This is a genomic window from Micromonospora sp. MA102, assembly GCF_025460765.1.
Classification (GTDB): Bacteria; Actinomycetota; Actinomycetes; order Mycobacteriales; family Micromonosporaceae; genus Micromonospora; species Micromonospora halotolerans.
Map to the genome: position 1 here is coordinate 1 of NZ_JAMWEG010000014.1, position 113,462 is coordinate 113,462.

The 113,462-nt window shown below is 72.0% G+C and carries 114 protein-coding genes, 2 tRNA genes and 3 pseudogenes (1 of these 119 running past the window's edge); 43 read left to right on the forward strand and 76 right to left on the reverse strand.

The window, feature by feature from the left end:
- Positions 1 to 43: 43 nt before the first annotated feature.
- The 8 genes from NFX44_RS24195 to NFX44_RS24230 form a co-directional block, all read right to left on the reverse strand.
- Positions 44 to 283, reverse strand: a complete 240-nt coding sequence (locus NFX44_RS24195) for a hypothetical protein (protein WP_262285887.1) — start codon at positions 281 to 283, stop codon at positions 44 to 46.
- Positions 284 to 391: 108 nt separating this feature from the next.
- On the reverse strand, positions 392 to 706 hold the full coding sequence (locus NFX44_RS24200; RefSeq protein ID WP_262285888.1) for a hypothetical protein: 315 nt from the start codon (positions 704 to 706) through the stop codon (positions 392 to 394).
- Positions 707 to 777: 71 nt separating this feature from the next.
- A complete protein-coding gene (locus tag NFX44_RS24205; RefSeq protein WP_262285889.1) occupies positions 778 to 1,311 on the reverse strand; it encodes a hypothetical protein in 534 nt (177 codons plus the stop codon).
- Complete coding sequence (locus NFX44_RS24210) at positions 1,308 to 2,330, reverse strand: ATP-binding protein (protein ID WP_262285890.1); 1,023 nt, start codon at positions 2,328 to 2,330, stop codon at positions 1,308 to 1,310. The genes NFX44_RS24205 and NFX44_RS24210 overlap by 4 nt, the downstream gene beginning before the upstream one ends.
- Before the next feature lie 1,129 nt (positions 2,331 to 3,459).
- On the reverse strand, positions 3,460 to 3,762 hold the full coding sequence (locus tag NFX44_RS24215; RefSeq protein ID WP_262285891.1) for a hypothetical protein: 303 nt from the start codon (positions 3,760 to 3,762) through the stop codon (positions 3,460 to 3,462).
- A 63-nt stretch (positions 3,763 to 3,825) separates the two neighbouring features.
- The gene (locus NFX44_RS24220) at positions 3,826 to 4,755 is read right to left on the reverse strand and encodes a hypothetical protein (protein WP_262285892.1); all 930 of its coding nucleotides are present in this window, start codon (positions 4,753 to 4,755) and stop codon (positions 3,826 to 3,828) included.
- A 191-nt stretch (positions 4,756 to 4,946) separates the two neighbouring features.
- Complete coding sequence (locus NFX44_RS24225; protein ID WP_262285893.1) at positions 4,947 to 9,623, reverse strand: hypothetical protein; 4,677 nt, start codon at positions 9,621 to 9,623, stop codon at positions 4,947 to 4,949.
- On the reverse strand, positions 9,624 to 12,446 hold the full coding sequence (locus tag NFX44_RS24230) for a hypothetical protein (protein ID WP_262285894.1): 2,823 nt from the start codon (positions 12,444 to 12,446) through the stop codon (positions 9,624 to 9,626). It lies immediately after the preceding gene.
- Between the two features lie 156 nt (positions 12,447 to 12,602).
- On the opposite strand from NFX44_RS24230, the gene NFX44_RS24235 reads away from it, so the two are divergent.
- The 11 genes from NFX44_RS24235 (at position 12,603) to NFX44_RS24285 (ending at position 17,968) form a co-directional block, all read left to right on the forward strand.
- Complete coding sequence (locus NFX44_RS24235) at positions 12,603 to 12,977, forward strand: hypothetical protein (protein ID WP_262285895.1); 375 nt, start codon at positions 12,603 to 12,605, stop codon at positions 12,975 to 12,977.
- Positions 12,974 to 13,495: a DUF6879 family protein gene (locus NFX44_RS24240; protein ID WP_262285896.1), complete on the forward strand. Its 522-nt coding sequence runs from the start codon at positions 12,974 to 12,976 to the stop codon at positions 13,493 to 13,495. Before NFX44_RS24235 ends, NFX44_RS24240 begins: the two co-directional genes overlap by 4 nt.
- Entirely contained in the window at positions 13,492 to 14,340 is an 849-nt protein-coding gene (locus NFX44_RS24245; protein WP_262285897.1) for a helix-turn-helix transcriptional regulator, read from the forward strand. Before NFX44_RS24240 ends, NFX44_RS24245 begins: the two co-directional genes overlap by 4 nt.
- A gap of 225 nt (positions 14,341 to 14,565) precedes the next feature.
- A complete protein-coding gene (locus NFX44_RS24250; protein ID WP_262285898.1) occupies positions 14,566 to 14,823 on the forward strand; it encodes a hypothetical protein in 258 nt (85 codons plus the stop codon).
- Entirely contained in the window at positions 14,820 to 15,026 is a 207-nt protein-coding gene (locus tag NFX44_RS24255) for a hypothetical protein (RefSeq protein ID WP_262285899.1), read from the forward strand. Before NFX44_RS24250 ends, NFX44_RS24255 begins: the two co-directional genes overlap by 4 nt.
- Positions 15,023 to 15,397 carry a zinc ribbon domain-containing protein gene (locus tag NFX44_RS24260; protein WP_262285900.1) on the forward strand — a complete coding sequence of 125 codons (375 nt, stop codon included), beginning with the start codon at positions 15,023 to 15,025 and terminating at the stop codon, positions 15,395 to 15,397. Before NFX44_RS24255 ends, NFX44_RS24260 begins: the two co-directional genes overlap by 4 nt.
- A 54-nt stretch (positions 15,398 to 15,451) precedes the next feature.
- Positions 15,452 to 15,670 carry a DUF397 domain-containing protein gene (locus tag NFX44_RS24265; RefSeq protein WP_262286020.1) on the forward strand — a complete coding sequence of 73 codons (219 nt, stop codon included), beginning with the start codon at positions 15,452 to 15,454 and terminating at the stop codon, positions 15,668 to 15,670.
- A 175-nt stretch (positions 15,671 to 15,845) separates the two neighbouring features.
- Positions 15,846 to 16,700, forward strand: a complete 855-nt coding sequence (locus NFX44_RS24270) for an N-acetylmuramoyl-L-alanine amidase (RefSeq protein ID WP_262285901.1) — start codon at positions 15,846 to 15,848, stop codon at positions 16,698 to 16,700.
- Positions 16,701 to 16,798: 98 nt separating this feature from the next.
- Positions 16,799 to 17,068, forward strand: a complete 270-nt coding sequence (locus tag NFX44_RS24275) for a hypothetical protein (RefSeq protein ID WP_262285902.1) — start codon at positions 16,799 to 16,801, stop codon at positions 17,066 to 17,068.
- The gene (locus tag NFX44_RS24280) at positions 17,049 to 17,621 is read left to right on the forward strand and encodes a hypothetical protein (RefSeq protein WP_262285903.1); all 573 of its coding nucleotides are present in this window, start codon (positions 17,049 to 17,051) and stop codon (positions 17,619 to 17,621) included. Before NFX44_RS24275 ends, NFX44_RS24280 begins: the two co-directional genes overlap by 20 nt.
- 20 nt (positions 17,622 to 17,641) lie before the next feature.
- Entirely contained in the window at positions 17,642 to 17,968 is a 327-nt protein-coding gene (locus NFX44_RS24285; protein WP_262285904.1) for a hypothetical protein, read from the forward strand.
- A 44-nt stretch (positions 17,969 to 18,012) separates the two neighbouring features.
- On the opposite strand, the gene NFX44_RS24290 is transcribed toward NFX44_RS24285, so the two are convergent.
- From NFX44_RS24290 to NFX44_RS24390, 21 genes are all read right to left on the reverse strand, one after another.
- Positions 18,013 to 18,336, reverse strand: coding sequence for a hypothetical protein (locus NFX44_RS24290; RefSeq protein ID WP_262285905.1), 324 nt, complete (start codon positions 18,334 to 18,336; stop codon positions 18,013 to 18,015).
- A complete protein-coding gene (locus tag NFX44_RS24295; RefSeq protein WP_262285906.1) occupies positions 18,288 to 18,638 on the reverse strand; it encodes a hypothetical protein in 351 nt (116 codons plus the stop codon). The genes NFX44_RS24290 and NFX44_RS24295 overlap by 49 nt, the downstream gene beginning before the upstream one ends.
- Before the next feature lie 12 nt (positions 18,639 to 18,650).
- On the reverse strand, positions 18,651 to 19,082 hold the full coding sequence (locus tag NFX44_RS24300; protein ID WP_262285907.1) for a hypothetical protein: 432 nt from the start codon (positions 19,080 to 19,082) through the stop codon (positions 18,651 to 18,653).
- Complete coding sequence (locus tag NFX44_RS24305) at positions 19,082 to 19,336, reverse strand: hypothetical protein (RefSeq protein ID WP_262285908.1); 255 nt, start codon at positions 19,334 to 19,336, stop codon at positions 19,082 to 19,084. The genes NFX44_RS24300 and NFX44_RS24305 overlap by 1 nt, the downstream gene beginning before the upstream one ends.
- Positions 19,336 to 19,884, reverse strand: a complete 549-nt coding sequence (locus NFX44_RS24310; RefSeq protein WP_262285909.1) for a hypothetical protein — start codon at positions 19,882 to 19,884, stop codon at positions 19,336 to 19,338. Before NFX44_RS24310 ends, NFX44_RS24305 begins: the two co-directional genes overlap by 1 nt.
- Positions 19,881 to 20,663, reverse strand: a complete 783-nt coding sequence (locus tag NFX44_RS24315) for a hypothetical protein (protein ID WP_262285910.1) — start codon at positions 20,661 to 20,663, stop codon at positions 19,881 to 19,883. The genes NFX44_RS24310 and NFX44_RS24315 overlap by 4 nt, the downstream gene beginning before the upstream one ends.
- A gap of 8 nt (positions 20,664 to 20,671) precedes the next feature.
- Positions 20,672 to 21,616 carry a PKD domain-containing protein gene (locus NFX44_RS24320; protein WP_262285911.1) on the reverse strand — a complete coding sequence of 315 codons (945 nt, stop codon included), beginning with the start codon at positions 21,614 to 21,616 and terminating at the stop codon, positions 20,672 to 20,674.
- A gap of 126 nt (positions 21,617 to 21,742) precedes the next feature.
- Positions 21,743 to 21,922, reverse strand: coding sequence for a hypothetical protein (locus NFX44_RS24325; protein ID WP_262285912.1), 180 nt, complete (start codon positions 21,920 to 21,922; stop codon positions 21,743 to 21,745).
- Positions 21,923 to 22,016: 94 nt separating this feature from the next.
- The gene (locus tag NFX44_RS24330; protein WP_262285913.1) at positions 22,017 to 22,301 is read right to left on the reverse strand and encodes a hypothetical protein; all 285 of its coding nucleotides are present in this window, start codon (positions 22,299 to 22,301) and stop codon (positions 22,017 to 22,019) included.
- On the reverse strand, positions 22,301 to 22,687 hold the full coding sequence (locus tag NFX44_RS24335) for a hypothetical protein (RefSeq protein WP_262285914.1): 387 nt from the start codon (positions 22,685 to 22,687) through the stop codon (positions 22,301 to 22,303). The genes NFX44_RS24330 and NFX44_RS24335 overlap by 1 nt, the downstream gene beginning before the upstream one ends.
- Positions 22,684 to 23,190 carry a hypothetical protein gene (locus tag NFX44_RS24340; RefSeq protein ID WP_262285915.1) on the reverse strand — a complete coding sequence of 169 codons (507 nt, stop codon included), beginning with the start codon at positions 23,188 to 23,190 and terminating at the stop codon, positions 22,684 to 22,686. The genes NFX44_RS24335 and NFX44_RS24340 overlap by 4 nt, the downstream gene beginning before the upstream one ends.
- A complete protein-coding gene (locus tag NFX44_RS24345; RefSeq protein WP_262285916.1) occupies positions 23,187 to 23,735 on the reverse strand; it encodes a hypothetical protein in 549 nt (182 codons plus the stop codon). The genes NFX44_RS24340 and NFX44_RS24345 overlap by 4 nt, the downstream gene beginning before the upstream one ends.
- A 146-nt stretch (positions 23,736 to 23,881) precedes the next feature.
- Positions 23,882 to 24,052, reverse strand: a complete 171-nt coding sequence (locus NFX44_RS24350) for a hypothetical protein (protein WP_262285917.1) — start codon at positions 24,050 to 24,052, stop codon at positions 23,882 to 23,884.
- A 29-nt stretch (positions 24,053 to 24,081) separates the two neighbouring features.
- Positions 24,082 to 24,258 (reverse strand): hypothetical protein, encoded by a 177-nt coding sequence (locus NFX44_RS24355; protein WP_262285918.1) that lies wholly within the window; start codon positions 24,256 to 24,258, stop codon positions 24,082 to 24,084.
- Positions 24,259 to 24,376: 118 nt separating this feature from the next.
- Positions 24,377 to 25,381, reverse strand: a complete 1,005-nt coding sequence (locus tag NFX44_RS24360; RefSeq protein WP_262285919.1) for an SAM-dependent methyltransferase — start codon at positions 25,379 to 25,381, stop codon at positions 24,377 to 24,379.
- Between the two features lie 93 nt (positions 25,382 to 25,474).
- Positions 25,475 to 25,756 (reverse strand): hypothetical protein, encoded by a 282-nt coding sequence (locus NFX44_RS24365; protein ID WP_262285920.1) that lies wholly within the window; start codon positions 25,754 to 25,756, stop codon positions 25,475 to 25,477.
- 30 nt (positions 25,757 to 25,786) lie between these two features.
- Positions 25,787 to 26,098 (reverse strand): hypothetical protein, encoded by a 312-nt coding sequence (locus tag NFX44_RS24370; protein WP_262285921.1) that lies wholly within the window; start codon positions 26,096 to 26,098, stop codon positions 25,787 to 25,789.
- Positions 26,099 to 26,263: 165 nt separating this feature from the next.
- Entirely contained in the window at positions 26,264 to 26,866 is a 603-nt protein-coding gene (locus NFX44_RS24375) for a hypothetical protein (RefSeq protein ID WP_262285922.1), read from the reverse strand.
- Positions 26,867 to 27,029: 163 nt separating this feature from the next.
- Complete coding sequence (locus tag NFX44_RS24380) at positions 27,030 to 27,365, reverse strand: hypothetical protein (RefSeq protein ID WP_262285923.1); 336 nt, start codon at positions 27,363 to 27,365, stop codon at positions 27,030 to 27,032.
- 9 nt (positions 27,366 to 27,374) lie between these two features.
- Positions 27,375 to 28,202, reverse strand: a complete 828-nt coding sequence (locus NFX44_RS24385; RefSeq protein WP_262285924.1) for a hypothetical protein — start codon at positions 28,200 to 28,202, stop codon at positions 27,375 to 27,377.
- Between the two features lie 65 nt (positions 28,203 to 28,267).
- The gene (locus NFX44_RS24390; protein ID WP_262285925.1) at positions 28,268 to 29,977 is read right to left on the reverse strand and encodes a major capsid protein; all 1,710 of its coding nucleotides are present in this window, start codon (positions 29,975 to 29,977) and stop codon (positions 28,268 to 28,270) included.
- Between the two features lie 356 nt (positions 29,978 to 30,333).
- Between NFX44_RS24390 and NFX44_RS24395 the strand changes: the two genes are divergently transcribed.
- Positions 30,334 to 30,852: a hypothetical protein gene (locus NFX44_RS24395; protein ID WP_262285926.1), complete on the forward strand. Its 519-nt coding sequence runs from the start codon at positions 30,334 to 30,336 to the stop codon at positions 30,850 to 30,852.
- 37 nt (positions 30,853 to 30,889) lie between these two features.
- A pseudogene (locus NFX44_RS24400) lies at positions 30,890 to 30,985 on the forward strand (IS5/IS1182 family transposase); the annotation flags it as partial.
- A gap of 49 nt (positions 30,986 to 31,034) precedes the next feature.
- On the opposite strand, the gene NFX44_RS24405 reads toward NFX44_RS24400, so the two are convergent.
- From NFX44_RS24405 to NFX44_RS24440, 8 genes are all read right to left on the reverse strand, one after another.
- Complete coding sequence (locus NFX44_RS24405; RefSeq protein ID WP_262285927.1) at positions 31,035 to 31,310, reverse strand: hypothetical protein; 276 nt, start codon at positions 31,308 to 31,310, stop codon at positions 31,035 to 31,037.
- Between the two features lie 281 nt (positions 31,311 to 31,591).
- A complete protein-coding gene (locus tag NFX44_RS24410; RefSeq protein WP_262285928.1) occupies positions 31,592 to 32,218 on the reverse strand; it encodes a DUF2625 domain-containing protein in 627 nt (208 codons plus the stop codon).
- A gap of 298 nt (positions 32,219 to 32,516) precedes the next feature.
- Positions 32,517 to 33,077 carry a DUF6461 domain-containing protein gene (locus NFX44_RS24415; RefSeq protein WP_262285929.1) on the reverse strand — a complete coding sequence of 187 codons (561 nt, stop codon included), beginning with the start codon at positions 33,075 to 33,077 and terminating at the stop codon, positions 32,517 to 32,519.
- A 281-nt stretch (positions 33,078 to 33,358) separates the two neighbouring features.
- Positions 33,359 to 33,517, reverse strand: coding sequence for a hypothetical protein (locus NFX44_RS24420; protein WP_262285930.1), 159 nt, complete (start codon positions 33,515 to 33,517; stop codon positions 33,359 to 33,361).
- Between the two features lie 11 nt (positions 33,518 to 33,528).
- Complete coding sequence (locus NFX44_RS24425; RefSeq protein WP_262285931.1) at positions 33,529 to 35,730, reverse strand: phage minor head protein; 2,202 nt, start codon at positions 35,728 to 35,730, stop codon at positions 33,529 to 33,531.
- A gap of 3 nt (positions 35,731 to 35,733) precedes the next feature.
- Positions 35,734 to 35,961, reverse strand: a complete 228-nt coding sequence (locus NFX44_RS24430; RefSeq protein ID WP_091105684.1) for a hypothetical protein — start codon at positions 35,959 to 35,961, stop codon at positions 35,734 to 35,736.
- Positions 35,962 to 36,157: 196 nt separating this feature from the next.
- Positions 36,158 to 38,035, reverse strand: a complete 1,878-nt coding sequence (locus NFX44_RS24435; RefSeq protein ID WP_262285932.1) for a hypothetical protein — start codon at positions 38,033 to 38,035, stop codon at positions 36,158 to 36,160.
- Positions 38,036 to 38,039: 4 nt separating this feature from the next.
- Positions 38,040 to 38,354 (reverse strand): DUF1360 domain-containing protein, encoded by a 315-nt coding sequence (locus NFX44_RS24440; RefSeq protein ID WP_262285933.1) that lies wholly within the window; start codon positions 38,352 to 38,354, stop codon positions 38,040 to 38,042.
- 528 nt (positions 38,355 to 38,882) lie between these two features.
- Here NFX44_RS24440 and NFX44_RS24445 point away from each other — a divergent pair.
- Positions 38,883 to 42,377 carry a helicase-related protein gene (locus NFX44_RS24445; protein ID WP_262285934.1) on the forward strand — a complete coding sequence of 1,165 codons (3,495 nt, stop codon included), beginning with the start codon at positions 38,883 to 38,885 and terminating at the stop codon, positions 42,375 to 42,377.
- Complete coding sequence (locus NFX44_RS24450) at positions 42,374 to 45,097, forward strand: DUF1156 domain-containing protein (RefSeq protein ID WP_262285935.1); 2,724 nt, start codon at positions 42,374 to 42,376, stop codon at positions 45,095 to 45,097. The genes NFX44_RS24445 and NFX44_RS24450 overlap by 4 nt, the downstream gene beginning before the upstream one ends.
- 8 nt (positions 45,098 to 45,105) lie before the next feature.
- Here NFX44_RS24450 and NFX44_RS24455 read toward each other — a convergent pair whose 3' ends face one another.
- Complete coding sequence (locus NFX44_RS24455; protein WP_262285936.1) at positions 45,106 to 45,435, reverse strand: hypothetical protein; 330 nt, start codon at positions 45,433 to 45,435, stop codon at positions 45,106 to 45,108.
- A 259-nt stretch (positions 45,436 to 45,694) separates the two neighbouring features.
- On the opposite strand from NFX44_RS24455, the gene NFX44_RS24460 reads away from it, so the two are divergent.
- Positions 45,695 to 48,505 (forward strand): ATP-binding protein, encoded by a 2,811-nt coding sequence (locus NFX44_RS24460; RefSeq protein WP_262285937.1) that lies wholly within the window; start codon positions 45,695 to 45,697, stop codon positions 48,503 to 48,505.
- A gap of 193 nt (positions 48,506 to 48,698) precedes the next feature.
- Here NFX44_RS24460 and NFX44_RS24465 read toward each other — a convergent pair whose 3' ends face one another.
- The 3 genes from NFX44_RS24465 to NFX44_RS24475 form a co-directional block, all read right to left on the reverse strand.
- The gene (locus NFX44_RS24465; RefSeq protein WP_262285938.1) at positions 48,699 to 49,283 is read right to left on the reverse strand and encodes a hypothetical protein; all 585 of its coding nucleotides are present in this window, start codon (positions 49,281 to 49,283) and stop codon (positions 48,699 to 48,701) included.
- Positions 49,284 to 49,516: 233 nt separating this feature from the next.
- Positions 49,517 to 50,659, reverse strand: a complete 1,143-nt coding sequence (locus tag NFX44_RS24470; RefSeq protein ID WP_262285939.1) for a hypothetical protein — start codon at positions 50,657 to 50,659, stop codon at positions 49,517 to 49,519.
- A gap of 81 nt (positions 50,660 to 50,740) precedes the next feature.
- On the reverse strand, positions 50,741 to 51,178 hold the full coding sequence (locus NFX44_RS24475; RefSeq protein ID WP_262285940.1) for a hypothetical protein: 438 nt from the start codon (positions 51,176 to 51,178) through the stop codon (positions 50,741 to 50,743).
- Between the two features lie 257 nt (positions 51,179 to 51,435).
- On the opposite strand from NFX44_RS24475, the gene NFX44_RS24480 reads away from it, so the two are divergent.
- The 6 genes from NFX44_RS24480 (at position 51,436) to NFX44_RS24505 (ending at position 55,035) form a co-directional block, all read left to right on the forward strand.
- Positions 51,436 to 51,879 (forward strand): DUF6416 domain-containing protein, encoded by a 444-nt coding sequence (locus tag NFX44_RS24480; RefSeq protein ID WP_262285941.1) that lies wholly within the window; start codon positions 51,436 to 51,438, stop codon positions 51,877 to 51,879.
- Between the two features lie 300 nt (positions 51,880 to 52,179).
- Positions 52,180 to 52,326, forward strand: coding sequence for a hypothetical protein (locus NFX44_RS24485; protein ID WP_262285942.1), 147 nt, complete (start codon positions 52,180 to 52,182; stop codon positions 52,324 to 52,326).
- A gap of 660 nt (positions 52,327 to 52,986) precedes the next feature.
- The gene (locus NFX44_RS24490) at positions 52,987 to 53,271 is read left to right on the forward strand and encodes a hypothetical protein (RefSeq protein WP_262285943.1); all 285 of its coding nucleotides are present in this window, start codon (positions 52,987 to 52,989) and stop codon (positions 53,269 to 53,271) included.
- On the forward strand, positions 53,268 to 53,564 hold the full coding sequence (locus NFX44_RS24495; protein ID WP_262285944.1) for a hypothetical protein: 297 nt from the start codon (positions 53,268 to 53,270) through the stop codon (positions 53,562 to 53,564). The genes NFX44_RS24490 and NFX44_RS24495 overlap by 4 nt, the downstream gene beginning before the upstream one ends.
- Positions 53,565 to 53,569: 5 nt before the next feature.
- The gene (locus NFX44_RS24500; RefSeq protein ID WP_262285945.1) at positions 53,570 to 53,776 is read left to right on the forward strand and encodes a hypothetical protein; all 207 of its coding nucleotides are present in this window, start codon (positions 53,570 to 53,572) and stop codon (positions 53,774 to 53,776) included.
- 245 nt (positions 53,777 to 54,021) lie between these two features.
- A complete protein-coding gene (locus NFX44_RS24505) occupies positions 54,022 to 55,035 on the forward strand; it encodes an ATP-dependent DNA ligase (protein ID WP_262286021.1) in 1,014 nt (337 codons plus the stop codon).
- 519 nt (positions 55,036 to 55,554) lie between these two features.
- Here the strand turns inward: NFX44_RS24505 and NFX44_RS24510 are convergent.
- The 4 genes from NFX44_RS24510 to NFX44_RS24525 all read right to left on the reverse strand — a co-directional run bounded on the left by NFX44_RS24510 (position 55,555) and on the right by NFX44_RS24525 (position 58,410).
- Positions 55,555 to 56,514, reverse strand: coding sequence for a hypothetical protein (locus tag NFX44_RS24510; protein ID WP_262285946.1), 960 nt, complete (start codon positions 56,512 to 56,514; stop codon positions 55,555 to 55,557).
- A gap of 248 nt (positions 56,515 to 56,762) precedes the next feature.
- Positions 56,763 to 57,359, reverse strand: coding sequence for a hypothetical protein (locus tag NFX44_RS24515; protein WP_262285947.1), 597 nt, complete (start codon positions 57,357 to 57,359; stop codon positions 56,763 to 56,765).
- 266 nt (positions 57,360 to 57,625) lie between these two features.
- The gene (locus NFX44_RS24520; protein ID WP_262285948.1) at positions 57,626 to 57,919 is read right to left on the reverse strand and encodes an STAS domain-containing protein; all 294 of its coding nucleotides are present in this window, start codon (positions 57,917 to 57,919) and stop codon (positions 57,626 to 57,628) included.
- A gap of 38 nt (positions 57,920 to 57,957) precedes the next feature.
- Positions 57,958 to 58,410 (reverse strand): ATP-binding protein, encoded by a 453-nt coding sequence (locus NFX44_RS24525; RefSeq protein WP_262285949.1) that lies wholly within the window; start codon positions 58,408 to 58,410, stop codon positions 57,958 to 57,960.
- Positions 58,411 to 58,562: 152 nt separating this feature from the next.
- Between NFX44_RS24525 and NFX44_RS24530 the strand changes: the two genes are divergently transcribed.
- Positions 58,563 to 58,937: a hypothetical protein gene (locus NFX44_RS24530; protein ID WP_262285950.1), complete on the forward strand. Its 375-nt coding sequence runs from the start codon at positions 58,563 to 58,565 to the stop codon at positions 58,935 to 58,937.
- A gap of 60 nt (positions 58,938 to 58,997) precedes the next feature.
- Here the strand turns inward: NFX44_RS24530 and NFX44_RS24535 are convergent, their stop codons facing one another.
- The 12 genes from NFX44_RS24535 to NFX44_RS24590 all read right to left on the reverse strand — a co-directional run bounded on the left by NFX44_RS24535 (position 58,998) and on the right by NFX44_RS24590 (position 67,647).
- Positions 58,998 to 59,285 (reverse strand): hypothetical protein, encoded by a 288-nt coding sequence (locus tag NFX44_RS24535; RefSeq protein WP_262285951.1) that lies wholly within the window; start codon positions 59,283 to 59,285, stop codon positions 58,998 to 59,000.
- Between the two features lie 11 nt (positions 59,286 to 59,296).
- Positions 59,297 to 60,049, reverse strand: a complete 753-nt coding sequence (locus NFX44_RS24540; protein WP_262285952.1) for a hypothetical protein — start codon at positions 60,047 to 60,049, stop codon at positions 59,297 to 59,299.
- Positions 60,046 to 61,665, reverse strand: coding sequence for a ParB N-terminal domain-containing protein (locus NFX44_RS24545; RefSeq protein WP_262285953.1), 1,620 nt, complete (start codon positions 61,663 to 61,665; stop codon positions 60,046 to 60,048). Before NFX44_RS24545 ends, NFX44_RS24540 begins: the two co-directional genes overlap by 4 nt.
- 112 nt (positions 61,666 to 61,777) lie before the next feature.
- Positions 61,778 to 63,148, reverse strand: a complete 1,371-nt coding sequence (locus tag NFX44_RS24550; protein ID WP_262285954.1) for a terminase family protein — start codon at positions 63,146 to 63,148, stop codon at positions 61,778 to 61,780.
- A gap of 3 nt (positions 63,149 to 63,151) precedes the next feature.
- Entirely contained in the window at positions 63,152 to 63,550 is a 399-nt protein-coding gene (locus NFX44_RS24555) for a hypothetical protein (RefSeq protein WP_262285955.1), read from the reverse strand.
- Complete coding sequence (locus tag NFX44_RS24560) at positions 63,532 to 63,687, reverse strand: hypothetical protein (protein WP_262285956.1); 156 nt, start codon at positions 63,685 to 63,687, stop codon at positions 63,532 to 63,534. The genes NFX44_RS24555 and NFX44_RS24560 overlap by 19 nt, the downstream gene beginning before the upstream one ends.
- A complete protein-coding gene (locus NFX44_RS24565) occupies positions 63,665 to 64,279 on the reverse strand; it encodes a hypothetical protein (RefSeq protein WP_262285957.1) in 615 nt (204 codons plus the stop codon). The genes NFX44_RS24560 and NFX44_RS24565 overlap by 23 nt, the downstream gene beginning before the upstream one ends.
- 62 nt (positions 64,280 to 64,341) lie before the next feature.
- Positions 64,342 to 64,632, reverse strand: coding sequence for a hypothetical protein (locus NFX44_RS24570; RefSeq protein WP_091105629.1), 291 nt, complete (start codon positions 64,630 to 64,632; stop codon positions 64,342 to 64,344).
- Between the two features lie 188 nt (positions 64,633 to 64,820).
- The gene (locus tag NFX44_RS24575) at positions 64,821 to 65,741 is read right to left on the reverse strand and encodes a ParB N-terminal domain-containing protein (protein ID WP_262285958.1); all 921 of its coding nucleotides are present in this window, start codon (positions 65,739 to 65,741) and stop codon (positions 64,821 to 64,823) included.
- A complete protein-coding gene (locus NFX44_RS24580; protein WP_262285959.1) occupies positions 65,738 to 66,196 on the reverse strand; it encodes a hypothetical protein in 459 nt (152 codons plus the stop codon). Before NFX44_RS24580 ends, NFX44_RS24575 begins: the two co-directional genes overlap by 4 nt.
- Positions 66,193 to 67,539, reverse strand: a complete 1,347-nt coding sequence (locus tag NFX44_RS24585; protein ID WP_262285960.1) for a hypothetical protein — start codon at positions 67,537 to 67,539, stop codon at positions 66,193 to 66,195. Before NFX44_RS24585 ends, NFX44_RS24580 begins: the two co-directional genes overlap by 4 nt.
- Positions 67,540 to 67,574: 35 nt before the next feature.
- Positions 67,575 to 67,647: transfer RNA gene (locus NFX44_RS24590), tRNA-Gly, on the reverse strand.
- Positions 67,648 to 67,771: 124 nt separating this feature from the next.
- Here NFX44_RS24590 and NFX44_RS33385 point away from each other — a divergent pair.
- Complete coding sequence (locus tag NFX44_RS33385) at positions 67,772 to 68,032, forward strand: helix-turn-helix domain-containing protein (protein ID WP_369015346.1); 261 nt, start codon at positions 67,772 to 67,774, stop codon at positions 68,030 to 68,032.
- A gap of 208 nt (positions 68,033 to 68,240) precedes the next feature.
- Here the strand turns inward: NFX44_RS33385 and NFX44_RS24595 are convergent, their stop codons facing one another.
- Positions 68,241 to 68,513: a hypothetical protein gene (locus NFX44_RS24595; protein ID WP_262285961.1), complete on the reverse strand. Its 273-nt coding sequence runs from the start codon at positions 68,511 to 68,513 to the stop codon at positions 68,241 to 68,243.
- A 270-nt stretch (positions 68,514 to 68,783) separates the two neighbouring features.
- On the opposite strand from NFX44_RS24595, the gene NFX44_RS24600 reads away from it, so the two are divergent.
- Complete coding sequence (locus NFX44_RS24600) at positions 68,784 to 68,936, forward strand: hypothetical protein (protein WP_262285962.1); 153 nt, start codon at positions 68,784 to 68,786, stop codon at positions 68,934 to 68,936.
- On the opposite strand, the gene NFX44_RS24605 is transcribed toward NFX44_RS24600, so the two are convergent.
- From NFX44_RS24605 to NFX44_RS24625, 5 genes are all read right to left on the reverse strand, one after another.
- Positions 68,905 to 70,080: a hypothetical protein gene (locus NFX44_RS24605; RefSeq protein ID WP_262285963.1), complete on the reverse strand. Its 1,176-nt coding sequence runs from the start codon at positions 70,078 to 70,080 to the stop codon at positions 68,905 to 68,907. The two genes, NFX44_RS24600 and NFX44_RS24605, sit on opposite strands and share 32 nt — an antisense overlap.
- Before the next feature lie 31 nt (positions 70,081 to 70,111).
- On the reverse strand, positions 70,112 to 71,179 hold the full coding sequence (locus NFX44_RS24610) for an XRE family transcriptional regulator (protein ID WP_262285964.1): 1,068 nt from the start codon (positions 71,177 to 71,179) through the stop codon (positions 70,112 to 70,114).
- 606 nt (positions 71,180 to 71,785) lie between these two features.
- Positions 71,786 to 72,454 carry a hypothetical protein gene (locus NFX44_RS24615; RefSeq protein WP_262285965.1) on the reverse strand — a complete coding sequence of 223 codons (669 nt, stop codon included), beginning with the start codon at positions 72,452 to 72,454 and terminating at the stop codon, positions 71,786 to 71,788.
- A 161-nt stretch (positions 72,455 to 72,615) separates the two neighbouring features.
- On the reverse strand, positions 72,616 to 73,839 hold the full coding sequence (locus NFX44_RS24620) for a site-specific integrase (protein ID WP_262285966.1): 1,224 nt from the start codon (positions 73,837 to 73,839) through the stop codon (positions 72,616 to 72,618).
- A gap of 245 nt (positions 73,840 to 74,084) precedes the next feature.
- A tRNA-Leu gene (locus tag NFX44_RS24625) sits at positions 74,085 to 74,171 on the reverse strand.
- A gap of 94 nt (positions 74,172 to 74,265) precedes the next feature.
- Here NFX44_RS24625 and NFX44_RS24630 point away from each other — a divergent pair.
- The 7 genes and pseudogenes from NFX44_RS24630 to NFX44_RS24660 all read left to right on the forward strand — a co-directional run.
- Positions 74,266 to 74,577: pseudogene (locus tag NFX44_RS24630) on the forward strand (hypothetical protein); the annotation flags it as partial.
- Between the two features lie 2,580 nt (positions 74,578 to 77,157).
- Positions 77,158 to 77,628, forward strand: a pseudogene (locus tag NFX44_RS33280) (fibronectin type III domain-containing protein); the annotation flags it as partial.
- 200 nt (positions 77,629 to 77,828) lie between these two features.
- Entirely contained in the window at positions 77,829 to 80,399 is a 2,571-nt protein-coding gene (locus NFX44_RS24640) for a fibronectin type III domain-containing protein (protein WP_262286023.1), read from the forward strand.
- 28 nt (positions 80,400 to 80,427) lie between these two features.
- On the forward strand, positions 80,428 to 81,423 hold the full coding sequence (locus NFX44_RS24645; RefSeq protein ID WP_262285967.1) for a MoxR family ATPase: 996 nt from the start codon (positions 80,428 to 80,430) through the stop codon (positions 81,421 to 81,423).
- A 3-nt stretch (positions 81,424 to 81,426) separates the two neighbouring features.
- Complete coding sequence (locus NFX44_RS24650) at positions 81,427 to 82,635, forward strand: DUF58 domain-containing protein (RefSeq protein ID WP_262285968.1); 1,209 nt, start codon at positions 81,427 to 81,429, stop codon at positions 82,633 to 82,635.
- A gap of 62 nt (positions 82,636 to 82,697) precedes the next feature.
- On the forward strand, positions 82,698 to 85,049 hold the full coding sequence (locus tag NFX44_RS24655) for a DUF3488 and transglutaminase-like domain-containing protein (RefSeq protein WP_262286024.1): 2,352 nt from the start codon (positions 82,698 to 82,700) through the stop codon (positions 85,047 to 85,049).
- A 68-nt stretch (positions 85,050 to 85,117) separates the two neighbouring features.
- On the forward strand, positions 85,118 to 85,399 hold the full coding sequence (locus tag NFX44_RS24660; protein ID WP_262285969.1) for a hypothetical protein: 282 nt from the start codon (positions 85,118 to 85,120) through the stop codon (positions 85,397 to 85,399).
- Here the strand turns inward: NFX44_RS24660 and NFX44_RS24665 are convergent.
- Together NFX44_RS24665 and NFX44_RS24670 are read right to left on the reverse strand one after the other, a co-directional pair.
- A complete protein-coding gene (locus NFX44_RS24665) occupies positions 85,393 to 86,193 on the reverse strand; it encodes an SDR family oxidoreductase (protein WP_262285970.1) in 801 nt (266 codons plus the stop codon). The genes NFX44_RS24660 and NFX44_RS24665 overlap by 7 nt on opposite strands.
- Positions 86,190 to 87,173, reverse strand: coding sequence for an LLM class F420-dependent oxidoreductase (locus NFX44_RS24670; protein ID WP_262286025.1), 984 nt, complete (start codon positions 87,171 to 87,173; stop codon positions 86,190 to 86,192). The genes NFX44_RS24665 and NFX44_RS24670 overlap by 4 nt, the downstream gene beginning before the upstream one ends.
- 187 nt (positions 87,174 to 87,360) lie before the next feature.
- On the opposite strand from NFX44_RS24670, the gene NFX44_RS24675 reads away from it, so the two are divergent.
- Together NFX44_RS24675 and NFX44_RS24680 are read left to right on the forward strand one after the other, a co-directional pair.
- The gene (locus tag NFX44_RS24675) at positions 87,361 to 88,596 is read left to right on the forward strand and encodes a low temperature requirement protein A (RefSeq protein WP_262285971.1); all 1,236 of its coding nucleotides are present in this window, start codon (positions 87,361 to 87,363) and stop codon (positions 88,594 to 88,596) included.
- A gap of 51 nt (positions 88,597 to 88,647) precedes the next feature.
- On the forward strand, positions 88,648 to 89,499 hold the full coding sequence (locus NFX44_RS24680; protein ID WP_262285972.1) for a DUF1028 domain-containing protein: 852 nt from the start codon (positions 88,648 to 88,650) through the stop codon (positions 89,497 to 89,499).
- Positions 89,500 to 89,531: 32 nt separating this feature from the next.
- Here NFX44_RS24680 and NFX44_RS24685 read toward each other — a convergent pair whose 3' ends face one another.
- Positions 89,532 to 90,233, reverse strand: coding sequence for a maleylpyruvate isomerase N-terminal domain-containing protein (locus NFX44_RS24685; RefSeq protein WP_262285973.1), 702 nt, complete (start codon positions 90,231 to 90,233; stop codon positions 89,532 to 89,534).
- Positions 90,234 to 90,390: 157 nt separating this feature from the next.
- Here NFX44_RS24685 and NFX44_RS24690 point away from each other — a divergent pair, with 157 nt between their 5' ends.
- From NFX44_RS24690 to NFX44_RS24705, 4 genes are all read left to right on the forward strand, one after another.
- Positions 90,391 to 91,206, forward strand: coding sequence for a DedA family protein (locus tag NFX44_RS24690; RefSeq protein WP_262285974.1), 816 nt, complete (start codon positions 90,391 to 90,393; stop codon positions 91,204 to 91,206).
- A 77-nt stretch (positions 91,207 to 91,283) separates the two neighbouring features.
- Complete coding sequence (locus NFX44_RS24695) at positions 91,284 to 92,456, forward strand: sensor histidine kinase (protein WP_262285975.1); 1,173 nt, start codon at positions 91,284 to 91,286, stop codon at positions 92,454 to 92,456.
- Entirely contained in the window at positions 92,447 to 93,091 is a 645-nt protein-coding gene (locus NFX44_RS24700) for a response regulator transcription factor (RefSeq protein ID WP_262285976.1), read from the forward strand. Before NFX44_RS24695 ends, NFX44_RS24700 begins: the two co-directional genes overlap by 10 nt.
- An 87-nt stretch (positions 93,092 to 93,178) precedes the next feature.
- Complete coding sequence (locus NFX44_RS24705; RefSeq protein ID WP_262285977.1) at positions 93,179 to 93,631, forward strand: YbhB/YbcL family Raf kinase inhibitor-like protein; 453 nt, start codon at positions 93,179 to 93,181, stop codon at positions 93,629 to 93,631.
- 34 nt (positions 93,632 to 93,665) lie between these two features.
- Here the strand turns inward: NFX44_RS24705 and NFX44_RS24710 are convergent, their stop codons facing one another.
- Positions 93,666 to 94,547: a phosphatase PAP2 family protein gene (locus NFX44_RS24710; RefSeq protein WP_262285978.1), complete on the reverse strand. Its 882-nt coding sequence runs from the start codon at positions 94,545 to 94,547 to the stop codon at positions 93,666 to 93,668.
- Between the two features lie 90 nt (positions 94,548 to 94,637).
- Between NFX44_RS24710 and NFX44_RS24715 the strand changes: the two genes are divergently transcribed.
- Complete coding sequence (locus tag NFX44_RS24715; RefSeq protein WP_262285979.1) at positions 94,638 to 95,321, forward strand: DUF3159 domain-containing protein; 684 nt, start codon at positions 94,638 to 94,640, stop codon at positions 95,319 to 95,321.
- Between the two features lie 286 nt (positions 95,322 to 95,607).
- Here the strand turns inward: NFX44_RS24715 and NFX44_RS24720 are convergent, their stop codons facing one another.
- A complete protein-coding gene (locus NFX44_RS24720) occupies positions 95,608 to 98,505 on the reverse strand; it encodes a glycoside hydrolase family 48 protein (RefSeq protein ID WP_262285980.1) in 2,898 nt (965 codons plus the stop codon).
- A gap of 858 nt (positions 98,506 to 99,363) precedes the next feature.
- Here NFX44_RS24720 and NFX44_RS24725 point away from each other — a divergent pair.
- A complete protein-coding gene (locus NFX44_RS24725) occupies positions 99,364 to 100,857 on the forward strand; it encodes a GH1 family beta-glucosidase (RefSeq protein ID WP_262285981.1) in 1,494 nt (497 codons plus the stop codon).
- A gap of 51 nt (positions 100,858 to 100,908) precedes the next feature.
- Here the strand turns inward: NFX44_RS24725 and NFX44_RS24730 are convergent, their stop codons facing one another.
- From NFX44_RS24730 to NFX44_RS24740, 3 genes are all read right to left on the reverse strand, one after another.
- Positions 100,909 to 101,322, reverse strand: coding sequence for a roadblock/LC7 domain-containing protein (locus tag NFX44_RS24730; RefSeq protein ID WP_204342026.1), 414 nt, complete (start codon positions 101,320 to 101,322; stop codon positions 100,909 to 100,911).
- 5 nt (positions 101,323 to 101,327) lie between these two features.
- Positions 101,328 to 103,949, reverse strand: a complete 2,622-nt coding sequence (locus tag NFX44_RS24735; RefSeq protein ID WP_262285982.1) for a nitrate- and nitrite sensing domain-containing protein — start codon at positions 103,947 to 103,949, stop codon at positions 101,328 to 101,330.
- A 110-nt stretch (positions 103,950 to 104,059) separates the two neighbouring features.
- Positions 104,060 to 105,463, reverse strand: coding sequence for an FGGY family carbohydrate kinase (locus tag NFX44_RS24740; RefSeq protein ID WP_262285983.1), 1,404 nt, complete (start codon positions 105,461 to 105,463; stop codon positions 104,060 to 104,062).
- Between the two features lie 260 nt (positions 105,464 to 105,723).
- Between NFX44_RS24740 and NFX44_RS24745 the strand changes: the two genes are divergently transcribed.
- Positions 105,724 to 107,643 carry a chorismate-binding protein gene (locus NFX44_RS24745; RefSeq protein ID WP_262285984.1) on the forward strand — a complete coding sequence of 640 codons (1,920 nt, stop codon included), beginning with the start codon at positions 105,724 to 105,726 and terminating at the stop codon, positions 107,641 to 107,643.
- 70 nt (positions 107,644 to 107,713) lie between these two features.
- On the opposite strand, the gene wrbA is transcribed toward NFX44_RS24745, so the two are convergent.
- Both wrbA and NFX44_RS24755 read right to left on the reverse strand, forming a co-directional pair.
- A complete protein-coding gene (gene wrbA / locus NFX44_RS24750; protein ID WP_262285985.1) occupies positions 107,714 to 108,331 on the reverse strand; it encodes an NAD(P)H:quinone oxidoreductase in 618 nt (205 codons plus the stop codon).
- Positions 108,332 to 108,660: 329 nt separating this feature from the next.
- On the reverse strand, positions 108,661 to 109,056 hold the full coding sequence (locus NFX44_RS24755; RefSeq protein WP_262285986.1) for a hypothetical protein: 396 nt from the start codon (positions 109,054 to 109,056) through the stop codon (positions 108,661 to 108,663).
- Between the two features lie 188 nt (positions 109,057 to 109,244).
- Between NFX44_RS24755 and NFX44_RS24760 the strand changes: the two genes are divergently transcribed.
- Positions 109,245 to 109,973, forward strand: a complete 729-nt coding sequence (locus tag NFX44_RS24760) for a YsnF/AvaK domain-containing protein (protein ID WP_262285987.1) — start codon at positions 109,245 to 109,247, stop codon at positions 109,971 to 109,973.
- Positions 109,974 to 110,086: 113 nt separating this feature from the next.
- A complete protein-coding gene (locus NFX44_RS24765; protein WP_262285988.1) occupies positions 110,087 to 111,190 on the forward strand; it encodes a winged helix DNA-binding domain-containing protein in 1,104 nt (367 codons plus the stop codon).
- A gap of 47 nt (positions 111,191 to 111,237) precedes the next feature.
- On the opposite strand, the gene NFX44_RS24770 is transcribed toward NFX44_RS24765, so the two are convergent.
- The 3 genes in view from NFX44_RS24770 to NFX44_RS24780 are tightly spaced (at most 11 nt apart) and all read right to left on the reverse strand, a layout consistent with a single transcriptional unit that may run on beyond the window.
- On the reverse strand, positions 111,238 to 112,446 hold the full coding sequence (locus NFX44_RS24770) for an ABC transporter ATP-binding protein (protein ID WP_262285989.1): 1,209 nt from the start codon (positions 112,444 to 112,446) through the stop codon (positions 111,238 to 111,240).
- Positions 112,447 to 112,457: 11 nt separating this feature from the next.
- Complete coding sequence (locus NFX44_RS24775) at positions 112,458 to 113,294, reverse strand: carbohydrate ABC transporter permease (RefSeq protein WP_262285990.1); 837 nt, start codon at positions 113,292 to 113,294, stop codon at positions 112,458 to 112,460.
- 1 nt (position 113,295) lies between these two features.
- Positions 113,296 to 113,462, reverse strand: partial view of a sugar ABC transporter permease gene (locus tag NFX44_RS24780; protein ID WP_315974629.1) — the 3' portion only. Its footprint extends 832 nt past the window's final position; only the last 167 of its 999 coding nucleotides appear in the window; the start codon falls outside the window, past its right edge — the gene reads right to left on this strand; it ends in the stop codon at positions 113,296 to 113,298.

Below are 113,462 nucleotides of genomic sequence, written 5' to 3' on the forward strand. Positions count from 1 at the left end.
TTGGGTCGGGGCGGGCGCGCGGGGGGCGCCCCCCCCGGCTCGGTCAGCGGTACCGCTTGATTTCGACGGTGAACTGGCTGCCGTCGCTCAGCCGCAGCACGATGCCCCGGTCGGTCGTCATGAAGCCGCCGGCCTCCAAGCTCAGCGTCTCGTCGATCTCGACCGGCGCGCCGTCCTTGTCGGTCAGCGGCTCCTCGCCCGCCTCCTCGGCGACCATCTCCAGGTCGATCTCCTCGGCGGCGGCCAGCAGGGCGCGCTCCAGGATCTCCTCGTAGCTCAGCATCTCGGCTTCTCCTCACAGGCAGGATGGGGGGCAGAACATACAACTTCATTGTAGGCCGACGGCAGTCCCGCGTACAGGTTTTATGTATGCATCGGGCCGTGTAGCGGGTCACACAGGCCGCGAGTCGGGCCGCTCCCCCAACCGCCGCGCGTCCAGCTCAGCCGCCGCCTCCAGCAGCCACGCCGGCGGGCCCGGCCGCCGGCCAGCGGGGCGCGGCAGCGCCCGGCCGCCCGGCGCGGTCCGCTCCCGCCCGCAGCCCCGGCACCTGGTCGTCAGCCACACCAGGCCGCCGCCCTCGGTCGCCGAGCCGTCGAGCAGCCCGCCGCACCCGTCGCACACCCCGACCGCGCCGGCCTCGGCGGCGGCGGCGAACGCCTCCACGTCGACCAGGCCCTCACGGACCAGCCGCGCGTCGATCGCCACCGCTCACCTCCTCGGCCTCCATGTGGCGCGGGGCCGGGCGAAGGTCGTCCCTCGCCCGGCCCCGCACCCGCTCACTCCTGCGGACTCGCCGGCAGCGCCAGCAGCTCCGGTAGCGCCAGCCGACCGTCCCGGTAGGCCCGCGCCACCTCCTCCCGGCCGCCCTTCTTGAAGGTCAGCGTCGTCGACGGCGGCGGCGGCTCCGCGACCTCCACGAAGTCGAGGACCCGGCCCGTCTCGCCGTCGACCACCGTGCCGTCCTGCTCGACCTTCATCCGGCCGAGCAGCGCCTTCCTCCAGGCGGGCCGCACCGACTCGACCGGCGCCGGGGTCGTCACCGTCACCTCCGACGGGTGCTCCTGCTTGCACCAGGCCAGGAACCCGGCCTCGTCGACCACGAAGCCCGTCTTCGGCTCGGAGAGCGTCACCTGCGCCACCGCGCCGTCGTAGCCCGGCAGCTTCACCTGCACCGTCGTCACGCCCAGCTCGCCGTTCAGCTCGACCAGCTGGCCGTCGGCCTCGGCCCGCGCCAGGTCGTAGACCTTGCGCACCTCGTCCATCAGCGCCTTCAACACCGCCGCCTTCATGGCCGCCTGCTGCACGCTCACCGGCCCGCTCCCGCCGTCTCCGGCTGCCGGCCGTTGACCGACTGCGCGGCGGCCGCCTCGCTCAGCGCGCTGTCGAGTTGCGTGCCCGGGGCCTCGGCCGCTCGCCGCGCGGCCGCGATCTCCGCGCCCCGCTGGTTGAAGGCTTCCCGCAGCTTCTGCGTCTTGCCGAGGCGCTGCACCCGCTGCCACAGCACCGCCAGGTCCTCCCGCGACGAGCACGCCGCGAGGGCCTTCGGCCAGTCGACGTCCTTCGGCGGCTCGCCGTTGTCCAGCCAGTCGAGCAGCTGGTGGCCCAGCTCCGCGCCCGGCTTGTGGATCACCTCGTCGGCCAGCGCGTCGCACCGGCTCTTCGTCACCCGCAGGTAGTGCCCCTGGTCGAGGTCGCCCACCAGGTCGAACTCGTACTCCAGCCCGTCGCGCTGGTCGGGCTGCATGCCCAGCTTGGACACCTGCTTCCGGCCGTCGCTGCCCTCGGTGATCTCGTACCTCTGCTTCGACCGGAGGCACACCACGACGTGCCCGGGGAAGCTCATCAGCGCCTCGATGTACGCCCGCTCGATCGGGCGCACGTCCTTCCAGCCGTCCATCGACCGGCCGCCGTGGTTGCGGGCGAACAGGTCGACCAGCTCCAGGATGCCGCCCGGCCCGAACCAGTAGTGCGACGCCGAGTCCAGCATGAAGCCGGTGAACCCGGCCACCGCCGCCTCGTCGATCAGCTCGACGAGCTGCCGCGGGTCGTACCGCACCGGGCTGATCTTCGAGAACCCGTAGCCGCCGGCCTCCTCGGGCGTCATGTCGCCGACGCCCGGCAGCTCCGGGTTCACCGCGTACTTGTCCGCCGAGTCCCGCTCGGTGTCGACGAACGCGATCCGCTCGACGCCATCGGCGACGGTCACCGAGCCGGTCAGCGTGTAGAGCAGCTTCAAGCCGGTCAGCGTCTTGCCCGCGCCGCTGGGCCCTGCGAGGGCGATCCGCGCCTTGGCCTTCTTGCGGCTGGCCGGCATGAATCGTGAACTCATCCTTCGTCCCTTTCCACGTGAACGAACGTCCTACATAGACTCTATACGGTCGCTGTCGGGGACTGCGACCCGGCACCCTCGGCCCACGAAGAAGCGCCTGCGCAGTGCCCGCAGGCCTCGCTCCCGATGGCGGCGGGCATCCCGCAGCCGTTGTGGTGACAGATCACCGGCGTGCCCAGCTCGGTGCAGCCGGTGGCCTCCTCGTGCCGCCAGTCGTCGCCAGCGGCGACGAGCACGCCGCCGCACGCCGCGCACTGCGCGACGTCGACCGGCGCGAGGTGCACTCTCACTCCCCGATCACTCTCCTTCCCTTCTCGGGCACGGCCCGCAACGCGGGCCCGTGCAGCGGAGCCGACTTCCTACACCCGGGATGGGCACAGGAGCCATTCGGCCCCTCGACGTAACGGTGGTCGACTCCGCTCGCGGCGCGGACCCCAACCGTTTCTTGTTCCCTGTATGTCTTGCGTCCGTGTGGCGGACCAACTCGGTCCGCCTGGCGGACTAGTTCTAGTCCGCGACCCGGACTAGAAGCGCCCTTCACTGGTCCGCTCACCGGACTACCAGACCCGGGCGATTCGGACGCGGCTGGTCCGGCACGCGGACCAACTACCCCCAGCTCGGTGAGCCGCCGCAACAGCTCCGGCGGCACCCCCAAGCGGTACACCGTGCGGGCCTTCTTGCGTCGCGCGTCGGCCACGCTCGGCCGATCGCGCCACACCCACTGACCCTCCAGCTTGTTCAGCCACGCCGCGACCGTGGACCGGGCGAGCCCGGTCCCCTTCTCCAGGTCGGTCAGGCTTGGCGTGAACTGCTCGGGGATGATCGCCGTGGCCGCGTCGGACCACGTGAGCAGCGTCAGGACGAGCTGCCGGCCGGGAGGGTCGAGCGTGCAAAGCTCGTGCCTCACCGCGCGCTCGACCGTCCAGCGGTCCACCATGCAGGCGGCCTCTCTGTGCAGCGCCGCCAGCGCACCGTCGCCCGAACTGGCGTACGATGCGCGTGCGACCCGTTCTTCTCCGTTCCGGGTTCACCTTCGGCCCCGCCAGATGACCGCCTGGCGGGGTCGACGCGTTTTCCGGCACCCTACACCCGCTGTGTAGGGCCGCAATGGGATCGACGCTGCTCATACCTACGCCGCCTCGTCGTCGGCTTCCAGGACGTCCCACGGGTCCCACACGATCTTCCGGCCCGTCTCCTCCGCCCAGGCGTAGATCGTGGTCAGCTTCCACTGCGGATTGTTGCTGACCTCGCCGTCCTCCTTGGGCAGCTGCCCCTTGGACCGCCACTGGTACGGCGTGTTGTCCTTCACGCCGAACATGCGGACCAGCTCCTTGAGCCCGACCATCACCGGCAGCTCCAGCGGGCCCGGCTTCATCAGGTCGGCCGCGATCTGCCGCGTGACCGCCCTCAGCTTCACCTGGTTCACCTTCACTTTTCCTCTCCTCCCACGGCCGGATGCCATACAAGGTCAATGTACGGCACCCGCCGGGGACGGTCAGGCCGCCACCCGGGCGGCGGCGTACGGCGCGGCGCGCAGCAGGTCGCGCGCCAGGTCGAGGAGCGGGCAGCGGTCCAGCAGGTGCACCCACCCGTCCGAGAACACCGACGGCGGCTCCAGCGGCACCTCGTCCATGAACCGCACCCCGAACTCGCCGGCCAGCTCCTGGCCCGCCTTGTCGTGCATCCACGTCGGCACCAGCGCCCACCGCACGCCCGCCTCGGACAGCTTGGCGGCGACCCACCGGGTCGCCGTCGCGTTGCGCTGCACGTTGGCGACCAGCAGCACCAGGTCGCACTGGCGGGCCACCTCGATCTGCCCGGCCTCCAGCGCCCGGTCCAGGTCGACCACCTTGACGTCGGCGGCGTGCCGGTCGACCGGCCGCAGCGGCTTGAACGGCTCGTCGACCACCCGCAGCCACTCGGCCGGGGTGCCGAGCCGGTCGTCCACGCCGCCGCGCCCGGTCGCGTCGACGAGCAGCGCCCGTCCCCCGCGCTCGGCCGCGACCAGCGCCAGCGCCACCGCCAGGGTCGTCGCTCCGGCGCCGCCGTGGCCGCCGACCACACCGACGCGCACCTCGGCCGCCTGCCCCTTGGCCGCCTCGGCGACCAGCTGCCGGACGGCCAGCGCGCCGGTCGGCAGGTGGTACACCGGCACCTCCGGGTAGTCGGCCTGCCAGCCGCGGTACGCGGCGGCCAGCCGGTCACCGTCCAGCTTCTCCGGTGCGACGACCACCATCCGCGGGTGCGCCGGCATCCCGGCCGCCAGGGTCAGCACCCGGGCGTCGACCAGGACGAGCGGCGCACCGCGCCACTGCGCGACGGTCGGCTTGCCGACCACGACGTTGACCTCCACGTCCGGACCGAGGGCGTCCAGCACCTCGTCCACGTACTCGTGGCCCCAGGCCACGATCAATGCCTTGCCCACTCCAAACCTCCTGATAGGGGCGGCGATACGTACAAAGACATTGTATCCGACTCGGCCTCTTGCGTCAATGTTGTATGTACGGTGGCGCGGCGCTTTGCTCGCCGTCGACCCGGCCCGCTATGCTGGTGTCTCCACGTGAACGCAGCACAGCCCCGGATTTCGCGGTCCGGGGCTGCGCTGTTTCCAAGGGGTCAGACGGTCAGTAGACGATCTCCACGACCACCAGGCCGGGACCGCCTGCACCGCCCGTCCGGCCCGTCGCCTGCGCGATCGCGCCGCCACCGCCACCGCCGGGTCCGCCCGCGTTGTTCCCGTTGCCGTTGACCGTCACCGGGGCCGCCCCGCCCGCGCCGAGCCGCGAGTCGCCGCCGAACGCCGCGAACAGGTGCCGGCCGTCGAGCGTGCGGCCCGGGCCGCCGGCCGCGCCGATCGAGTTCAGCACGTTCCCGCCGGTCGCCGAGCCGCCGCCGCCCCGGCCGCCGCTGGTGTCCGTCGCGTTCGCCACCACCCCACCGCCGCCTGTGCCGCCGCCCGCAACCCACAACCCGCCGAAGCTCGAATTCCCGCCGCTCCCGGCGCCCGCCGCGGCGGCCGCGCCTGCCGCCCCGGCCGCGCCGACCGTCACCGCCACCTGCGCCGGCAGCTCCGCCGCCGCCCACACGCTCTCGCAGTACCCGCCAGCGCCACCGCCGCCGCCCGCGCCGTTGCCGCCCGACGCGCCGGCCACACCGCCGCCGCCACCGCCACCGCCGACCCCGTACGCCCGGATCCACCGCGCGCCGGCCGGCACCGTGAACGTGCCGTCCGCGGTGAACGTCTGCACCGGCCCGGTCGGCGCGCCCGCACCCGGCGAGCCGACCAGGCCGACGATGTGGTTCCCCGCCGGGGGCGTCTTGAGCACCATCACCCGGGAGCGCACCGGCACCGCGCCGATCATCGACGTCACCCGGATCGCCTGGGTGTCGCCGTCGTGCAGCGCCCGGATCGTGCCGTCGCCGGCGACGCTCGTCACCGTCGCCGGCCGCAGCCGCCACGTCAGCCCGAGCCGGACCGCCTTCTCCAGCACCGCCTCGGCGAGCGCCTTCACCGGCGCCGCCAGGCCCGGCACCTTCCCGTTCCCGCTCACGCCTCCCCGCCTGCGGGTCGGCGAACTGCGTCGTGCCGGCCGCCTGCACCTCGAACGCGGGGCCGGCGAGCACAGGCCCGTCGATGCCCTGCCGCACCTCGGCCCGGGCCACCGTCACGTCGCCGGTCAGCACGATCGCCAGCCGGCCCGGGTCCAGGGTCGGCGGCTCCGGCGGCGCCGACGTGGTGCTGCGCGCCTGCCACGCCACCCCGTCGTCCGAGGTCCAGAACTGCGTCACGCCCTGCCCGCCGACGTCGTTGCGGTACGTCACCCGCAGCCACCGCCGCTGCCGGGTCACTACCAGGTCCCGCGTGTCCTCGCAGCCGGTGAACCCGGCCCCGCCCCACAGGTTGAGGCAGGTCTGCGCCGAGCCCGCGGTCAGCTTCCAGCCGAGCGCGCCGTCGTCGTTGGTGCGCGACAGCTCCGCCGTCCACTGGTCGCCGGTCGGCCGCAGCTCCACCCGCAGGTCCAGGTCGTTCGTCGGCGGCTGCGTCACCGACAGGTCGGCGACCTTGACCGTCGGGGCCGCGTTCGTGTTCCCGGCCGTCAGCACTCCCCGCACACCGATCTGCCCGACGCCGGCGATGGCCGTGTCCTTCGCCGACTGCTCCCACCGGGCCATGTCCTGCCCGTCCGGCCACACCGCCACCCGGACCGCCGCGTCGCGGACCTGCAACCGCATCCAGTACCAGGGCCCCGGCTGGTAGGCCAGCGCGTTGCCGAAGGGGTCCTTCACCGTCGCCAGCGCCGTGACGCTCGTCAGCGCGCCGCCCACGATCCGCTCGATCGCCACGCCGAGCTTGCCGTCGGTCTGCGCGGCCAGCCGCGCCCGGTAGTGCGTGTTGTTGGCCGTGGCCCGGCCGATCAGGTACCCGTTGATCGGCTGGCCCGTGGCCACCGCGTTGAACGAGAACCGCGCCAGGACGTCGACGTCCTCCCAGCCCGCGCCGACGAGCGCCGCCCGCGACGCCCCGCCGGCCACGTTGATCGTCGCCGCCTCGGCGGCCACCGAGAAGTCCGCCGCCGCGCCCTCGATGATCGACCAGCCCGGCGGCATCCCGGCCGCCACGGGCTGGAGGAACAGCTCCTGGAACACCGCCGGGGCGAGGCCGGTCGCCGGGACCGGCGTCGTCGCCGTCACCGACGACACCTGACCCTCCGGCCGCAGGCCCTCGCACGCGGCGGGGCCGCCGTCCAGCGGGGCCGGCGTCGCGGTCACCTCCACCACCTGCACCTGCGCCAGCTGGAGCTGCCCCGCCTTGCGGCGCTTCACCGACGCGGACGGCACCAGCAGCGTCGACAGCCACCGGTTGTGCAGCTCGTCCCGCACGCACACGTACGGCACCGTGTCCCATGCCAGGTCCCGCAGGTCGGTGAAGCCGCGGTCCATCGTGTCCGGCGGCACCGCCGCCTGGTTCACCAGGACCGTCCGGGTGAACTCGACGCCGCCGCGCTCCAGCGGCCGGAACGCCGTGCGGAAGTCCCGGTCGAACATCTCCTGCAGCTCGACCTGGCCCGCCTCGGGGAACGTGAACTCCTCCACCGACGACCGGTCGAAGTTCTCGACGTACGCCAGGTTCCCGGCCGGGTTGTGGTTGCTGGTCAGGATCAGCACTCCGGTGTCGACGATGCGGCCCTCCACGCCCGGCGCGGCGATCGTCGCCGCCACCGGAGGCGACCACGGCCCGTCGATGCCGAGGCGGTGCACCATCCTGATCCGGTACCGCGACTCGACGCCCACCCGCGCCTCGTAGTCGTCGACCGCCGTCACGGACGGCTCTGCCACCCGGGCGATCGTCTCCCACTCGTCGGCGGCCATCGTGTCGTCCTGGCGCTGCACCTCGTAGTGCCCCCAGCCGGCCACCACCGCCGTGTTGACCGGCAGCCACGACAGCCGGTGGTAGCGGATCCCGGTCGGGATCTTCACCGCCGGCCGGTTGCACTGGTCGTCGACGACGGTCAGCGGCTGCACGGCCGGCTCCACGTCGAGGCCGAGCACCGCGTCCATCTCCTGCGCGAACATCAGCGTCAGGTCCGAACTTTGGTCCCGCTGCCCGTCGTAGGCGCCGTACACCAGCTCGCCGTCGCCGTAGGTCGTCGCACCGGCGCCGCCGATGCCGGCGGCCCCGTAGTTGTCGGTGGCCGGGTCGGCGTCCGCGCCCAGCACCTGCCACGGCGCCTGCGGGTCCGCGTTGCTCGTCCACGCCCACCAGGTGATGTCACCCACCCCGTCGGACAGGTACGGCGGGTCCAGCCGGACCGTCACCTCCCGCCAGCCGTCGGCGATCTCCGGCAGCGCGTCGAACTCCTCGACCGTGATCCGCCCGACCGGACCCAGCCGCACGTCCAGGTTCGCCGGGTCGACGTGCGCCAGCTCCAGCGGGTCCCGGGTGCCGGGCAGGTGCCGGGCGTAGAAGCGGGCCCACACCCAATCGGCGCTGATCTCCTCGACGACGTGCTGGAAGGTGCTCCACCCCGTCGTCGCCCTGGACACGCTGCCCACGACCTGCTTCAAGTAGGTGTGGCTGCTCAGGTCCGGGCTGCCCGGCGCTGCCGCGCCGGTCAGCAGCAGGAGCGACGGCAGCTCCTCGACCGTCTCCACCGTGGGCGTCTGCCCGGCGCGCAGCGTCTTGCGCAGCAGCACGCCGCGGTGCGCCGGGTACGGCTCGACCGGCCCGAGCCGGTCCACCTTCACCGGCACCGGCGACGCGACCGACTTCTGCCCCACGTACGCCTGCCCGACCGTCACCGCGTACTCCCGCCCGGCGACGAGCGGCACGTCGGCCGCGCTGACGCCGAGCAGCGGCACGTCGAAGTAGAACCCGGTCACGCCGGCGGTCCCCGTCGGGACGATCGTGGACGGCCCCTGCGAAATGTCGAGGCCGCCGCCGCCGAGCCGGTTCTCCACCCCGTAGGTGATCTCCAGCGCCAGGTAGTGCACCCGGAACTGCGCGGCCGCCACGGCGGCCGCGCTGGTCTGGAGCCGCACGTTGATGTTCGTGCCGCCGGTCGCCGCCAGCGCGTTCAGCCCGGACACCCCGTTGGCCGTCGTCAGCTGCCACGGTGCCCGGCCGCGCTGCGTCGTCGGCGCCGCCGTCGTGTCCCACCACGGGTTCAGCTCGCCCAGCCGGGACCGGCCGACCGCCGTACCGGCGCTGTGCTCGGCGGGCCCGTTCAGCGTCTCGTCCATGATCCAGTTGACGCCGGCCGACGGGCGCTCGAGGCCGAGGGTCACCGCCGGGGCCAGGTCGGCGAACGGGCCCGAGATCACGTACAGCACCGACACGTCGAGGATCCGCCGCCCCGCCAGCTTCTGCGTCGTCGGGCTGTAGGTCGTCTCGAACCAGAACCGGGCCGCCGCGTTCGGCCCCGTCAGCGCGACGTACCGCGGGTCCGCCGGGTTGCTCACCGCGTCGTTCGGCGTCGACGACCCGACCAGCGCCGCCCCGCTCACCAGCGACCCCGACCCGCAGGGGATGACCAGCTTGCGGACCGGGCCGGTGCCGGCCACCCGGTCCGCCGGGTACAGGTTGACCAGCAGCTCCTTGCGGTCCGGCAGGCCCGGCGGCGGGCTCGCCAGTTGCAGCCGGACCCGCCGCAGCCCGCCGCCGGCCGCGTGGGTCGCGCGGGCCCGGAACGTGTAGCCGACCTCGCTGCCCGTGTCGAGCTGCACCGCGTCGGCCACCAGCGGCGCCCACTGCATCCCCAGCACGTAGGGCCGGTCAGGGTTGTACTCGCCCACTCAGATCGTCCTCACTGTCGTGGCCACGTCCCTGCGGGCCAGCGTCTCCAACACGCCTTCGCCGACCGCCCGGCCGGTGTCCAGCGCCTCCTGCCTGGTCGGCACGACACCCTCGAAGGTCACGCGGATCGCGTCGCGCCCGAACACCACGGACGCGCCGCCGCCGCCGTCGCCGAGCAGCCGCATCAGCCCGGACTGCTCGGCCAGCTCCCGCGCCCGGCGCGGCCGGGTCAGCGGCACCACCACCTCGTCGCCGGCCTCGCCGCCGACGAACAGCGTCGGCCGTCGCAGGATCGCGCCGTTGGCCAGCATCGGGATGCGAGGCAGCGACCCGGGGAGCTTCGCGTCGATCGACGCGATACCCGAGTTGATCTTGCCGATGACCCGGTTGATGAACCCCGTGATCGCCGACGTGATCGACCCGGCGACGTCGCCGATGAACCCGCCGACGTTCTTCAACCCGTTCATGAACCCGCTGATGAGGCTCTTGCCGGCGGACACGAACTTCCCGGCCAGCCCCGCCAGGCGCGACGGCACGCTGCTGATGAACGACACCAGGGCGCTCACGCCGCTCGACGCCGCGCTGCGCGCCGCGCTCAGCGCCGACGACAGCGCGCTGGCCATGATCCCCGGCAGCCGCGACAGCCCCGACATGATCCGGCCGGGCAGCCCGGTCACGAACGACACCACCGCGTTGACGCCCGCGGTGGTCAGCGACCGGGCGCTGGCCCACAGCCGGGTGAAGAACCCGGCCAGCAGGCCCGGCAGCGCCGCGATGCCGCTCAGGACCATGCCGGGCAGCTGCGTCACCGAGAAGATCAGCAGCCCGATCCCCATGCCGACGGCCTGGAGCGCCATGCCCAGCGCCGACGTGAACAGGTTCCACAGCAGACCCGGCAGGCTCGCCAGGAACGAGCCGATCTTCCCCGGCAGCTCCGCGAACCAGGTGCCGAGCGACGAGAAGAACCCGACCACCGCGTTCCACGCCGACGAGAAGGCCCCGCCGATCGCCGCGCCGACGCCGCCCCAATCGATCCCGTTCAGCCAGGCGGCGACCTTGCCCAGCCACTCGGCGACGCCGGTCAGCGGCGACAGCAGCCACGTCAGCGCGCCCGCAATCGCCGAGATCAGCGGCGCGACCGCGCCCGCCACGAGGAACTGCAACAGCAGCGCCGCGACCTTGAGCAGCGGCGCGACCAGGGCGACCGCCACGACGGCGAGCTGCGCCACCAGCTGGATCAGCGGCGTCAACGCCACCACGATCTCGATCAGCGGCGGCAGCAGCGACAGGATCGTCGGCAGCAGCGGCGCCATCGACTGCACCATCTGCATGACCAGCGGGCCGAGCACCGAGAGGATCGGCGCGAGCGCGCTGCCCAGCGCGGCGACGAGCTGGCCGAGCACCGGGCCCATCTGCGTGAACAGCGCTGCGAGCTGCCCGGCGGCGGGCGCGAGGATCGCGGCGATCGTCTGCCCGACCTGGAGCAGGATCGGCGCCAGCGCGGTGACCAGCGGCCCGATCAGCGGGCCCAGCGCGTTCAGCGCCGTCGCCAGCGGGCCGATCAGCATGGTCACCAGCTGCCCGATGACCGGCAGCAGCGGCGCGAGGGCCAGCGCGATCGGCGCGATGACCTGCGCGATCGGGCCCAGCGACGGGGCCAGGGCCTGGATGCCGACCGACAGGGCACCGATCACCGGGCCGAGGGCGGCGGCGAGCGTGCCGATCGCCGGCCCCAGCGCCGTCGCGACGGCCTGCAACGCCGGCACGACCGCCTGCACGATCGGCAGCAGTGCCGGCACCAGCGACTTGCCGATGATCCCCAGCAGCGTCATCAGCACCGGCGACAGGCCGCCCGCCGCCGCGCCCAGCGCCGTGAACACCCCTTGCAGCGCCTGCGCGCCCTCCGCCGAGGCGAAGAAATCCCGCAGCGTGCCGGTGGCCATCACCAGGCTCCCGAGCAGCCCGCCGCCGCCCGCCGCCTGGCTGACCGCCTCGAAGACGGAGCGGAGGATCCCGCCGACGTTCGCCGCGACCTGGCCGAGCTGCCGCAGGATGCCCAGCGCCGTCTGGATCGCCGCGGTGGCCGCGCCGCTCTGCGCCATCGCCGACAGCCACGCGCCGAACTTCGCGCCCAGCCCGCCGGCCACACCGGACAGCTGGCTCACCGCCGGCAGGCCCACCACGGCTATGTCGCGGAACCCGGCCAGCAGCGGCCCCACCGCCACGGCGAGGTTCGCCACGGCCTCCCGCGCGCCCATCAGCACCCCGCGCAGCACCGACACGGTGGCGCCCTCGCGGGCGAACTCCAACGCCCGCCGCGCCACCAGCCCGTACTCGGCGGCGACGTCGGCCAGGCCGGACCGCAGCGGCCCGGCCAGCACCGCGGCGGTCTGCTGGACCTGCCCGATCATCGGCGCGGAGAACGCGTCCTGCGTCGCCGTCCGCACGGCCTCGATGGCCGGCTGCACCGCTTTGAACTCGCGGGCCAGCTTCTGCGCCTGCGGCGACAGGTTCTCCAGCGCCTTGTCGAACGCCTTCGCGTCGCCCTCCGCGACCGCACTCAGGACGTCGCCGAAGCCCGAGGTGGCGATCCGCAGCGCGGCCATCGCCGCGCCGTAGACGCCGGCCGCGGCGGGCACGGCAAACGCCGCGCCGCTGACCTGCGCCAGCGCGCCGGCCAGGCCGACCAGGCTGCCGGTCGCGCTGGCGGCGATCCCGCTCAGCGCCCCGACCTTCAGCGCCGAGTTCAGTCCGCGTTTCAGGTCCGGCGCGAACTTTCTCACGTCCCCGACGATCTCGATGTACGCACGCCCCAGCGCCACGCCCCCAGCGTAGGCCAGCTTCGCCGGTCGCATTCATCCACTGCGGCCGCATATGCCCACCGCAACCGACCAAGACGATCCCTTGACGTTGCACGCGCAGCGGCCCACGATCAGCGGACGGGCAACAACGTGCAACTATCGCTAGGAGGCAGGGGCATGCGGTTAACGTTCTTGGGCAAGGAGTCGACGGGCGGGCAATCCCCCACGCTGTACGCCACGGACCGAGACAGCTACCTGGTTCAGGGCTGGAAGGTTGCCGATCCCGCGATCCTCGCTTCAGAGACAGACCAGGAGACAGTCGTTGAGGTGCCCGCCCCACTGATGCGCCACTTGGCCAAGAACGGTCTCGACGGGGAAGTGACCCGGATCGAGGCGCCCATCATCGACGTCACCGCGGAAGGCAACTACATCATCCAGGGCGCGCGGGTAACCGACGAGGCCGCTCTCGCTCTCATGGACATCCCGAGTCACGAAACCTGTGTCGAGGTTCCGGCTCGCCAAATGCAGAATCTGGTGGCCAGCAGTCGATGAAGCCCATCACCAGTGCCGAGTTTCGGTCGATGTTCCGCCCCGGCACCCGTGCGTGGCATTTGGAGCTGCGTGACACGTACCACGTCGAAGACGAGGACGTTCCGTTTGACTTGTGGCTGCGCGGCATACCGGACGACTTCGCATGGCGGAAGGACTGGCTGTCCTTCATGAGCCAGGTGACGTCGGCAGGGACTCAGGTTCAGCGGCTGCGCATCGTGACGGAGCCCCTGTCGGACTACATGCGCTGGGCGATGGAGCTGGACCCGGGCAACATCGAGGCCGGCGAGGAAGTCAGGTATCTTCCGCGTGCGCAGGTAGCCGAACACACCCTGCCCGCCGAGGACTGCTGGCTCTTCGATGACCACCTGCTCGTCCTCAGCCTGTTCAAGCCGGATGGGCGTGGTGCCGGCTACGCCGTAGGGGACGATCCAGAGCAGCTGAACCTGTACCGGGCAACCCGTGACGACCTGTGGCCGCGTGCGGTTCCGTACGCCGAGTACCGGCCTGCAACGACGTGAGCACACCTGCCCGTCAGGCCCGGGAAGCGCTGGGGGTCAGGCTCAGGGACATCCGGCAGGACGCCGGCCTGACGGGCAGAGCGCTTGCCGCAGGCGCCGGTTGGCACTTCACAAAGGTCTCCAAACTGGAGCACGGCGTCATCAACGCCTCCGAGGATGACGTACGCACGTGGTGCCGGCTTTGCGGGGCCGACGACCAGGCGGCGGACCTCGTCGCGGTCGTGCGCTCCATCGACACCATGTTCGTCGAGTGGCGGCGGCTGCTCAGGTCCGGCACGCGGGCACGGCAACGGGAAAGCGTCCGCTTCGAGGCTGACACGAAGCTGTTTCGTGCATTCGAGCCGCAGGTCATCCCGGGACTCCTGCAAACAGCCGAGTACGCCGCCGCCATCCTCGGCGCGTTCATCGACTTTCACGATCTGCCGGACGACGTGGAAGAAGGCGTCGCCGCGCGAATGGAGCGTCAGAGCATCCTCTACCGGGGTGACCACCGGTTCCACATGGTGTTCTGCCAGGCCGCTTTGACTCTGGGCGTCGCGCCTCCCGACGTACTCGCCGGTCAACTGGACCGGCTGCTCGCCCTTTCCACCCTCCCCCGCGTTCACCTGGGTGTCATTCCCACCCGCGCAGCACACGGTTTCCTTCCCCTGCACGGGTTCTGGATCCTCGACGCGAAGACCGTCCTCGTCGAAACCATCTCCGCAGAACTCAAGCTGACCCAGCCCCGGGACATCGCCGTCTACAGTCGGGCCTTCGAACGGCTCGCCGGGTCAGCCGCCTACGGCCGGGAGGCGCGGGCCCTCATCACGAGAGCTCTCCGGGATCTGGACGACGACGCGAGTTGATGCAACATCGTGCAACATCCTCGCACGCCATCGGCGACCGCCCATACGGTCGCTGGTGGGCGTGATGCACAGTGACCGCTCGATCACTGATGAGCGCCCGGGTTCAGAGAGGGCTGGGGGCTACTCGTGGTCGTTCTATCTACCGGTCGGGGCCAATCACACAGCGGCAGGTCCGGCGCCGCCTCGGCAGGCCGCTCGGGCTCCCCTCCATTTCGGGAGCAGCTCGTGGTCCCGCCCCCGCCGCCCGGCGAGGTCATCCCCAGCTACGGCTACCTCGTCCTCAGCCCCGGCGAGAGGCTGACCCTTGCCGGGCACATGCTCGCCACGCACCAGCCCGACGGCCCTGTCGTCCGCGTCGGCTTCGCCTGGCCGTTCATCGCCGTCAACGACCGCCGCTGCACCTGGTGCCGTAACGCCTGGCCGTGCAGCGCCGCTAGCTGGGCGGAGCAGGTCCAGGTCGACGCCTACGGCTGGGCGCTGTGACCGCCCCCGCGAGGCACCGCCGCTGGTCCCGCTGGCTGCACCGCCGCTCCACCCCGGACCGCCGGGCGTCGGTACCCGAAGCCGACGCCCGGCCCACCACCCCGGCCGCCCCGCCCTCCTGGAACGGGCCGACCGTCATCCTCTCCACTGCGGTGCTGACCACGCCCGCGCAGCGGTGGCGCGGCAACGGGGGGCGGCCGTGAACGCCACCCGCCCCAGCCTGATCTCCGGCGGCTCCCTGTGCGGCCGGGCCGCCGCCTGGAGCCGGGGAAACATGGCCGCCAGCACCGACCCGTACCTGCTGCGCACCCTGCTGTGGTGCGGCCGATGCGACGTGCCCATGCACCCGCACCCGCACTGCGGCGAGCGCACCTACAAATGCCCGCTCGGCTGCCGGAAGGTCCCGCTCTCCGCCGAGGCCATCGAGGCGGTCACCTGGACCGCCGCTGAGCGCCGGGCCACCCTCTCCGGCATCGCCCCGCCGTTCCGCAAGTCGGTGCTGGAGCAGCTGCTGGTCAAGGTGATCCTCCGCGCCAACGCTCCCGACGACCTGCGCTACATCTGGCGCACGTAGACCCGCCCGGCTGCGACGGGAGCGGCCGGCGACGAAAGGAGCACCACCGTGGACATGCAGGCCCGCCCGATCGGCCAGTGGTTCAAGTCGAGCAAGTCCGGCCCCAACTGCGACAACTGCGTCGAGGTCCAGTTCCTCGGCGGCGGCAACGTCGAGCTGCGCAACAGCCGCGACCCGCAGGGCCCGACCCGAGTCTTCGACGCGGGCGAGTGGGACGCCTTCGTCGCCGGCGCGAAGGCGGGCGAGTTCGACCTGCCCGCGCACGCCCGCTGACCCGGAGGCCGGCCCCAGCGTCGTGGCCGGCCTCCGCACGACCCCCGCCGGTCGCCGCTGTCCGCGCAGCGGCGGCCGGCGGGCTCGTTTCCGTCCCCGCACCCGTCACCCCGGCCCGCTACCGTAGAGGCCGCTGTCCCCCGACAGACGATCCACGCTGCCGGGAGGACACACAGTGGACATCATCAGCCGCGCCGAATGGGGTGCCCGCGCACCGGAGTCCCGCCAAACCGTCGCCTGGTCCAAGCGGACCGGGTTCATGGGCCACTACTCCGCCGCGAGCGCGACGCAGACCCCCCGCCAGATCCAGGACTACCACATGCGGGTCAAGGGCTGGTCGGACATCGGCTACAACTTCCTCATCAACAGCGTCACCGGCCTCATCTACGAGGGCCGCGGGTGGAACGTGCTCGGCGCGCACTGCGCCGGCCACAACACCGAGAACATCGGCGTCTGCATCATCGGCAAGGACCAGGCCGGCCGCCAGGACGTCTCCGACGCCGCCCGCCGCGCCTTCAAGTGGCTCTACGAGGAAGCCAACGACCGCAAGGGCAGGCGGCTCACGCTCCTCGGCCACCGCGACCGCGGGTCCACCGAGTGCCCCGGTGACGAGATCTACGCCTGGCTGCACGCCGGCCTGCCCGTCGTCGGCGGGTCGACGCCCGCGCCGTCCAAGCCGCCGGCCGGCGGCAAGCCCGCGCCCGGCACGCCGATCGCCTTCCCCCTGCCCGCCGGCTGGTACTTCGGCCCGGCCTCCGGCCCCGACTACTCGGTGTCCGGCCTGCACGAGCGCTACTTCCGGGGCCACACCGACCGCTACTGGCTCCAGCAGTGGGGCACCCAGCTCAGCCGCCGGGGCTGGTCGGTCGGCAAGGGCAAGACGTGGCTCCGCGGCGCCGGCAACGACGGCATCTACGGCCCCGAGTACCGCGCGCTCGCCGAAGCGTTCCAGCGCGACCAGCACCTCGACGTCGACGGGCTGATCGGCGCGCACACCTGGAACGCCGCCTTCAAGAACCCCGTCACCTGACGGCAGCGCCGCCGATCCACTGAGGGGGCAGGTAGGTGTGGCTGGCCGGGCAGATAACCAGGGCCGCTGTCGGGGACGTCTCCGGCATCAGCGTGACGATGGGCGTCCTCGCCGTCCTGGCGACGGTCATCACCGCGCTCCTGGCACTGCTCGGCACACGCCGCACCGCCGACGTCCAACGGGAAGCCAACTTCGACAAGCGGGTCGACGAGCGGTTGCAGTACCTGGAGCAGCGGGTGCAGTTCCTCGAACAGGAGCTCACCCGCTACCAGGAGATGTACGCCCGGCTGCGGCTCGGCGTCTTCGCCGCCGGCCTCGACCCGGACAAGCTCGACTGGAGGTCACCCGGTGAGCAGGCACGAGGCTGACACTCAGCGGCTGGCGCGGGTGGTGGTCCGCGACCGCCGCCGGACGGCGCGGCTGCTGGCGCTGTACGCGCTGCTGCCGCTGCTGTGCTCGGCGGCCGCCACCGTCATCGCCTTCAACCTGGCCGACAACGCCATGGACCGCCGGGTCGCCGCGCTGGAGCAGGACCTGGCGCAGCGGCGGGCCCAGGCCGCCGCCGAGACGAAGGCGCGCGACGCCCGGCTGGAGCAGACCCGCCGGGACCTGTGCGTCGCCCTGGACCGGCTGACACCCCGGGACGAGGCCGTGCAGGACCTGCGCCGCCGGTACGGCTGCACCGGCCCGAGCCCGGGCCCGGCGCCAACGACGTCGCCGGGCCCGCCCAGCCGGGGCGGGCCACGGCCGAACGGCCCGGCCGCTTCCTCGAGGACGCCCCGGCTGCAACCCGCACCCGCCCCCGCCCCGGCCGGTCCGCCCGGACCGGCCGGCCACAGCGGGCCACCCGGCCCGCCGGCACCCACGCCGAAGCCCACCCCGGCGCTGGTGTGCGTGCCGCTGCTCGACCTGTGTGTGTGACCACCCCGAGGAGGGACCCCATGACCGACCCCGTGGCTCCGACCACCCAGACCCGCCACCCGTGGCGGGCCACCGCCCGCACGATCTTCGCGGCCGTCGTCGCGCTGCTGTCGCTGCTGCCGACGATCGCCGCGGTGGCCGGCGTCGACGCCGTGCCGCTCATCGCCCAGGCCCTCGCCGTCGCCGCCGCGGTGACCCGGATCCTCGCGATCCCCGGCGTCGACGACTTCCTCCGGCGGTACCTGCCGTTCCTCGCGTCGGCGCCGGCCGCCGAGCTGCCGCCGCCACCGCTGGCCCGCCGCGACCCGGGCAGCACCATGTTCCGCGGGGACGGCTTCCGCAGCTGACCGCGCACGGAAGAGGGCGGCCCCGCACCGGTGGCCGCCCTCTTCTATCTTGACGCCGCGCGCTTCATCCCGCCGATCGCAGCGGCGAACGACTCGTCAGTCTCCTCGTCGGACCACTCCTCGCGGCCCTCCAGCTCGGCGCTCGCCGGCGGTGCCTCCAGCCGCTGCCGGAACTTCGCCACCTCTTTCTCGTCGCCGCCCTCGACCCACCAGGCGTAGATCACGTCCAGCAGCGACGGCAGCGGCAGGTCCAGCGGCTCCCGGCCGGTGCGCAGCAGCATCGTCCCGTGGAACTCGGGCCAGCGTTTGACCGCCAGGGTCAGGAGGCGCTGCCCGACCCAGTAGGGCGGCCGGACCACTCCTCGCACACGTGCGTGAAGATCCCCATGGCGTCGGTGAAGTCGAACTCGTCCTCCGTGTTCAGCAGCCGCTTCCGGAACACCGTCAGGCTCGGCTTGTCCAGCGTCTGCTCGAAGAAGTCGAGCACCGCCGCCACCTGGTCCGCCTCGGACCGGCTCGACGACGCCGCCGCCATCAGGTACGCCAGCTGCGCGTCCTTCGGCGCCCGGCACACCATCTCCACCCCGTCCAGCTTGAAGGGCACGTCCGGCAGCTTCTTCTCGCCGCCGGACTCCTTCGCCAGCTTCGTGCTGGTCGTGAACTCCCGCATCCTGCTTCCTCCCTACGAGCGGACGAGCCGGAACCCCTCCGACCCCGCTACCTCTTCCATCGCCTCGCGCAGCCACGGCTGCGCCCGCGTCCCCGGGTGGCGCACCAGGCTGGTGAACACCACCTGGCCGCCCGTCTCGAACCGCAGCATCCCGCCGGCCCGCCGTGGCCGGATCAGGTGCGCCCCCGTGCCGTCGTGCACGGCGGCCGCGTACTCGACGTCGTTCTCGACGAACCCGTACACCTGGCCGCCCCGCACGCCGACCTCCTCGCGGTGCGCCGCCCGCAGCCGGCCGGTGTCGACCGGGCACTTGAGCACCGCCCGGGTCCGCACCTTCCGGGTCACGCTGCGGATGAACGACACCACCTGCCCGGTCGAGCCGGTCAGCAGCTGACGCATCTCGCCGGCGAACAGGTCGACCCGCGCGTTGACCCTCACCGCCATCAGCGGCGCGTCCTCCGCGTCTTGCCGTCGCCGTCGGCGTCCGCCGTCGGCGCCGGGGTCGGCTGGGTGGCGTCCGGCGGCTCCAGGTCCACCGTCGCCGCCTGCTCGGCCTCCTCACCCTCCAGCACCTCGTACCGGCCGGCGTCCACGAGCGTGGCCAGCCGCGGCCCCCACTCGACGTGCTGCACCGACCCGTCCGGCACGCCCGGCATCGCCGTCAGCGCCCGCACCGTCACCTTCTGGCCCTTGCGCATCAGCTGTCCTCCTCGCACACGCACACGTTGGTCATCACCGCGACCAGGACCTCCTGGCCGACGCAGCCGCCGGACGGGCCGACGCTGGACTGCTCCCCGATCCACACCGACTCGACCTGCGCGAGCTTCTGCAGCTCGCACAGCACCGTCCGCCGGATCCGGCCGGCGTCGTCGGCCAGCTCCGCCGCGCTGCGCTCGAGTTCAGCCGCGGTCGGCGGGTTCCCGGCGTCGTCGGGGCTCGGCGCGCACCGGGCCGTCCCCGCGCCCAGCTCCACCGCCCAGAACGCCCCCGGGTCGGCGCCCTCGTCGAGCGGCGTGCCCCGCCCGCCGGGGAACTCCTCCGGCAGCACCGGGTACGTCCGCACGATCCGCACCCACGCCTGGCCGTCGCAGCACGAGTCGATCGCCACGTCACGGCCCGGCACCACCGCCACCACGGCGGGCGTGCCGCCGAGCGCCCCGTCCAGCGCGCCGCCGATGAGCTCGCGCAGCTTCACCGCCACCGGCCACGCCACGTCGTCCTGCGGCTCGATCACCGGCTCCGTCACGACGTCCTCCTCCGTCCACGATCAAGGTCCGGCGACCACACCACCGTGTCGCGGGGCAGCCGGTTCGGGTTCACCACCCGCAGCCACTGGTCGACCTCGGGCAGCCCGGTCATGCCGTCCCGGGCGAGCTGCGCCGGGTCGACGAACGTCTGCTGCACGCCCTGGCGCACCACCGACGCGACCCGCCTCGGCAGCCGGCACGTCGTGTCCGCGACCAGGGCCTTCGCCACCTCGCAGGCGTACGCGCCGGCCGCCACCTTCCCGCCGCCGGGCACCTGCACGCCCCGCTGGTAGGTGACCGCCCACGCGCCCGGCTGGTCGTCGGGCTTCGTCAGGTCCTGCCGGGCCGGCCAGGTGCCGCCGTCGAGCCGCACCAGCCACCGCCGGTCGTAGACCGCGTACGCCTCGGCGGGCAGCTCCTGGCCGTCGATGACAACCCGGGTTACCGCGTGGATCGGGCCGGGCAGGCTCAGCTCCTGCCCGACCGGCCCGCACGCGCACGCCCCCACCGGGCAGCCGCAGAACGTCACCGCGAAGCTGCCCCCGTACGGCAGGTCCAGCCACGACTCCCACCGCCGCCACGCCTCGCCGTCGCCGCGCCGCACCGGCCGCACCGTCGAGTCGCACACGCCGAACCGGCGGCCGGACAGCGCCCACAGGACCTCCGTCGCGAGATCCGTGGCCGCCGTCCGGACCGCCTCGTCGTACTGGTCCCAGCCCTTGCAGTACGCCGTGTTCAGCGGCCAGTCGCACGGGCCGGTCCGGGCCGGCTGCGTCACCGCTTACCTCAGGCGCCGGCCGGGGCGACGAACGACTTGAAGCGCTGCGCGCCCGACGCCGTGTGCGTGACCGTGATGAGGTACGTCCCGGGGGCCGCGTACTGGTGGCTGACCTTCGCCGCCTCGGCGGGCCCGGCCGACGACGCCCCGTCGCCCCAATCCACCGCGTACGTGTTGTCCGGCGCGACCGGCACGTACGTCGCGGTGAACTCCACGGTCATGTTCGTCGCGTCGGTGGCGTCGGCCGCCACGGTGCCGTCCGGCGGCCGCACCGTCAGCCCGCACGTCGGCGCCGGCGGCGGCAGGTACGTCCAGTCGAGGTGCAGCAGGTCCTGGTCGCCCATCGGGTCCATCAGCGCCTCGACGCCCGTCTTGCGCAGGTAGACGTCGTACGGGCCGACACCCCAGCCCGGGTTCTCGATCGCCTTGCCGGTCAGCGTGAAGCTCGCCGCCCCGTTCTCGATCGTAAAGTCCCCGATCTGCCCGTCGATGATCTGCGGGAGCAGGAAGTAGCCGAACCTCGGCCGCTGGATCGCGCCGGCCACGCACTTCTTGAGCTGCGTGCCCGACCACACCTCCAGCGCCACCGCCGAGTCGAGATTCACCGCGGAGGTGACCCGCATGCCGGTCGCGTTGCCGTCCTCGTCGAGCACCACCGGCATCCCGGTGAACAGCGTGTACAGCTCCGGGTCGACCCGCCCGCAGGTCACCGTCACGTTGTACAGCTTGATCCGCCGCCGCGCCGGCTCGTACACCAGCGGATCGCCGTTGGCGTCCTTCTGGTCGATCTCCTCGCCGTCGTCGACCTCGGCCGCGTACTCGACGCTGACGAAGCCCTTCGACGTGACGTGGGTCGGCCATCCTCCGGCGCCCAGGATCGGGTCGCCGCACACCCCGAGCTTCGTGGCCCGGAGCATCTTCCCCTTCACCGGGGTATCGCACACTGCGGTCATCAGGCATCCCTCAACAGCGAAGGTCCATGCCCGGCCCGCAGCCAGCGGCGAATACCCCGCCAGCGTAGCCGAGAGGGCGCTGGCCCCGGGTGGGACACAGCGCCCTCGTCGACGAGCTGCCGGCGGCTACTTCCGCGCCGCCGGGTGGTTGCCCAGCACCAGGTCGCGGATCAGCGCCTCGATCTGCTCGGCGCGGCCGTTCGGCACCCGGAACGCGATCGTCGTCGCGCCGGCCACCACCGCCACCGCGGTGTGCAGGCCGTCCCGCTGCGCCGCCACCGACTGCACCGCCCGCATGGCGAGCATCTGCCGGCAGTGCTTCCTCCACAGTGAACGGGGCCGTACCCGAAGGCACGGCCCCGATCCTGCCAACCAGCGGCAACAGCCGCCACCCGGCCGGTTACAGCTCCCGGCCGTCGATCACCTCCAGTTCCGCGCCCAGCTCAGCGACCTTGGCCCGCACGCTCTCGCCCACCTCGTCCCAGGCCTCGCCCGTCACCACCACGGCGCTGCGGCTGTCGCCCTTGATCCAGGTCACCATCACCGCCGTGCGGACGTCGAGGACCTGGCCGGTCCGCTCGCAGGTGATCTGCCGCATCACCGCGTGCCGCAGCACCTCCCGGTTGAGGAACTTCTCCCGGTCGGCGTCGTTGTCGGCCATCAGGGCCGCCAGCACGTCGTTCATCAGTACCGCCCCGCCGGGACCGGCTGCGACCACCGTGCCGTCCCTTCGACGATCCGGCCACGGCACCGCCCGCACACCACGGCGGGCGGCGGACCCTGCGCCAGGTCGACCGGCACCTGCACGACGCCCTTGCAGCCCTGGCAGGGCATCGGCAGCAGCCGGGGCAGCCGCATCCCGAGCAGCAGCATGTCCCGGGGCACCAGCGTCTCCCTCGGCTGCCCGCCGCCGCGCGGCAGGATCACCAGGTTGACGCACGTCGGGAAGTCCCGCACCTGCTGCACGTCGGCGATCTCCACCAGCTGCCCGAACAGCAGCACCTGGTCGCGGCGCTGCAACTCCTCGGTCCGGACCGTCGGGTCCGCCGACTTCCTCGTCTCGACGGTCACGCCGCCGCCTCCTCTCGCTCCAGCCAGCAGTACCTGGCCTCGATATCGGTCACCAGTTGCGTCGTCAGGTCCGCCCACACGTCGGCGGGCAGGGTCGCCAGGTGGTGCCACCGGCCGCCGTGCGCCGCGTAGACGTGCAGCGCGCCGAGCCCGTGCTCCCACAGGTACGCCCAGCCCTCGTCATGGAACGGCTGGTCGGCGCCCATCAGCCCGACGGCCGCCGGGCTGCACACCCGGTCGCTGTAGCCCCGACCGACGCCGCACACGTACGTCCACTCCGGCCGGCGTTCGGCCACCAGGTCCACCGGCCAGTGCGTGACCGCCAGCAGCGACCAGTGCCGGTGCAGCAGCTGCCGCACCATCGCGGCGGTGTCGCCCTGGAAGGTGCGGGCCCACATGACCCGCATCTGCGTGAGGGTCCAGTCCGGCTGGCCCTCCAGCTCGACCAGGCGGGCCCGATACCAGCGGCTGTCCGGGGCGAACTGCCCCACCAGCGCCCTCACCGGCCCGCCTCCATCAGCTGGATGCGGGTCGAGTCGCGGGCCGCCTCGCGGACGGCCTCCATGTAGCCGCGGTAGTCGGACGCCCGCCACTGCGCCGCGTAGCCCGCCCGCTGGACCTCCAGCAGGTCCAGCTGCGACAGGCGGGGCAGCTCGTGCAGCGACCAGCACGCCCACGCTTCCCACCGTTTCGGGCCGCGCTCGGGGAACACCCCCAGGTAGACGTGCAGCCGGTGGCCGCCGAACAGGTACGCCCACTCGCGGTCGCCCGCGCGGGCCTCGGCGATCCGGCCGCTCTGCGGCGGGTAGCCCTCGGAGGGCACGCCGACCAGGTGGCCGGTCGGCCCGGTGCCGGGCACCGCGAACAGCCGCGACCAGTCGGACTGCAACAGCACCGCCGCCGCCCGCTCGGGGCTGTGGCCGCACAGCTCGTGCAGCAGCACCGACAAGGCCGGGACGACCATCGCCGGGCAGCCGTCGTGCTGCACGTGCCGTGCCAGGTACGTGCCGTCGGCACCCTCGGTGCCGACCAGCGCGCGTAGACCCATGGTTTACCTCCACGTGAACCGGGTCTTACTCGGACAGTTACCTTGCTCTGTCCGGCCGCAATCGTCAATAGCGGCCGTACAGCAGAACCCCGGCTAGGGGCTCCGCACCGGAGCCGGACACCCGCCCGGCCCCGCCTACGCAGCCACTAGGCGACGTCCGCCGGCCGCGCGTCGCACTCGTCGGCCGGCTCGTCGGTGTGCTTGCAGCCCGGCGCGCACGGGCCCGAGAAGTGCTCCCCGCAGTGCTTGCAGCAGTCGTTCTCGTCCAGGCAGTTGAACTGCCCGCACTCCTCGGCTGCCGCCACCAGCTCGTCCATCTCGCTCTCTCCTCGCCCTCGGTCCCTGCTCACGCGCGCCGCATCCGCAGCGTCCGGCCCTCGTAGCTCGTCGACTTGTTGGCGTAGACGAAGCCCCCGGGCGCGCGGGCGTCGACGTCCACCCACTCGTCGCGCACGTACCGGGTGCGGTAGACCGCCCCGCCACGCCACTCCGTCACCTCGAAGAGCTCCACCAGCTTCTCCATCTCCGCCTCCGCTACCCAGGGTGCGCGTGCTGTACATATTCATTGTATGCGACCGGCTCCCCTGCGTACACGTTTTATGTACGCAGGGGGCCGTGTAGCGCGTCACACAACCGGCCGGTCAGAACAGCCGGCCCTGCCGGAACACCGCCTCCGCGTCGAACGTCGACGAGGCCGGCGCCGGCGCCGGCGGGGGCGGCGGCGGCTTCGGCGCGGCCCGCCTCATGTGCCGCTCCAGGTCGCTCTCCGGCGTCGGCAGCTCCAGCAGCTGCCGCACCGCCACGATCTGCATGGCCTGCCGCCACGTCGCCTGCATCTCGTCGATCGCCACCTGGCGATCCCGCAGCGCCTCGTGCATCCACTCGTTCTGCAACCCGTCGCCGCAGCCGACGACCACCCGCCAGCCCAGCCCCCACAGGTGGAAGTTCACCGCGCACAGCGCCGCCGCCAGCGGGTCCAGGTCGTTCGCCCACCACTCGCACGTCGTCGGGTCGAGCCCGTTCTCCCGCATCGCCTGCGCCGCGCCGAGCAGCATCGTGCCCGTGCCCGCGCACGGCTCCAGGATCTTCGCGCCCTCCTCCGGGGCGACCATCCGGCCCAGCAGCAGCGTCACGCTCTCCGGCGTCAGGAACTGCCCGATGCCCTTCTTGCCGCCGTGGCTCTTCATCGTCTGGAGCAGCATCCCCAGCAGGTCCGTGTCGCCCCAGCCGTCCGGCCCGAACCGGCCGAACACGCCGCGCCGCAGCGCCGCCTGGCCGACCGCGTGCACCGCCCGCTTCGTCGTCTCGTCCGGCTCCTCGTCGATCCAGTACCACAGGTGCTTCGTCCGCGGGTTCAGGTCCGGCCGCAGCGCCGCGAACTCGCACCACAGCCGCTGCACCAGCAGCCAGAAGCCGTCGTGGTCCAGGCGCTCCGCCGTCTCGGCGAGCCGGTCCAGCTGCTCAGGGCCCGGCGCCTCCCGGGCCACCAGCGCCAGCGCGGCCACCACGCTCATCGGCACCTCGATCCGCGAGCCGCCGTACCGGCTGTGCCACGCCTCGTCGACCGCCTCCGCGATCGCCCGCGCGTGCTCGCGCGGGTCGGCCGGCGCAGCGTTCGCGCGCCGCGCCACCGTCATTGTCGTCATGCTCTTCCTCCACGTGAACCTCCGGCGGCCCTCCCGCCGGCGAGAACGGCAGCGCCCCCGCAGCCAGCACGGCTGCGGGGGCGCTCGCGCGGCTCAGACCAGCCGCAGCACCTGCATGTCGGGCACGCCCACCACCGTCGGGTAGGCCAGGTCGTAGAGGTCCAGCCGCACCATCTCCCCCAGGTCGTCCTTGACCGCCACGGCGGCGGCCTCCTCCATCACCCGCGACCAGTCGACGCGCGGCACGCTCTCGTGCCGCCGCTCGGTCAGCGCACCCAGGTCGAACGACACGACGTCGCCGGCCTCCACCTCGGACAGCGCGACGACCTCCCACTGGTCGGAGGTCGGCTCGGTCTCCATCAGCTCGATGCTCACGGTCAGCTCCCTCTCTCTCGTCTCGCTCGCTCAGCACATCCCGCAGACGCCCGACGCCGGCAGCTCGCAGAAGCAGCTGTCGCACAGCCGCTTCCGCACGGCCGCGATCTCCCGCGCGTTCACCCGCGCCTGCCGCTCCCGCTCGATCCGCTCGCGCTCGGCCAGCACCCGCGCGTTGTGCTCGCGCACCCGCCGGTTGTGGGCCAGGCGGGCACGCTCCTGCTCCTCCGTCTCGCGCGGGAACAGCCCCTCGCCCGAGGCCACGCGCCACCGGATGTTCTCGGTGAACGCCTCCAGGGCGGCGATCGTCGCCTGCATCTCGTAGCTCAGCTCCTTGGCCATCGGGCACTCCTCACGCAGTCGGGGCGGCTTGCTGTACAACTTCATTGTATGCGAACGCCAGGCCTGCGTACAAGTTTTATGTACGCCTCGGGCTGTGGAGCGGGCCACACAACGACGACGCCCCCCGCGCCCACGTGGGGCGCGAGGGGCGTCGGACCGCTCGGCTCAGAACGACTGGTTGTACACCTCGTGCGTGTAGCAGTGCCAGTAGAACTCCTCGTTGGAGAACCCCCGGCACTCGTAGTGCTCGTCCGCCTTCGCCGGCGGCACCTTCGTCACCTCGGCCGCCAGCAGCACCCAGGTCACCTCGTTCTCGGCGTCCTTCACCCACACCCGGCCGTCGATCACCTGGTCGACCTTGCCGCGGTGCGCCGTGCGGCCCAGCGTCCAGGTCACCTCGTCGCGCTCGGCCAGCTCGGGCGCCGGCTCCGGCCGGGCCGCCTTCACGCTCTCGGCGACGAGCGCCAGGGCCTGCCGCCGCTCGGCCACCTTCATCAGCGCCGCGTCGACCGCCGCCGCCTTGTCGCTCACGGCGGCCAGCAGGTCGCCACGCACCGACGTCCGCAGGTCGCCCGCCTTCGCGGTCACCACCGCGTCCTCGGTCGCCCCGGTGAGCTCGGCGGCGTGCCGCGCCAGCTCCCGCTCGGCCTCCACCACCGCCCGCGCCAGCTGGGCGATCAGGCCCCACTGGTCGGCGGCCTCGGCCTCGACGCCGAACTGTGCGGCCAGCTCGTTGACCCGCTCCTGCATCTCTTTGTCCTCCTGCATAGGTGGCGCGTTGCGTACATATTCATTGTATGCGAGTTTCAGCCTCGCGTACAAATTTTATGTACGCTCCGGGCCGTGGGGCGGGTCACACAAAAGGCGCCGCCCCACCTGGCACGGGGAAGAAACCAGGTGGGGCGGCGCGGCCCAGGACGAGGGGTACCGGTCAGCTCCGCGAGCTGCGCGACGACCGGGACGCCTTCGCCGGCGGCTGGGAGGAACCGTCCGCCGACTTGGCGTCCGCCCCGGACCCGTCGGCCCCGGCGTCAGCCGACGTGCCCTGCGCGGTGACCTCAGCCTCCGCGGGAGCCTCCACACGCTGCCGGCCGTCGCCGGAGTTCAGCACCTTGTCCGCCAGGTCGTCCGGCACGTCGAACGCCAGCCCCACCGGGCCGTCCGTCGTCGTCCGCACCTCGAAGCGGCGCTCCTCGCCGGCCGCCTCCAGCAGCTCCTTCGCGAGGACCTGAGCGTCCGCGCGGTCCTTCGGGTAGATCAGCGCCATGTCACCCTCCTACGCCGGCACGCCCGGCAGCTTGACCTTCACCGCCGCCGTCGTGCAGCTCCACCCCACCGTGTAGAACCGCTCCGCGACGGCGAACACCTCGTTGTGCTTGCGGTCCAGGGCCTCCGGCAGCTTCGGCAGGAACACCATCGACCGCCGCACCATCACCGGCCCCGTCGCGTACAGCCACGCCTCGTCGTCACCCGGCGCGGCGCCACCCGGGCCCACACCGGTCGTCTGCGCGAACACGACCGGGTCGCCCAGCGGGGCCACCATGCGCGGACCCTCGACCCGCGTCAGGCCCTTGCCCACGAACCACCCGGCCGTCCACCTCGGAGCCCACACCGCGCCGAGCACCCCGGCCCGGTCGGCGATGTGCGCCTCCAGCCGGCCGACGCCCTCCTCCAGCGGCACCGGCGCCACGTCCGAGCCCGCCAGGACCTCCGTGCCGGCCGCCGCCAGGAACTCCTCGCTCCCGGCCTCGCCGGTCCACACGTAGTGCTCCAGCGACTGCTGCTCGACCTGGCCCATCGCCCGCCGCGCCCGGTCGATCAGGTCCGGCCGGGCCACCGACCGGCCGGTCAGGCCGGCGTACAGCCGGATCACCGCCGACTTCACCGACGGCACCCCGTCCGGCACCGCCATCGGCGCGCGGTCCGGGTCCGAGGCCGCCGCCACGCTCGTCGGCGCGGGCGCGTCGACGCACAGCGGCTCCCACTCCACGCCGGCCTGGAACTCGCGCTGGTCGGCCGGGTCGACCACGACCGCCGCCGCGAACAGCCCGAAGCGGTACGGCGTCGTCGCCGGAGCGTCCACATACACCAGGGGCTGCGTCACCCGTCACCTCCTCCTGCGGCTGGGGGCCGCGCCCGGGCGGACGCGGCCCCGTCCAAACGGGTAGCTCAGACCGCGGAGCAGTCGAAGGCGACGGTCGACCCGGTCACGCCGGTCGGGCACAGCGGCACCGACACCTTGTACGACACGAAGCACCGCTTCACCAGCAGCGTCGCCTGCTCGGTGAACAGCGCGATGTACTCGTTGTCCTTCAGCTTCGTGCTGTCGTAGACCGCCGACAGGTCGATGATCGGCTTGGAGCCCTTCACCCACGTGCCCGGCGCGTAGATCAACAGGTCCGCGGTCCCCGGCCACTGGCCCGGGGCGGCGCTGCCGCCGAACCCGTTGCCGCCCGCGTCCGCGTACCCGTCCTGCCAGTCGTAGACAAACTGCGGCCGCAGGTGCCGCCGGGTGAACCACGCCGTGATCTGCTCATCGGTCACGTCGAGGTAGTTCACCCCGGCCCGGCGCGACATGTCCGCCCGGATCCAGTCGATCAGCCACAGCGGCGCCACGCACTCCAGCAGCTGCCGCCGGCTCAGCCGGTAGCGGTACCGGTAGTCCGTCGTTGCGAGGGAGATCGCGCCGAGCAGCGCGGTCGTCGTCTCGTCGCCGTCGACGTCGCCGCCGAGGGTCAGCGCGAACTGCGTCGACTGTGCCGGGGCGGTGGCCATCCGCTGAATCAGCCGCGCGTTGATCTTGTGCTCGTGGGCGGTCAGCGCCCGCCGCACCACGTCCCGGGTCAGCTCAGGCCACACCGCGTTCTGCACGATGTCCTGCTCGATCTGCACCCCGTCCACCTCGAGGCGCGTCTCGGCCCAGTTCACAGTCGGCACCCGGTACGAGGACTTCTCCACCCCCGCGGTGCTGTCGGCCTCGGTCTGCACGAAGCCGATCCCCGAATACAGGTCGCGGAAGTCGAGATTGGCCGGCACCTTGATACCGCCGCCGCGCGGGACTGTGATGCCCGGAAGGTCCAGCAGGCCCTCGGTCGTCTCCAGGCCCTCGCACAGCTCCCACAGCGTCTCCGACGGGGCGCCCCAGCCGCCGGCCGCGACGAGGTTGCCGCCCGACAGCCGCGACTCCGACGCTGCCAGCTCCACCAGCTCCATGTCGGTGAGGCCCCTGCCCCCGGCGACGAGCGCCTGGTCGACAGGCAGCTCCACCCGGGCCACGTTCTGCTTGATGCGGGTGGCGACCCCCACTCCACGCGGGAAGCCGGCGAACTTGTCGTCGAACGCCGACGCGACCTCCGACACAGAGGAGAACACGTGCCCGTGCGGCACGTTCGGTACGTCGGCCGCGGCCTTGATGACTGCCGACTTGCCGGCGCTGGTCATCTTCGGCTTCGGCTGCCGGCGGGCCGCGCGGCGAGCCAGCGACGCGACGACCGGCGTCGGCTGCTGCTGCGCCGGCTCCTCGGCCGGCGCCTCCTCGGTTGGCGTCTCCTCGGTTGGCGTCTCCTCGGCCGGCTCCTCCTCGGCTTCGCCGCCGTCGCCCTCGTCACCGTCGCCATCGCCGCCCACCGGAGCGCCGTGCACCGTCGCGGTCAGGTCGTCCAGCTCGGAGGCGACCTGCTCGGCCGCCTGCTCGATCCGCGCCTGCTCGGTACGCACCGACTGCACGAACGCGGCCAGCTCCCGCAGCCGGGCGAGGCCATCGGCGTCCAGGGCCGGGTCATCTCGCAGGGCGTCGAACGCGGCAACGGCCTGGCTCTCCAGCTCGGTCAGCGCGTCGAGATCGAGCCCGTCCAGGCTCGGAGGGATCTGAAAGTCCACCGTCAGCTCCTCAGCACGGTAGGGATCTCATCCCCGACCGGCCCGCAGCCAGCATCGGCAGTACCGGCACAGCGTAACGTAGCGGCGAGCTGGTTCCGATCAAGGCAGCTCGGGTTGCACGATGGTGAGAGACCAGTACCTGAGGACGGCCGGCGGCTGCCGGGTCCCCGGGGCAGCGAGGACCGATTGCTTGGTCAACGGAGCCGACCAGTCTCAACAGCCAACAAAGGCACGGACAGTGAGCCATTTTCATCCTGCACGGCACTCGGCTCCGACGCGGCGCAGAACGAGGATGGCCCGCACGATCGCGGTGGTGCGGTGGGCAACAGCGTGCCTCGTCCGAATAGGCTTCGGCGGTGGATCAGGTACGCCGTGCTGTCGTTTTCGCCGATCATGCCCAGTTTTACGTCCAGGATGTCGATGGACAGGTCGCGGCCGAGGAAGACGAGGACTACGACTGGCCGGAGGCGTGGTCGGACGAGGCGGTCGAGGTATGGCGCATCGGCCTGGACGGCCCATGTTCGATTGCGATCGGCACGGCCCGTAGCGACCACGTCGAGACGGCCCTGCAGGTGCACCACGCCTGCCCGCCGTTGCTGGCTGATGCCGAGCACGTCGTGGAGGCGGATCTCACCGTGCCGAGCGGCGTCGTACACGTCTTTGGATGCATGGAGCTACCCGGGCCGCAGCACCGTGTCGAGATCCCGGCCGGGCAGTACCGGATCCGAGTCTCGCACCTGCCGTCGGGCCCGCCCGCAGCGCCGACACTGGCGTATTCGATCGAACCGGGTCCGCACTTCGACTACCACCTGGACCTGTGGCCGTGCGCTGAAGCGACCGGCGTCGCAGTCATCCGGCGCGGAAGAGCTGCGTGACTGGCGCGGCAGAGGTGAGGCAGGACTACTGACGACCTTCAAGATCCTGCGCGACTACCGCCGCGCCGCCCACACATTGACCGACACCGCTTCCGGCATCGCCCACCTCCACAACATCATCCTGGCGGGGTGACACCAGCACCGGGGCCGGACAACGCCTTCACCGAGTTACGAGACGTCCCTTAGTCACCCTCCTGGGACGCTTGGTCCCAGCGGCGCGCCCTGTGTCGAAGCCAAGCGGCGAGCGCAACAAATGCCAATCCCCAGCCTGCCCCGCCGTCATCCGCCTGCCAGATCACAACGGCGTAGAACAGTTGGTAGACCGCCCAGGCGTTGAGCACCCAAGCCCTGACTCGCATGTTTCCCGGGTTGGTCTTGCCGAGAATGGTTAGGGCAAACAAGAAGGCCGCCCAGCCGAAACCGGTAACGATTGCAACGTCGTCCTGGAAGTCGTGCACTTCGGTGTAAGTCCCTCTGCCCGCTTGACGATGTGCGCGACCGGGGCGGTCGCTCCTGGCCCTTCTCCCTCCGGGAGGCGTCAGCGTAGCCGGCTCCAAAGTGGTGTTTCACCCCTGAGAGCCCGGTCATCCGCGACGTCCAGGCGCTCAGCGACCCGCGGTTGCTCACGCATCGTCATGGGGCCTCGACGAGCCGCGTGCCGCTCAGCGGCAGATGAGTGCGTTCATCTGAGGATTGGTTGCGGATCAGGCTGGAGGGGCGAAGCTGTCATCCGGCTCGATTACCCGTCGCTGATCTGTGCCAACATCTCGGACATCGGTACCGGCCGGCGGGACGCCGTGCTGAGATCCTTGCCTTCGCGGGTCCACAGTGGTGGCCAAGTGTGGATAGCTTGGTCGAGCCCGCAGGCCGCAACCTCGTCGGTCCATCCGGACCAGCGCAACTCCTCGTAGAAGCCGGTGACGCCTCCGCCCAGCATCGCCGCCAGCCACTGGCCGTAGCTGACCTCACAGTCCTCCCAGCGCAGGGTGTCCGGGGCGAAGTACCGGATTGTCGGTGTCGCTTCGGCCGGGGCCACCCAGGCGAACTGCCCGCCCAAGACGTCCTGTGCCACAACGATTCCGCCGCCGATGCCTTCGTTGATCTCACCGAGACTCGCCAGACGGCGCTGCTCGTTGCCCGATCCCAGGACACGAAGCCAACCGTGATCGATCACTAGGCCACCGCAACGGTGGACCACGGCGCCCAGCCAAGATCGGCTGGTCACCTGCAACCGCAGCAGCTCCGCGTCGGCCTGGCGCGCATCGGCGGCCAGCACCTCCACCGGATATGGCGCAGCGGCTACAGCCGCCTCCACCTCCGGCCACGCCGGATCATCGCTCTCGACTAGCTCGATCAACGAACGCACTCGCGGACCCTATCTCGGCCCAGATCGCCGCACACCATTCGGCACGACCGGACGCCGACCCGACCGAGCATCGTGACGTTGCGTAGCGCGCGACTCGCGGCAGATGAGTGCGCTCAGGCTGCTATCGAGCACCTGGCGAGCCGCCTGCAGCGTTCCGGCACGGTGTTGCGGCGCCTGGCCGCGATCGCCCGCGACTACGGCTGTGCCGGTCACCGTCCGCGCCCTCGCCGACCTGGCCCCGGTCGCCGAGTGGACGGCCGGCCCCCGCGACATCCCATGGTCATCGGCGCGGGCCCAGCTAACGGCGGTTGATCTTCGCAAACAACTGGGGACGGTCAAACCAGCCAGCATCGAGTCCCAGGCCGGTCAACGACTCCACGGTCGCCATGGCGGTCTCCCAGTCGGGGAACGGACCGCGCTCACGATCGCGGAGGTCGCACAACGCGTCGAGGTGGTCGGTCAAGGCGTCCGGGTCGGCACCCCATCGGTCCTGCGGGCACAGCACGTCCAGCTCGGTGACCAACACACCGTCGACGGCGTAGTAAAGCCTGTTGAAGTTGTTGATCAGCCAGAACACCTCATGAACGGTGGCGTCCTGGCTGAGCCGCCGCAGCGCGTCCTCCTCATCGTTGTCGACGCTGTACCTCACGATGATGACCGCGTCGCCGCGCTGTTCGAGGAAGACCGCGTCGTCGTCGTATCCGGCATCAACCGGCCGGCACGTCGTCATGGTGTCCGGGTCACCGCGCAACCGGCGTAGCACCTCCTCCACTGTCAACCGCGCCTGGTGAGGGCGGATCACCGTCCAACACATGGACTCCTCGAAATCCGCCGAAACTTCCCGGAGCTGCTCGAACATTCGCACGTAGTGCTCAATTCGCTCCGGTGTCGGACCCGCCACGACGCCCCCTCTGCAGTCAACGGTCGCTCGACCGTACCGCCGACAGTGGCTGGCGCGGCACAACGCCCACGGCCCAGGCCTCCACCCGCAATCGCACGCTTGAAGGGCGTCCGCTTCTCGGCAGATGCGGATGCTCGGCACGGGCGGCTGAGGTCTCGGCCCGTGACAGAGCGTCACCCTGACGGCGTTGATGAGAGAATTCCGACTACTTGATCTACCGAGCCTGCCAGTCTCGTCCCCTACTTCTGCACCTGGCGGATCGTGCCGCCGCCGCCCTTGCGCACGTCGGCGATCTCCGCGTCCGTCTTCGACCCGTACTTGCCGCCCTGCCGGCCGTCCCCGTAGGACAGCACCCACACCGTCCCGCCCCGGCGCCGCGCGCCGCAGTTGCAGCCCACTGCTTCCTCCCCTACTCCCCATGCACCTCGGCGGACAGCGCCGCCACCAGCGTCCGGCGGTCCCGGCCGATCGACGCTGCAATCCGCTCGGCCGCCGCCGCGTTCACAGCACGCTGTCGCTCGGCGGCGAACCCGGCGGCCACCGCCCGCCGCACCGCCGCCTCGAAGGCGGCCGGCGACAGCGGCGCATCTGCCCGCCGGCCTTCCGAGTCGGACGGCTTCCAGCCCGCCCAGCCCGAAGCGACCATCGCGTACGCCCGCCCGCCCGACGAGCGGCCCCGCACGACGGGGAAGCCGCCGACGTTGACGCACAGCGCCGCGACGAGCTGTCGCGCCCCGCCGATCCATCGCCAGTCCCCGGACAGGGGCGACCGGCGCAGCAGCTGCACCTGCTCCTCGGTGGCCTCCGGCACCAGCGACCCCGCGACCCACGTGCCGTGGGCGTCCCGCCCGGCCCGCACCACGGCGACCTGCGTGCCGGTGTCGTCGTAGTGCGCCACGGCGGCCGCCGCGCTCGCCTGCAGGTCGGCGTGCCCGGTGCCGGCCGTGATGTGCCCGACCGCCACGAGGTCCCCCTCGGCGGTCTGGATCTCCGGCCGGTGGAACCAGTCGAAGCCGCCCTCGTCGGGCGGCAGCACGCACTGCCCGCCGGTCAGGAACGACAGGTGGCAGTCCTTGTCCGCCAGGTGCCCGAACACCCGGCCGTCCGCAGTGACGGTGATCGGCGTCAGCTCGGCCAGGCCCGGGTCGTCGAACCAGGCGCGCGGCGGGTACAGCGGCGCGACCTGCTTCTTCGTCGCCGCCGCGCCGGCCGCAGTGACCGGCTCTTCCTCCTTTTCCTCCTCATCGGAGTGCGCGTCGTCGGCCGGCTCCTCGTCGTCGACCAGCTCCAGCTTCGCGTCGGGGAACGCCTGCGTGCCGACGAGCGTCACCGCCATGACCCGGCCCTTGGTCACCGTGATGTACGGCTCCTCGCCGGCCTCCATGAAGGCTTCCCACTCCTCGTCGGACATCTCCTCGATCGGCTTGCCGTCCGCGTCGGTGAACACGAACTCGAAGTCGTCGAGGTCCACCGACGGGAACAGCACGCCCTGGCGCAGCAGCTCCAGCGCCTCGCCCAGCTCCGGCACCGCGTCGATGAAGTCGCCCGCGCCGACCAGCTTCGTCTTCTGCACCTCACCGGTCGTGATCCGGCCGATCGTCACCGCGCCCTCGTGCCCGGGGGCGTCCTCGCGCGCCCACCGCAGCGCCAGCGGCAGTTCGCGAAACGACCACTCGCCGTCCGCCGCGAAGATCCGCCGGTCACCCGACTTGGCACCCAGCGGCGCCAGCGTCCCCTTCCACGTCGCCATCTGCGTACCACCCTTCGCGGCTGCCGCCGCCGTCACCGTGATGTCCAACCCGGTCGCCCGGTCACGCCGGGGCCACGGGTGCTTCGGGACCGCAGGCAGGGGCTCGCCGGCCTCCACCTCGATCATCGTGCAGCGGCAGTTCACCGTCTGCCCGGGCGGCGCGGCCGGGTCGCCCGGGTACCGCATCGGCACCCCGCCGACCATGAACACGCCGTCCAGGGCGACCCGCTGCCCGTCCGCGTCCCGGTGGTCGTCCCGAGTCCGCTCGTCGTGCGTCGCCACCCACACCTTGTCCAGCTTCTCGTCGAGCACCTGCTCGGCGGTCAGCCACGCGGTCAGCGTCCCCGCGTTGTACGCGCCGATCGTCTCGGTCCGGGCGATCGTCACCGCCCGGTCCTCCCACGACCGCTCGCCGAGGATCCCCTCGATCGCGTCTCGGATGCGCGGCACGCTCGCGCCCTCGGCGGTGAGCTCGGCGACGGCCGCCGTCACCAGCTGCCACGCGCTGTCGGGCACGCCGGCCAGCCGGTTCGGCAGCGCCGCCAGGTACTCGTCCTTCATCTGCGCGACCCGCAGCAGCTCCAGGTCGCCGCCCGCGTCCGCGACGCCCGCGAGGAACGTCTTCTCGGCGGCCGGCACCAGGTGCACCGTCATCGCCTCGAACCACGTCTGGCCGGCGCCGGCGAGCGCCGACGGGTCGGGCGGCAGGGCGGCCGCGGTGACCGGCAGGGTCGTCGCCCGCGCGTCGGCCAGCCAGGCGCGCAGCGCCGCCCGGGCGGCCCGCAGCATCCGCCGCTCGGCGGCCACCACCCGCGCCTCGTGGTCGAGGCGCAGCGGCAGCCACGGGTCCGGCTCGGCCACGGCTCAGCCTCCCGCCGGCGGGTCCGCGACCACGGCGACCTGCACGCCCTGGACCTGCACACCGCCGTCGGGGCGGGACACCGGCAGCCCGGCCGGGCTGCGGATGAGCCGCTCCAGGATCAGCACGTCGTCGTGCAGCTCCAGCTTCACGAAGTCGGCGCCGAGGTCGATACCCACCGAGGCGAAACACTCGCGCAGCTGGGTCAGGGTCACGCTCTCCGGGTCAGCCATCCGTTCCCCTCCTCACAAGGTTCCGCCGCGCCACGTCCGCCGGGTCGCAGACGTGGCCGGCGTCGGTCAGCGGCGGCTGGTCGCCCTCCCACAGGTCGCCCCACCATCCGCAGCCGCTCGCAGCCCTTGCCGCGCCCGGACCGCTGGCAGGCATACCCGTGGGCGGCCACCAGGCCCGGCACGAGGATCGTCGCGCTCATGCCGGCACCAGCTCCCCGGCGACGGTGGCCGCCAGGTGCTCGCGCAGCTCGGCGACGTCGTGCCGCGCCCCGGTCACCAGCAGCCCGCCGACGTACGCGGTCAGGGCCGCGGTCAGCTTCTCCTGGTCGACGCCAAGCCGCGCGGCGATCGCCGGCACCGACGTCCACGCGCCGTCCAGCAACCGGGGCAGCGATGTCGGCGCGGACTGCCGCACCGTGTGGTACTCCCACGCCTTCAACCCGTTGTGCCGGTACCGTTCGCGGCCCAGCACCCGCTTGCCGGCGATCTCCAGCGCCCGCAGCGCCAGCACCTCGCACGCGGCCACGAACGGCTCGCTCAGCGGGTCGGCCCCCGCAGCGGCGATCGCCGCCTTCTGGGGCGGGCCGCGGTCCTCGGTGTCGCCGGGCGGCGGCTCCTCCGCGGTCGGCTCCCCCTCGGCAGGCGGCTCGCCGCCCGGCGGGAGCTCCGGCTGCGGGGCCGGCTTCAACGCCTCCGCGTCGAGGTCGACGGACACTCCGGCGACCTCCAGCAGCCGCTGCACGAGCAGCGGCCCCGCCGCCGGCACCGTGCGGATGATCTCCAGCAGCCGGCGCAGCTCCCGCTCGTCGTCGGTCGGCTTGTCGCCGTCGCCGAAGCCGGTCTCCCGGCGCAGCGCGTCACCCGACAGCTCGCCGAGGCCGTACAGGTCCTTCGCGTCGGCGCCCTTGTCCGGCGTCTGCGTCAGCTCGCTGGTGTCGTACCAGACGATCCACTGCTTGGCGTCGGCGACACCGGGCGCGCCCTGCAACGCCGGCCACAGCATCTGCTGCGTCAGCGCCGCACAGAACAACTCCAGCTTCGACTCGACGTGGTACTTGATCGTCGCCTCGTCGGTCATCCAGGCGCCCCAATGGTTCGCCTGCGTCATGCCGAGCAACATCTCCGGCGGCGCGTCCAGGCCGAGGGCGAGCCGACGGATCGCGCCGTCCAACATCGACGGCACCGTGGCCGACAGCTCGGTGGCGAAGCTGAGCAGCCGGGCCTTCTCCAGGTGCTCGGCGGGGCCCTGCACCACGATCGGGACGAGGGCTGCCACGGAGTCGCGGTCCTTCACCGCGGTGGTCATCGCCTCCGTCAGCGTCGCCAGGAACGACGTCACCCCGTCCTCGGCGTCCTCCTCCTGCTCGGCGGCGGCGAACGACAGCTCGTTCGGCAGCAGCAGGATGCCCGCCCCGGCCAACCGAGAGTCGATCTGCGACTGGACGTACTGCGTCAGCCGCTCGATGAGCCGCAGCACCCGCCGGTTGGCCTGCACCTGCGACTTCGGCAGGGCGTGTTTGCGCGGCGACGGTGCCCAGATCCGGACGATGACCGTCTCGTCGGCCTCCAGCTCGCGCGGGCCGTCACCCTGGTCGAGCACGTACTTCCCGGCGCGCTCTTGCAGCTCCTCGTTGGAGGCGATGAACCACCGCTCCCGGTCGGTCGCGTTGCCGGCGTCGTCCTTCTCCGGCTCGCCGATCAGGTAGCACTCACCGGGTACGCCGAGCTGGATCCCGGCGTCGTGCAGCAGCTCGCCCTGCTGGCCGGGGCCGCCTAGGAACGTCTCGTTGACACCCGCCGGTGCCTGGTCGGGCGTCTCGACCGGCCGGCCCTGCTCGTCGACCTGCGTGATGTACAGACGGGCGCGGCCCATCGCCTTCGCGATCAGGTCGACCAGGTACGCCAGCTCGCCGCACTGCTCGTAGTGCCGCCACGCCTCGTCCTGCCACTCCTGCTTGGTGACCTTCCGCAGGCTGCCACTCGACTCGTAGCGCATCTTCGCCGCGGAGGCCACCACGGCGGTGGCCTTGCCGACCTCGCTGTCGACGTTGGGCTTCGTGCCCCACCACGCCATGCCGCTACTCCTCAGGCTCGGCGCGCACCAGCAGCCCGGTCGCATAGGACAGCGCCAGCGCGACGGTGGGCACGTCGACCCACCAGTGGCCCGACCAGCGGGGCAGGTCGGACAGGTGCCACCAGCCGGCGGCGGCCGGCGCGGCGATCCACACCGACAGGCACCAGCGGCAGAACAGCAGGTACGCCAGCGGGCTGCCGTCGCGCAGCCGGCGCACGATCGCCTCTCGGGGTCGCCGGGTGATCTCGTCGGCGGTGACCAGCCTGGTCACGCGGGCGACGACGAAGAGCGCCACCACGATCTCGATCAGCCTCATCACGTCTATGAGCATAAGCGGAGGCATTGCGACCGGATAGATGACCCGCGAGAGGCTCCGATTGCCGGATAGCGCGATCGGTAGTTTCTACCTGGCCCCGACGGCCCCTCCCGCGGACAACCCGGCACTTCGTCGGCACGTGAGCGAGCCGATGCTGAGCTGACCATCGAGATCACTACAATGCCACCAGGCCTCGTAGGGCACCTACGGCGCACCTTGAATCCACGCCGAGCTGCTCATCAGGGCTGCCGTCGTGGCCCCAAAGGTGTCGCCGGGCTGATGCGTTACGCCGGGCCGTGCGGCCGGGCGCCAAGACGATGAAAGATCACCACAATCACAACCACTCCCACCGACCAGTGGATCATGCGCTCAACTGATTGGACCACTAACCCTTGGAATAGACCCTCTAGGATATCGGTCGACTCGTCGGCGCGGCCATACAGCCGATCGCCAGAGCCGAAGGGGCTAGAGGTGATCCGGCAGCGCCCCGTCATCCCTATCGAGGCCACAGGACGATGAGAGGCGGACTTGGTGACTGACCAGGATGAGCTGACGGCCGTCCTGCGCAGCGGAGCGCGGGTCCGTGGCCTGGCCGGGCAAGACCCGGTGACGATCAAGTCTGTTGAGCGCCTGACCGACGACGCGTTCGAGGTCGTGTACCGGGACGACCACGGTCGCATCGCCGAGACGCTCGTCTACCGCGAGAACTTGCCACAGCTAAGCGTCCTGACTGAAGGCCAGACCTTTTCATTCGACGCTGACGGGCGCAGCTTCCGTCTCGCCGCCGAGGCCCGGCGACTGCGTCTGGCACACCTGTTCGACCCACATGCCGCTCTCGGCACCTCGGACGTCGATCCGCTTCCTCACCAGTTGCGGGCGGTCTACGGCGAGATGCTCCCACGGCAGCCCTTGCGGTACGTGCTGGCTGACGACCCCGGCGCTGGCAAGACGATCATGGCCGGCCTGCTCGTCAAGGAATTGCTCCTTCGCGGGGACGCAAGCAACGTCATGATCGTCGCGCCGGGTGTCCTCGTGGACCAATGGCAGGACGAGCTGTCCGAAAAGTTCGGCCTTGCGTTCAACGTGCTAACCCGCGAACAGATCAACGCCGGTGGAAACCCGTTCGAGCGAGGCGGCTTGTGGCTGTGCCGCCTCGACGTCCTGGCGCGCAACTCCGAACAGATCCTCGACAAGGCGTGTGGCATCGAGTGGGACCTGGTGATCGTCGACGAGGCCCACAAGATGAGCGCGACCGTGTGGGCCGGCGAGGTCAACAAGACCAAGCGGTATCAGATGGGCGAGCGCATCGGCGCCTCCACCCGCAACTTCCTGCTGATGACCGCCACCCCACACTCAGGGAAGGAAGAGCAGTTCCAGCTCTTCATGGGGCTGCTGGACAGCGACCGGTTTGAGGGCGCCCCGCGGGAAGGCACCCGCCGAGTCGACGTGTCCGACCTCATGCGGCGCATGGTCAAGGAAGACCTGCTTACCTTCGAGGGAACGCGCCTGTTCCCGGAGCGGCGCTCCTACACCGTCCGCTACCCACTCAGCGACCCTGAAGCAGATCTGTACGCGGACGTGACCGAGTACGTGCGTAACCAGATGAACCTCGCCGACCGGCTCAACACGGGCGACGGGCGCCGCCGCGTCGCCGTCGGCTTCGCCCTCACCACCCTTCAGCGACGTCTGGCCTCCAGCCCTGAAGCGATTTACCGCTCGCTGGGCCGGCGCCTCAACCGACTGCGCAAGGAACTCAACGAGGCACGCCTCGGGGCACGCGCTGTCGGTACCGACGTAGCCGCAGTCCCGAAGGACCTCGACGACGTCGAAGACCTCACCGATGAGGAGCGCACCCAACTCGAGGACGACAACCTGTCCAGCGCCACGGCAGCGCGCAGTGTCGCGGAGCTCGCCACCGAGGTCGGCATCCTTGAGGACCTCGTCGCGCAGGCCCAGCGGGTGCGCAGCAGCCCCACCTACGCCAAGTGGGACGCGCTGCGGGACACCCTCGACGACGACCAGCAGATGCGCGACGCGTCCGGAGCCCGACGCAAGCTCATCATCTTCACCGAGCACAAGGACACCCTCGACGACCTCACGACCCGCCTCCGGCAACACCTGGGGCGCGACGACGCGGTTGTCACCATCTACGGCGGCACCCGACGAGAAGACCGCAAGAAGGCACAGGAGACGTTCCGCCAGGACGAGCAATGCATCTTCCTCGTTGCCACCGACGCGGCTGGCGAAGGCGTCAACCTGCAGAACGCTCACCTGCTGATCAACTACGACCTCCCGTGGAACCCGAACCGCATCGAGCAGCGGTTCGGCCGGGTCCACCGCATCAAGCAGCAAAACGTCTGCCACATGTGGAGCCTGCTTGCGGAAGGCACCCGAGAAGGCGATGTGTTCACCCGCCTCCTTCAAAAGCTCGACGAGCAGCGCGCAGCGCTCGGCGGCCGCGTCTTCGACGTCCTCGGCGCCGTCTTCGACGGCAAGCCTCTGCGCGACCTTATGATCGACGCCATCCGATACGGCGACGACCCCGCCCAACAGCAGAAGCTGTTCGAAGTCGTCGACGCGACCGTCGGAGACGGCATCTCCGACCTCCTCGCCGACGAGCAGCTCGTCCCCACATCCCTCGACGGCGGCATCGTCGAGGAGGTTCGCCGGCAGATGGAACGCGCAGAAGCCGCACGCCTGCAACCCCACCACGTCGAAGCGTTCTTTCTCGACGCGTTCACCGCCCTCGGCGGTAGCCCGCGCGCCCGCGAACAGCACCGCTACGAACTGCGCAACATTCCCGCACGCATCCGCGAACGCGACCGCGTCATTGGCCGCGGCGCTCCCGTCGTCACCTCCTACCACCGCATCACGTTCGACCCGTCCACCCGCCGGATCGCAGGGCACGCCACCCAGGCCGACCTCATCCACCCCGGCCACCCGCTCATGACCGCGATGATCAGCCTCATCGGCGACGACCACTCCGACAGCCTCCGCCGCGGCGCGATCCTCGGAGACCCCACCGACCCGAGCATCACCCCATACCTGGTGTGCCTCCTTGAGCACGACATCGTCGACGGGCGCACCGGTAAGGACGGTCAGCCCCTCGTCATCAGCCGCCGCGCGCAGTACCTACGCCTTGACGCCGACGGGACCATCACCGCCCTCACACAGACGCCCATCCCCAACCTCGAGCCCCTCGCAGGCGAACAGCTCGACCAGGCATCCACGGTCACCCGAGAGCAAGGGTTTAACAGCTCCGATGTCGAGCAGCGGCTCACCCGCTACGCCTCGACCACCGTCGCCCGAGACCACGCCGCCGAGGTCACGGCGCGCAGCGAGGAGCGCGTCAACAAGACCCGCCGACTCGTTCGGGAACGCCTCACCAACGCCATCAACTACTGGGACCGGCGGGCCGCCGAACTCCGCGAAGACGAGCGAGCAGGCAAACAGAAGAAGTTCAGTGCCTCCCAGCTACAGGCCCGTGCCGATGACCTCACCCGTCGGCTGAACGACCGCATGGCCGAGCTCGACCGCGAGGCCAGCATCAACCCGCGCAGCCCCCGCATCACTGGCGCATGCGTTGTCATCCCCAACGGTTGGTTCGCTGCCCAGGAAGACCGTGAAGCTGCCACCGCCTATGCCCGAGAGACCGAACGAGTCGAACGCGCCGCGGTCGACGCCACCCTCGCCGTCGAGCGCGCACTCGGGCACAGCCCCCGAGAAATGGCGCACAACAATCCAGGCTATGACATCGAGTCCGACACTCCGCACGGGATGGACTTCATCGAAGTCAAGGGTCGGATAGCCGGCGCTGATGATTTCATCCTTACCCGGCAGGAGATCGTCACCTTGCTCAACAAGGGGGCTAACGCCGTCCTCAGCCTCGTCGAGGTCCGCGACGATGGATCTGCGACGGTTCGCTATATCCGACAGCCGATTAGTACCCCACCCGACCCCCGCAGCAACCACATCAATTTCAAGTGGCGCCAGTTCTGGAATGACGGACAGGAGATGCAGGCGTGACCACCGGACCCCGGAAGCTCATCGAGGTGGCCCTGCCTCTCGACGAGATCAACGCCGCTTGTAGGGCCGACAAGGAGCGGAAGACCGGTACGCTCCGCAACTTGCACAAATGGTTTGCGCCCATGCCGCTGCCCGCATGGCGCGCCCTCCTGTTCGCCGCGCTCGTTGACGATCCAGGCGATGAGGATAAGCGCATCTACCTGCTCGACCTCATCAAGCGACTCGTTGCGAATGGTGCCGACCTGCCCGACCAGGACACCCTCGACGAGGCGAAGTCCGCCCTAGCTAAGCAGTTTCCAGACGGCTTCCCCACCGTCATGGACCCGTTCTGCGGCGGCGGTTCGACCCTGGTTGAGGCACAGCGTCTAGGGCTTCCCAGCTACGGCAGCGACCTGAACCCGGTCCCAGCCCTTATCAGTCGAGCATTGACTGAGACGCTACCCAAGGTGCGGGGGCGATCCCAAATAATACCTGTTCGCACTATCGAAAAGCGGTCGACCTCGACAAGCGACCAACAGGCTGATCTGCTGCCGGGACTCGAAACCGCCAAACCTGAATCCGCCAGCGGGTACGACGGGCTTGTGTCCGACTTGCGCTATTACGGCAATGTCGTACTTGAGGAACTCACGGCAGCAGTAGGCACAAACTTCCCTCGCCAGGACCAGGAGCAGCCCATCGCCTGGATCTGGAGCAGGACCGCGATTTGCCCGAATCCTGCTTGCGGCATCGAGACGGTCCTGGCCACTACCTGGTGGCTATCCAAGAAGAAGAACGACTTGGCCTGGATCGAGCCAGGTATCGAAGGAGGCCGGGTAAGCCTCAAGGTCATCAGCGGGCAACATCAGGGCGAGGCGCCACTGTCCGCCAAAATCGGCGATGGCGTGTTCGCCTGTATCGCTTGCAGCGCAACGCTCAGTGGCGACTACCTACGCGGCCAAGGACGCAACGGCCTCATGGGCCTACGCATGATCGCTGTGGTCGTCGACGTCCCTCGTTCAGGCAGGCCGCAGCGGGTATATCGGGCGCCGACAGATGGCGAGATAGCCGCCGCAGACATACCCGATGCGCCCGATGAAGCCGCAATCCCAATTAATCCTAAGGGACAGAGTATCCGTGTACCCCTGTACGGACTTACGACCTGGGCCTCCCTGTACACGCCGCGCCAGATGCTGGTGCTCACGTCATTAGCCGCTGCGATCCGAAACGTTCATAAGCGCGTGATCGTCGACGGAGGCGACGCGGACTATGCTGATGCCATAACCACACTCCTTGGTCTGGCTCTGGGTAAAATGGCTCAAAGCAACTCGACTCAGACGCGTTGGTACCTTCGGCCGACTTCCAACTCGAAGGCCGTTCAGGCTTTTGACCGCAACGACTTGCCGATGATGTGGGACTTCGCCGAGACATACTACGCGTCTGAAAGTGTTGGTTCCTGGAAGACCGTGATTGACAGTGTCATTAGGTCGCTGGCGTACGCGCCGAACGGCGAAGGATTGGTGCGCCAGCAGGACGCTCGGACCGCCCACAGGCCGGGAGCTCTCATCGCGACGGATCCGCCGTACTTCGACGCCATCGGCTACGCTGATCTCTCAGACTACTTTTATGTCTGGCACAGGCTCGCTCTTCGGGATGTGCATCCTGATCTTTATGTTAGCCTCGCAGCCCCCAAGACCGGAGAACTGACCGCGATCGCGGGGCACCACGGAGGCAACAAGGATGCCGCGAAGCGTTACTTCATCCAGGGCTTCACGGAGGTCTTTACCAACCTGCAACGGTCTATGGCCCCTGACCTTCCCCTAATCGTCGTGTACGCCTCCAAGGAGCAGAAGGGGGCAGGCGATGAGCAGACTCGGTGGGCTTCGATTCTGACAGCAATGATCCAGGCGAAGCTTGAGATCACGGGCACTTGGCCCATCCACGCCGCGCGTTCGGCCCGAATGATTGGTATCGGCACGAACGCTGTTGCCGCATACATTGCGATGACGGCCCGCCCCCGCCCCGCGACTGCCGAGACTTGCTCCCTCGGCGAGTTCACCCGAGCCCTTCGTCGGGAACTGGGGTCGGCAGTGCGAGAATTCCAGGCAGCGTCAATCTTGCCTGTTGACATGGCGCAGGCTGTAATGGGCCCCGGAATGGCCATTTACTCGCGGTACAGCTCCGTGCTTGACCAGAGAGGAGAGCCTCTCTCGGTCGACGTGGCTCTTAGGATCATCAACTCCGTGTTTGGCGAGGTCCAAGACGAGCAGGAGGGTGAGCTCGACGCCGACTCGCAGTTCGCGGTCACCTGGTGGCACAAGCACGGTTGGGGTGAAGCGACCTTCGGGGAAGCCGACGCCTTGGCGAGGCCAAAGGGCCTCGGTGTTGATGACGTAGTGCGAGCTCAAGTCGTCACCAGCAAAGCGGGCAAGGTAGCGGCTCTCGGCCGAGAAGGCCTCGATCGTTCTTGGGACCCACTGACGGATGTGCGGCCAACTGCTTGGGAGGCGGCACACCACCTCGTAGACCGCCTCATCGATGGCGGCGGCGAAGCCGAAGCGGCTGTTCTGCTCGACAAGCTGACCCAGCGCGGGTTGGCAGACTCAGCGCGAGCTCTGACCTACCGCCTGGCTGCTCTGGCGGCTGACACGAAGAGAACCAAGGACGAGGAGCGGTACAACGCTCTAATCGACGCATGGACGCGACTGGTCGCGCTCTCGCACGGCAACGGGGGTCTGTTCTGATGGCGGTCTCAAACAGGGATCGAGTCGGTGGCGTGCTCGAGGCCGTCGCGCCGGTACTGCGCGACTGGGCAGCCCCACGGCTCCGCTTGACTCTTGGCGACGGATGGTTGTCCGCTTTGATCGACATGGGGAACCTCCCTGTGTCCGGCGGCACCGACCGGGACACATGGCTGCTGCTTTGGTGCCTTCAGCAGCAATGGACGGCCGTGGCGGAGGGCGTGCTCGGGCCGGAGGAGCGGCGCTGCGTCGATGCACTGCTCGACGTTGCCGTCGAGTTCGAGCGGGGCGAGAAGTTCAGCGCCGACCGATGCGAGCGCGCCCTCGTCGACGGTGAGCACCTCATCCGAACGTTAGGCGCACCCGTGGTAGCGGACCGAGTGGAGGAGGCCCGTCGGGAGTTCCGGCGGGTGCGATTCGAGGAGGACCAGCGACGCCTGCAACGGACGGCAGAGCGGCAGCTCGACGTGCGCATCGACTCATCCGGGCTGCCGTCGTGGCGGTCGGTAGTCGCGCCACACGACGATGTTGCAAGGGGCACGTTTCAGCTAGCGCAGTTCGCCGCGGACCTGCGTCTGGTGCACCAGGGGCAAGGCGGGCTTGGAGTACGGGGATCCGGTCGAGTTCTTCGAGCGCACCTTCCTCACCCGCGGGCTGCGGGATCTGCTCAAGCAGACCGTGCTGCGCATGTCCGGTCAGGGCGGCGACCCGGTCGTGGACCTGATGACGACATTCGGCGGCGGGAAGACGCACTCACTGCTCGCGGTGTACCACGCGTGTTCGGGGCTATCCCCAGACCGCCTCGACGGGCTGCGCGAGCTGTGCACCGAGGCCGGTATCGACGCACTGCCAGAACGGGTCAATCGGGTTGTCATCGTCGGGAACGACGTCTCGGTTCTGGGATCAACCAAGCCCGACGGCACCCGCGTGAACACCATGTGGGGAGAGATCGCCTGGCAGTTGGGCGGCCGTACCGCCTATGACATGGTCGCCGAGTACGACCGAGCGAGCTCCCCGCCGACCACGACAACACTCGAGAATCTGCTGAACGCGTTCTCACCCTGCGTGATCCTCATCGACGAGTGGGTGGCCTACCTTCGACAGTTGTGGTCGTCCGGTGGTGACAGCCAAGCGCTGCCAGCCGGCACATTCGATGGGCACTTGACGTTCGTGCAATCGCTGACGGAAGCGACGAAGAACGCGCCTCGCGCCCTACTGGTCGTGTCGTTGCCCGCATCAGACTCTGTGCGCGACATGGGCCAGGGAATCATCGACAATGCCCATGAGGTAGGTGGAACTCCCGGTCTGGAGGCGCTTCGGGGGCTGCGGTCGGTGATCCACCGGGTGGAGACACCTTGGCAGCCGGCGACGATGGAAGAGTCGTACGAGATTGTCCGGCGACGGCTCTTCAAGCCGTTCGGGGTGGAGCAGGTCGCTGCCCGGAACATGGTCGTGACCAAGTTCCGCGAGTTCTACGGGCGGTACCCATCGGATTTGCCGACCGAGGTCCGTGAGTACGGGTACGAGACGACGATGCGCAACGCGTACCCGATCCACCCGGAGCTGTTTACCCGGCTGTACGAGGACTGGTCAACGCTGGAGCGGTTCCAGCGGACCCGAGGTGTCCTGCGGCTCATGGCGACGGTCGTGCATGCCCTGTGGACCCGGGGGGACACGTCAGCGGTGATCCTGCCCGCGTCGGTCCCATTGGACGACCAGAAGGTGGTCGAGGAGCTCTCGAGCCACCTGGACGACAAGTGGGGTCCCGTCATCGCCAGCGACCTGGCCGGGGACGGGTCTACCGCCGCCGGCGTCGATCGGGACATCCCGCTCCTCGGACGCACGATGGCAGCCCAACGCGCCGCTCGATGCGTCTTCCTCGGATCGGTGCCGTCCGCGAACCGCCGCGACAAGGACGGCCGGATCACGGTCGCCCGGGGCATCGAACAGAAGCGAGTCGTGCTCGGGGCGACCTACCCGGGGGACAACCCTGCGCACGTCGCCGATGCGCTCCGCCAAATCGCCGACCGTGGCTCGTACATCGACCGTGACGGTGACCGCTACTCGCTGAGCCTCTCGCAGAACTTGGCCCAGTTAGCACGGTCCCGCGCCGACGGTTATCACGACGATGAAATCGCTGACACCCTTACGGCTGTCCTCCGAGAGGAGAGGGACAAGGGCGTATTCCAGCGTGTCCATCGGATGCCTGCGACCAGCGCCGACGTCGAGGATGATGCAACCGCTGCACTCGTCATCTTCGGGCCGGATCGGGGGTTCCGTAAAGCCGGCGCCGGCAAGCCGGTGTCCGACGGCGAAAAGGCCGCACTCGAGTTCATCCAGCGACGTGGCACGAACGCCCGCATCCACAAGAACACCCTCGTGTTCGCCGCGCCGGACGCTGACCGCTGCGACACCATGCTGCGCGCCGTCCGCGCTTGGAAGGCATGGAAGTCCGTCGTCGACACCGCCGACGACCTGAACCTGACCCCGGCGGCGGCGCGTGGAGCGCGGCAGCGACTCGACCAGGCGTCGCAGACGATGAAGGCGACGATCAAGGAGGCATATCGCTGGATCCTGAATCCGAGCCAGGAACCCGGGGACTCCGCGATCAGCATCGACGCCATCTTGATGAACGGTGATGGCACGCTGGCGGAACGAGTCACCCGGAAAGCCGAGCAGTCCGAACTCGTCTACACCTCTTACACGGTGTCGTTCCTGCGCCGCTGGATCGACCGGCTCGGCCTGTGGTCGAACGAACCACACATCGAACTCGGGAAGCTTGCGGGCTACTTCACCCAATACGTATACATGCCCCGAATAGTGGCCCACGACGTCATCTACACGACAGTCCGGACGCGGCCCGACACGGTACTCATGGCCGGCAACGAAGGCATCGCGTACGCCGACTACATCGACGATAATGGCCGCTACGTCGGGCTGGCCCTCACCTCGAACACTCACGTGCAAGCGTCCGGACTGATCGTCGATCCGACTGTTGCCAGCCAACAGATCGACGATGACCACGCGAAGGCCGAGCAGGCGAAAGCGGCGCGAGTAGTGCAGCAGCGGCCACCGACGATCACCCCAGGTGGCGGTGACAGCAACAGCGACGGCGGCACCCCTCAGTTGGCGACCACGAGCAATGATGGTGCCGCTACCGAGCCGTCGGCAACGCTTCTGACGAGCATGAGTCGCATGTTCGCGACGACCGCCGTTGACCCGTCCCGAGTCATCCGCGATGTTGCCAGGATCAACGAAGAGATTATCAGCCACTTCACGAACGCCGGGCTGAGAATCTCAGTCCACATTGAGATTAGCAGCGACGACCTCGACAAACTGGACCCCGCAATCGTTGCCGCCCTCAAAGAGAATCTCACAACGATGAACTTCGCGGACTGGAATATGGAGTAGCAGCGGCAGTGGGTGAACCCGCTACCTTCTTTGGGGCCGGTAGCCCGCTGCTCCTTGCGGCTCCCGTGGTCGCCTGCGTCGGCGATCGGTCATAACGGCTTGGCCGTTTCCGCGATGGCCGCGACCACAGGCGTGGGTCTGCTGCTGCACGGGGCAGGGCGCGGCCGTCGTGGTCACGCCCTGCGTCGCGGTGTCAGGATTCAACCCGGGTCATGAGCCGGCCAGGCGGGAAGGTGGGCGGCCAGCCGGGAATCGAGGCGGTGTCGGCACCAGCGCGGGCGATCAGCCAACCGCGCTCGGTGAGGTGCATCAACATCGGGTACGCCACCATCGGCCGCGAATGATCAATCACCTCGACCTCAGTGCCCTGCCCCAGCACCACCACCTCATAGCCGGGGCTGACCGGGCGGGGCCGGCTCAGGAAGCCGAGCCGTTCCGCGTCCCACCCGGCCAGATCCCGCCGCAGCTCGGCAAGCACCGCATCATGCACGCGCGGCCACAGCGGATGCTGCACACAGGTCGGGTTCGACAGATCGTGCGCCAGGTCGTCGCGGTCGAACCGGGCAACGTCGGCGTCCTCCCGGTTGGCATCGATCCACTGCTGCGCCAACGCCAAGCGGAACGGGTCGTCCAGCAACGCCCACGCGCTGAGCAGGTCACCGGCCAGCACGCACTCGACCCACATCATGCCGTAGCCGGCCGGGCCTTCCTCGTGCGCGTCCAGCTCCGCGCGCGTCTGGTCAACCCCGGGAACCGGGTACTCGTCATCGGTTGCCATCAGGGCACCTTACGGGCGGTCACCCGCGAAATCAGCCCTGCCGCCCGATGCCGCGGGATCATCTGCGTTTCCCTCGCCGTTTCGTCGTCGTGCAGCGTGACGTACTGGTCCTCGACCACAAACGCCCACCTCTCTGCCAGGCTCCGCTTCCGCCGGCCCCGGTCCTCGGGGCTGCCCGGCGACTTGCGCTCCGCTGGCCGCCTCGCGCCTCCTCTTCAATAGCGATCCGGACGTCACGTGAGTTGAGCCGCGCAACCCGCAAGGAGGCGGTTGACCGCAGCACGGGGCGGCATGTCCTCCATGGACAGCAGACATGGCGTTCTCGTGATCTGGCGGTGCATGACGTCATCGGCCTGGTCACGGAAGGCCGCGAGGCGCTTGACGTACCTACCGTCGGTTCGGCCCCACGGGTAGTTGTTGACGACCTGCGTGAACGACGATTGACCAAACAGCGGTGGAACGTGGTCCAGCAGGGCGCGTAACAACGCATGTGCCGCGTAAGCATTGCCGGCACGGTAGTTGTCATCGAGCTCACGCAGGAGAACGAGGAGCTTTGTGCAATCCCATCGCCCTCCGTGTGCCTGCTTGATGAGGTCGAAGATTCGCTCATCGATGTAGCTGCCCGCTTCCTCCAGCGAAGCCGTCGACGGCTCAGAACGTGGTTCAACAACGGTGGACGCATCAGGCCCGAGCCAGCCCGCTGCCGCCTCGAGGAAGTCCTCGACGCTCCTCACACGCAAGAAGTGCCTGACATCTCGGCCGACCCGCACGTGCCAGTTGTCGCTATCGAGTGCACGCCAGCTGCCTTCTCCGCCCCATCGCTCCCAGTAGAGCAGCTCGAAGAGCCGGCGAAGCCGGCCAGCCTCACGCAGGGGCACGCGGAGGCCCTTGGCAAGCATGGCTCGGGTGACCGCCACTGTCGTCTCACCCGGCTCCGGGTCGTGCTTTTCTTCGTATCGCGCTAGCCAACGCAGGGCGCGGAGGAACAGTTCAACGTCGTCCTGGCCTCCGTCGCAGCGCTCGATGCCGGCCAGCGTAAGCCGCATCATGTCGTGGCCTCTGGGTGCGACGCCGCGCGGTGCGTGCGTCACCAGAAGCACTTCGGGAATGCCGACGGCCACCCGGGCGACGTCAATCTTCGCCGCTCGCCGGAGCTGGCGGTCTACGTGGTCGAACTCCGGCCACACAGCATCGCTGCGGAAGTGGTCGTACAGGGCCTGGAGGACCGCCCGCTGCGGATCCTTGGCCAACGTGGGCACGGAAGCCACTGTTGCTTCCTTCCTATGATTGATCCGAACACCTGCTGAAGCAGCGGGCGCGACAGTGCTCCAGTTGCCGACGGGCCGCCGCAGCGGCAGCTGATCGCTCAGGGCCATCGACAGGAGCCCAACGACCAGCTCCGCCTATGCCCACACCGGACGACCAAAAGCCGATGCCCTGGCGGGATTGGTACTGCTTCAGCGGCCTCCCCGGCCAGTAGCGCCGCTCTCCGCGCGCAGTTGTCGGAGGGACTTCCCCGTCGGGTCATGAATCCAGTACGCCCACCCGTCGATCGACGTGCCCACCAGCTTGCCCAGCGCCGGCGAGGGCTCCCTGTATCGGCCTATGTCAGTCCTGATCCAGCCGTCGCGTTCGACGGTGGCGGCGAAGCGTCGCCCCTTCCGCACTTGGACGTGACGCAGCGTGTCGCCAGCCTTCACGAACCCTTGGGCGATGAGGTCACTGAGAGCTCCTGGGATGGAGGGCGCGGCCGCGCTGGGAACCCCTGGACTCCCAGGTGTGGGGCGGCTCTTCCCTAGGAGCATTCGCCTGAGGACATCGTTCGGCTGCTCGAAGCCCTTGACGTTCCGCTCCAGCTCGGCGTACACGTCGTCGTCGATCTCGATCCGCCGCATGCCTCCCCCTAATCTGCGCAATTCGTAGGCGCAGAGATTCTGCCAGATCGGCGGACGAGAGTGCAAGGGCGATCTGCCCAGCCGCACCTCAACGCCCACCCGGCTGTACGTGACGACCGGTCCAGCCGAGGCCACTGGTCTTCTACTTAGGGCACCACCGCTCTCCACTGGCCCATGGCCGTCCGGCACCCAAGCTTTACCTATGCCTGACTTAGGTATAGCCTGGCTCCACCCGATGGGGCAAGCTGGAGGATGAGATGCAGGAGATCAAGGTGCTCGTGCCAGAGGAGCGCATCCCCGAGTTCTACGAGATGTTCGGTCGCTGGCTAGCCGGGCCGCCCCGTGAAGATGCGGGTGGCCCCTCGGACGCGGTTCCGTGGCAGGACACGGAGAGCGACCTGGAACTCGCCAAGGTTGTCTGGGCCAAGTTCAGCCAGCGCGCCAAGGATCTGTTCGGTGTCCTCATCGACTCGCCTGAAAAGACGTTCTCGGGCGAGCAGCTCGCGAGCGACCTGGACATCCCGAACGGCAAGTACGGGGTCGCAGGTGTCTTGGCCTGGCCGGGTCGCTACTGCGCCGAGGTCGGCCGTTCACTGCCGTTCCGCTTCGAAGACGGCCCGGTGGGCGGCAGCGGCAACTACTCGATGACTCCGGAGCTCGCGTCACTGTTCCGGAAAGCACGCGGAAGCCTGCGCCCGTAGCGGCTCAGGTGCGCCTTGAGCCGCTGATGAGGGCTCGCTCGAACACGACCCGGTTGACAGCGACGGCGCCTCGACGCTGATCCATTGCGGCTGCGCCGGTATCCGGGGGTCGCGGCTACTCCCCGCATCGCCATGACCGAGGCGGAGGCTCGGCCATGGCGGTTGATGCCGCTGTCGATGCCCACAACCCACAGCGGCAGGATCGCCGGATGGCGGCAGTAGAGGCATGGTTTCTGGGTGGACCGGTCGACGGGCGACTGATGCCGGTGGAGGTCGCCGCCCGACGGCAGCCCGCCGGCGGTGGTCAAGCTGCCTCAGACTGGCTTCTACCTCGGGGCGAGCGATGTCCCGGCCCCTCCGGTGGAGCACGTCTACGTCCTCGCCGACAGGGTTGATGACACCGAGGTCTACCAGTACCGGCAGCCCGCCCCGGAGGCGACGGACTGACAGCTACCGCCGGTGGAACGGCTGTTTTGCCGTTGTACGCATGTAGACCGTTGCGACCGCTTGTGCGGTCATCGACCGCTCCGCTCGGGCCGATGCCCCGGCGCCTGTTGACTGCACTGTGCCATGATGCGGACCAGCATCTCCCCGGAATTCGTGCAGGAGGGTGCTCTCACTGCTGCTGTCCAGACGACAAGAGTCCAGACGGCAAGAGACACCGCGATTGCGACGGCGGTGATGATCAGCTTTAGCGTCGTGTTGTCTCTACGTCGAATCGACGCGGCCGGTGCTGCCGCCGTGTTCCTGGCTGTGGCGACGGCAGCGGCAGGCTCCGCTTTCAGTGCCCGATGCTTAGATCGCCACTTGCTGTCATCGATTGAACGACGTCCGCTGAGCTGCCGAGGCATAGGTCGGCGCCCGATCTTGTGCCTAGTGTCCACTTCCCGCCTCCCTTGGAGGCGGCGCGCGTTCCCGTTGCCGGGCAGCTCTAAACATCGAGGTGGCGCAATGGCAGCGCTAGCGCGCGACAACAAGCGACGGCGACCCCCGCAGCTCGATGCCGAGCTGATCGCCAGCCGGCGCAGGTACGCGTCGATGTACGCCACCCGGATCGCGTCGACGCCGTGAATGCGTGACCTGCGTTTACGTGTGTAAACTGGAGGCGTGGTGGAGGAGCAGATCCGCTGGGACGAGGAGAGCTACCGGGCGATCGCCGCGAACGGCGTGGCCTGGCAGGACGCCTCGTACGTCCTACGTCACGGACGCCCGCGGGTGCGCCGCCACATCGGGGCGCTGCTGCACATCGCCGCGCACGCGCCCAACGGCTCCATCATCGGGGTCACCCTGATCGAGGAGAGCGACGACCAGTACCTCGTCGTCAGCGCCCGCCGCGTGGAGGGCGACGAGCGCGACGCCGTGGCGAAGATGCTGTCAGGAGGCAGGGGATGAACCGCGAAGACGCTCTCAACGCCGCCAACGCACCGGTCGACTGGACCGCCGGCGAGGTCGAGCACCAGCCGCGGCCGGTCAAGTCCGTGTACTCGATCCGACCGGGCGAGGAGCTGGCGCGCTGGCTCGAGGACGAGGCCGACCGACTGGGGACCGACCCGGGCCGGTACCTAAAGCAACTACTCGTCGACGCCCGGGCCCGCGCCGCCGCGGCCGAGGACCCGACCGTCACCGTGCGACTATCCGAGCTACACCGGGCCATCGACCAAGCCGCCGGCCTAGCGGCGGCCTGACGCCCGTGGCTGAGCCCACCAGGCTCGTCGAGCCGGCAGCCAGCTTCGCCTCCACCGACTTCTGGCGCCGGCTCACCTGGGGCGTTCGTGGACACGACGACCACCCGCTCATGCTCGTCGGGTTGGCCGAGAACACCGCCCGCTACGACCTGCGGTGCAACCGGTGCGACAGCGTCCTCGTCGAGGTCCTCGTCGACCGGGCTGCCGCCTGATCCGGCGAGCATCTCGTACGCCACCCGCACCTCGGCCCGGCGCACGCCGCGGGGGCCGTCGCCGTGTTCAGGGTAGAAGAGCCCTGAGCCATTCACCCTGCCCGATCTGCGCCCGCGGCACCCCCACAGTCCGGCACGATCGCGGCAGGGGGCCGGATGGGCACGGTGCGCAGCCAGGGTGGCTCGGCCCGGCCGGGGTGAGCCTCGGCCGGGCCGAGCCGGTGCTGCGTCGGCCGGTCGCCCCGATGCTGTCGGCCCCGGTGGACGCGGTACCGCAGGGGCCGCGCCTAGCGTACGAACCCAAGTGGGACGGGTTCCGCGCGATCGGCTTCGTCGAGGCGGCCGGCGTCTACCTGCAGTCGCGCGCCGGCAAGAACCTCACCCCGTACTTCCCGGACATCACCCGGGCAATCCGCCGGACCCTTCCGCCGGGGGTGATCCTCGACGGGGAGCTGATCGTGTGGGAGCGGGGACGGACCAGCTTCGCCCGGCTGCAGCGCCGGATCACCGCCGGCCGGGGCCTGCTGATGATGGCGCGGGAACACCCGGCGCACTACGTCCTGTGGGATCTGCTCGCCGACGCCGGCGGCCAGGTCGTGATCAACGCGCCGCTGTTCGAGCGACGGGCCCGGCTGGCGGAGCTGCTCGAGGCCGCGCCCGCGCAGCTGACCCTCACGCCGCAGACCACCGACATGGACGAGGTGGGCGATTGGCTGACCACCTACACTGCGGCCGGGATCGAGGGTGTGGTCGTCAAGCGGCTGGACGGCCGGTACGAGCCCGGCCGGCGCGGCTGGCAGAAGTTCCGGGTGCGCGCGGCGACCGAGGCGATCGTCGGCGGGGTGACAGGCAGCCTCGCCAATCCGAGCACGCTGCTCCTCGGCCGGTTCGATCGGCGGGGACATCTGCGCTACACGGGAAGGACGCACCCGCTGGCGATGGTCCAGCGCCGGGAGCTCGCGCCGCTGCTGTCCCCGCTCCGGCCACAGCAGCGCCGGGGCATCGTGGCCCCGCACCCCTGGCCGCAGCCGCTGCCCGCGAGCTGGAGCGGGCAGCTGGACCGACCCGAGCCGCTGCGCTACCTGCAGGTTGAACCGACCGTGGTGACCGAGATCGAAGTGGACACCGCTTTCGAGCACCGGCGCTGGCGCCACCGGGTGTGGTACGTGCGCCCGCGGCTGGACCTGTCGGTGTACGACGTGCCGCTGCTGCTCGGCGACGAGGCCGACCCGTTCTGGGACGCCGCCGCCGGTGCGTGAACGGTCGCGCGGCGGGAGGGGCGTGCCCATCCCGGGCTCCACCAGTTCAGTAGGCTCCCGGCCTGATCGAACATTCGTACGAGTAACCTGCCCTCGTGGAGTGGCGCACGAACTGGCACATCACGATCCGCTGGGACCGGGCCGACAACTCGCCCGCGGTTTGATCGTCGTCGAACGCGTCGTCGACTCCCCCGCCGACCTGCGCCGCCTGATCGACCGGGCCCTCGCCGCCCCCGCACGTGGTCGCCTTCCCATACCGCCAGGTCCGCGAGCTGGTCGGCGACGAGCCGGACGAGTGCCGCAACGGGCACGGCCACGCCGCGGCTTGGTGACCACGCCGACGCGGGACTGGTGGCCGTGCGGGTGCGGCGGGCACTTGGTTATCCGGTGCCGGATGTGCCCGGACGTGCGGGGTCGAGCCGGCGGTCAATGCCGACTGCGACGCCGCCGCCAGAGCCTGATCCCAGCCGGTGCCAACGACCGGCTGCCGACTGCACACCTTCTCGGCACCGAAGGGGATTAGCGAGACTTGTACCAATCCAGACTAGCGATTGCCTGCCGTGCCGCCCCTGTCACTTGGGTGCGAGAAGGACGTTGTCTCCATGACGGATCTACGGCCAAGGCGGCGTCTTCGACCGCCTGCCGCCGTAGGCGCTTAAGGTCACCTCGGACGCGGTAGAAAACGGCGGGGCGCCGCCTAGGGGCAGCCCGCTCCCGGTCGACCACCACCGCCGGTGGATCGACATACAGGTCATCGTCGTTGCAGAAGATGATCAGGTCACCGTCGCGCCATCCCCGCAGCTGTCCGTCGGAGTACAGGCGCATATCGACGATGCGGTCAGCCCTGCCGACCACCCCCTCGCGTCGCTTGGATACATCCTCGAGTTGCCTAGCTTCTTGAGGGCTGCGGCGCGCGTCTGGTTCCCACTGCACAAGCCAGAGTCGTCCGGTCTCTGGCACCGCAGGCGCGGGCGTGGCTCCGCGTGGCCACCTTGGCGGCTTCGGCGTGATCTTGCTCAGTTGTCCAAGTGATAGATCATCGAGCTCTAGCGATGGTGAGTCCCTGAGCGAGCGTACGTAGCTGCGGATGCCTGCCACGATGTCCGAGCTGCTGGTCATCAACACCGCTTCATTGCGCTCTTCGGCAGAGGTCCGGCTTGCATTAGCGGATCCCACGAAACCCTTGCCGCCGATCGCTCCCGTCTTCGCGTGCAGCCCTTCACGGCTGTACAACTTGACACCCTCTTGTCGCCACCGACGCAGCTGGTCCACGTTGGTCAGGCCAAGGCTGACCGCCTCTTTGCTGGCGTCGCAAACAAGCACATCATTCTCGCGTAGATACAACCAGTTGTCGGCATTCGCCCCGATGTAGGCGATGGCGAGGTAGGCGGCTCCAGTCCGTGGCCGGCCCTCACCGGTCAGCTGCCATGCAAGGCGTGGCCACACGTCGCCTGCGCCTACGAGCAATTGATCTGCCACGCCGGTACGTTAACCGCCGGCTCTTTCAACCGGAACCACCCGAAGGCGAACCTTTGGGGGCCCGGAAGGTCGTTGAAGACGGCGAAACGCTGCGAGGAGCACCAACGCGTACAGCTCCACACCGGCTATGTCGGCGCAGCCTTCGCATGGCACAACAACCCGGGGCCGGAGCTGCCGTTCTCGGCCCCGGGTTGAACTTGGCAGGTCACCCAGGCATGCCGCTGGCGACGCCACCTGCAACTGTCACATCAGCTGGCAGCGGCGCGGTAACGGGTGAGCAGGATCAGCGCCGTGGCGGCAGCGCCCACCAGTCCAGCGAGCGTGAGCAGCCAAAGCCCGGCACCGACGCTCACCTGGGTGACGGCGCTGATTGCCTTACCGATTCCCAGCGGGTCATCCTCACCGGACATGCTCTCCCGCATCTGCGCCTCGGTCGCCTGCAGATCCACAATCTTCCACACGCCGATTCCGAACAGTGCGAGGGCGGCGAGGCCAGCGAAGATCGGCGCGACGATGGGCACGCTCTGGCGCCGCAGACTCAACCCGCCGTAGGCAGCCACCACGAGGCCGAGCACAACAACGATCCAGCCATCCGTTCCGTCCGTACCGGACAACGACATACTGCCCAAGATCGGCGCGGTGATCTTCGCCCAAGGCATGAATGAGCCAATGACGGCCGCGATGCCCGCAGCCAGCACGATCCATTCGCGGACCGGTCGCGTTGCGGCCGGCGCCAGGGACGGCCCACCTTCGACGGGCTGGTCAGCAGACGGCGACTGGTCCGGCGGCGGGGGCGGGGTGAGATCCTGCACCATTCTTCGATTCCTCTGGACGTCGATGCCCATCTCACCACTTGAGGCGGGCGCAGAGGTAGCAATCTAGGGCACCGCCGCAGCAGGACATCGTCCCCAGCAGAAACCAACGCCCGTACGGATGATCAAAGTGTGGACATGGAGGGCGCTATGCCCGCCCGTACTGCCTCGCTAAACCGCCGTCCGGGTCCAAGACACCGCCCAGCTTGCGCAACAAGCCCGCCGTGCGGGGATCCGGTGCGAGTTGCTGCAGGGCTGTGCGGAGGCGATTCGCCGGCCGCGGCGGTCAGCGTCACTAGCTAGTCGCCGGAGTCGGGCGTGCTGAGCGCTGGCAGGATCCCGGTCATCGACAGCACCCGCCGGACATGGCCGGTGGGATTGACCAGGGCGAGGCTGACGCCCGTATCGGCGGCACGGCCGTGGGCGTTGACGAACGCGTTCAGCACGGTGGAGTCGATGAAGCTGACCCGCGCCAGGTCGACCTGGACGCGGGGCGCGCGGTCGATCGCGGCCTGCAGGACGTCCTCCAGCGGGCTGCTTGCGGCGATGTCGAGTTCGCCGAACAGCGTCACGACGGCGGTCCCGTCGCTCACCTTCGTCTCCGACTGCCACATTTGCTCCACGCCGCACCTCACCCGCTCGACTGTACGTCGGGGAGACGGGCTGTGGCGGTGGCTGTCGTGCCGTGCGGCCCGCTGTCGATGACCAGGCTGTCGGTGAGCTGCTGGGCCAGCCACAGGCCCCGGTGTCCCGGGGTTCCGGGGCGCGGCAGCGCGATCGGAACGCCCTGTGTTCCGGGACCGTGGTCGATGACCTGGCAGGACAGGGATGCGGCGTCGCGTAGCAGGCGGAGCCGTCCGCTGCCGCCGCCGTGGCGCACGACATTGGTGACCAGCTCGTGCACGGCCAAGACGAAGTCCTCCAGCGCGTCACCAGCGAGACCGGCCGCGCCGGCGGCCGCGGCGACGGCGTGCCGCAGCCGCGTCACCGCGACCTCAGTGATCGATTCCGACAGTAGAGTCACCGCGTCCGGGACATGGTCCGGATCGCGCCCACCGGCCCCGACGTGGCCACGCCAGCTCACCTGGGCACCGTACACGCCGCCGCCGGTGATCACCTCTCGGCTGGGCGGCTCCCTGGCGGCAGTGGCGCAGACCACGAACGGTGCGATGGTCAGGTCAGCTACCGTAAGCTGATCCGACCCAATCGAACAGGTGTTCGAGTAGTCTGCTCTGCGTGGAGTGGCGAACGCGCTGGCACATCACTATCCGTTGGGACCGGGCCGACAACTCGCCCACCGGTGTGACCGTCGTCGAGCGCGTCGTGGACAGCCCTGGCCAGTTGCGGCGCCTGCTCGCGTGGGCCCGCGCCGACCCGCACGTGGTGGCCTTCCCATACCGCCAAGCCCGCGAACTGGTGGGCGACGAGCCGCAGCTCTGCCGGGCCGGGCACCACTACGCGGGCGGGTCGGCGACCCGGCCGGTGCGTGACTGGTGGCCGTGCTCCTGCGGCGGGCACCTGGTGCTGCGGTGCCGCCGCTGCCCCGACGTGCTGGCGGACCCGCCCGTGGGCGGGGACTGCGACACAAAGGGGCGGGCCACGTCTCCGTGACCCGCCCCCCGGTTGGTCCGTTGAGCGGACTAGCCTCGCGTCGCTGGTCCGCTCAGCGGACTAGCTCAGCCGCGGTCGGCCGTCGCCGCCGCCGAGGTGTCCGACGACGCAGCCGCGCTGCCGCTGCACCTGGATGGCGCAGACCATGCACAGCACCGCCGCGCCGTCGCCGAGCACCACCCGCGCCTGCCGCTGACGCGGCCCGATCCACACGTCCGTCCCGCACTGCTCGCACGTCGCCAGCGCGTGCTCGACGGTCGGCACGTACTGCGGCACTCCGGTGCCCTCCAGCAGCGCGTTCGGGTTCGTCGGCGGGCACGCCAGGATTGCCCGGTCCCCGATCTCCATGAGAAGTTTCCTCACATCTCCTCGTGGCTCCCGGCCACGACGTTGCCGTCGGCGTCGATCCGCACGCCGGGGCCGGCGACGTCGCCGCCCGCCCGGTGCACCGCCGCGATCCGCTCGAACACCTGCTTGCCGAACCCGAGGCGTTCCACCGACGGCACCACCACCAGGTCGGCCCTGCCGTCGTCGACGTGGGCGACGGCCTCCCGCCAGCCGCGAGCGCCGACGTGCTCGCCGACCACCTCGTAGCCCTGCTCCGCGCAGTACCGCCGCGCCAGCTTCGTCAGCTCCTCGATGGTGGCCCGGCCGCCGCGTACCGCCCGGGAGAACAGCACCGCCCGGCGCCGCACCCAGCGCCGCGCCGCCTGGTCCCACCGAGCGTGCTCGTACAGCCGGGACAGGTCCGGCCCGGAGCCCTCCACGTCGGGGGCGCAGCGCACGAACCGCCGCGCCTCGACGTCCCAGCGCACGTGCCAGCCGAACTCGCGGGCCTCCGCGTGCGCTGGCCACCGGCCGGTCCAGTCCGCGCGGCCGCAGTCGTGGCCCGCGGTGTCGGGCTGCGCCCGGCACCACATGCGCTTGCGGCCGGTGGCCAGGCATTCGGCCACATCGCAGTCGTCGGCGTGCTCTTCGCCGATCGCCACCTCGCACGCCGGGCAGGTGCCACGCAGCAGCTCCGGCTCATCAGTGCTGTCGGTCGGGCCTGCGCCGGCGGCGCGCACCAGCTCGGTACGCGCCGCCGACTGACCCGTTGGGGTCAGGCTCACTCGTCGCCCTTCGCGTCGGGCTCGCCCGCGTCGAGGTCGGCCTCCGGGCACGGGTCCGGTTCGGCCTCCGCCTGCGGCTCGGCGTCGCCGCCGGCCTCGTCCGGCTCCGGCTCCACGTCGCCCTCCGGCAGCTGCACGTCGACCACCGGCGGCACGCCCTCGGCGTCCTCCACGTAGCCCTCGGCGTCGTCGTACGCCAGCTCGACCTCTTCCTGCTCCAGCGCCGCCTGCCGCTCGGCCTCCTCCTCGATCAGCTCGGCGTGCCAGGTCTTCTCGGCCTCCGACAGCTCGTAGCCCTCGGCCACCAGGCGGTCCAGCCACGGCAGCACCAGGTGCTCCCGGTTGGAGTACCGCCCGGCCGCCACGGTCGCCGTGTTGGCCTCGTGCGCGGCGACGAACCGGGCGACCAGCAGCCGGTTCAGCCGGTCGATGCCGGCCGTCTGCCCGTCGCGCGGGTCACCGCCGGCCAGGGCCGCGACCATCTCCTCCTCGGCCCGGTCGTAGAAGCCGGGCATCACCACGGCGGCGCGCATCGCGTCGACCAGCAGCGTCTTCGCCGCCTTCGCGCTGCCCCACTTCTCGACCAGAAACCGCCGCCGCACCTCGCCGGCGTCGAGCAGCTTCTGCCGCCGCTCCTCGGCCTCCCGCTTCTTCAGCTCCTCGGCGACCTTCGCCGCGGGGCTCTTGTACTGCGTCCACTTCGTGCGCTTGTACCCGTGGGCGTCGGGGTCCTCGCACACGATGACGGCCCGCATGTTCCCGTACGAGCCCTCGATGATCGCGCCGAAGCCCTCCAGCGTCTTGACCTTCTCGACGTCGATCGGCTGGTCGTCGGCGTCCACCAGGTCCTCGACCTTGCACGCCGCGCAGTTCCACGGCCAGTCCTTCGGCTTCTTCAACACCCGGACGCCGGCCGCCGTCAGCTCCTCGGTCAGCTGCTCGGTCGCGCTCTTGTCGTCGCGCTTGCGCTTCTCCTCCTGGACCCGGTGGCGCACACCCCAGCCGGACTCGACGCCCTTGAGGATCCGCTCCATCGCCTTCGGGTCGTCCTCGAACTGCTCCAGCGCGGCGACGTCCTCCAGCGTCAGCTTGCCCGCGTCGGCCGCCTCGGTGGCCACGTCGCCGAGCGTCTTCAACTTCAACGCCGACTTGACGTGCACCTGCGTCCGGCCGGTGCGCCGCGCGATCTCGGCGACGTCCAGGCCGAACAGCTCCAGCTGCGCGTACCCGTTCGCCCGCTCGCTCTCGGTCAGGTCGGCGCGCTGGTCGTTCTCGATCAGCATGGCCACGACCTGGGAGGGGGCCATCCCCTCCATGTCCGGCCGCACCAGGCACGGCACGGTCTGCGGCTGGCCGTCCGGCCACTCGCCGGCCTCGATCGCCTCGGCGGCGGCCGCCGCCCGGCGGTGCCCGGCGACGATCCGCATGCCGCCGTCCTCGGGGACGACGGTCAGCGCCTGCAGAACGCCGCTCGCGGCGATCGAGGCGCGCAGCTCGGTCAGGTCGCCGAGCTGGGTGCGCAGGTTGGTCGGGTGCGCGACCAGCTCCCGCGGGTCGAGCTGCGCGAGGTACGGCGCGCTCTTCTTCGCGCGCCGGCTCTTCGTCGGTGCTGTCACTTCCGCTCTCTCCTCTTCCACGTGAACACGGAGATACGCCGCGTGGCGTACATAAACATTGTATCAGTCAAGATCATCCACCGTCCAATCAGGAACCGCCCTGACCTGCCGTTTAGCTCCGCAGCGGCGACGCCACCACCGCCCGCCGGGACTCCTTCGACCGCAGGTACGTGACGCCGTGCACCAGGGCGTCCAGCCGGTCCGGGGAGTCGCCGGACTCCGGCGTCCAGGTCGTCAGCTGGTCCTCCAGCACCGGGAACGTGCCGACGTGATGCACGCGCGGCGGGTCGACCTCGTACCGGGCGGCCACCGGCTCGGCGCGCACCCGCTTCGACTGGCGGGCCTGCACCACGTCCAGCGGCGGGTCACCGCCGGGCAGCACGCCCTCCTTCTGCATGGCCACCCAGGCGTCGACCAGGATGTCCCGCAGCCACGCCGACGAGCCCTCGTACACCACCACGTCCGCGTCGACGTCCAGGTAGCACTGCCAGATCCGGCGGGCCGCCGCCATGCCGGCGATCTTCATGCTCCGGTCCGCCAGCACGTAGTGCTCGCCGTCCTCGCCCCGGCCGACCGCGACAATGCCCGTCTCGTCGCTCGTCTCCGACACCGTGTCCGCCGGGTCGACCGACACCACGGTCCGCACCAGCGGCGGCACGTCCTCCTTGTCGACCCGGCCGGCCTCGATCCACGCCGACTTCCACAGCGCGCCGTCGACGTCAGACAGCAGCTCGGCGTCCAGCTCCTGCCGGCCCAGCCGGGTGCCGCCGTACTGCTCCAGCAGCTCCTCCAGCGCCTCCGCGCTGAGGTTGTCCGCGTTGTCCAGCGTCCGCCCTCGGGTGATGACCACCCGGGGCCGGCGGGACCGGGCCCGCTGCTTCTTCGCCCGCGCCAGCAGCTTCTTCACGTGCGGCAGCGGCTTCGGGGTCGTGCTGATGACCATGCGCGGGTCGGGCGCCTCACGCATGCAGAACCACAGCATGTCGAACACGCCCTGCGCCGTCTGCAACGGCCAGGCCGCGTACTCGTCGAGCCAGCAGCCGTCGAAGTCGTAGCCGCGCAGCGTGTCCGGGTCCTGCGCACCGAACCCGCGGATGATCGCCCCGTTGGTCAGCTCCAGGTACGGCTCGCTCTTGTTGAACGTCCGCACCTGCTTCGGCGGGATCACCGCCAGCAGGCCGGCACGCCGCGCCGTGAAGCAGACGTTGAACACCTCGCGGTGCGTCTTCGCGATCACCGCGTAGTGCCCGCCCGGCTTCGTCCCCGCCCAGCCGCGCACCGTCTCCGCCCCGGTGCGGGTCTTGCCGAAGCCACGACCGGCCAGCAGCATCCAAATCCGGTAGTACGCCGGCTCCATCTGCTCCGGCCGGGCGTGCCGGGGCCAGTCGTACCGGACGAGGCCCTGGACCTCCGACACCTCGCGCAGGTACGCGGCCAGCTCGGCGTCGGTCATCAGGGCCGGGTCCGGGTACGCCAGCAGCATCGGTCAGTCCCCGGCCCGCATCTCGGCTTCGCGCTGGCGCAGGTCGACGGCCGCGACCCAGGCCAGCACCAGCAGCGCCGCCAGCATCAGCGCCGGGCAGCCGAGGGCGGCCGGGCCGACCCACCGCAGCCCGGCCCACACCGCCAGCACCATCAGCGCGAACCACGCGCCGAGCAGCAGCCGCCACGTCCAGGCGCGGAACCGCAGTGTCCGCCGCTGCACCCGGGTCAGCCGCCGCGGCGGCGGGGCGAGGCGCACCGGCGGCGGGGGCTTCGCGTCCAGCTCCGCCCAGCCGCGCACCACCCCGCCCGGCTGGTACGCCGGCCGGGCGGCGACCGGCGCCCGGTGGTCGAGCAGCAGCCTGCCCGAGCGGGGGCCGCGCCTCACCGCGCGACCGCCCACGCCACGACGGTCACGCCGCCGAGGGCCGCAGCGCCCATCAGCAGCAGCCCGCCGGCCGCGCACCACGCCGCCCACCGGGGCACCCGCAGCTCCACCACGATCCACGCCTCGCCGTCATCCCTGCTCCGTCGCCCCACCGGGCTCCTCCTCGTCCTCGTCGTCGCCGCCCAGGTCGTCCGGCTCGGCGGTCGGGTTGGCCTGGCCGGCGCGGGCGGCGGCCTCGGCCATCAGCGCCCGGAAGAAGTCGGCGCGCTGCTGCTCGGTCATCGACTCGACCTCGGCGCGGATCGGGCCGCCGTCCGGGCCGGTGTGCGCGGTCGCCGAGTCGGGCAGGCCCAACGCCAGGCGCTCGACCCTCGTGGCCACCTCCAGCCAGCGGGCGATGTCGCCGGGCGTCAGCTTCGACGCGTCGAGGTTCTGCAACCGGGTGACGAGCTTCCCCTGCAACGCCGACGCGATCCGGGCGTGCCGGCGGGCCATGTCGCGCCGCTGCTCGGCCAGGCCCTCGGCGTACAGCCGGTCCTCTTCCCGGTCCCACGCCGCTGCCCGCTGCACCCACTTCCAGCGGGTCGCCAGCTTGTGGAGGTAATCCCGGCTTTTGTTGACCTGCTCGGCGACCTTCGCGACGGTGCGGGTGCGGCCCAGGTCGCGGTACAGGGCGAAGTACCCGTACGCCCGCTCGGGCTCGCTGCGCTGCCGGTCCCAGGCCAGCACCTCGGGTTCGCTCATGGTCACCTCCTCGTGCTGCTAGGCGGGCGGCCCGGCGGGTGCAGCGCCGGGCCGCCCACGTCTCAGTGCCCGCCCTTGCGTCCCCCGCTCATGGGCGGCCGGGCGATCGCCGCGTTGCCGTACATCAGGGCGTCGTCCAAAGCGGACAGCACCATCGACGTCTCCCGGCCGGCGGGCAGGCTGCGCATGGCCTGCGCCATCGCGCCCTTGATCGTTCGCCGCCACGCCTGGTGCGCCTCGGCGGTGGCCAGGTCGACGGGCGGGTGGTAGTCGCACCGCCGGTCCAGCTCGTACCGCTGGCGCTCGTCGAGGCCGGCGTACAGGTCCTCGCCGCTCTGGGCGGGTCCGGTCATCTCTTCCTCCAGGGGTCGGGCCGCAGTGGGGAACTGCGGCCGGGGCACCGGCCGGCGGGCTACCGGCCGGGAGTCGAGGGGCGGGGCTCAGAAAGGCCAGTGCCCGATGCAGCCGGCTATCAGCCCGCCGACGATCACCACCAGGTAGACGGCGGCGATCACCTTCGTCGACCGGGGCAGCCGGCCGCTCATCCGGCGAGGTAGTCCGCGGCCAGCAGCTCCAGCGCCCGCCACCGCTGGTCGGCGGGCACCTCGCCCGAGCGGACCAGCTTCTCGACGGCGCGGTGCAGCACCGCCGCCGCGTCGGCCGGCATCGAGCGCGTCTCCAGCACCGTCTCAATCGGCACCAGGCGGTGCGCGTGCCCGATCGGCTCGCCGCTCTCCTCGTCGAGCCACACGCCGTCGCGCAGCTCGCCGAGGTGCCGCTCGAACACGGCGAGGATGAGGCCGAGCGCGGTGGCCACGTTGCCGACGTTGTGGGCGCCGTGAGCCGTCGCGAGCGCGTCCAGGGTGGACTCGTAGTCGCCGTACCCGGCGAGCCAGCGGGCGTCCGCCTGGGTGAGCTTCCGCGCCTCGTCGAAGCTGGCGCGGGCCGCCTCGAGTTCGTGCGGCAGGAACACCAGCTGCACCGTGGCGAAGTCCAGGTTCGCCTCGGACAGGCCCTCCAGGTCGACCTGCGCGAGCAGGTCGAGCTGCTTGTCGTCCAGGCCCGAGTAGGCCCGCCAGTCCACGTCGTCCAGCTCCTCGTACAGCTGCTTCAACGTGGCCGGGTCGTCCTCGCCGGCGATCGCGTTGTGCGACAGCTGCAACGCGACCTGCCGGGCGCGGGACAGCTTCTGCTGCACCACCATCACCGTGATCTCGGTGAGCCCGGCGTCGATCGAGGCGGTGACCCGGTGGTTGCCGGACAGCACCACCTTCCGGTCGTTGTCGACGTCGTGCCACACCAGCGGCACGCTCGTCAGGCAGCCGTCCCGCTTGATGTTCGCCACCAGCCGGTCGTACTGCTCCTTGCGCATATAGCGCGCGTTGACCTCCAACAGCGTCAGGTCCTGCGGCCGGACGGTCATCAGCCGCGGGTCCAGGGGCAGCTCGTCGACGTCACTCACCGCCCGCCTCCCGCCCGGTACTGGATGGCGAACCCGGGGATGCCGAGGCCGAAGTCCGGGTCCGCCGACGCCGGCCGGATCGGCGCGTGCAGCACGAACTCGTCCGCCGAGCAGGCGGGCCGGTTCGGCATCATCCCGGCGGGCACGCCCGTCCACCGGAACCGCTCCTGGCAGACCAGGCAGCGGATCGAGAGCTCCACGATGTACGCCACCACCGTGGGGTCGTCGTCGGAGGCGGTCAGCCGCTGCACGTCGGCGTCCAGGTGCATGTCGACGTGCTGGCACGGCTTGTCCGGGTCCGCCGACGGCGGCGGCATCCGGAACCGGCCGTGGGTCGGGCACACGCCCGTCTCGGCGCCCTCGTCACACTGGTAGGGCGTCATCCCGTCCCACAGCGTCTTCGGGCAGCCGGGCTGCTCGGCGGCCGGCGGGTCGCCGCGGTGCTCGTCGCTCATCGTCGCTCGTCCTTCCCGTGGCGGCGCTTCCACTCCGCCAGCGCCTCTTGCAGGGTCCAGTCACCCAGGGGGCCGCCGTACTGGAGCTGGTAGCGGTGGATGCCGTCGGCGGCCGGCTCGCTGCGCTTCTGCAACTTCACGCCGGGGATGCCCCGGCCGTACTTCGCGCTGTTCGGCCGGTCGGTGAACGCCGTGGTCGACCAGCCGGTCAGCCGCTTCGACAGGGACCGCTGCAACAGCAGCTGCGCCTCCCGGCTGGCGGCCGCCATCACGATCAGCTTCGCCAGCCGCCGGTACCTGGTCCACGACACCGGGAAGTCGCTCATCAGGTAGGCGGTGCTCGGGTCGAACTTCGGCGGCAGGAACGCGAACGCCCCGACGAGCTTCCGGTCGACGCTGACGCCGCAGGCGAGCAGCGGCGACCCGGGCAGGATCGTCTTGCTCATGAACTGCGAGCGCACCGCCGAGAACTGGCCGCCGGTCAGCACGTGGATCGCCATGCGGTCGCCCAGGTCCTCGTCCGGCCCGATCTTCGACAGCAAGATCGGCGCGACCTGCTGCGCGGGCGCGACCACCCGGCGGGCTCCGGAGCTGGCGTACACGTAGATCGGCATGCCGCGGTTGGACGTCTGCACGACGCCGCGCAGCCAGGGGCGCAGCTCGTCGCGGGCGATGTGCAGGCCGAGGATCCAGTGCGGCCGGTCGAGCACCGCCCCGATGATCTCCTCCTTGCCGTCCTCGTCCAGCAGGTCGTAGCTCGGCGCCGGCCAGTCGAAGAACTCGTCGATGCCGGCGAACTGCGCCTCGTAGTCCCCCGCGTAGAACGGCGGGAACATCGCCACCGGCGCGCCGGCCGGCACGACGTCGCGCAGGTAGTCCCGCACGTCCCCGCAGTAGTAGGAGGCGAGGCGCAGGGTCAGCGCCGACAGCTTCGCCACCGTCTTGGCGTGCATCGTCGGGAACTGGCCGACGGTCGCCCGGACCATCCGCTCGTAGTAGACGCCCTGCCGGCCGACGTACTGGAGGAACCGGGTACCGAGCATCAGCGTCGCCAGGGTGTCCGTCGACGTGGCCAGGTACGGCTCCAGCCAGGCCAGCTCCTCGGCGTGCTCCTCCTTGAGCCGGTAGTCCAGCTCGCGGCCGGCGAGCCACCAGCCGAGCGCCGAGCTGTACGCCTGGACGTCGTTGCCGTGGATCGCCCGGCGCTCGCCGGGGCGGCTGTGCAAGGTCCGCTCGATCGTGAAGTTCCCCGAGCAGCCGACGTACAGGTCGGTGTCCGGCCAGGACTCCGCGTGCTCGTAGATGATCGAACGCAGGTCCGCCGGGATGCTGCCGTGGAACACGCGCCGTCACCACCTTCCCCTGTGGCCGGGCGTCGAGCGCCGGCCAGGACTCGAACCTGGGCCTCCACCGTGGAACGGCGGCGTGCCAGCCAACAGCACTTCCAGCGCACGGCGTGCAATGCACGCGCAATACTGGATGGTAGCCGCACACCTTGCTGTCGGCGAGAGGAGGCGGCACGCTTCCGATCTTGCCGTGGCCGGGCGTAGCCCAGCGTAGATCTATCGGGCCGCAATGGACTACAGTAACCCCGCACCCAGGGTCGGAGGGCAGGAGGAGGACGAGGTGGCCAGGGACTACACCTACGCCGAGGCCGCGGCGAAGCTTCGCATCGCGGAAACCACCCTCCGGCGATGGGTGTCCAAGGGCCGCATCCCCTGCCACCGCCTCGGTCGCCTCGTCCGCTTCACTGACGAGGACCTGGCTTCGGCGTACCAGCAATCTCCCGCACTTCCAGGCCGCGCGGGCCGGCGAGGCCTGACCCGCACGCCCTAGACCGTCCTAGGACATCGACATCAGCCGGCCGCCACCCGCTGCCTCGCCTCGTCACCTAAAGCGAGATTGCCGCTGGGTTCGAGGTTCAGCGCCCAGTTCGGCCTGTTCAGACCACGGGCCAGCTATCGTGCATGCCGGACGTAAAGGTGCGTCCACCTCGTCTGACAGGCTGGCTCCAGCGCCACAACGGTGGTAGAAATACTCGTGATCATGACATCTGCCCAGTGCGGGACAAGGTGCGTGGCACGATTCGGTCGGGCGAACGCAGACGGGTGATCATGTGAGTGGCGCACTGCAGGACATGTGCACGGACACGGTCCAGCTCGCGTCGCGCCGCGTCGCTGACTTTGTCCCAGCCGATCGAGACTGGTCTCTCCTTCAGATGTTCGGCAGTGACGTTCTCATCGCTCATCAGGTCGATGAGGGAGAGCATGAGCGTCGCCGGCGTGACGGTCTTGGCGTTCTGCTGTCCTCCGATCACCTTGAGTTGCTGATGTCACTCCCGGTCGGATGGCCTGTACCGGTCTCCTCGCTGTCTCACCGTGATCAAGGCACACTGCGCCGCCTGCCCGTCGGCGCGGTTCGGCTTGCCGCAGGAGCCGCTGAGCGGCTGGCTGTCCGTCCGGCGCGAATCGACTTGGCAGTCGTACCGGCGACGCGGTGGCGGGCTGGGTTGGAACGTGCTGGCAGGTTCGCCCCGTTCACTGCCCGGATGATGTGGCTCCGGCGCCCGCCATCGGACGTCGACGCGATGACCCGTGAGTCGTGCCGGTTCGGCGTCGGGGTGATGATCGGCCCCTCGGAGCGGGCGGAGGTACTGGTGCCGCCGGCTCCCTTCGTCCAGCGGCGGTTCACCGCCGCCGGCTGGCTCTTCACGGAGCAGGTGTACGCGCACCTTCGATGACCCTCGGAGGGGCCCCTTCTGTCAGCTTCGCGAGGCGCTGCAGGGTCTTGGACGGCTTGAAGGCGTTCGCCTGCTGGATGCGCTCGTTCTCCGTCTCGTAGGCCAGGTGCGCGAGCCGGATCCGCTCGGCCAGCCACCATTGCCGCGCGACGCCGGTCGGCAGAGCGCGCATCTGCGCCCAGAGTGCAGACCATGACGCGGCGTTGTGGGCCCGCGCCTCGGTGTCAACCGACGTGTCGTAGCTGTCGAACCGGTCGAGCCCTCGCCCTTCACACACGGTGCACCAACAGGAGAGCGGGTCGACGTTGGCCCATCGTTCGGTCAGCGTGTCGGCCCGGAAGAAGTGCAGCAGCTCCGGGATGAAGACCGACGGCTTGAACCGTGCGGTGATCTTCGTAGCCTGACCTGGGGGTACGAGGTGCCGCAGGCTCCCGGAGGACCCGATGCCGGCAAACATGCCGCCCTGGGCCATCGCATCCAGGGCGGTCACCGGGTCGGTCCGCCACGGTCCGACCCGGCCGATCTCCTGGTAGACGCGCCGCAGGTTCCTCATGATGTCGGCGTAAGAGTCGGTCGGGTTGTACTGGCCGCCGAGGACGAGCGCGACCGGGTGAGGGATCGCCTTGAGAATCGCGATCAGCTGGTCGATCTTGTTGTCGCGCAACCAGGTCACGTCCAGCGGCACCACGACCACGACGTCGGTGCGGGTCACCTCCTGAGCTGCGGCACGGACGGCCTTGAGAGCCGCCGGCTCACCGGCCTCGACGTACGCCGTGGGCGTGAAGACCGCCGAGTTCGACCGGGCCCGCATGTCATCGAAGAAGCCGTCGCGTCCGAACAGGGTCTCCGGGAACAGCATCGGCGTCTCAGGACTTGCCATGCGGCTTTCGTAGTGGGCGAGGTCTGCCACGACCGGCAGCCGGTGACGTCCGGAGAGCTCGCCGATGCGCTGTTCCCCCTCTGGTCCACACAGGGAAAACCCGGTGATGGTCGGGTCGAGGTACTGGGGTACGGACCAGGTGCCCCGCGGCCGGGTCAACAGGAAGATGCGGTCCTTCGTAGCCTGCTCCGCAGCCGTGGTCAGTTCGGCGGCGAGGTCCCAAGCCGGCCGCCTTGGCGACGGCGGCACAGGGTCTTGCGTCATCTCTCACCTCTTACGGTGGCGCCCGAAGGCGTCAGTGTGACGGCGTTGCCAGGTACAGCTGTTGGAACTCGTCCGGGAAAAGCCCGGCGGTAGCCGCAAGCTCCTCCACCGTGGCGCCTCGGTCCCGCATAAGGGCCTGCAAGACACCATAGATCTTCGATGCGCGCTCCGGCGCTATGGAAACCGGCTCATTGGTCTTGTAGCCGAGCATCGACATCTCGACCACCAGGTTGCGGTACTGCCAGTCGCTCAAGGCGTTCACGTCGAGGGCCCGTCGAGCCAGCGCCGCCATGGAGGTTCCCCACACGGACTTCAGCTGCATCAGGCGGTTGACATCGACGCCTTGGCGCAATTGTTCGCGGATACTTCTCGCCGGCATCAGGAACTCGCTGGCGAACATGTCGGCCTGCTTTTCCTGAACCGTCGTGCCACCTGGGACGCGGTGCATGATCACATGTCCCAGCTCGTGGGCAAGACTGAAGCGAGCACGGTCGGTGGGCGCCGTGACGTTCACGAGGAACAGCGGGGTCCCCTCGTCTGGCCATGCGCTGACCGCATCAAGTTCCCGGGTGTCGAGGTCCCGGAGGAGTACGACGGCGCCAGCCGTCTCCAGGACGGCGACCATGTCAGGTATCGGACCCGCGCCCAGGCTCCACTCGCGGCGTACGAGCTGCGCGATCTCCTCGGGAGACTCGTCCTCAGCTAGTTCGTGCCGCAGGAAGCGGTGCGGATGAGCTCCGGCTGCGGCAAGTAGTGGCGTGGTCTGGCGCCGCCCGAACTTCAGCTGGTTGTGGATGCGCCGCAGAGCTGGGGCACCCAGAGATGCCCGCTTCCGGTGGTGAATCAGGCCGATGCCAACGCCTTCCGCGTCGGGAGCGTCGCAGAGTACGGCGACCGGATACCCCAGGGCAGCGGAGAACGCCTCCAGGCGTTCGTCGGAGACGCTCACCCGCCCAGCTTCGGCCTTGCTGACGTACGCCTGTGAGACCGTCGTCCCGAGGTGCTTCGACATGGCCAGTGCCACCTCGTTCTGGCGCAGGCCGCGAGACTCGCGCGCCTGGATGAGCATCCCCGGCTCGGCGACCAGCGGCTCGATCATCCGGCTCACCTCCGTCTCGCCGTCTCGTGCCACCGGCCACAGTAGCCGACCTTAGATCGTTACCGCAAGCGCCACCCTCAAAAATCATGCCAAGAATATTCCGCGCCCGGTCACCCGCCTGGCCGGGCGCGAGGGGGTCCTGGGCGGACAGCCAATGGGCGAGGGCCTGGTGGCGAAGACGGCGGCGACGATGGTGGCCACGGCGAGCCGACGGCGGGCGGCGGTCAGGAGAAGGCTTCCGGTGACGGACAGGACGCCGAGCAGGCCGGCGACGGAGGCCGCGAAGGTGGCGGGGTGGCCGCGGCTGGCGAGATAACCGACGATGTGGACGGTCGTGGTGCTGGTGGCCGCGCCGTGGGCCGTGAACGTGCCCGCGAGGATTCAGAATCTGGCATCACGCATAGCGGCGCGCGGGACAGATGCCCGATGCGTGTTGTCCTGCCGCTCGGGCGGGGCCGAGAATCCGGCCGGCGGGGCTTGAGGCTTGCGGGTGCCGCAGCCGGGTGGAGAAGCTGCTCGTCGAGCTGCGGCCCGCCTGAGCGCCCCGCGCCGCCCGCCGGTCACCAGCGGCGGGCGGCTCCCCCGAACAGAACCTGTCCGACAGCGTCAGTCCTTGCCCATGACCCGGTCCCACTCGGCGTCGCGGGCATATCGCCATGCTGTCTCCGCATCCCGCTCGTAACCGCAGGCAAAGCACCGCCCCTGCGAGTTTGTACCACCGAACTCATCGAACCCCGCTGGCAGGAACGTCATGCGCCAGCACTCGTCGCACTCCTCAAGATCCGGCTGGTGGAGCTGATCATCTGGCGACATGAGGCCAAGCCCCGCCGCATGGGAAGCCGCCTCCGCATACAAGATCGCCAACAGGTCATCGACTTTGGCCGCCGCTCGCGCATGCTCAAGAACACGCAGTGCTGGGTGACCGTCGATGGCCACGAGGGCTTCGAGGTGCCGGCGAACTGGCAGGAGAAACTCGTCGTCTGCTCGGCCGTGACGCATCGGCTGAGTGATCTTGAGGGCTTCGCGTAGAGCCTCATAGTCGAGACTCGTGCCCGCACCCTCGAGAACCTTGAGCAGCCCGCTAGCGGGCAACATCCTGCCGTCCGGACCGCGCTCCAAGCCCGGATGATCGCACGCCACTATGGCAGCAAGTCCATTGGTCAGGGCGACGTCGAAGGGACCTTCAGGTGGTACCAGATCCTTTTCAAGGGCCACGACGTTGAGCCCGTAACGCAGCCGACGTAGCACCTGGCGGCGCAGCTCGTGATAATCCATCGTCCCATGATGCCGCCAGCACCGCAGATCGGATATGGGGCGCTGCGCGCGACGGCGGCAGCGGGAACTGGCAGCGGCTGAGGCGCTGTAGGAAGATCAGCCCGAAGCGGGCGGCGAGCCAACCCCACTAGCTCGCCGCCCGCTCTGCCGTGCGGGGCCCCCTACCGCCTGGCGGCCGCGAGCTCGTCAACGCCGAGGAAGTCCGCCACGATCTGCCGCACCGGCTCGTGGTGCCGGCGGGTCGCGTGCACGTACACGTTCATCGTCGTGGTCACGCTCGCGTGCCCGGCCATCGTCCGCAGCGCCGCCAGGTCGACGCCCTCCGTCGCGAGCAGCGTCAGCAGCGAGTGCCGCAGCCCGTGCATCGTCATCCGGCGCGGCAAGCCCTTCTCCCGGGCCAGATCGCGGATCTTCACCCACCGATCCGTATAGAAGTCCTCGTACCGCCAATGGTTGCCGCGCGGCGCGACGAACACGAACTCCCGGCCCGGCTTCGCCACCCGCTCGGCGACCATCCGCATCACCGACGCGGGCAGCGGCACCTCCCGATAGCCCTGCTTCGTCTTCGGCTTGGGCTCGACCACCCACCGCCGGTTCACCTTCCGCAGGACCTGCACGATCGACACCGTGCCCCGCGCGACGCTGACCGCCCGGGGCGGCAGCGCCGACACCTCACCCCAGCGCAGACCCGTCGACAGCTTGCACAGCAGCAAGTCCGCCGCCTCCGGGTCCACCTGGTACGCCGCCTCGAGGAACAGCCGGGCCTCGTCCGGGCTCTCCAGGATGTCCCGCTCGGCGCGCGGGCCCTCCGGCAGCGGCAGCCCGTCCATCGGGTTGGCCGTCCGTACGGCGGGCTCGCCGTCCTCGCCGGGCCGGCACGCCGCCTTGAAGATCGGCACCACCGTCTCGCCCCGGATGTTGGCGATCGTCTTCGCCGAGAGGCCGGCGTCGCGCAGGGCCTGCTGCCACTCGCGCATCTCCCGCCGGGTGATCTCGACGATCGGCCGGTCGCCGATCCGCGGGTAGACGTGCTTCTCCAGGCGCTCCCGGTACTTGCGCACCGTCTCCGGGTGCGGCTTCACCAGCTGGCCCAGCCACTCCTCGGCGTACGCCCGGAACGTCAGCACCGCCTCGGCGGGCTCCGGCGCCGGGGCGGCGGGCACGCCGGCGGGAAGGAGCTCGGCGAAGCCGTGCTCGGCCAGCTGCTCCGGCGTCGGCATCCGCTCGCCGGCGGACTCGACCAGCGTCCTGAACCGCTTCGCGTCCGCCAGGTAGTCGAACGTGCGGCTGCTCCACAAGTTCTCGCGGCGGCCGCCCTCGCGCCACTTCACCCGCCACCGGCTGTTCTTACCGTCCTTCGTGGTCCTCTTCTCGACTGATGCCACCGTTCCTCCACGTGAACGCGGCGGCCTCGACCCGGTGTCCTGCGGGCGCTGCCGCCGACGCACCTGTATGCGCAACAGTGGGACCGTAACCGTCTCGCCCGACCGGCACAAGATCGCCCCGGCTGCGGGGCTCGTCCAGGCCCGTGTTCCCACGGTGTTCCCACGGCGGCATCAGCCCAGGAAACGATGAAGGCCGCCGACCTGAGTAATGCCAGGTCAGCGGCCCAAAGCCTGCTTCGTTCGATTGGTGTCCGAGGGGGGACTTGAACCCCCACGCCCTATACGGGCACTAGCACCTCAAGCTAGCGCGTCTGCCATTCCGCCACCCGGACCTGCACGTCCAGCCTACCCTGTCGGCCGAGGTAATCTTCTCACCGGTTCGGCCGCCCCGGTGGGCCGCACGGGGCATTACTGTACACGGCCCGGATGGATCATGCACATCGCCGCCGCGCCCCGGGGTTTCCGCAGGTCAAGACGCCACCACGGGCCGTCGGCACCGCCGCCCCGTACCGATCCGAGGGGCCGGGTAGCGAGGAACCGCCGATTCCGGGCAGCATTGCTCACGTGTCCCACCCCTCCCCCCTGACCGCCGCTCAACACCAGGCCCTCGCGTTGCGCTCCGCGGGTGACCTGGCGACCGCCCGCCGCCTGCTCACCGACGCGATCGCGGCGGCCCGACCGGCGTACGGGGAGGACCACCCCGACGTACTGGCCACCGGCCACCTGCTGGCCCGCCTGCACCGGGAGGCCGACGACCCGGCCGCCGCCCGACGGGTGCTCGAAGAGGCGTACGCGGCCGGTGAGCGCCGCCGCGGCGACGCCGACCCGCTGATGCTCGCGCTCAGCTTCGACCTCGCCGGGGTGGCGGAGGAACTCGGCAACCGGCACGAGGCCCGCCGCAACTACACCCGCGTGGCCACCGCCGGGCCCGCCGTGCTCGGTCCGGACCACCCCGCGGTACGCGTAGCCCACCAGTACCTCGCCGGCTCCGCCGCCGCTCCCGTGCCGCCCGGCCCGCCTCCCGGCGGCTCCGCCGCCGCTGCCGGCCCGCAACCCGACCCGGGGGCGCTGTCCGGGCCGACCATGTCGCTGCCGGCCATGCCCCAGCCGTACCCGCCGCAGTCCGCCCCGCCCCGGCCCGGCGCTCCTGTCGCGCCCGGTCCCGTCCCGCCGGTTCCCGGCGCTGAATGGGCGCCGCAGCCGGGGCCGGCCGGGCCGGCGCCATGGTCACCCCCCGCCCCCGGTCCGGCGACGCACCTGCCGCCACCGCCGCCGATCCCGCCCGCGCCGCCCGGCACCGCGGCCGCCTCGACCCCGCTGCCGCCGCCCCCGATCATTCCCGCGCCGATGTCCGCTCCCCCGATCCCGACCTCCGGGCCAGGGGCACCTGCCGGCGGCGCGTCGAGTGGCTGGGCGGCCACGGAGGCGACGGCGCGGTTCCCCGCACCGCCCGTCACCGGCCCGGCCCGGGCCGTCCCGCCACCGCCGGTCGCTGCCGTGTCGCCGGCGCCCGGGGTCACCCCGGTGCCGCCTCGGCCCCCGGTTGTCCCACCGTCGGTCTCCGTCCCGCCGGCGCCGGATCCGCTTCCGGCCGGCCCGTACGTCACGCCGCACGCGCCCGGCTCGGCACCGCCGGTACCGCCGGTGGCGGGGCCACCCGCCGCGCACCTGGCGCCGCGCGCGCCCAGTTCCGCACCGCCCGCCCCGCCGGCGCCCGGGCCGGTTCCGCCCGCCCCACACACGCCCAGCTCGGCACCGCCCGCCCCGCCGGCGCCGGGGCCGGTTCCGCCCTTCGCACACACGCCCAGCTCGGCACCGCCCGCCCCACCGGTGTCGGGGCCGCCCGCGCAGATCCCGCCGGTCGCACCGCGGTCGGCAGCGCCCGGGATGCCGTCGGCGCCCACGTACGGCCCCGTGCCCCCGGCCGCGCTGGCGTCGGCACCGCCCACGCCGCCGGTGGCGGCCCCACCACCGGCCGTCCCGGCGTCGGTTCCGTTGCCACCGGCGCCGGTCATTCCGCTACCGGCCAGGCCGGTCGCGACGCCGCCGGCGCCCGGCCCGGCACCGGTCGCTCCGGTCTCCGGCGTGCCCGGACCGCCGGTCCCGCCCGCCGGGGCAGTTCCGCCGGCTCCGAGGATCCCGGCTCCGACCTCCGCCCCGCCCGCGTCGGGTCTGCTTCCTCCGCCTCCGCCCGTCCCGGTTTCCGCCCCACCGGGCGCGGCGCCCACCTCGACCCCGCCCACGGCCACACCGGCGGCCCCGCCGGAGAGGGCCGCCCCGCCACATCAGACGCCCGGCCAGCCGGCCGCCAAGGGCGGTGAGCCCGGCGGGGACGACCGGACCGACATGCCCGCAGCACCGGCACCGGGTTGGGACAAGCCGACGATCCAGGTGCAGCAGATCGGCCCTCTGCTCCGGGAGGAGGCCGATCGGACCGCCGCCTCGCCTCCTGGTGCGAACGCTCCGGTGAGCAGCCCGCCCGTCAGCGCACCCCCGGCGGGCAACTTGCCTGTCAGCGCGCCCCCGGCGGGCAACTCGCCTGTGAGCGCGCCCCCCGTGGCTGCGCCAGCCCCGCTACCCGCCGCTCCCGTGACCGCGCCCCCGGTGAGCGGTCCGCCGGCCCCGCCACCCACCGCAGGAGCGGCGCTCGCCGGGCCGTCCGTCGGCGAGCGACCGGTCACCCCGCCGGCCAGCGGGGCGCCCTTCCCGCCGCAGCCCGTCAGCGGACCGCCGACCAGCGGGGCACCCCTGCCGCCGCCCGGCGATGGTCCCGCGTCGCCGCCGCAGGGAGGCGCCGTGCCGCCTCCACCCCCGCCGGTCAGCGCTCCCCCGGCCGGTGGCGGACCGGGCACGGCCTTCGCCACCCCGCCGGGCGGCAACCCGCCGTTCAGCGCACCGCCGGCCAGCGGCCCGCCGTTCAGCGCACCACCCGCCAGCAGCCCACCCTTCAGCGCACCACCCGCCAGCAGCCCACCGGGAAGCACACCGCACGGCTATCCGCCGCCGGTGAGCGGGCCGCCCGCCGCGGCGCCGGTCAGTGCCTCGCCCGTGCCGCCGTGGAGCATGACCGCGCCGCCGTGGAGCAGCGCCGCCCCGCCGCAGGCCCTCGACCGGCCCGGCGACCCTCGTCCCGAGCCGGTCGTGGAGGAGCCCGGCACGGTGGACCCGGATCCCGCGCCGGAGAGCGGGGACGCGGCACCCGCGCCGCTGCCGGTCTATGACGGGCTGCTGGACTTTCCCGAGTCGCAGCAGCCGGCCCCGGAGCCGAACCCGAGCCAGGGCGCCTGGCCGGCGGTGCCGCCGGCGTTCCACCAGCCGGCCGCGTACCCGGTGGCGGAGGAGCCGGAGGCGCGCGGCCGGAACCGGACGGTGGTGGCCCTGGTGGCGGGCATCGTGGTGGTCGCGGTGGCGGCCGCTGTGGCCATGGGCGCCGTGCTGCTCAACCGTGACCCGGCGCCGCCGCCCGCGCCGGCGCCGACGGCGGCGAAGCCGAAGGTGAGCGGTCCGCCGCCGGGTGAGCTGCGGTTGCAGGACGACACCACCACGATCACAGTCACCTGGACGGATCCGACGGGCGGCGGTGTGCCGTTCGTCGTGGCTGGCGGGCGGGCCGGGCAGAAGTTGGGGGTGATGGCCACGGTGGACGCCGGGCAGACGCGCTACACGGTGAACGGGTTGAGTCCGAAGCTGGACTACTGCTTCACGGTGCTGGCCGTCTACTCGACGGACACCTACGCCACCTCGGGTCAGGTGTGCACCGATCGGGAGGGCGGCACGACGCCCAACTGAGCGGCCGGCACGACACGCTCGGTGTCCACAGGGGGACGGTGCGGGTTTCACCGGCCTCGGCCCCTATGATGGCTCCCGGCTCTGGGGAGGGTCGACCACGCGTGCCGCCCTCCCCCACCGACGCGGGGAGGCTTCCGCCAGTGACCACCATCGAGAGCGTCACGAGCACCGGGCCGGAGACGGCCCGCCCCCGGTCCCGGATGCGGGGCGGGCTGGTGACCATCGGCACCGTGGCGGCGCTGCTGGCCGCCATGGGGTTGACCGTGCTCGGGCTGGGGGCCGCCGACAACGCGGTGGCCAACTACGACGCGTCGTCCTGGTTGTGGAGCACCAGCCGCAGCGAGCTGGCCCGGGTCAACGGGGTCACCGCCCGGGTGGACACCCGGATGGAGGTGCCCGGCGGGCGCCGGCACCAGATGCAGGTCGCCCAGACCGACCGGCTGCTGATCCTGCGCGACCTGAACACCGGCCAGGTCAGCTCGCTGGACCTGGCCACCCTCCAGATCACCGCGACCACGCCGACCGCGCCGGGCCTCGGGGTGAGCGTCGCGCTGCACGAGGACGCGGCGTTCGTCGTCGACGCGGTACAGGGCATCGTCCGGCAACTCGACCCGCGGGCGCTGACGCCGGTGGGCGAGCCGGTGCGTTACCCGCCGGGCATCACCGGCGGGGCGTTCGACGGCGCGGGGCGGCTGTGGATCGCGGTGCCGAGCGAGGGGACCGTCTCGGCGGTCACCGCCGCCGAGCTGCCCGCCACCCCGGGCGCCGCGCCGCCGGCCGGGCTCAGCCCGAAGCGGGTCGAGACGTACGAGGTGGCGGAGCCCGCCCACGAGCTGGTCGTGTCCACGCTGGACGACGGTGTCGCGGTGCTCGACCGCACCTCCGCCTCGCTGGTCACGGTCCGGGCCGGGCAGACGCAGCGGGCCAACCTGACGATGACCGCCCCGGGCAGCCTGCCGACGCGCACCACGGGCCCGCAGGTGCCGGTCACGGTGAGCGGCGAGCGGAAGGTGCACGTGGTCCGCGACGCCGCCGAGGTGCAGCGGTTCACGGTGCCCGGCGCGGGCGGGGAGCTCAGCCCGGCGGTGGCCTGGGCCGGCCGGTTCTACTGCGCCGACGAGACCACCGGCACGGTCTACTCGTTCGACGCGAACGGGCAGCTGGTCGACACGATCAAGGGCTCGGGCCGGCCCGGGCCGATGGAGCTGGAGGTCCGCGAGAACCACCTCTTCATCAACCCGCCGAACTCGTCGACCGCCCAGGTGGTGGACGACCGGAACCAGGTGCGTGAGGTCAACAAGTACGCCAACGACGTGCTCGGTGGCGACCCGCCGCCGGCGCCCCCGCCGCCGCCCCCGCCGAAGAAGCCCAAGGTGGGCAAGCCGGGCGCGCCGCGCGCGGTGACCGCCGCCGCGGGGAACGCGTCGGCGCGGGTGAGCTGGCAGCCGGCCGCCTCGAACGGCGCCGAGATCAGCCGGTACGTGGTGGAGGGCGCCGGCCAGCGCCACGAGGTCGGTGCGAACCAGCGTGCCCTGGAGATCACCGGGCTGACCAACGGCGAGACGTACACGTTCTCGGTGCACGCCGTGAACGCGAAGGGCGACGGGCCGGCCCGGAAGAGCAACCCGGTCACGCCGACGGCCGCCGTGCCGGACCCGCCGGCCAGCGTCACGGCCGAGGCCCGGCCGGACGGCACGGTGCTGGTGAAGTGGCCGGCGGCCAACGGCCAGGGCAACACCGTCACGAAGTACGCGGTGACCGCCAGCTCTGCCGGCGCGACCGCCCCGGCCGGTGAGTCGCCGAAGACCGAGCTGGTCATCCCGGCCGGCCAGCTGGAGTACGGCACGCAGTACGCCTTCACCGTCATCGCGGTGAGCGACAAGGGCGCCGGGTCCAAGGCGTCGCCGGTGAGCAACACGGTGGTGCCGTTCACCGTGCCGAAGGCGCCGACCGAGTTGCAGGCGTCCACGGTGGCCGACCAGCCGGGCACCATCGCGGTGCAGTGGGCGCCGGCGGTGGAGAACGGCCGCCCGGTGACGAAGTACGTGGTGGAGGCCGCCGGGAAGACCACCGAGGTGACCGACGTGCGGACCACCATCGGCGGGCTCGGCGACGGGCAGAACGTCACGGTCAAGGTGAAGGCGGTCAACGAGGCGGGCCCGGGCCCGGAGGCCAGCACGACGGCCCGCACGGTGGCCGCGCCCCGGGTCACGGTGACCGGCTCGTCGGCCGACGCCACCTCGGTGACGGTGAACTTCACCGTCGACGCGGGCGGTGGGCGGGCGACCTGCTCGGCCGCCACCGGCGGCAAGACGGCCAGTGGCAGCTGCTCCAGCCTGCGGGTGACCGGCCTGACGCCGGGCACGGCCTACACGGTGACGGTGACCGCGAGCAACGCGGCCGGCAAGGGCACCGGCAGCCGGGCGCAGAGCACCGACGCGCTGTACGGCATCGCGACCTGCCACAACGGCTCGTCCGGCGCCGAGGCGTCCTACTGCACGCGGGACGTTCCCGGGGATCGCAACGGCAACGAGATCTTCTCGGTGACCCGGCAGGACAACACCAAGCAGGCGGGTTGGGAGCCGAATGGCACCCGGCTCAAGGCGTACTGCAAGAAGCAGGGCGAAGAGGTCTACGCCTACATCTACAACAACGACAAGCGCAGCACCTGGTGGGTCCGGGTGGACCACAGCCGGGGCCGCGACTACATCCCGTGGGCCTGGCTGAACCTGGAGGGTGGCGACAACATCAACCTCCTGCCCACCTGCTGACCGCGCCGCACCGAGGAGCACCACGCACGTGAACACCCACGAACCGCTCACCCAGCCGGAGGTGCAGGGCTTCGCCGCCCTGGCCGCCCGGCTGGCCGAGAACGTCAACGCGGTCGTGCTGGGCAAGCCGCAGGTGGTCCGGCTGGCGCTGACCGCTCTCTTCGCCCAGGGGCACGTGCTGCTGGAGGACGTGCCCGGGGTGGGCAAGACCACCCTGGCCCGGGCGGTCGCGGCGACCGTCAAGGGCCAGTGGCGGCGCATCCAGTTCACTCCGGACCTGCTCCCCTCGGACGTGTCCGGGGTGACGATCTTCAACCAGGCCAGCCGGGGCTTCGAGTTCCACCCGGGGCCGGTCTTCGCCAACATCGTGATCGCCGACGAGATCAACCGGGCGTCGCCGAAGACCCAGTCGGCGCTGCTGGAGGTGATGGAGGAGCGGACGGTCACCGTGGACGGCGTACGCCATCCGGTGCCGCAGCCGTTCCTCGTGGTGGCCACGCAGAACCCGGTGGAGATGGACGGCACCTACCGGCTGCCCGAGGCCCAGCTCGACCGGTTCCTGGTGAAGCTCTCCGTGGGCTACCCGGACGAGGCGGTCGAGGTGGAGGTGCTGCGCGGCGCCACCCTGCGCTCCCCCGACTCGCTGACCGCGGTCACCGACACGGCCACCGTCGGGGAGATGGTGAAGATGGCCCGGCGGGTGCACATCGCCGAGCCGCTCTACACGTACGCGGTGCGGCTGGCCGCGGCGACCCGCACCCACCCGCAGGTGCGGGTCGGGGTCAGCCCGCGAGGCGTGATCGCGCTGACCCGGGCGGCGTGCGCGTACGCGCTGATCGACGGGCGGGGCTGGATCATGCCGGAGGACCTGAAGACCCTGGTCGAGCCGGTGTTCGCGCACCGGCTGCTGCTCACCCCGGACGCGCAGGTGCGCGGGGTGACCCCCGCCGACGTGCTGCGCCAGGCGGTCGCCTCGGTGCCGGTGCCGCTGCCGTCGGGCCAGCCCGCCCCGGTCCACGGCTGATCGGTGGGGATCACCGCCCGGGGTGTCGGGCTGCTCGTCGCCGCCGTCGTGCTGCTGGGGGTCGGCTTCCGGTACGCGTACCCGGAGCTGACCGTGCTCGGCGCGGCGGCCGGTGTCGCGGTCGGGTACGCCCTGGTCACGGCCGCCTGGCGCCCGCGGCTGACCGTCGAGCGGGTGGCCGACCCGGACCGGGTGGCCCGGGGTGAGCCGGCGGCCATGGTGCTGACCGTGCGCAACACGGGCCGGCTGCGGGCGGCGAACCTGGTGGCCGAGGACCGGTGCGGCGGCCGGCTGGTGCCGGTGCCGCTGCTGCGGCTGCGTCCGGGGCGGGACACCGAGGTGCGCTATCCGGTGCCGACCCGCCGGCGGGGGGTGGTGCCGGTCGGGCCGCTGCGGGTGACCCGCCGGGACCCGCTCGGGCTGGTGGCGCTGGCCCGCGCGTACGGGCATCCGGTGCCCGTGTGGGTGCATCCGCGCATCCATCCGCTGTCGGCGGTGCCGACCGGGGCCGGCCGCAGCCTGGACGGGCGCACCGACAGCGTGCCGCACGGCTCGATCACGTTCGACTCGCTGCGCGAGTACGTGGTCGGCGACGAGTTGCGCCGGGTGCACTGGCGGACCAGCGCCAAGGTGGGCGAGCTGATGGTGCGGGAGAACGTGGACACCAGCCTGCCCCGACTCGTGGTGGTGCTGGACAACCGGGCGGTCGCCCACCCGGACCGGGACGCCGGGGTGGCCGAGTCGTTCGAGTCGGGGTGCGAGGCGGCGGCGTCCGTGGTGGCCGCCGCGACGCGGGAGGACCTGCCGGTGAGCCTCCTGCTGGTCGCACCCGCCGCCGAGAAGCCGGCCGGAAGCACCGACGGCTCCGGGTCGCCGCGCGGCGGCGGACACGCCGGGGTGGAGGCGCCACGCGGCCCGCTGGACCGGCTCGCCGCGGCGGAGCTGGCCGACGGCGGGGAGGACGTGCTGCGCACCGCGCTGAGCCGGCTGCGGCAGGACCGGCTCGGTGACACGCTGGTCTTCCTCACCGGGCCGGGCGCCCGCGGCGACCTGGGGCACGTCGGCGCGCTGCGCCGCGCGTACCCGTCGGTGGTGGTCGGGATGTTCGGGGCGGCGGAGCCGACGGCGGCCGGAGCGGCGGGCCTGGTCGTGGTGGACGCGGCGGACGGCGCCGAGTTCGCCGCCGAGTGGGACGGGATCCGCCGGTGGTGACCGCGACCCCGCCGCGGCCGGCGGTCGACGCGCCGGCCGGGCCGGCCGGCGGTCCGGGTCCGGTGGCGCGGGTGCTGCGGGCCGTGCCGGTGCCGCTGGCGCTGATCGTCATGATCGCCCTGGCCGGTGTGGTGCTCGGCCGGGTCTACGCGGACCCGCTGCTGACCCGCCTGACGGCCGGCGCGGCGGTCGGGTCGGTGCTGGTGAGCGTGGCCGCCCGGCGGCTGCCGTCCTGGCTGGTGGCGCCGCTGTCGGTGGCCGCCCTGGCCGGCTGGGCGCTGCTGTCGCTGCGGCTGGCGGCCGCCCACGCGGCGCTGCCCGGCGGTCTCGGCGAGGTGGCGGCGGACGCCGCCCGCAACGCCATCCCCCGGCTGCTCACCGCGATGATCCCGGTGGAGCCGGCCCCGGACACCGTGCTGGTCCCGGTGGTGGCCGCCTGGCTGGCCGGGCTGGCCGCCGCCGAGGTGGCGCTGCGGGCCGGCCGGGTGCTGCTCGGCTACCTGCCGCCGGTGCTGCTGTACGCCGGCGCGCTGTACGTGGTCGGGCCGAACGCGGGCCCGGCGGTCGGCCCGACCGTGCTGTTCGCGGCGGTCGCCGCCGTCGGCCTGGCGGTGCCCGGCGGGCGGCCCGACCCGACCGGCGCGGACCCGGTGGCCGGCCTGGCGCCCGCCGTGCGCGCGGCCGTGCGGCTGCGGCTGCTCGCGGCGAGCGCGGCCGGCGTGGCCGTGGTGGTGGCCCTCGCCGCGCTGGTCGCCCCGGTGGTGGCCGGCCGGGTGGACGACCGGCCGGTCGACCCGCGCCGCTACGTCGAGCCGCCGCAGGTGGAGTCGCTGGACGAGAACCCGCTGATCCGGATCTCCGGGTGGGCGCTGAACCCCGACCAGAAGCTGCTCGACGTGCGCACCGAGGCGGGCGCGACGGACGCCGGTCCGCCGCGGATCCGGCTGGCGGTGCTCAGCGACTACGACGGGGTGACCTGGCGGGTGGGCGCGACGTACCGCAACGCGGGGCGGATCCTGCCGGCCACCGAGCCGGCGGCCGGCACCGACACCGAGCCGGTACGCCAGGAGGTCACCGTGGCCGACCTGACCGGGAAGCTGCTGCCCGCCGTGCCGACCCCGCGGGAGGTGACCGGGGCACGGGTGGCGTACGACCCGGCGACCGGGACGCTGATCCGCCCGGAAGGGCTGGCTCAGGGGCTGCGGTACACGGTCGACTCGGTGCGGGAGCGCCCGGACTTGAACCTGGTCGGCACGGCGAACGTGCCGGCCGGCGACGCGGTGGCCCGGGTGCTGCGGGTCGCCGACGGGGCCCCGGAGCAGATGCGCCGGCTGGCCACCCAGCTCGCCGAGGAGAACGGCGCCCCGTACGCCCGGGCCAGCGCGATCGCCGACTTCCTGGCCGAGCACTACCGGGTTACCGCGGACGCGCCGAGCGGGCACGCGTACCCGAACCTGGCGTTCTTCCTCTTCGGCCCGCGCAACGGCGGCGGGCAGCGCGGCACGTCCGAGCAGTTCGCGGCGTCGTTCGCGGTGCTGGGCCGGCTGGCCGGCCTGCCCACGCGGGTGGTGGTCGGCTTCGAGCCGAAGGCCGACGGCCCGGTCCGGGCGGCGGACGCGTACGCCTGGCCGGAGGTGCTGTTCGAGGGCGTCGGCTGGGTGCCGTTCGACCCGATGCCGCGCCCGGACGAGGAGCCGCGCCCGGTGGAGGAGGACTTCCGGCCGAAGCCGGAGGATCCGCCACCGTCGGAGGTGCCCGCGCCGACCGGGGAACCCACGCCGACGCCGACCGCGGCGGCGGCCCCCGACCGGCGCGGCGGGAAGGCCGGACCGGGCACGCCGGTGCTGGTCGGCGGCGGCGTCGGCGGGCTGGTGCTGCTGCTCGGGGCGCTGCTGCTGACCCTGGCCGCGCTGCGCCGCAACCTGACCCGGGGCCGGCTGGCGCAGGGCGACCCGGGCCGCCGGATCGCGGGCGCCTGGCGGGAGGTGACCGACGCGCTGCGGCTGGCCGGCCACCCGGTCGGCGCCGACCTGTCCGCCGCGGAGGTCGCCGAGCGCGCCCACCGCACCCTCACCGAGGCCCGCGCCGCCGCGAGACGGCCGGCCCCCGCTCCTCCGCACGGCTCGCCGGCGCAGACCCGGTCACCGCGCGCGCCGTGGCCGGCGTCGGCCGGCGAGGCGGGCGCCGACCTGGCGGGCGGCGAGGTGGGCGTCGACCTGCCGGGCGGCGGGGTGGGCGAACTGGCCGGCCTGCTCAACCAGGTGGCCTTCGCCCCCGGCACCGCCACCCCCGCCCAGGCCGATCGTGCGGCGGCGGTCGCCACGGCGTACGTGGCGGCCCTCCGCGCCGCGCGGCGCCGCTGGCGCCGCCTCCTGTGGACCGTCCATCCCGGCCCCCTGCGCTGGCGTCGCTGACCGCCGAGTTGCCGTGGGCGGCGAACGCGAAGGCCGGCGGGCTGGCGCCGGGCACCTAGCGTGAGGGCATGGTCGTCGCGATGTGGGTGGCGCTGTCCCTGGTGGGGGCCGGGCTGGCGGTCACCGCCGGCTGGCGGTGGCGTGCGCGGGCCCGGCGTGAGCCGACCCGGGCGGAGCGGTTGGCGGCGGCCCGGAAGGCCGCGCACGGCCTGCGCCGCGCGGGTTCCCGGCCGCACCGGGACACCTTCGAGCGGGGCGCCGCCCCCGGCGACCGCTACTCCGCCGCGATCCTGGAGAACAGCGTGTACGGCGACGCCGCCGACCACAGCGGCGGCAGCGGGTCCTACTGACCGGCGGCGCGCAGCTTGCGGACGAGTTTGCGCACTCCGGCCTGCCAGCCGTCGGGGTCCTCGGCGCGGCGGCGGGCGTAGCCGGCGACCTCCGGGTGCGGCAGGATGAGGAACCGCTCCTCGGCGAGCCCGGCGATGGTGGCGTCGGCGACCTGGTCGGGGGTGAGGATCGCGCCGGAGGCGGCGATCACGCGGGCGCCCAGGTGCCCCTCGGCCAGGCCGCCGGCGAGCATCGGGGTGTCCACGCCCTGCGGGCAGAGCGCGCTGACCCGGACGCCGGCGTCCCGGTAGGTGATGGCGAGCCACTCGGCGAGGCCGACCGCCGCGTGCTTCGTCGCCGTGTAGGGGGCGTCGCCCACCGCGGTCAGCACACCCGCGGCCGAGCAGGTGAAGAGCAGGTAGCCCTGGCCGCGGCGGAGCATCGCCGGCAGGGCCGCCCGGGCGCTGTGCACGTGCCCCAGCACGTTGACCCGCCAGGCGCGCTCCCAGTCGGCGTCGGGCGCCTCCACTCCCCCGCCGGTGGCCACCCCGGCATTGGCGCAGAACAGGTCGATCCTGCCGTAGCGGTGCTCGGTCTCGTCGACCAGCGCCCGTACCTGCGCCTCGTCGGTGACGTCGAGCCCGACGCCGTGCGCCACCGGGCCGATGCCCTCGGCCACCGCGCGCGCCGCCTCGGCGTCGAGGTCGGCCAGGACGACGGCGGCGGCGCCCTCGGCGACGAACCGGCGGCCGAGCGCCGCCCCGATGCCGCCCGCCCCGCCGGTGATCACGGCCACCCGGTCGGTGAGGTTCATGAGCCCGCCTCCCCGCCGGTCGGGCCGAGTCGCGGCAGCAGGTCGGCCCAGGCGGTCGCGCCGCCGGCGGCCAGTTCCGGGGTGGGCAGCAGCGCCAGGACGGGCACGTCCACGCCGTGGTCGGCGTACCGGCGGGCCCGGGCGACGCACTCCTCGGGCGAGCCGTGCAGGACCAGCGCGTCGACCACCTCGTCCGGCACCGCCGCCGAGGCGCCCCGCCGGTCCCCGGCGGCCCACGCCGCCCACATCGGGCCGAGGCTGTCCTGCCGCCCCAACCAGCGGTGGAAGGCCGCGTACGCCGGCACGGTCAGGTAGCCGGTGATCAGCCGGCGGCCCAGCGCCCGGGCGTACGTGGCGTCCTCGGTGGGGCAGACGAAGATCCGGGCGGCGACCTCGAAGCCGGGGCGGCGCTCGCCCAGCTCGGCCAGGGCGGTCGGCACGTCGCCGGCGGCCAGCCAGTTGAGGATCACCCCGTCGGCCTCGGCGGCGGCGAGCCGCAGCATGCCCGGTCGCAGCGCGGCCAGCAGCACCGGCGGCGGCACGGTCGGCGGGCGTTCCAGGGTGAACCGCCGGACGGCGAAGGTGTCGTACGCCTCGTCGACGGTCTCCCCGCGCAGCGCGGCGCGCAGGAAGCGCAGCACGTCCCGGGTCCGCTGGAACGGCTCGTCGAAGCGCACCGCGTTCCAGTCCTCCACGAGCACCGGCGAGGAGGCGCCGATGCCCAGCGCGAAGCGCCCCGGAGCGGCCTCGGCGAGGGCGGCGGCGCTCATCGCGAGCAGCCCGGGCCCCCGGGTGAAGACCGGGGCGATCGCGGTGCCCAACCGCAGCCGCGGTTGCCAGGCGGCGGCGAGCGCCAGCGGGGTGAACGCGTCGGTGCCGGCGACCTCCGACGACCAGACGTCGGTGAAGCCGGCCCGGTCGAGCGCCGCGTAGACCCCGGCGTGGTCGGCGAGCGTGACGCCGGCCAGCGGCACCGTCATGCCCCATCGATTCGTCACCGGTCGATCGTGCCCGGTCGCCGTCGCCCGGGGCAAGATCCCGACCGGCGCTTCCCGGTCCGGACGCGACGCGCGCAGCCGCAGGGTGACGCGGCGGGTACGCGGGCGCTGCCGCCCGCAAAGAGTGCTACGACTGCCAGGTGGGGTGGACCGGGGTCGGGGGGCGGCGGTGAGGATTCCAGAGCCGGCCGCCCTGCTTCCGTCGCGGGGCGGCCCGAACCAGGCGACGTTCCTGGAGCTCTTCTTCGACCTGGTGTTCGTCTTCGCGCTGACCCGGATCTCCGCCCGCGCCTTCGAGGACCTGGCTCTGGAGGGGGGCAAGACCGGCTGGACGGCGGTGACCGGGGGCGGCAAGACCCTGCTGCTGCTCCTCGCGCTGTGGGCGGTCTGGCAGGGCACCGCCTGGACGACGAGCCGCTACGACCCGTACCACATCTGGCTCCAGGTCATCGTGGTCATCGCGCTGGTGGGCAGCATGGTGATGGGGGTGGCCATTCCCCGCGCCTTCACCTCCACGGGGATGGCGTTCGCGCTCGCGTACGTGGTGGTGCAGGTCAGCCGGCCGGGAATCCTGCTGCTGACCCTGGGCCGGGTCCAGCACCGCCGGCTGAAGCTGCGCATGCTGATCACGTTCAGCGTCACCGGGGTGCTCTGGGTGACCGGCGCGCTGCTGCCGACCAACCCGCGGGTGACGCTCTGGACGCTCGCGCTCCTGCTGGAATACCTGGCGTCCCGGTTCGGCTGGCCGGTCCCCGGGCTGGGCCGGTCGACGGTCTCCCGCTGGGACATCCACGGCGAGCACCTGGCCGAGCGCTACCAGCAGTTCTTCCTGGTCGCGCTCGGCGAGTCGATCCTGATCGCCGGGCTCGCGTACAGCCGAGACCCGCACAGCGGCAGCCGCACCGCCGCCTTCGCCGCCGCGCTGCTCACCTCGGTGCTGCTCTGGCGGATCTACGTGCAGCGGGCCGGGCAGATCCTGGGCGAGGCGGTCACCCGGGCCGCGCATCCGGCCACCATCGGCCGCTCCGCCGCCGACACCCACCTCGTCATGGTGATCGGCGTGGTGTCCACCGCGATCGGCTACGAGCTGGTCAACGAGCACCCCACCGGCCACAACCAGGTCGGGTGGCTCGCCATGATCCTCGGTGGCCCGGCGTTCTTCCTGCTCGGGCGGGCGCGCTTCGAGTACGAGGTGTTCGGGCGGGTCTCCCCGTCGCGCTGGGTGGCCGTCCTCGTCCTGGTGGCGCTCATGCCCGTGCTCAAGCCGGCCGTGTCGCTGACCGCGGCCGTCGCCACGCCACTCGTCGCGGCGTTCGCCGCCCCGCTCGTGCTGCTCGGGGTGGCGATCGCCGACGCCCGCCGCGCCTGGGGCCACCCGCCGGAGGAGGCCGCCCCGCCGTTCTGACGTGACCGATCGGGCCCGCCCGTGCGCCCGCCCCGGCGCTACCATCCGCGGGTGACGTTCTCCATCGTGGCCCGTTCCGCCGACGGGCTCCTGCACGGCATCGCCGTGGCCAGCAAGTTCCTCGCCGCCGGGGCGCTGGTGCCGGCCGCCGAGGCCCAGGTCGGCGCGATCGCCAGCCAGGCCCACGCCAACCTGGCGTACCGCGCGCAGGGGCTCACCATGCTCCGTACCGGAGTGCCCGCGGCGGACGTGGTGGCCGGCCTGATCGCCGCCGACCCGGGCCGGGACGACCGGCAGCTCGGCGTGGTGGGAGCGAAGGGCGACGGCGCCACGTGGACCGGGCCGCGCTGCCACCCCTGGGCGGGCGGCCAGTCCGGCGACGGCTGGGCGGCACAGGGCAACATCCTGGCCGGCCCGGAGGTCATCGACGCGCTCCGGGACACCTGGCTCGACCGGGCCGACCTGCCGTTCCCGCAGCGCCTGCTGGCCGCCCTCGCCGCCGGCGACCGGGCCGGCGGCGACCGGCGCGGCCGGCAGAGCGCCGCCCTGTTCGTCGTGCAGCGCCACGGCGGCTACGCCGGCACCGGCGACGAGCTGGTCGACCTGCGGGTCGACGACCACCACGACCCCGTCGGCGAGCTCGCGCGCCTGCTCGACATCCACACGCTGCTCTTCGGCAAGCCCGACCCGGCCACCCTGCTCGACCTCACCGGGCCGGTCGCCGACGAGGTCGCGGCGCTGCTGGCCGCCGCCGGCCACCCGGTCGGGCCCGCCGGGGTGGAGGACGCGCTCGACGCCTGGGCCGGCGTCGAGAACCTGGAGGAGCGCATCGTCCCCGGCCGGATCGACCCCGTCGTCCTGGACCACCTGCGCCGCACCGCGGCGCCGGCCGCCGGCGCCTGACCGCCGCCGGTAAGCCGCCGGTAAGCCGCCGGTCAGCCGCCGAAGGAGAGCCAGCGCCAGCCGGTCCGGTCCAGCACGGCCCGCTCCGCAGAGGTGAGCGGCACCCGGCCGGTGGCCTTCCGGACCAGGGTGAGCGCGTCCCAGCCGAGCTCGTCGGGGACGGGCCGGCCGGCTGCCGGCTCCCCCGGCCCGGGGCCGCCGCCGGCCAGCAGGTCGGCCACCACGGCCGCCGCGGTCGGCGTCAGCCACGGCCGCCGGTCCAGCGCGTCGGCCAGGTCCAGGCCGTGCACCGCGACCTCCACCACCCGGGTACGGAGGAACTCCGTCAACGCCATGGCGTCGCCGTGCCGGGTGCGGACCAGCCGGCCCGACGGCGCGGCGGCCACCGCCGCGTCGGCGGCCCGCCAGGCCCGCGCGAAGCCCTCCGCCACCTCGGGGACGCCGGGCAGCTCCCGGGCCTCCCGCCGGGCGCCGTCGATCCGGTCCCGGTCGACCTCCGGCGCGAACTTGGCCGCCCCGAAGTAGCCGGCGGCGTCCACCTCGGCCCGCTCCGGGGCGGGCGCGGCGAGCATGCCGACCAGCCGACCGGCGCCGGTGCGCACGTGCGCCAGCAAATCCCGGACCGCCCAGGGCGGGCAGGGTGTGGGCCGGTCCAGGTCCACCGCGTCGAGGTCGCGCAGCACCCCTTCCAACCGCGCGCACTCGTCGCGGAACGCCGCCCGTACCGTGTCCATCCCCGTCCCGCTTCCTCGGTGAACCCATCCGTGCCGACCGGATTATTCGCCCGCCGTCCGGTGCGGTTTTCCGCACCCCGACCTGGTGTGGTCGACCTCCCGGAGTCGGTGGGCGACCTCATGGTGCGGGCCGCGGTGCGTTCCTAGCGTCATGGGCATGATCTTTTTGTGGAACGCGACGCGTGCCGGCTGGGCTCAGGAGGCTGAGCCACCGGGCGGCCTGGTGGGGTTGGTGACCGACCTGGTGGAGCGACTCGGTGCGCCCGGGGCCGGCCTGGCGGTCGCGTTGGAGAACCTGTTCCCGCCGATCCCGAGCGAGGTGATCCTGCCGCTGGCGGGCTTCGCCGCCAGTCAGGGCCGGATGAACCTGGTCGCCGCGATCGTCTGGACCACGATCGGCTCGGTGGTGGGCGCGGTGGCGCTGTACGCCGTCGGCGTGGGGCTCGGACGGGACCGGGTCCGCGCGATCGCGGCGCGGCTGCCGCTGATCAAGCTGAGCGACATCGACCGCACGGAGGCGTGGTTCGCCCGGCACGGGGTGAAGACCGTCTTCCTCGGGCGGATGATTCCGATCTTCCGAAGCCTGATCTCGATTCCGGCCGGGGTGGAGCGGATGCCGTTCGGCACGTTCCTGCTCTACACCACGCTGGGCAGCCTGGTCTGGAACACGGTGTTCGTGATGGCCGGTTACGTGCTCGGGGAGAACTGGCGTGCCGTGGAGCCGTACGTGGGGACGTTCCAGAACGTGGTCATCGCGGTCTGCGCCGTCGTCGTGGGGTTCTTCGTGGTGTCGCGGCTGCTCGGGACGCGGCGGAGGCGTCCGACCGTCGATGACGGGCCGACACCGGGCACGCCCGGGCCGTACCGGTCGGGTGCGCGTGTCGCAGCACACCGGCACGATGGGGCGGATCGCCCGGCCGACGCCGCACGGGGCACCCTGTACGGCACGCCGCGCCGGCCGGAGGCAGGTTGACCGGCGGCGGGAGGATCGGTGGCCGGCCGCGGTGGACCGGACGGCCGGAACGTCACGAGCTGGGGAGGGACGGCCTGGTGGCAGAGCGCGTGGGGCACGGTCGATCGTGGGTCGGCGGCGCGCTCCGGTGGTGCCGGCCCCTGGCGGGCGTGGCGCTCGGCGTCCTCACCGCCGCGGCCGAGGTGCTGTTCCTGCTCCTCGCCGGGCTCGCCGTGGCCGCGGTCGCACCGGTCCCGGCGGCCCGGCGCCGCCTCGGCGCCGCCACCCTCCGGTACGCCCGGCGCGTCGCCGAGTGGGAGCGGCGCCGCCTCGCGATCGTCGCCTCGGAACCGCCCCCGCCACCGGTGCGGGCGAGCGGACCGCGCGTGCTCGGCTATCTCGCCGCCCGTCTCCTGCCGGCGGCGCTCGGCCTGCTCACCGGCGGCCTGCTCGTGGTCGGGGTGGTACTCGCCGGCATCGTGGTGCGCTCCTTCCTCGCGGGCACCCTCACCGCAGTCGATCTCCTGCTCCAGGCGTTCATCGGCGCGGCCCTGCTGCTGCTGGAGCTGCAGGCGACGGTGAGCGTGGCGACGCTGGACCGGTGGTTGGCGCACCGGCTGCTGGAATCCACCAGCCGCGAGGCGCTGCGGCTGCGGATCAGTGAGCTGACCGTCAGCCGGGCCGGCGTGCTGGCCGCGGTCGACGTCGAGCGCCAGCGCATCGAACGCGACCTCCACGACGGGCTCCAGCAACACCTCGTCGCACTCGGCATGCTGCTCGGGCGGGCGCGCCGCAGCCGCGACCCGGACCGGGCGCGCGAACTCCTCGTGCAGGCCCACGAGGACACCCAACGCGCCATCGACGAGCTGCGGGAGGTGGCCTGGCGGGTCTACCCCTCGGCGCTCGACCACACCACCCTGGACGAGGTGCTGGGCATGGTGGCGCAACGGTCGGCGATCCCCGTCCGGATCAGCTACGACGTGCCCGTCCGGCCGGCCCGGCCGATCGAGACCGTGCTCTACTTCGTGGCCTGCGAAGCGATCACCAACAGCACCAAACACGCGGGGGCTACCCTGATCACCATCGAGATCACGACGCGGGGCACGGGAATCGAGATGCGGGCGCGCGACGACGGCGTCGGGGGCGCCGACCCGCACGGCAGCGGCCTGCAGGGGCTCGCGCGCCGGGTGACCGCGCTGGACGGGCGGTTCGACCTGCACAGCCCACCCGGCGGTCCCACGACGATCCGGGTCGAGGTGCCATGCGCGTAGTGCTCGCCGAGGACTCCACCCTGCTCCGCGAGGGGCTGGCCCGCCTCCTCGCCGACGAGGGACACCAGGTGGTCGCCGCCACCGCGGACGCCGAGCAGCTCGTCACGGCGGTCGAGCAGCACCGTCCCGACGTCGTCGTCACCGACGTCCGGATGCCGCCCACCAACACCGACGACGGGCTCCGGGCGGCGCTGGAGATCCGCCGCCGCTGGCCGGACACCGCCGTGCTGGTCCTCTCCCAGTACGTCGAGCGGCGCTACGCCGCGAAACTCCTCGCCGACCGGTCCGAAGGCGTCGGTTACGTTCTGAAGGACCGCGTCGCCCAGGTCGAGGACTTCCTCGACGCGCTCGACCGCGTCGCCGCCGGCTCCACCGCGCTCGACCCCGAAGTGGTCCGGCAGCTCATCTCCGCGACCCGCCACACCGACCCGCTCCGCCGCCTCACCCCGCGCGAGCGTGACGTGCTGCATCACATGGCGCAGGGGCACACCAACGCCGCCATCGCCGCACGGCTGCACGTTTCACAGAGCGCGGTCGAGAAGCACGTCAACACCATCTTCGACAAGCTCGACCTCAGCCACACCACCGGCTACAGCCGCCGGATCCTCGCGATCCTGCGGTACCTCGGCTCCTAAGCGGCCGGCGGATCGCGGGCCGGGGGCGCGCCGTTTCGTCGCCCACCCGCCGGGTACGCGCCGGTCGACGAGGAGAGGGGGCGCCGAATGGCCGGCATCATGCTGCGCAGCACCGCGTTCACCGACCACGACCTGCTTCCCGGGCGTTTCTCCCAGGAGGGCGGCAACGTCTCGCCCCCGTTGGAGTGGTCCGGGGCCCCGGACGGCACGGAGGAGCTGGTCCTCATCGTGGAGGACCCGGACGCGGGGAAGACTCCTTTCCTGCACTGGCTGGTGACCAACATCGCGCCGGATTCCGGCGGGGTCGCCGAGGGCGGCGTCCCGGAGGGCGGCCGGGAGTGGCCCAACAGCTTCGGCACGACCGGCTGGGGCGGCCCGCACCCGCCTCGCCACGAGGACCCGCACCGGTACTTCTTCCGGCTGTACGCACTGGAACGCCCGCTGACGCTGCCGGAGGCGCCGCAGGCCCCCGACGTGCACCGCGCGCTCACCGACAAGGAGATCGCCAGCGGGACGATGGTGGGCACCTTCTACCGCTGACCCGCTCCGGGGACCGGCCGGGGATCCCGGCCGGTCAGCCCTTCCAGCGGGGCACGAGGCGGTGCACCACCGCCAGGACCAGCGCGGCCACCACGGCGATCGTGCCGGCGATGCCGGCCGCGCTGCCCGCGTACCCGATGAAGAGCGCGCGGCGGGTGAGCTCCTCGACGGGTGTGGTGGAGCGGTCGACCAGCCAGGACAGGGCGAACGCCGAGACGACCAGGGCGACGGCGCCGGCGAGGCCGAGCACGACGGCGGCGACCCGGTGCGCGTCGGCAGGGGACACCACGGCCTGTTCCCGCTGGAAGAACAGGAGCACCAGGCCGGCGACCGCGGCCCAGGCGCCCACGACGAGGAACGCGGCGACGGCGTCGCTGGGCCGGTGCCAGCCGGCCGAGAGGGTGGCCACCCCGGCGGCGGCCGCGTAGCCGGCGCCGAGGAACGCGCCGGCCACCCGCAGCTTCGGTGGCAGCACCAGGATCAGCGCGACCGCCACGGACGCGGCCACGGCCGTGTGTCCGCTGGGCAGGCTGTTGCCGGCCGCGGCCCGTTCCGGGTCGATGCCGAAGTCGGGGCGGTCCAGGTAGCGCTTGAGCAGCTGGGTGCTGACGTTCGCGCCGGCGATGAGCAGGGTGGCGGTGACGGCGAGCGCCTTGCGGCCGCGGATCAGCGCGATGAAGCCGATCATGGCGGTGGCGGCCAGCAGGGACACCACCGACATGGCGTTGAGGATGCGGTTGACCGGGCCGTCGATGCGGTCCTGGCCGATGCGGTTGCCGGTCAGCGCGACGGTGTCGATCCACTGGCCGAGCTCGGTGTGCACGGCGAAGCGCCATACCACCAGGAACGCGGCGGTCTGGGCCAGGGCCAGTACGACCAACCAGACCGCCGTCCAACCCCTCGCCGTCTCGCGCACCCGGACAACTTAACGGTCGGCCGGGTCCGGCGCTCGTCGGAGCCCCGGTGGGGTCGGCGTAGGTTGAGGCGCGACGGGAGGGGGTGGCGCGTGACCAGCACGCCGGAGCCGGGCCGGCCGTCCGGGGAGCCGCCGGAGTCGCTGGCCGATCTGCTGGGCGGCCGGGGCGGGGCCGTGGACGCGACGGTGCCCCCGGTGGCCTTCGCCATCGGCTGGCTGGCCGCCGGGCTGTGGGGCGGGGTGGTCGCCGCGGTGCTCGCCGGCACCGCCGTGGCGGGTTGGCGCTGGCGGCGCGGGGACCGGCCGCGGTCGGTGCTGATCGGGCTGCTCGCCGTCTGCGTGGCCGCGCTGGTCGCCCTGCGGACCGGGCGGGCCACCGACTTCTTCCTGCTGCAGCTGGTCTCCAACGCGGCGAGCGCGCTGGCCTGGATGGTCAGCATCGCGGTGCGTTGGCCGCTGCTCGGTGTGCTGGTCGGCGTGGCGCTGGGCCAGCGCGGCCGGTGGCGGCGCGACCCGGCGCTGCTGCGGGCGTACGGGCGGGGCAGCTGGGTGTGGGCGGGGACCTACCTGCTGCGGCTGGCGGTGTTCGTGCCGCTGTGGCTCGGCGGGCAGGTGGTCGCGCTGGTGGTGGCACGGGTGGCGCTGACCTGGCCGCTGGTCGCGGCGGCGCTGGCGGTGAGCTGGCTGGTGATCCGGCGGTCGCTCCCGGCGGATCACCCGGGGCTGCGGCATCCGGTCACGCCGTCCGATGCGGACGCCGCCGCGGCGAATTAAAAGAGAGGCCGCCACGGGGGGAGCGGCCTCTCCGGTGAATTACGTTACTCCGTCCGCGCCTGCGGTGTGATCCCGTGGAGCGCCGATTTTCCCGGGCTTTTTCGCGGCAAGTTCGTCTCCGGGCGGTTCGGTGGGCCGGTCCATCCGCTGCGTCGGCCGGACGGCCGGCCCACCCGGCCTGACCGTGGGAATCAGGCCGCCCGCCGACCGGGCCGCTCCGTTCCCCCTTCGGCCCGGTCGGCCCCTGCGCGGGCGGGCGGCGCCCGCCCGCGCAGGGGTGGTCACCTCACCCCGCCGGGAAGTAGGTGCCGTAGTCGGCGTACGCCATGGCGACGTCCGCCTGGGCCCAGAACCGGTGGTAGTTGAAGACCGGCTCCGCGCCGCCGTTGAGGTACGCCTGCACCTTCGGCCAGTCCGGGTCGTTCTTGTAGAACGAGCGGATGTCCAGGAAGCTCTTGCCGGCGGCGATGGCGTCGCCGTTGGGCATCTTCCCGGTCCAGCCGGAGGGGATGTAGAGGCCCTGACCGTCGGCCGCGTTGTAGACGTCGTCGAAGCGCTTGTAGTCGCCGCGCTTCTCCGGCATCGAGACGCCCTTGGTGTCGGCCGCGGCCGACAGCGCGTCCAGCAGTCCCTTGGCCGTGGTCTTGGCCGCGGCGTTGCCGGACTTGGCCGCGTACGCGATGAGGGTCCGGGCGTAGGCGGCGGCGACGCCGACGTCCTGGCCCTTCACCGTCACCTCGACGTGCAGGTTGGTGTTCGCCTGCGGGTTGGCCGGGTCCCAGTTGTTCGGCTGGCCGGTCCACTTCATGTCCGAGGGGATCGACCAGTTGGTGCCCAGCGTGGTGTTGGCGATCGCCCACGGCACCCACTTGTCCAGCAGCGCCTTGGCCTTGGCGTTGCCGGTCTGCAGGTACAGCTCGGCAATGCGCTGCATCGACCAGGCCTGCATGCCGAACCACTGGTTCGACGGCGGGTCGTTGTAGACCGGGTCGACGTCGTAGAACATGCCGTAGAAGGTGGCGGTGCCGGCCGGCGGCTGGGCGTAGCTGCCGTCCCAGCTGTTGGTGGCGCCACCGGCGATGCCGCCCTCGGCGGACTGCAGCCAGGTGTAGAACTCCAGCTGCCGGTCGAAGCTCTTCTGCCAGTCCGCGGTCGCGGTCGACGACTTGGGCTTGAGCTCCGGCACGTTGGTCAGCGCCCAGGCCGCCAGCGGGTTCTGGTAGCCGAAGTGGTTGTGGCTGGAGCCGATCCGCCACGACCAGTTCTGCGAGGTGTCGTACGCGCCGCCCCAGGCGTAGTACCAGGAGAGCAGGTAGTGCGCCGAGTCACGGCCGCTGCCGGCCGGGCAGGTGGACGCGCCGACGCAGTTGCCGATCTTCTTGAAGTACTTGTCGAACAGCGCGTAGCGCAGGTAGTCGCCCATCTTGGCGGCCTTCGCCACGGTGGCCGCGACGTCGGCCTCCTTGCCCTGCGCCTTGGCCCAGGTCAGCGCCCAGTACGCGGCCTGCACGGCGCGCGCGTCGGCGTCGGGGGCGTTGGTGTACTTCCACTGCTTCGCCGGGGCGGCCGACTCCTTGACGAACAGGTCGAGGTAGCCGTACTGGCCCCCGTGCTTGAAGGTGTCGCAGGACGGCTGCGGCACGGTCTCCCAGACGGACTCCTGGGTGCCCCGCTGGAAGGTGTTGATGTAGGCGGGGCGGGTGGTGCCGTCGCCGCAGCGGCCGTAGCCGTAGGTGTTGTCGACGTCGAGCAGCCAGTGCATGCCGTAGATGTCGCCGGTGCCGTAGGTGGACTGGAGCTCGGAGCGGAGCGGGTCCTGGCCGACCGGGACGTTGGGCTCCAGCGCCGACGGGTACTGGCTGGGCAGGTTGTGCTCGGCGGCGTACTGGGGGGTGCCCGGGGCGCCGGCGGTGGGCTGGTCGGCGTGCGACGGGATGATGTACTTCTCCATCACCGTCCACGCGTTGTTGAACGGGGCCCAGTTCTGGGTGACCCGGCCGTACTGCGCCTCCAGCCAGAGCCAGAAGCTGAACGCCTCCGAGGTGGTCTCGTGGCCGTGGTCGGGCGCCTCGACGATGAGCGTCTCGACGGAGTGGTACGGCACTCCCTCGGGGCTGAAGTACCCCGAGTTCTTGATCTTGCCGTACTGGTCGAGGAACTTCTTGATGTAGGCGTTGTCCCCGCCCGGGGTGTCGTTGTCGATCTCGGTGGCGGTGACCGCGACGGGGGCGAAGCCGGTGGCCGAGGCGGTGATCGTGGCGGTGCCGCCGGTGGTGTCGGCGTCCTCGGCGGCCGCGACGGTGGCGCTGACCCCGGTGTTCCAGTTGCTCGGGGTCAGGGTCAGCGTCGTGGGCGACACGGTCACGTCGCTGTCGCCGGTGACGGCGAGGGTCACCGGGACGTTGGCGGTCGGGGCGGCGCTGAGGGTGAACTTCACGGACGAGGTGCCGCCCTCGTTGACGCTGACCGCCGACGGGGTGGCCACCAGCACCGGGCCGGAGGCCGGGTTGACGGTGAACGACTTCTCGGCCACCCCGATGCCGTTGGCGTTGTCGTACGCCTTGGCCTGCACGGTGTAGCTGCCGGCCGGCAGGTCCTCCAGCGTGTAGCCGTAGGGGGCGCTGGTGTCGGTGTTGACGAGCAGGCCGTTGCGGTAGAACTCGACCTTGCTGATCGTGCCGTCCGGGTCGCTGGCGGTGGCCGTCAGCGGCACGTCGGCGGGCGCCTCGAAGGGCCCGGCCGGGACGCCCAGTGAGACCGTCGGCGGCTGGTTGGCCGGGGTGCCGTTGCAGGTGACGCCGTTGAGGGTGAACGCGGTCGGCTTCGGGTTGCTGCCCGAGTAGGCGCCGTTGAAGCCGATGGTGGTGGAGGCGCCCGTGCCGAGGTTGCCGTTCCACGACTCGTTGGTGGCGGTCACCTCGCTGCCGGACTGGCTCCACTTGGCCGACCAGCCCTGGGTCACCTTCTGGGTGCTGTTCGGGAAGGCGAACTTCAGGGTCCAGTTGGTGAGCGCGTCACCCAGGTTCTTGATGGTCACGTTGGCGGTGAAGCCCGTGCCCCAGTCGTTCGTCGCGTAGGTCACGTCGCAGGCCGGGGCGGCCTGCGCGGCGCCCGCCGGCAGGGCCACCCCGCCGATGGCGAGGGTGGTGGCGGCGAGCATCGCCGTCCGGCGACGTCTGGCCATGAGTCTCATGTGCGCGGTGTCTCCTCGGACCGGGCCGGGACGCGGAGCCCCGGCGGGGGCGCCTCCACGCGTCGACGCGGCGTACGCGGGGGGACGGAGGCGCCCGGAAAGGTGGTCGACCCGGCCGTGCCGGGGATTCGGTCGCCGCACCGGTGGTGAACCGGGTGCCCTCGGCGGCCCGCACTCGCGAGTTGGCTCCGCGTGGTGGTGGAAGTGTGCCATGGAAGCGCTCCCACCACAACGGCCAGGGCAGACACCCACGTCGATGTTTCGATCTCGTTTTGGGGCTTTCACAAAGCCGTGACGGGCGTTACAGTCGCAAGCATCGCCGATGGGAGCGCTTCCATCGACGGAGATACAAGAAAGAGATCGCCGGGAACCCTGAGTGCCCGGCGCGCCAGCCCCCACGGCTGACGGCGGGCCAGCCCGGACGCCGCCGTCAGCCTTCACCCACCGACATGGAGGGAGGTGGAACCAGAGCCACTCGCGTGGCCCGGCTCCCGCGCGGCACGCACGACCGGACGCCAATTCCACTCGTGCGTGTGTGCATCACAGGTGGGGACGGGGGTTGCCCTCCCCCGTCCCCACACTAAACCCCCGTTGTCGACGGGAAAAGAGGCCGACGGGACAGGCGCGACGCGCCGCCCGGACGGCCTTCTTCGCTATCCGCTCCCGCTCCATCGCCGCTCGCCCCTCCGCCGCCCGAGCGACACCCCACCCCTGCACACCTCCGGCCGCCCGCCGGCCGGGCCGCGCCTCTGCCGCGGTCCGCCCTCGGGACGCCGCCGGCAGCCCCTGGCCTATGCTGGGAGCGCTCCCGGCCTCTCGGGGCGGCCAGTCACTCCGAGGAGAACGCCCATGTCGCTACTCACCAGACGGCGCATGCTCCGCCGTGCCGCCCTGTCCGCGAGCGCCGTCGGCGCGGCCCGGACCGGGCTGGCCGGCGCCGCCGCCGCGGGCGCCGCCGCGTCCGCGACCGCCGTCGCCGGCTGCGACGGCACGCCCGATCCCGACGGCGACGCGCACCACGTCGGCGAGCTGCGCTTCCCGCCCGGCTTCGGCTGGGGCGCGGCCACCTCGGCGTACCAGATCGAGGGGGCCGCCAAGGAGGACGGGCGCGGCGAATCCGTCTGGGACACCTTCAGCCGCACCCCGGGCCGCACCCGCAACGGCGACACCGGCGACGTCGCGGCCGACCACTACCACCGGTACGCCCAGGACCTCGACCTGATGCGCGACCTCGGGCTGCGCAGCTACCGGTTCTCCATCTCCTGGCCCCGCATCCAGGCCGACGGGTCCGGGCGGCCCAACCAGCGCGGCCTGGACTTCTACCGGCGGCTCGTGGACGGGCTGCACGAGCGGGACATCGCGCCGATGGCCACCCTGTTCCACTGGGACCTCCCCCAAGCCCTCCAGGACGCCGGCGGCTGGGAGAACCGGGACACCGCCGAGCGCTTCGCCGACTACGCCGACGCGGTGTTCCGCGCGCTCGGCGACCGGGTGCCGGTCTGGCTGACCATCAACGAGCCGAAGACCGTGGTGCAGAACGGCTACCTCTGGGGGCACCACGCGCCCGGCCTGCGGGACCCGGCAGCGGCATACCTGGTGGCCCACCACCTCCAGCTGGGCCACGGTCTCGCCGTCCGCGCGCTGCGCGCCACCGGCGGGCAGGGGCGGATCGGCCCGGCGCTCAACCTGCACCCCTGCTACCCCGCCGACGAGACCGCCGAGGCGGTGGCCGCGACCCGGCTGTACGACGGCTACGAGAACCGGCTCTACCTCGACTCGATCTTCAAGGGCGCGTACCCGGAGGACGTGCTGGCCGACCTCGGCGCGGACAGCCGGATGGTCCGCGGCGTGCGCGACGGCGACCTGAAGATCATCTCCAGCCCGGTCGACCTGCTGGCCGTGCAGTACTACACGCCGATCTACGTCACCGGCCAGGGCGACACGGTCCGCCGGTGGCCGACGTCGGAGGCGGACTGGCAGCAGATCTACCCCGAGGGGATGTACGACATCCTGACCCGGGTCACCCGCGACTACGGCCGGGTGCCGATCACCATCACCGAGAACGGCCTGCCCTGCCCGGACACCCTCGCCGCGGACGGCACCGTCGACGACACCGCCCGGGTCGACTTCCTCCGCGACCACTTCGCGGCCGCCCACCGCGCGATCCGCGACGGGGTGCCGCTGGAGAGCTACCACGTCTGGTCGCTGCTGGACAACTTCGAGTGGAACGAGGGGTACGAGCAGCGCTGGGGCCTGGTCTACGTCGACTACCCGACCCAGCGCCGGGTGCTCAAGCGCAGCGCCCACTGGTACCGCGACGTGATCCGCCGCAACGGGCTCTAGGCGGGGCGGCCCGGCCGGGGCGACACCGGCCGGGCCCGCACCCGCCCCGGCTCAGCGGGGCAGCGCCTGCTGGAGTTCCGCCCGCAGCGCCGGGGTGAGCATCTCGCCGGCCTGCTTGGCCAGCCGCGCCATCTCGTAGCCGACCACGCCGATGTCGGCGTCGGCCCCGGCCAGCGTGGCCAGGATCGAGCCGTCCCGGATCTGCATGACCAGGAAGTAGCCCCGGCCCATCTCGACCACGGTCTGCTTCACGACGTCGCCGTCGAACATCTGGGCCGCGCCGGCGGTGATGCTCATCAGGCCCGAGGTCACCGCCGCGAGCTTGTCCGCGTGGTCGCGGGGCAGGTGCGCGGAGATCGCCACGAGCAGCCCGTCGGTGGAGACCACCACCGCGTGCGCCACCCCCGGCACCCGCTCGGCGAACGCGTTCACCAGCCAGCTCAGGTCCCGTGCCTCCTGGCTCAACGTCGTCACTGTCGAACTCCCCCTTCATCGCGCGGCAGGTACATCTCGGTGGTCTCCTCGGCCTCCGCCCGCCGCACCCCGCTGTAGTAGCGCGAGAGCATGCCGCCGACCGCCTCCGGGTCCGGCTCCGCACGCCCGGAACGGTTCGCGGCGGCGGGCTGGGCGACCGCGGAGAGCTGGGCCATCGGTACGCGTACCGGCAGCCCTCGCTCGTTGGTGCCTCCGGTGACCGGCGTCGTGGCGGGCGGCGGTGTCACACCGAGCACCGCGGCCGACGGGCCCTGGCGGCTGAACCAGCCACCGCCGGCCGGCGACCCGGCCGCCGGGGCGAGCACGTCCTCGGCCCGGCCCGGCACGGGCCGCGGCATGGGCACGGACGCGCCGGGCCCGGCGGCGGGACGGCCCCGCTGCGCCGCCTCCGTGGCGGGCGGCGACGCGCCGAGCGGAAGCCCGGTCAGCGGCGACACCGGCAGCTCCGCCGGTGGCCCCGGCGGGCGGCGTCCCGCCACCGGCAGCTCAGCGGTCGGCGTGCCGAGCCGGGCGGCGCCGGGCGTCAGGCGGGACGCGGCGGCCACCTGACTGGTCAGCATCCGTGGCGCGGCGGGCTGGTCCAGCCCCGGCGCGGGCGCCACGGCCAGCAGCTCGGCCGGGATCCGGACCCGGGCGACCAGGCCCTCCTGACCGCCCCGCAGCCGCACCCGCACGCCGTGCCGGGCACCCAGGTGGCTCACCACGAACAGGCCCATCCGCTCGGAGGCGGCCACGTCGGCCGCCGGCGGCTCGGCCAGGACAGCGTTCGCCTCGGCCAGCGCGGCCGGGCTCATCCCGAGCCCCTGGTCGACGATCTCCACGAACGCGCCCGGGCCCTCCGCGCCGGCGACGACCCGCACCACGGTGTCCGGCCGGGAGAAGGCGGTGGCGTTCTCCAGCAGCTCGGCGAAGAGGTGCACGAGGTCGCCCACCGCGTGCCCGACGACGTGCAGGTCGGAGCGGGAGTCGTGGCGCACCCGCTGGTACTGCTCGATCTCCGCGCTGGCCGCGAGCAGCACCGCGCCGAGGCCGACCGGCCGGTTCCACCGCCGGCTGGACTCGGTGCCGGCGAGCACCAGCAGGCTCTCGTCGTTGCGGCGCATCCGGGCGGCGAGGTGGTCGAGCTTGAACAGGTTCTCCAGCTGGTCCGGGTCGCTCTCCTCGCGTTCCAGCTCGTCGAGGAGTTCGAGCTGCCGCTCGACCAGCACCTGGCTGCGCCGCGCCAGGTTCACGAACATGGCGTTGACGTTGCGCCGCATCATCGCCTGCTCGACCGCGACGTCGACGGCGCTGCGGTGCACCGCCACGAACGCCTCGGCCAGCTCGCCGATCTCGTCCTGCGAGTCCACCACGGCCGGCGGCACGTCGATCGCGGCCACCGGGCGGTCCACGGCCCGCAGCCGGTCGAGGGTGTGCGGCAGCTCCACCTGGGCGATCCGCAGCGCCTGGCCGCGCAGCTGCCGCATCGAGCGGGCCACCGACCGGCCGACCAGCAACGAGATCAGCACGGCCACCAGGAGCACGCCGACGATGCCGCCGGCCACCAGCAGGGTGTCGCGCAGCTGCCGGGCGCTGGCGTCGTCGGCCTGGCGTACGGCGTCGTCGAGGACGCCGGCCTCCAGCTGCCGGAGCAGCTCCTGCCGCTGCTCGCTGGCCGCCCACCACTGCGTCGCCGGCAGCACCGCCGGCTCGGCGGTCCCGCTGGGCAGGGTCTGCTCCTCCAACCGTGCGGCCGAGACGAAGGCCGCGTCCACCGACGTCTCGTCGTAGCGGCGGACCTGGTCGGCGGTCGCGGCGACCCGGAACGCGCCCAGCGCGGTGAGCTGCTGGGCGCGCAGGTCGGTCAGCGAGACCTGGTCGTCCGCCTCGTAGCGGCCGGCGCGGGCGGCGGCGTACAGCTCGGCCCGGATCCGCGAGGACAGCTCCTTGACCCGGGAGAGCTGCACGTACCGCAGCACGGCGTTGGTCAGCGCCCGCTGGTCGTCGCCGGGCGACGGCTCGGCCAGCAGATTGAGCAGGGCGGCGATGGCCCGGTGGTAGTTGCTCAGCACGGTGTCGCTGGACAGCACGGCGGGCGGCACGGCGGCGCGGATGTAGACGACCTGGTCGTAGGCCTCCAGCACCTCGGAGTAGGCCACCCGCCAGGCGGCGTCGGCGTCGGCGAGGGGCTCGGCCGCGGCGCGCAGGTCGGCCATCGCCCGGTCGGAGGCGTCCTGGAGCGGCTTGAGCGCGGCGACCGCCGCGTCCCGGTCGGCGCTGCCGCCGGCCCTGCGCAGCGCGGCCAGCTCCCCGGCGGAGCGGTCCCGCTCCTGCTGGAGCCGGTCCACCGCGGTGCTGATCTGCCGGCCGATGCCGACCTGCTGGGCGAAGTCGCTCAGCGCGGTGGTCTGCCCGACCAGCCCTCGCGTCTGCACGCCGGCGAGCACCAGGAACGCCACCGAGGGCAGCACCAGCACGGTGGCGAGCTTCGTGCCCATCCGCCAGTGCCGCAACCGGAAGCGCGAGCGCCGCCGCCGGTGCGGCGCCACCCGGTCCTCGGACGGGCTCCGGCGCGGCTGCGGCGCCACGCCGCGAGCCGGGTCGGGACCTGCGCCCACGCTCTCCTCCTCGGGTCCCCCTCGGCTCCACCGGAACGGGGAGCGGAATCCCATCCAACCAGGCCGGCGGGCGGTGTCAAACGGTGCGGCCGGCGGCACGAACAGGACGGTCAGCGCGGTGGGCGGGCGGCTACGGTGTTCGGCTCGTCCCGGTGGTCCGTCCGGCCGATGCCGCCCACCCCCGCCGCCTCGGCGATCCGGCCGAGCGCCACCAGCGCGGCCCCGGTCGCGCCGATCTCCGGGTTGCGCTGGTGCAGCACCGGACGAGGGGCGAGCGCGTCGACGAACGCCGCCCGCCACCAGGGCGAGGCGGCCATCGCGCCCCCGCCGAGCACCACCTCGGCCGGTTCGCCCGCACCGGCCTCAAGCAGGGCCAGGTCGTCGGCCATCAGCCGACACAGCTCGGTCATCAGGACGGCCAGGATGTCGACCGCCGTGGTGCCGAAGCTCAGGCCGCGCAGCTCCCCGGAGCCGGCCGGGGCCAGGCCGGGCGGCCGGTCCCCGCCCAGCCGCGGGTTGGCCCGCAGGGCCAGGTTCGTGCCGGCCCGGCCCAGCGCGGCCTCCAGCTCGGCGCCGGACGGCAGCCGCAGCTCGCGGGCCGCCCACGCGAACAGGTTTCCCCCGCTGGAGTACGCCGCCCCGGTCACCACGTGCTCGTGGTCGACCCGGTAGCGCCAGAGCTCCTCGGGCAGGGGCGGCAGCGGCGCCCCTGCCGGCAGGGCCTGGACGAGGCGTACGGCGGCCGAGGTGCCGACGGTGACCGCGGCCCGGGAGCCGTCGACGCAGCCGGAGCCCACGTTGGACGCCGCGCCGTCGCCGACCGGTGCGGCCCAGCGGGCGTCGGCGAGCTGCGGCCAGCGCTGGGCGTGCTCGGCGCGGAGCCGGCCGCGCCACCGCTGCGGGGCCAACGCCGGAAGCTCCTCGGGGCGTACGCCGGCCAGCTCGCACGCTTCGGCGTCCCACTCCAGCAGGCGCAGGTCGAGCAGCCCGGTACCGGAGGCCATCGACACGGACATCGGCGCCTCGTCGAGCAGCTCGCCGAGGGCGTACTCGACGAGCCCGCCGAAGCGGGCGACCGCGCTGCCGCAGTGCTCCCGCACCCAGGGCAGCCGCATGGTCCAGTAGCAGCGGTGCCACCAGGCGCCGGTGCGGTGGTGGAAGGCGTCCGGATCGGTCGGGCCGACCGCGCCGGCGACGGGCTCCGGCCGGGTGTCCATCCAGGTGAGCACCGGGCCCAGCGGGGTGCCGTCGGGGCCGAGCGGCAGCACCGAGTGCCACTGTGCCGAGGTGGCGACCAGCTCGACGTCCCGCAGGTGCCCGCCGGCGGCCAGCTCGTCCAGGCACTCCGCGAGGCAGGCCAGGTAGCGGGGCCCGTCCAGTACGCCGCTGCCGTCGTCCCCCGTCACCAGGTGCACCTTCCGGCGGGCCAGCGCGCCGGGGCGCGGGACGGCGTCCCCGTCCAGCACGAGCCCGCGCACCGACGAGGTGCCCAGGTCCAGAGCGAGAATGTCCATCGCGGGTCAACCTACCCGCCGGGAGCGGCGGCGAAGCCAAGATCGGCCGGGCCGGGCGCGGCGATCGGGTTCCCCGGGCACCCGCGCTCGCGTACAGTGATCGTCATGCCCGCGCACCTGACCTGCTGGTGGCCCGCCGACCCGGCGGCCCACCCCCGCGCGTAGCTTCCCCACGCGGCCGCCCGACGAGGCGGCCGCCGGTCTCTCCCCGGCATCCCGGGTCGCCCCGCCGGCGGCCTCCGGCCCACCGAGGAGACCCGATGCCCCGCCCGCACGACCCGCTCGCCGCCATCGCGGCGGGCCGCGACCCCGGCCCGTTCGCGCTCGTCCGCCGCGAGGGCGCCGACCACGTCGACCTGTTCACCGGTCCGGTACGCACGGCCGACCGGCTCGCCGACCTCCCGCTGCCCGACGGCGGCCCCGGGCCGCGCACCCTGGCCCTGGTCCCCTACCGGCAGATCGCCGAGCGCGGCTTCGCCTGCGTGGACGACGGCCTGCCGCTGGAGTACCTGCTGGTCGCCGAGCACCGGCAACTTTCGCTCGACGCGGTGCTGGCGGTCCTGCCCGACGCGCCGGTGGTGACCCGCGACGCCGCCTTCGACATCTCCGACGCCGAGTACGCCGACACCGTGGGCCGGGTGCTGCGCGACGAGATCGGCCGGGGCGAGGGCGCCAACTTCGTCATCCACCGCACCCTGCGGGCCACCGTCGAGGGCGCGCCGCTGGTGGCCGCCCTGGCGGCGCTGCGCCGGCTGCTGCTGCGCGAGCGGGGCGCGTACTGGACGTTCGTGGTGCACACCGGCAGCCGCACCCTGGTCGGGGCGAGCCCGGAGCGGCACGTCAGCGTGGACGACGGCCTGGTCATGATGAACCCGATCAGCGGCACGTTCCGGCACACCGGCGCGGCGGCCGACCGGGACGCCCTGCTGCGCTTCCTCCACGACCCCAAGGAGGTCGAGGAGCTGTACATGGTGCTCGACGAGGAGCTGAAGATGATGGCCACCGTCGCCGAGCACGGCGGTCAGGTGGTCGGGCCGTACCTGAAGGAGATGGCGCACCTCGCGCACACCGAGTACCTGCTGGCCGGGCGGGGTTCGCTGGATGTCCGGGAGGTGCTGCGGGAGACCATGTTCGCCCCCACGGTCACCGGTAGCCCGATGGAGAACGCCTGCCGGGTGATCGCCCGGCACGAGCGGACCGGCCGGCGGTACTACGCCGGCGTGCTCGCCCTGCTCGGCCGCGACGAGCAGGGCCGGCAGACCCTCGACGCGCCGATCCTGATCCGCACCGCCGAGCTCTCCCCCGACGGCGAGCTGCGGGTGCCGGTCGGGGCGACCCTGGTCCGGCACTCCACGGCCGAGGACGAGGTGGCCGAGACGCACGCCAAGGCGGCCGGGGTGCTGGCCGCGCTCGGCCTCGGTCCGGACGCACCGGCCCGCGGCGCCGGGCCCGCGCCGCGGTACGCCGACGACCCGGAGGTGCGTGCCGCGCTGGCCGCCCGGAACATCCCGCTGGCCCGGTTCTGGCTGGACCAGCGCGTGCCGGGGGCGACCGCGCTGCCGGGCCTGGCCGGCCGCCGCGCGTTGATCGTGGACGGTGAGGACACCTTCACCGGGATGCTCGCCCACCAGCTCGGCGCGCTCGGCCTCGCGGTGACCCGGCGGGACTGGCCCGACGCCGGCCCGGTCGACGGGTACGACCTCGTGGTGGTCGGCCCCGGCCCGGGCGACCCCGAGGACCTCGCCGAACCGAAGATGGCGAGCATGCGGGCGCTGCTGGCGGAGCTGCTCGCGGCCGGGCGGCCGACGCTGGCGGTCTGCCTCGGCCACCAGTTGCTCGCCGGGCTGCTCGGGCTGCCGCTGCACCGGCGCGACGCCCCCTACCAGGGGCTGCCGCGGGACGTGCCGGTGTTCGGCGCGACCCGCCGCGTCGGCTTCTACTCCAGCTTCACGGCCCGGGCCGGCGCCGACCGGATCGGCACCGCGTACGGCCCGGTGGAGCTGGCCCGGGACCCGGCCGACGGTGCGGTGCACGCGCTGCGCGGGCCGGGCTTCGCCGGGGTGCAGTTCCACCCGGAGTCGGTGCTCAGCCGGGACGGCATGGCGGTCCTGGCGGACCTGCTCGGGCACCTGCTGGCCCACCCGGCGCTGACCGGGCATGGACCGGCGGATCGGGGGTAGGGCGAGGGTGACCGGTGGTCCGGACGGGTCGAGAGCCCCCGCCCGGCCACCGGTCACCTCGTGCCGAGGGTCAGCCGGCCAGGCCCTTCTTGAGCGCGGCACCCATCTGCACCGCCCGCTTCGCGGTCAACGCGGTGGCGCCGAGGGCCATGTGGTCCGGCGCGATCTCACCGTTGTTGCTGGTGTGCGAGGCGCCGTACGGGTTTCCGGCGACGAACTGGCTGGGATCGGTGTAGCCGGGGGTGACCACGACGCCGCCCCAGTGGTAGAAGATCGTGAACAGCGAGAGCAGGGTGGACTCCTGACCGCCGTGCGAGGTGGCGGTCGAGGTGAAGCCGCTGTAGACCTTGTCGGCCAGCGCGCCCTGCGCCCAGAGCGGGCCGGTGGTGTCGATGAACTGCTTGAGCTGGGCGGCGATCATGCCGTAGCGGGTGGGCGAACCCATGATCACGACGTCGGCCCAGGAGAGGTCGTCCGGCTGCGCCTCCATCACGTCCTGTGTCTCCAGGCGGTGCGCCTGCCAGCCCGAGTTGGAGCGGATCGCCTCGTCCGGCGCCAGCTCACGTACCTTGCGCAGGCGTACCTCGGCTCCGGCCTCCCCGGCGGCCTCGACCGCCGCCTGCGCCATCTGGTAGGTGATGCCGGTCGCGCTGTAATAGATCACCGCGACCTTGACCTGGCCATCCATCAGACGTTTCCTCCTCGGTGTCGGGTCAGCTTCGGCGACTACCCGGTGGTTGCGCCGTCAAACGGCGGATGCGGGCGGGGCGGCGATCAGCGCGTCCGCCGACCGGCCCTGCTCCCGCGGCACCGCCTACTGAGCGGCATCGATACCTTGCCGCGGCTCAAGATTTGCGCAAGTTCCGATGGAAACCGCTTCCCCGGGTCGCGCCGCCCGGGGATCCTGGTCCCACCGGTGCCGGCGTACCGCCGCCGCCCCGCACCGGGAGCCTGAACGGGGGATCGCGCTCCGCCGGCAACGTGGCTGGCGTAGCGCGATCAGGGGTGCTCCCGCGCTCAGTCGTTGAGCTTGTCCCGCAGGTCGGTCACCCGCTTCTCCAGCCGGTCCACCGCCTGCTCGTTGTTCACGAACGTGCTGATGCCGGCGGCGAGAGCCAACCCGAGCAGCACCGCCAGGATGCTGAGCACCAGGCCCCCGATGGCCACCCCGCGCCCGGTGACGCCGGGACGCCGGCTCATCCGCAGCCCGACGATGCCCAGGATGATGCCGATGATCCCGAGCAGCAGCCCCACCGACGCCAGGATCGCGGTGAGCACGCTGAGCAGGCCGGCCACGCCGAAGACCAGCGAAAAGGTGGCCGCCGCGCTGGTCTTCGCCCCGCCGGACGGGCCCGCCGGCCGGGCGGTGGTGGCCCGCCCGGCCCCCCGGGCCGGTTCACTGGACGCTGTCATCACCCACACCTCGCATTCCTCGCATCGATTTCCCGACGCCGCATCCCCGCTCCGGCCGCGCTCATTCCTCGCGACCGGGGTCGTTACGGGCACCACTGCCCCTCCTCCTCCTATTCGTCCCGGTTCCGGGGAATGCCGGGCCCGTCGCCGGGGACCCGGGTGGTGACCCACGAGAGGAAGGACGAACCATGCGACTGACGGAGCAGCAGGTCCGCTCGCTGTACGGGCAGGACGTCCAGGACCGCTCGGGCGCGAAGATCGGCAGCGTGGGCCAGGTCTGGGCCGATCCCAGCGGCGAGGCGACCTGGGTCAGCGTGAAGACCGGGGTGATGGGCCACCACGAGTCGATGGCTCCGCTCCAGGCGGCACGGATGCCGCAGGACGGGCAGCTTCAGGTGCCGTACGACAAGGCGACCGTGCGCAGCGCTCCCAGCGTGGAGACCGGCACCGACCAACCCCTCGGCGCCGACCAGCTCACCCAGCTCTACCGGCACTACCAGCTCGGGGAGCAGGCCGGGCAGCCGCCGCAGCGGATGCCGGGCGCGCCGGAGGTGGTCCGGTCCGAGGAGCGCCTGCGAGTCGGCACCGAGAGCGAGCCGGCGGGCGCCGCGCGGCTGAGCAAGCGCGTGGTCACCGAGAACGTGCAGACGAGCGTGCCGGTCGAGCACGACGAGGTGACAGTCGTCCACGAGCCGGTCGGCGAGGCCGACCGGGACGCCGTCCGGGCCGGCATCGGCGAGGAGCAGCGCGAGATGGAGCTGCGCGCCGAGCACCCGGTGGTCGCCAAGGAGCAGGTCCCGGTCGAGCGGGTCCGGCTGACCAAGGACGAGGTCGTCGAGGAGCAGCCGGTCAACGCGCAGGTCCGCCGGGAGCTGGTGGACGCCGACGTGCCGGAGCGGGCACGCCGCAAGCGCTGACCCGACGGCATCCCGGACGGGTGGGCCACGGCCCGCCCGTCCGGTCGTCCCTCTTCCAGACTCGTCACACCCGCGTCCTACGCTGACCGTCCACCGACGACGGGAGCACCCACGTGACCGTACGCCTCACCCGCGCCGAGGCGCTGGCGCTGCGGATGACCGGCCTCCTGCTGCGCCCGCACCCGGCCGCGCGCCCGGACAGCGTGGCGGAGGTGGTCGAGTGGTTCGGCGCCATGCAGGCCCAGGACGCGGCGAGCGGCCTGTGGTCCCTCGGCGTACGCCTTCCCGGCCGCACCCAGGAGGACGTGTGCGCGGCGCTGGAGCGGCGCGAGGCGCTGCGCACCTGGCCCATGCGGGGCACGGTGCACCTGGTGCCGCCCCGCGACGCGCGCTGGATGCTGGAGGTGACCGGTGTCCGGGCGCTGTCCGGCGTGGCCGGCCGGTGGGCGCAGCTCGGCCTGGCCGAGACCGACGCGGACCGCGCCGCCGAGGTGCTGGGCGCGGCCCTCGCGGGCGGGGGCCGGCTGAGCCGGGCCGAGTGCCTGGCCACGCTGCGCGCCGCCGGCCTCGACACCACCGGCCAGCGCGGCTACCACATGCTCTGGTACGCGAGCCAGCGCGGCGTCACCTGCATCGCCCCGCACGTGGGCACCGAACAGACGTTCGTGCTGCTGGACGAGTGGGCGCCGGATCCCCACCGCCCCGAGCGCGACGAGGCGCTCGGCCTGCTCGCCCACCGCTACGTCCGCGGCCACGGGCCGGTGACCCGGCACGAACTGGCCCGGTGGACCGGCCTCACGGTCACCGACGCCACCCGCGGCATCGCCGCGGCCGGCGCGGCGCTCGCCCCGGTCGAGGTGGACGGCGTGCCGGCCGTGGTCGACGCCGCCCTGCTCGACGCGCCCCGGGCGCCGGTCGACGACGTGCACACCCTGCCCGGCTTCGACGAGTACCTGCTGGGCTACAGGGACCGCTCGCTCATGCTCGATCCGGCGCACGCGAACGCCGTCGTCCCTGGCAACAACGGGATCTTCCAGGCCACGGTGGTGCATGGCGGCCGGACGGTCGGCACCTGGAAGCGGACCGTGGGCAAGCGGGCGGTCACCGTGACCGTGCGGCAGCTGACACCGTTCGACGACGCGCTGCGGGCCCGCGTCGAGTCGGCCCTCGCCGGCTACGCCGCCTTCCTCGGGCTGCCCCTGCGACTGACCTGGTAGCGGCACGCCGGGCCGGTGGACCTTCGCCCACCGGCCCGGGTGGCGCCTCAGTCGGCCAGCGCGCCGGACGCCCGCCCCTCGTGCAGGGTGAGGTTCCGTCCGGTGGACGGGTCGAACAGGTGGATCTTCTCCAGGTTGAACCAGACCCGCCGTGGCTCGCCCTCCCGCACCGGGGACTCGGCCGACAGCCGGGTGACCAGGCTCGACCCCGTCCCGGTGAAGTCCGCGGCGCCCGCGTCGGCCGCCAGTTCCTCCAGCTCGGCGGCGCTGGCCCGCTCCCCCTCGACGGTGAAGTAGACGTACTTGTCCGAGCCCATCGACTCGACGATGTCGACCGGCGCCTCGAACTCCAGGCCCCGGCGGCGGCTCTCGTCGTCGATCAGCGCGGCGTCCTCGAAGTGCTCGGGACGGATGCCGAGGATCAGCTCGCGCGCGGCGTCGGCGCCGTCGAGCTGCCGGCGTACCCGGTCCCCGATCGGCACGTCGCCCAGCGCCGTACGCAGGTGGCCGTCCTCGACGGCGGCGTGCAGGAAGTTCATCGACGGAGAGCCGATGAACCCGGCCACGAAGAGGTTGCGGGGGTGGTCGTACAGCTCCTGCGGCGGGCCGACCTGCTGCACCGCGCCGCCCCGCATGATCACCACGCGGTCGCCGAGGGTCATGGCCTCGGTCTGGTCGTGGGTCACGTAGACGGTGGTCGTGCCGAGCTGCTTCTGCAGCCGGGACACCACGGTGCGCATCTGCACCCGCAGCTTCGCGTCCAGGTTGGACAGCGGTTCGTCCATGAGGAACGCCTTGGGCTGCCGGACGATCGCCCGTCCCATGGCCACCCGCTGCCGCTGTCCGCCGGAGAGGTTGGCGGGCTTGCGGTCGAGCAGCGGGGTCAGCTCCAGGACCTTCGCGGCCTCCTCCACCTTCTGGTGGATGGTCTCCTTGTCCAGCTTCGCCAGCCGGAGCGGGAAGGCCATGTTCTCCCGCACGGTCATGTTGGGGTAGAGGGCGTAGGACTGGAAGACCATGGCGATGTCCCGGTCCCGGGGCGCCTTGTCGTTGACCCGCTCCCCCGCGATGCGCAGTTCCCCGGAGCTGATGTCCTCCAGCCCGGCGATCATGTTCAGCGTGGTGGACTTCCCGCAGCCGGACGGGCCGACCAGGATGACGAATTCGCCGTCGGCGATCTCCAGGTCGACGTCCCGCACGGCGGTCGTCCCGTCCGGGAATCGCTTGCTCACCTTGTCCAGCACGATGTCGGACATGACAACACCACCTATCCCTTGACTGCGCCGGAGGTAAGACCGGAGACGATGCGGCGCTGGAAGAAGAGCACGAACAGGATGATCGGAATGGTGATCACCACGGCGGCGGCGCAGATCGCCCCGGTGGGGTCCTCGAACTGCGATTCGCCGGTGAAGAACTGCAGGGCCACCGGGACCGTGCGGGACCGCTCGGTCGAGGTGAGCGTGATGGCGAACAGGAAGTCGTTCCAGCAGAAGATGAAGACCAGGATGGCCGTGGTGAACAGCCCCGGCGCGGCCAGCGGGGCGATCACCCGCCGGAACGCCTGGCCCTGGGTGGCGCCGTCCATCTTCGCCGCCTTCTCCAGGTCCCACGGGATCTGCTTGAAGAACGCCGAGAGCGTGTAGATCGCCAGCGGCAGAGCGAAGGTGATGTACGGCAGGATGAGCCCCGGCCAGGTGTCGAAGAGGCCGAGCTGGCGCTCGATCTCGAACAGCGGCGACACCAGCGACACCTGCGGGAACATGGCGATCAGCAGGGACACCCCGACCAGCAGCTTCTTGCCGGGGAAGTCCAGCCGCGAGATCGCGTACGCGGCCATCGCGCCCAGCACCACCGCGATCAGGGTGGCGATCAGCGCGATGCCGATCGAGTTGACCAGGGCCCGGACGAACTGGTCGGTGTCGAAGATCGTCCGGTAGTTGTCCAGCGTCCACTCCCGGGGCCAGAACTTCCCGTCGGTGAGGGTGGCCGGGGTCTTGAACGACAGCGAGGCGATCCAGAGCACCGGGACCAGCGCGAAGACGACCACGACGAGGTCCAGCAGGCCCCAGCGCACCTTCGCCCGTGGGGTGGTTTCGACTGCCATCTCAGCGCCTCTCCCCGTCGTCGCTGCCGGGGGCAGCGGTGCCGAACAGCTTCACGAACACGAACGCGATGATCGCCACGGTGAGGAAGATCAGCACCGACATGGTGGAGCCGATGCCGAGGTTCAACCCCCGGATCAGGTTGTTGTAGGCGAGCATCGACACCGACG

Excerpts from the sequence above, each read along its gene's own strand:
- NFX44_RS24195 (WP_262285887.1), bottom strand. The coding sequence starts at position 283 with ATGCTGAGCTACGAGGAGATCCTGGAGCGCGCCCTGCTGGCCGCCGCC.
- NFX44_RS24210 (WP_262285890.1), bottom strand. The coding sequence starts at position 2,330 with ATGAGTTCACGATTCATGCCGGCCAGCCGCAAGAAGGCCAAGGCGCGG.
- NFX44_RS24235 (WP_262285895.1), top strand. The coding sequence starts at position 12,603 with ATGCGGTTAACGTTCTTGGGCAAGGAGTCGACGGGCGGGCAATCCCCC.
- NFX44_RS24240 (WP_262285896.1), top strand. The coding sequence starts at position 12,974 with ATGAAGCCCATCACCAGTGCCGAGTTTCGGTCGATGTTCCGCCCCGGC.
- NFX44_RS24265 (WP_262286020.1), top strand. The coding sequence starts at position 15,452 with ATGCAGGCCCGCCCGATCGGCCAGTGGTTCAAGTCGAGCAAGTCCGGC.
- NFX44_RS24275 (WP_262285902.1), top strand. The coding sequence starts at position 16,799 with ATGGGCGTCCTCGCCGTCCTGGCGACGGTCATCACCGCGCTCCTGGCA.
- NFX44_RS24285 (WP_262285904.1), top strand. The coding sequence starts at position 17,642 with ATGACCGACCCCGTGGCTCCGACCACCCAGACCCGCCACCCGTGGCGG.
- NFX44_RS24295 (WP_262285906.1), bottom strand. The coding sequence starts at position 18,638 with ATGCGGGAGTTCACGACCAGCACGAAGCTGGCGAAGGAGTCCGGCGGC.
- NFX44_RS24300 (WP_262285907.1), bottom strand. The coding sequence starts at position 19,082 with ATGGCGGTGAGGGTCAACGCGCGGGTCGACCTGTTCGCCGGCGAGATG.
- NFX44_RS24305 (WP_262285908.1), bottom strand. The coding sequence starts at position 19,336 with ATGCGCAAGGGCCAGAAGGTGACGGTGCGGGCGCTGACGGCGATGCCG.
- NFX44_RS24320 (WP_262285911.1), bottom strand. The coding sequence starts at position 21,616 with ATGACCGCAGTGTGCGATACCCCGGTGAAGGGGAAGATGCTCCGGGCC.
- NFX44_RS24325 (WP_262285912.1), bottom strand. The coding sequence starts at position 21,922 with ATGCTCGCCATGCGGGCGGTGCAGTCGGTGGCGGCGCAGCGGGACGGC.
- NFX44_RS24330 (WP_262285913.1), bottom strand. The coding sequence starts at position 22,301 with ATGAACGACGTGCTGGCGGCCCTGATGGCCGACAACGACGCCGACCGG.
- NFX44_RS24345 (WP_262285916.1), bottom strand. The coding sequence starts at position 23,735 with ATGGGTCTACGCGCGCTGGTCGGCACCGAGGGTGCCGACGGCACGTAC.
- NFX44_RS24350 (WP_262285917.1), bottom strand. The coding sequence starts at position 24,052 with ATGGACGAGCTGGTGGCGGCAGCCGAGGAGTGCGGGCAGTTCAACTGC.
- NFX44_RS24355 (WP_262285918.1), bottom strand. The coding sequence starts at position 24,258 with ATGGAGAAGCTGGTGGAGCTCTTCGAGGTGACGGAGTGGCGTGGCGGG.
- NFX44_RS24360 (WP_262285919.1), bottom strand. The coding sequence starts at position 25,381 with ATGACGACAATGACGGTGGCGCGGCGCGCGAACGCTGCGCCGGCCGAC.
- NFX44_RS24370 (WP_262285921.1), bottom strand. The coding sequence starts at position 26,098 with ATGGCCAAGGAGCTGAGCTACGAGATGCAGGCGACGATCGCCGCCCTG.
- NFX44_RS24375 (WP_262285922.1), bottom strand. The coding sequence starts at position 26,866 with ATGCAGGAGGACAAAGAGATGCAGGAGCGGGTCAACGAGCTGGCCGCA.
- NFX44_RS24380 (WP_262285923.1), bottom strand. The coding sequence starts at position 27,365 with ATGGCGCTGATCTACCCGAAGGACCGCGCGGACGCTCAGGTCCTCGCG.
- NFX44_RS24415 (WP_262285929.1), bottom strand. The coding sequence starts at position 33,077 with ATGTTCGAGCAGCTCCGGGAAGTTTCGGCGGATTTCGAGGAGTCCATG.
- NFX44_RS24430 (WP_091105684.1), bottom strand. The coding sequence starts at position 35,961 with ATGGCTGACCCGGAGAGCGTGACCCTGACCCAGCTGCGCGAGTGTTTC.
- NFX44_RS24435 (WP_262285932.1), bottom strand. The coding sequence starts at position 38,035 with ATGGCGTGGTGGGGCACGAAGCCCAACGTCGACAGCGAGGTCGGCAAG.
- NFX44_RS24465 (WP_262285938.1), bottom strand. The coding sequence starts at position 49,283 with ATGGCAACCGATGACGAGTACCCGGTTCCCGGGGTTGACCAGACGCGC.
- NFX44_RS24470 (WP_262285939.1), bottom strand. The coding sequence starts at position 50,659 with ATGGCCCTGAGCGATCAGCTGCCGCTGCGGCGGCCCGTCGGCAACTGG.
- NFX44_RS24475 (WP_262285940.1), bottom strand. The coding sequence starts at position 51,178 with ATGCGGCGGATCGAGATCGACGACGACGTGTACGCCGAGCTGGAGCGG.
- NFX44_RS24480 (WP_262285941.1), top strand. The coding sequence starts at position 51,436 with ATGCAGGAGATCAAGGTGCTCGTGCCAGAGGAGCGCATCCCCGAGTTC.
- NFX44_RS24495 (WP_262285944.1), top strand. The coding sequence starts at position 53,268 with ATGAACCGCGAAGACGCTCTCAACGCCGCCAACGCACCGGTCGACTGG.
- NFX44_RS24505 (WP_262286021.1), top strand. The coding sequence starts at position 54,022 with ATGCTGTCGGCCCCGGTGGACGCGGTACCGCAGGGGCCGCGCCTAGCG.
- NFX44_RS24515 (WP_262285947.1), bottom strand. The coding sequence starts at position 57,359 with ATGGGCATCGACGTCCAGAGGAATCGAAGAATGGTGCAGGATCTCACC.
- NFX44_RS24535 (WP_262285951.1), bottom strand. The coding sequence starts at position 59,285 with ATGGAGATCGGGGACCGGGCAATCCTGGCGTGCCCGCCGACGAACCCG.
- NFX44_RS24550 (WP_262285954.1), bottom strand. The coding sequence starts at position 63,148 with ATGCTGCTGGCGTACCCGGACCCGGCCCTGATGACCGACGCCGAGCTG.
- NFX44_RS24565 (WP_262285957.1), bottom strand. The coding sequence starts at position 64,279 with ATGAGCGAACCCGAGGTGCTGGCCTGGGACCGGCAGCGCAGCGAGCCC.
- NFX44_RS24570 (WP_091105629.1), bottom strand. The coding sequence starts at position 64,632 with ATGACCGGACCCGCCCAGAGCGGCGAGGACCTGTACGCCGGCCTCGAC.
- NFX44_RS24580 (WP_262285959.1), bottom strand. The coding sequence starts at position 66,196 with ATGAGCGACGAGCACCGCGGCGACCCGCCGGCCGCCGAGCAGCCCGGC.
- NFX44_RS33385 (WP_369015346.1), top strand. The coding sequence starts at position 67,772 with ATGGACTACAGTAACCCCGCACCCAGGGTCGGAGGGCAGGAGGAGGAC.
- NFX44_RS24600 (WP_262285962.1), top strand. The coding sequence starts at position 68,784 with ATGACCCGTGAGTCGTGCCGGTTCGGCGTCGGGGTGATGATCGGCCCC.
- NFX44_RS24605 (WP_262285963.1), bottom strand. The coding sequence starts at position 70,080 with ATGACGCAAGACCCTGTGCCGCCGTCGCCAAGGCGGCCGGCTTGGGAC.
- NFX44_RS24610 (WP_262285964.1), bottom strand. The coding sequence starts at position 71,179 with ATGATCGAGCCGCTGGTCGCCGAGCCGGGGATGCTCATCCAGGCGCGC.
- NFX44_RS24615 (WP_262285965.1), bottom strand. The coding sequence starts at position 72,454 with ATGGATTATCACGAGCTGCGCCGCCAGGTGCTACGTCGGCTGCGTTAC.
- NFX44_RS24640 (WP_262286023.1), top strand. The coding sequence starts at position 77,829 with ATGCGGGGCGGGCTGGTGACCATCGGCACCGTGGCGGCGCTGCTGGCC.
- NFX44_RS24660 (WP_262285969.1), top strand. The coding sequence starts at position 85,118 with ATGGTCGTCGCGATGTGGGTGGCGCTGTCCCTGGTGGGGGCCGGGCTG.
- NFX44_RS24665 (WP_262285970.1), bottom strand. The coding sequence starts at position 86,193 with ATGAACCTCACCGACCGGGTGGCCGTGATCACCGGCGGGGCGGGCGGC.
- NFX44_RS24670 (WP_262286025.1), bottom strand. The coding sequence starts at position 87,173 with ATGACGGTGCCGCTGGCCGGCGTCACGCTCGCCGACCACGCCGGGGTC.
- NFX44_RS24685 (WP_262285973.1), bottom strand. The coding sequence starts at position 90,233 with ATGGACACGGTACGGGCGGCGTTCCGCGACGAGTGCGCGCGGTTGGAA.
- NFX44_RS24690 (WP_262285974.1), top strand. The coding sequence starts at position 90,391 with ATGATCTTTTTGTGGAACGCGACGCGTGCCGGCTGGGCTCAGGAGGCT.
- NFX44_RS24700 (WP_262285976.1), top strand. The coding sequence starts at position 92,447 with ATGCGCGTAGTGCTCGCCGAGGACTCCACCCTGCTCCGCGAGGGGCTG.
- NFX44_RS24705 (WP_262285977.1), top strand. The coding sequence starts at position 93,179 with ATGGCCGGCATCATGCTGCGCAGCACCGCGTTCACCGACCACGACCTG.
- NFX44_RS24720 (WP_262285980.1), bottom strand. The coding sequence starts at position 98,505 with ATGGCCAGACGTCGCCGGACGGCGATGCTCGCCGCCACCACCCTCGCC.
- NFX44_RS24725 (WP_262285981.1), top strand. The coding sequence starts at position 99,364 with ATGTCGCTACTCACCAGACGGCGCATGCTCCGCCGTGCCGCCCTGTCC.
- NFX44_RS24740 (WP_262285983.1), bottom strand. The coding sequence starts at position 105,463 with ATGGACATTCTCGCTCTGGACCTGGGCACCTCGTCGGTGCGCGGGCTC.
- NFX44_RS24745 (WP_262285984.1), top strand. The coding sequence starts at position 105,724 with ATGCCCCGCCCGCACGACCCGCTCGCCGCCATCGCGGCGGGCCGCGAC.
- wrbA (WP_262285985.1), bottom strand. The coding sequence starts at position 108,331 with ATGGATGGCCAGGTCAAGGTCGCGGTGATCTATTACAGCGCGACCGGC.
- NFX44_RS24755 (WP_262285986.1), bottom strand. The coding sequence starts at position 109,056 with ATGACAGCGTCCAGTGAACCGGCCCGGGGGGCCGGGCGGGCCACCACC.
- NFX44_RS24760 (WP_262285987.1), top strand. The coding sequence starts at position 109,245 with ATGCGACTGACGGAGCAGCAGGTCCGCTCGCTGTACGGGCAGGACGTC.
- NFX44_RS24770 (WP_262285989.1), bottom strand. The coding sequence starts at position 112,446 with ATGTCCGACATCGTGCTGGACAAGGTGAGCAAGCGATTCCCGGACGGG.
- NFX44_RS24775 (WP_262285990.1), bottom strand. The coding sequence starts at position 113,294 with ATGGCAGTCGAAACCACCCCACGGGCGAAGGTGCGCTGGGGCCTGCTG.